Origin of the sequence: Micromonospora sp. NPDC005707 (genome assembly GCF_040631005.1) — a bacterium.
Taxonomy (GTDB): domain Bacteria; phylum Actinomycetota; class Actinomycetes; order Mycobacteriales; family Micromonosporaceae; genus Micromonospora.
Genome location: NZ_JBEXYR010000001.1, coordinates 454,606 through 555,906, shown reverse-complemented (window position 1 = coordinate 555,906; position 101,301 = coordinate 454,606). Strand labels below are relative to the sequence as shown.

Sequence of the window (101,301 nt, the reverse complement as noted above, 5' to 3'; positions counted from 1 at the left end):
GTCGGGACCGTTCGAGCACCGCGTCCGGGGGTGGGGTGCCGGCCAGCGGCGTCTCCGGATCTTGGACAGTTTCCGTTCGAGGCGAACGGCAACTTGCCAAGATCGCGACACGTCGGAAGCCCCCATCCGGGTGAACACGGCGGGGTACCCGCGGTGGGGGCGTCGCGGGCGGGGGTTGGATGCGGGCATGGACGAGGTGGACGCCGCGGCGTTGCGGCGGGCGTACGAGTCGGTGCTCGCGGAGGTGGACACGGGCGGCTTCGGGCCGCCCCCGGACGGGGAGTTGAGCGCCGAGCAGATCGTGGCGCACCTCGCCGCCAACGACGAGCTGATGAGTGAGGCGACCGAGGCGGTGCTGGTCGGCTCGCCGTTCGCCTACTACGACCTGGAGACCATCCACCGGCCGCAGCTCGACGCGCTGGTCTCCGAGTGCGGGGGCCTGGACGGGCTGGCCGCCCTGCTCCGGGCCACCAGCCAGAAGCTCTGCGCCCTCGCCGACCGGCTCGGCCCGGCAGCCGAGACCCCGGTCGACACGGTGCTGCGGGAGGGCTTCGACCTCGACGTGGACGAGTCCCTGCCCTGGGGCCGCGCGCTCGACCTGCACACCCGCGTCCATCTCCCCATGCACCTGGCCCAGCTCCGCGCCCTCCGCCGCCAGCCCCACCTCGCCTGACGACAGGAAGCCGCCGCCGCACCGAGCTGTCACCGCACCGAGCTGCCAGCGCACCGAGCTGCCACCGAGCCTTGCAGGCACCGAGCCGGGCCGGCCAGCGGACCGGGGAGGTGCCGGGTCAGGGGGTCGGGCGGAAGGTGCGGCGGTAGGCCGTCGGAGCGACTCCGACCCGGGAGTGGAAGTGCTGGCGCAGGGCGGCGGTCGTGCCGAACCCGGCGTGCCGGGCGATCTGGTCGACGGTCAGGTCCGTGGTCTCCAGCAGCTCCCGGGCGTGTTCGGTGCGCTGCTGGAGCAGCCACTGCGCCGGGCTGAGCCCGGTCTCCGAGCGGAAGTGCCGGGTGAAGGTGCGGACGCTCATCCGGGCGTGCGCGGCCAGCTCGCGCAGGGCGACCGGTTCGTGCAGCCGCTGCCGGGCCCACTCCCGGGTGGCGGCGGTGCCGGTGTCCGCGGTCCGGGGGACCGGGCGTTCGATGTACTGGGCCTGGCCGCCGTCGCGCCACGGCGGCACGACGCAGCGCCGGGCCGACCGGTTGGCGACCGCGCTGCCGTGGTCGGTGCGGATGACGTGCAGGCAGAGGTCGATGCCGGCGGCCACCCCGGCCGAGGTGAGCACCCCGCCGCCGTCGAGGAAGAGCACGTCGGGGTCGAGGTCCACCTGCGGGTGGAACCGGCGGAACCGGTCCGCGTACGCCCAGTGGGTGGTGGCCGGGCGGCCGTCGAGCAGGCCGGCGGCGGCCAGGACGAACGCGCCCGTGCAGATCGACATGATCCGGGCGCCCCGGTCGTGGGCGGCGCGCAGCGCCGCCGCCACCGAAGGGTCCAGCGTCCCGTCGGTCAGGGGCGGGCCGTCGTGGATGCCGGGGACGATCACCGTGTCGGCGGTTTCCAGCAGCTCCAGGCCGTGGTCGGGGAGCACCTGGAAGCCGGCGGCGCTGCGGACGGGCCGGCCGCCCGGGGTGCAGACCTCGACGCGGTAGAGCGGCGTGAGGTCGCCGGTGCGGGCGGTGCCGAAGACCTGGGCCGGGGTGCCCAGGTCGAGGCCGACCACGCCGTCGAGGGCGAGCACCGCGATCCGGTGCGGCACGACAGTCATGGCCCGATTATTGCGCACGATGGCTTTCCGGCCACTCGCCGGGCCGGCCCGCCCCGCCGAAACTCGGAGGGTGACACGACACCGTCTGCATCCGGCCTGGCTCGTGGCCGGCGTCTCGTTCGTCGCGCTGGTCGGCGCGGCCGGCTTCCGCGCCACCCCGGGGGTGCTGCTGCACCCGCTGCACGCCGAGTTCGGCTGGCCCCTGGCCACCATCTCCGCCGCCGTCTCGGTCAACCTCATGCTCTACGGCCTCACCGCCCCGTTCGCCGCCGCGCTGATGGACCGGTTCGGCATTCGCCGGGTGGTGACCGGCGCGCTGCTGCTGGTCGCGCTGGGCAGCGCGCTGACTGTGGGGATGACCGCGAGCTGGCAGCTGATCCTCTGCTGGGGCGTGCTGGTGGGGCTGGGCACCGGCTCGATGGCGCTGGCTTTCGTGGCGACGGTCACCGGGCGCTGGTTCGTCAAGCGCCGGGGTCTGGTCACCGGCGTGCTCACCGCGGGTGGAGCCGCCGGCCAGCTCGTCTTCCTCCCGCTGGTCGCCGTGCTGGTGCGCGATCACGGCTGGCGGGTGGCGGCGCTCGTCGTGGCCGGGGCCGCGCTGGCGGTCGTACCCCTGGTGGTGTGGCTGCTCCGCGAGCACCCGGCGGATCTGGACGTGCCCGCCTACGGCGCGACCGAGGTCGTGCCCCCGGCGCCGCCGGCCGGCGGGGCGGCGGCCCGGGCGGTCGGCGCGCTGGCCGCCGCCGCGCGGACCCGGCCGTTCTGGCTGCTGGCCGGCGGCTTCGCGATCTGCGGTGCGACCACCAACGGCCTGGTCGGCACCCACTTCGTGCCGGCCGCGCACGACCACGGCATGCCGGAGACCACCGCGGCGGGCCTGCTCGCCCTGGTCGGGCTCTTCGACATCGCCGGCACGGTCGCCTCCGGCTGGCTCACCGACCGGGTGGACAGCCGGCTGCTGCTCGGCGCCTACTACGCGCTGCGCGGCGCCTCGCTGCTGGTGCTGCCGAGCCTCTTCACCGGCTCCGCGCGGCCGAGCATGCTGGTCTTCATCGTCTTCTACGGCCTCGACTGGGTGGCCACCGTGCCGCCCACCGTGGCGCTGTGCCGGGAGTGGTTCGGCGTGTCGGGGGCGGTGGTCTTCGGCTGGGTGTTCGCCGCCCACCAGGTCGGCGCGGCGCTCGCCGCGACCGGCGCCGGGCTGGTCCGCGACCGGCTCGGCGACTACGCCCCGGCCTGGTACGTGGCCGGCGCCCTGTCGATCGGTGCGGCCGGGCTCTCCCTGCTGCTGCGCCGCCGGGGCGACGAGCCGGCGTTCGCCCTCCCCGTGGCGGTCGGCCGCCGGGCCTGGAGCTACCGGGGCTGACCGGTCAGCCGGCCGCCCACTGCTGCTCGGGGGCGCCGTTGCAGGGTGCCTGTTCGAGCTGGCTCCCGGCCTCGGTGCCGGCGTCGTCGACCTGGGCGCACTTGCCGCTGTGCACGGCGACCAGCAGCACCGGGCCGGACCCGGTCGGGTTGAGCTTCCACTGCTGGTTGGCCTGGCCGTTGCAGGACCACTGCACCAGGTCCGTGCCGTCGTCGGTGCCCTGCCCGAACACGTCCAGGCACTTGCCGCTGGCCGCGTTGACCAGGACGTAGGTGTCGGCGGCCACCGGGGTGACCACCCATTGCTGTTCCGGCCCGCCGGTGCAGTCGGCCAGCGCGGCGTGCGCGCCCTCGGGGTCGTCGCCGGTCACCCCGAGGCAGAGGTTCGAGGGGACCCCGCGGATCACCTTGGGGGTGGCCGCGGGGGCCGCCGGGGTGGTGGGCGCGGCGCTCGGCGAGGGCGCCTCCGTGGTGGGCGCCGCCGCCGTCGTGGCCGGCGCCGCGCTCGACTCGCTCGCCGCCGGGGTGGGCACGGCCGCCGCCGGCACCACCGGCTCGTCGCCGCCGCCGCCGAGCACGCCCGTGGCGAAGAACACCCCCAGGAGTACGCCGACCACGGCGACGCCCAGCGCGATCCGCATCAGCGGGTCCTGCGGCAGCCCACGGCGGGCCGGCCGGCGGCCGCCGTAGACGGTGCCGGACGGATCGGTGCGTGGGTCTGCCATGGGGGCATCCTGACCCACGGGGACGGTCGGGAGCCAGTCGCCCCGGCGACGGGGTGACTCAGTCGACGACCCGTACGTCCTTCCAGAACGCCACCCGGTCGCGCACCATCTCCGCGTCGGGCTTCGGGTCCGGGTAGTACCAGACGGCGTCCGGGCTGGTCGCGCCCGCGTGTTCGAGCGTGTAGTAGGAGGCGGTGCCCTTCCACGGGCAGACCGTGTGGGTGTCGGAGTCGCGGATCAGGTCGTCGCGCAGGGCCGAACGGGGAAAGTAGTGGTTGCCCTCGACCAGCACGGTGTCGTCGCTCTCCGCGACGACCAGGTCGTTCCAGACGGCTTTCGGCATGCCCTCCACGCTATGCCGGCGGCCGGGCGGCGGCCACCGTTCAGCGGGCCGGTTCCGGGTCGGTGACGTCGGCCACGGTCGCCTCGAGCGCGGCGAGGGCGGCGTCCGCATCGACGGCGACGGCCACCCCGTGCTCGCCCGCGCCGAGGGTGATCTCCCGGCCGCGCAGCCGCTCGTCGGCGACCACGGGCCAGGCGGTGCTGGCGCCGAACGGGGTGATGGTGCCCCGCTCGTAGCCGGTGACCGCCCGGGCGGCCGCCGCGTCCGGCATGGACATGCGGCTCACCCCGAGCAGTTGGCGCAGCTTCGGCCAGGAGACGACCCGGTCGCCGGGGGTGAGCACGAACAGGTGGTCGTCCTCGCCGCGCCGGACCACGATCGTCTTGACCACGTCGGGAACCTCGACGCCACGCGCCTGCGCCGCCTCGGCGAGGCTGCGCACCGGGCCGTGCCGGATCACCCGGTAGGGCAGGCCGGCGGCGTCCAGGGCGGTGAGCGCGGGGGAGGGCATGCCCGCCACGGTAACCCGCTGATCTCCGGGCGGCCCCGAAAAGGCCACCGTGGACATCCCACGAATTGTCGTACCCAGGCGTAAGGTCATCTCATGCACGCTGTCCGTGATCATGAGCGGGCGGTGGACGCGCTGCGGCGGTCATACGCCGCGGTGCCCGCCGGAGAACCCGTACGGCTGGCCAAGCAGACCTCCAACCTCTTCCGACCCCGATCCGCGCCGCGCACCCCCGGCCTGGACGTCAGTGGGCTCACCGGGGTGCTGTCGGTCGACCCGGACGCCCGGACCGCCGACGTGCAGGGCATGTGCACCTACGAGGACCTGGTCGACGCGACCCTGCCGCACAACCTCATGCCGCTGGTGGTGCCGCAACTGCGCACGATCACCCTCGGCGGTGCGGTGACCGGGCTGGGCATCGAGTCCACCTCGTTCCGCAACGGCCTGCCGCACGAGTCGGTGACCGAGCTGGACATCCTCACCGGGGCCGGTGAGCTGCTCACCGCCCGGCCGGTGGGCGAGCACGCCGACCTGTTCCGGGCCTTCCCCAACTCGCTGGGCAGCCTCGGCTACTCGACCCGGCTGCGCATCGAGCTGCAACCGGTCCGCCGCTACGTGGCCCTGCGCAACATCCGGTTCAGCCGGCTGGAGGAGCTGACCGACGCGATCGCCGAGGTGGTCGCCAAGGGCTCCTGGGAGGGTGAGCCGGTCGACGGGATGGACGGGGTGATGTTCAGCCCGGGCGAGGCCTACCTGGTGCTCGCCACGTTCACCGACGAGGCCGACGGCCCGCCGAGCGACTACACCGGCCAGGACATCTACTACCGTTCGCTGCGCCGGCGCACCCGGGACGTGCTCACCACCTACGACTACCTGTGGCGCTGGGACACCGACTGGTTCTGGTGCTCGGCGGCGTTCGGTGTGCAGAACCCGGTGGTCCGCCGGCTCTGGCCCCAGCGCTACCGGCGCAGCGACTTCTACCACCGGCTGGTGCGCCTGGAGCACCGGCACCAGGTGGCCGCCCGGGTCGACCGCTGGCGGGGCCGGCCGGCCCGGGAGCGGGTGGTGCAGGACGTGGAGATCCCGCTCGCCGGCACCCCCGAGTTCCTGCGCTGGTTCGCCGGGACCGTGGGGATGACCCCGGTGTGGCTCTGCCCGCTGCGGCTGCGGGAGCCGGCCGGCCCGGGATCCTCCCGGGCGTGGCCGCTGTATCCCCTCCAACCGGGCGAAACCTATGTGAACATCGGTTTCTGGGGGAGCGTGCCGATCGCCGAGGGCGCCGCCGACGGCGACGTCAACCGGGAGATCGAACGCGCGGTGTCGGAGGCGGGCGGCCACAAGTCGCTCTACTCCGACGCGTACTACGACCGGGCGGCGTTCGACCGGCTCTACGGCGGGGAGACCTGGCGCGCCGTGAAGGAACGCTACGACCCGGACCACCGGCTGACCGGACTGTACGAAAAGGCGGTAGCGCGAGCATGAGTCTGACCGACCGAACACCCGGGGCGGCGAGTGCCCCGGCCGGCCCGCCGGCGGGGGGCCGGCGTGGCGGACCGACCGTGGCGGACGTGATCCGCGCGGTCACCACGGGCGACCTGCCCGTGCGCATCACCGGATACGACGGCAGCGCGGTCGGCCCGGCCGACGCCGGGATCACCCTGGCCATCCGCTCCGAACGCGGGCTGTCCTACCTGCTCACCGCCCCCGGCGACCTGGGCATGGCCCGGGCCTACGTGAGCGGCGACCTCGGGCTGGAGGGCGTCCACCCGGGCGACCCGTACGAGGCGTTGCGGGTGCTGAAGGACGAGCTGCCGCTGCGGATGCCGCCGGTGGGCGAGGCGCTCACCCTGGTGAAGGGGCTCGGCTGGGAGCGGCTGCTGCCCCCGCCGCCCCCGCCGCAGGAGGCCGCGCCGCGCTGGAAGCGGGTGGTGAACGGGCTGCGTCACTCCCGGACCCGGGACAGCAACGCCATCTCGCACCACTACGACGTCTCGAACGCCTTCTACGAGAAGGTGCTCGGCCCGTCGATGACGTACACCTGCGCGGTCTTCCACAGCCCCACCGACACGCTGGAGGAGGCGCAGCGGGCCAAGTACGACCTGGTCGCCGGCAAGCTGGCGCTGAAGCCGGGGATGCGGCTGCTCGACGTCGGCTGCGGCTGGGGCGGCATGGTCCGGCACGCGGCGCGCGAGTACGGCGTCAAGGCGCTCGGCGTCACCCTGTCGCGGGCGCAGGCCGAGTGGGCGCAGGCCGCGATCGAGCGGGAGGGGCTGGGCGACCTGGCCGAGGTGCGCCACCTGGACTACCGGGACGCCCCGCGCGAGCAGTTCGACGCGATCTCCTCGATCGGGCTGACCGAGCACATCGGGGTGCGCAACTACCCGGCCTACTTCGGGGCGCTGCGCAGCCGTCTCAAGCCCGGCGGCCGGCTGCTCAACCACTGCATCACCCGGGCCGACAACCGGGCCCCGCACCGCTCCGGCGCGTTCATCGACCGGTACGTCTTCCCGGACGGCGAGCTGGCCGGCCCGGGCCGGCTGGTCAGCGAGATCCACGACGCCGGGCTGGAGGTGCACCACGAGGAGAACCTGCGCCAGCACTACGCCCTGACGCTGGCCGGCTGGTGCCGCAACCTCGTCGAGCACTGGGACTTCTGCGTGGGTGAGGTGGGCGCGGGCACGGCCCGGGTCTGGGGGCTCTACATGGCGGGCTCCCGGATGGCCTTCGAGCGCAACGGCATCCAGCTGCACCAGGTGCTCGCCACGCACAACGGCCCGCAGGGGGAGAACGGCTACCCGCTGCGTCCCGACTGGACGCCCTAACCGAGTCTCAGCGTCCGTGCACCCACATGGTCCCTTGACTACCCATTATGAAGTTGTGGCAGTTGGAAATGGAGACCGAGGCCCGGGGTGGTTGGCTGCTATCGCCGCCCCGGCCCGGCTCCGCATCCTGTTCCGGCTTCCGCTTCAGCGACCGTGGGCTGGGGTCGGTTGGCTGGCCCTCCCGAACGCCCAGGTGATCGAGCATCATCTGCTTCAGACTAGGAAATGTTAAGTATCCGCCATCATCCGGGCGAAGGACCGTGAAATGATCACCGGCCAGCATCTCCACCTGTGGGAAGTTGCCCTGAGCGGAGGCGGGTGGCACGATCCTGTCTTCGGCGCCGGCATAGACGTAGACAGGTATCGGACAGTCCCGGGACGTTGTCTGAGTCGCGAACACAACCTGTCTGAGTACCACCCGCTGAGCGTCGTTGACGTCAATGTTGAGTGTCTCGAGATCTCTGATCTGGGGGTGGCGTCGAAGGTTCAGCAGCTGGCGGACTCGGTACATGTAATTGCTTCCGTCGTGGGGGCAGGCCAACATCGCTATCGCCCGGATGTGTGCCAGCTCCTGACCGCGTCCCTCGTTCAACATCCAGGCTAGGAAACGTTGCACCACGAGGCCACCCTGGCTGTGCGTGACGATGACCGCCGGCCGTCGGCCCACTTGTGCCCGTAGGTAGGTCGCGAAGAGTTGCCCGAGGTCGCGAAAGCCTGGCACTCGCCGTGGTGTGACACGTGGCGACAGCTTCGGCGAGGGGTAGTCGAAGTACCGCAGGCGAAGCCCGATCAGCTCAGGATCCGACGTGATCCGCTGCGCGAGGGGCCGCCAGGTGTCCGAAGAGGACCAGAGGCCGTGTACGAAAACCGCATCCGCGTCGAGCATGGCTACCTCTGAGGGGTTGATGGACCCGTGGCCGGCACGGCTAGGAGGCTGACGAGTGCCGGGAGGCCGACGATACAAGGAGCCGGGGCAATTCGAGACTACACAAGGGACTTGGATCTTAGTTTCCCAGGGTGATGCGCCTCTCATCGACTCGCAGTTGTGCTCCTGTTAACCTGCCATACCCGATAAAAATCAGTTGATCTCCCTTGCCCTGTGGTCATCGCATCATTCGGGAGGTTCCTTTGTCGAGTGCTTCGGAGAATGCGAATCGGGATCAGCCTGGCGGTGGCCCAAGGCCGACGGCGTCCACGCGGATAGAGGATTCTTCATTTTTCATCTACGGTGATCATGGCAGGTTGGACTACCGGCCCCAGACGATCAATTTCGGCCCTCTAGACCTGTGGGCCGATCCGCATTTCCGTGAGGAGCGCGTTGCTGCGCGCGTCGGTGAGCAACTCCGGCTCAGGCTAACCGTGCACAACCCCGGTCACGAGGCCCGGCGGGTCAGCCTCGACGTCACTGGCCCGGCCGCTCGCTTCAGCCGCATGCCGTCGTGGGTCACCGTTCCCGCCAGAGGTGAGTGGAGTGACGATGTGGTGTTCCTGGCGGGCGAGACCGAACCGCCGGCTGGCGCGGACACGTGGTTGAAGGTGACGGTCCGGCATGACGGCTGCATAGCGGGCACGGCGACTGCTCGAATCGAAGTTGAGCCGCTCGCGCGGCTGAGCCTCTCCGTCACACGCACGACAAAGCGACTCACTCCGGCGGTGCTGGAGGCGGCGGTTGAGGTGACCAACGTGGGCAACATCGCACTCCGTCGCGTCCAGGTAGGTGCACGTGATGCGGCGTCATCGCCCGGCGGCCGCCGGCTCGGCATCAGCCAACAGGTGCTCGACCTTGCGATCGGGCAGACCGAGATGGCGGTGGTCACTGTCTCGCGACCATTCTTGGGCTGGCGCGCCTCACGGGTTGCGCTACTTGCGCACGGGGATGGTGTCGAGATCGACGGCCCGCTGCTGCGTACGCCGCCGCTGATGCGCGCGCCCGCGGTGGTTGCTGGTTGCCTAGCGCTCCTGGTCGGCGTCGCGGCGGCCCTGTTGCCGGGTCTCGGAGCTGCGAAGGAGGATGCGGGCGGAACCCCGGTGGTGACAATGCCCTCGGGTGGCCTCGTGCTCGCCCCGCCGGTTGACCTCGTCCTGGACCGGCCGGTCGGGGACGACACGGAGCGCCGACCGGTCCTCGTCGACCGGAACGGCGACCGAACCATCCTACCGGCGGGGGGTGCCGTGGAAGTCGCGGTGAAGGTGCCTTCCGGGTGGCTCATCAAACGGCGGGACATGAGTGGTGGTCGCGTCCTCCTCCTCGCGCGCGACGGAGACGAGCAGGAGCCGATGCGACTGGCCGACGGGCCTAGGCTCCTGTTCTGGGTGGACGGGGCCGGTGAGCGGGTGGTCATCGACCAGCGGCAGGGGCAGGACGAGCACGTCGAGTTGCTCAGCCTCAAGACGAACGATCGACAGCGGTGGATCCTGCCCGCCCGCACGTCCATCGTTGACTGGATGGGTAGGGCTCTTTTGGTCCGGGTTGCGGTGGCATCGGGTAGCTCCCACCTCGACTATTGGTATCCAGACCGGCGCTACGAGCCGGAGCCTGGCCGGACGGGTGATTCGGTGCTTGGTGTGGTGGACGAGAATCTCGTCGTCACACGCTCGAACGAAGGCGGACAGCAGTGCTTCGCTCATGTCACCCTCAAGACCGGCTTCGCGCCGGTGCGGCAACCGCGGTGTGATCTGCCGGTGAAGCTTGACTCGAAAAGGCTGGCTAGTGCCTGGTCCGGCCTTTCGCCGGACGGGTCGACCGTCGCACTGCCGGGAGTCGACGGAAAACTCTACCTCGGCACCCGTGACGATCTGCTGGACGACGGACTTCCGGTAGCCGCGGACGGAGTCGCTGGAGAGTTCGTCGACCTGGAATGGCGTACCCAGTCCTCGATCTCTGCGCTGGTTAACGACAGAGCCGAAATCCTGACCTGTGACGTGCCCACTGCAAAGTGCGCCAGCAGCCCAGCCCCTGCGGCTGATGGCCTGTCGGTGACTGACCTGGTCGCGCGGCTTCCCCTGACGTAGCGAACGGCTGTCGACAGTCGCTGGCAAAGGCCGTGCGTTTCGCACGGCCTTTGGTCGTGCAACCGGAAGTCAACCTTTGGGCCCGTCCCGTCGTCCTTGGTGACGACGAAAGGAGAGCCGGTGTGGCGGAAGAAGCGCTTTGACGGGCTGGACACCCTCGTCGCCGAGCGCGGCGGTGCCCTGCTCGCGACGGCGGTGCTGCTGACCGGTAGCCGGGTAGCCGGGGAGGACCTGGTGCAGGCGGCGCTGGAACGGCTGATGCGCAACTGGCACCGGGTGCACGGCGACCGGGAGGGCTACCTGCGCCGCACGCTGTACCACCTGGCGGTGGACCGCTGGCGGCTGCGCCGCCGCCGGCCGGAGGTGCTGGCCGAGGTGGAACCGCCCGGCCAGCCGGACGGCACCGACGCGCTGCACCTGCGGCAGGCGCTCGTCCAGGCGCTGGGCCTGCTGCCGCCCCGGCAGCGGGCGGTGCTGGTGCTCCGCTTCTGGGAGCAGTGCAGCGAGGCGGAGGCCGCCGAGCTGCTCGGCTGCTCGGTCGGCACGGTCAAGTCGACCACCTCCCGGGGACTCGCCCGGCTACGTGAACTCACCGCGGACTGGGCGCTCGAAGGCGCCGGCATGAACGGAGCACGCAGATGACCACCCACCTTGAGGACCAGCTCGTCGCCGGGATGCGGGACCAGGCCGCCGGCCTGACGCTCACCCGTGACGTGCTCGGCGCGGCCACCCGCCGCCACCGGCGGCGCACCGCCCTGCACCGCACCGCGTACGCCGCGGGGGTGGTCGGGGTGGCCGGGGCGCTGACCGCGGCGCTCACCGTCGGCGCCGGCAACCCCGGTGGCCGGACCGGCCCGTCCGGACCGGTCGCGGGCCGTCCGGCGCCCGCCGCGAGCCCGCAGTCACCGCAGCTGCGCCTGGCCGCGGCCGCGGCGGCCAGCGAGAACATCAGTTACCGGGTGAAGGTCACCACCACCTCGCTGGACGCGCCCCCGCCGGAGGGCGAGCTGCCGGAGCCGGTGAGCCGGCGGTGGGTCACCAAGGGTGCCTTCGATCCGGCCACGGCCACCGGCTACCTCGATTCGCCGTACACCGGTCTGCGGCCGGCCGTCGCGGCGGGCCCGGAGCACCTGCGGCTGATCGGCGGCGTCCTGTACTTCGGCGGCCGGGACGGCCGGGATCCGGACAACGGGAAGATCGTGTGGAGCCGGTCCCCGGACCGGCAGGACAGCCTCGACTACGACATGGCGATGGGTGGCCGTCTCGGTGCCTCGGCAAGCCCGGAGGCGCTGCTCCGGGTGCTGAACCGGGCGGGCGCCACGGTCACCGAGCAGTCGCCCGGTCGCTACCACTTCGACGTCTCGGCGCCGGATCCCTCCAATGAGATCCTCGCCGACCGTCTCGTCGGCGAGGTGACGGTCGGGGCGGACGGCCGGATCGCGACGGTGGCCTACGACCGGACCTCCCGGATGCTCCGGACCAAGGACTTCACCTCCCACCTCAGGGTCGTCATCGAGCTGTCCGGCTACGGCCTGCCGGTGTCGGTCAAGGCGCCGGCCCACGCCTACGTCATGGGCAAGTAGCTCGCCACGAAAGGCCGCGCGGACGCCGCGCGGCCTTTCGCCGAACCTATTGACAAAGAAGTTTTGTACGTACAAACTGATTTTGCCATGAGAGACGTCCTGTACCTGGAAGAGCGCGAGCAGGCCGAAGCCCTGCTCAAGCCGCAGCGGATCGAGGTGCTGCGGCAACTCGCCGAGCCCCGCACCTGCACCGAGATCGCCGCACGGCTGGGGCAGACGCCGCAGCGCGTCTACTACCACGTCAAGCAGCTGGTCGCGGCCGGGCTGGCCGAGCAGGTCGCCGAACGGCGGGTGCGCGGCATCAGCGAGGGCATCTACCAGGCCGTCGCCCGGTCCTACTGGCTGTCCCCCCGGCTCGTCGGCCGGATCGGCGGGGCGCGCCGGGCGCAGGACGAGCTGAGCCTGGGCTACCTGCTCGACCTCATGGAGGAGGTCCAGGCGGATGTCGCCGCGCTGGACCGCACCGCCCCCGAGTTGCCGTCGATCGGTGTCTCCGGCGAGATCCGGGTGCCCGCCGAGCGGCGGCAGGAGTTCCTGCACGACCTGCAGTCGACACTGCAGGACCTTTTCACGCGCTACGGCGGCGGCGAGGGGGACGCCTTCAAACTCGCCGTGGCCTGCTACCCGAAGGGCGACAACCATGAGTGACCTGCTGACCGTCCGGGCCCGCCTCGCCGCGCCCGTCGAGACCGTGCGCCGCGCGCTGACCGACCCGGCCGAGCTGCGCGTCTGGCTCGCCGAGCACGCCGAGGTCGACCTGCCCGAGCGCTACGCGTTCTGGGGCCGCCACACGCCCGAGGGCGCCGAGCCGCACCAGCGCCTGCTGCACGCCGACGAGCGGACGCTGCGCTTCGCCTGGACGCTCGACGGGGTCGAGACCACCACCGAGTTCGAGCTGGCGCCGGAGGACGGGGGCACCCTGCTGACCCTGCGGCAGAGCCACTTCAGCTTCGAGGAGGCGATGAGCGGCAGCAGCATCCGCGGCGTCCTGCAGACCTTCTGGGCGCTCGCGATCGCCAACCTCAACGCCCACCTGGAGGGGCGCCCGCTGCTGCCGCGCACCGACTTCACCTCCGCCGACCTGCGCGGTGAGCTGCTCATCGACGCGCCCATGGACAAGGTGTGGACCTCGCTCACCGACTCCGACCAGGCCAGCGCCTGGTTCGGCTTCCCGATCGGCATCGAGCCCTGGGTGGGCGGCCGCTACGCCATGGGCGGCTTCGACGCCGGCTACGCGGCCAAGGTGGTCGACCTGACGCCGGGCAAGGCGCTGTCCGTCGACTGGGGGCCGACCGGTGTCAGCACCTGGGAGCTGGCCGACTCCGGCGGCCGGACGAAGCTGACCTTCGTGCAGTCCGGCTTCGACGAGGGCAACCCGCCGTACGCGGCCTGGACCGGGACCGTGGCCGGGCTGGCCGAGCTGCGCCGCTTCCACGAGATGGCCGACTGGCAGCCGATCTGGCTGGCCGAGGAGATGCCGAGCAACGCCTGAGCCGTGCCGCGCAAGGAAGGGCTCTTCCCGACGCCTCAGGCAGCGGAGGGGCCCTTCCTGATGCCTCAGGGCGACAGCTCGGCGGCCCGGCGGAGCAGCGCCCGCCGCTCCGGGTCGGAGCGGACCGCGTCGGCGGCGGCCCGGAACAGCGCGGCGGCGCGTACCGGGTCGCCGCCGCGGGCGGTCAACTCGGCCTCGGCCGCCGTCGCCGGCGGGTAGCCGTCCAGCGCGCCACCGTCGCGGGCCTCGGCGAGCAGGCCCAGCCCCGCGGCGGGGCCGTACGCGTACCCGTGGGCCACCGCCCGGTTGAGCCGTACCACCGGGGTCGGTTGCCGCCTGACCAGCGCGTCGTAGCAGCCGGCGATGGCCGGCCAGTCGGTCTCGGCGGCGGTCGGCGCGGTGGCGTGCGCGGCGGCGATCCGGGCCTGGAGGGCGTACGGGCCGTCGCCGGCCCCGTCCAGCAGCGCGACGCCCTCGGCGATGGCGGCCCGGTCCCACCGGGCGCGGTCCTGCTGGTCGAGGGTGAGCAGGTCGCCGGACGGGTCGCGGCGGGCCGCCCGGCGGGAGTGGTGCAGCAGGAACAGGGCGAGCAGCCCGGCCGCCTCGGGCTGGTCCGGCATGAGCGTGTGCAGCAGCCGGGCCAGCCGGATCGCCTCGGCGGCGAACGCCGGCTCGCCGTCGGCGTCGTACCCCCGGGTGAAGAGCAGGTAGAGCACGGCCAGCACGCCCGGCAGGCGCTCGACCAGCGCGGGCCCCGTCGGCACCCGGTACGGGACGCCCGCCGCGGCGATCCGGGCCTTGGCCCGGGTGAGCCGGCGGGTCATGGTCGACTCGGTGACCAGGAAGGCGCGGGCGATGTCGGCGGTCGGCACCCCGGCCACCGTGCGCAGGGTGAGCGCCACCCGGGCCTCCAGCGCCAGCGCCGGGTGGCAGCAGGTGAAGATGAGCCGGAGCCGGTCGTCCACCACGTCTCCCTCCGGTCGCGCGGGCTCGGGGTCGGTGAGCAGCGCCAGATCGCGCAGCTTGCGGCGTTCCACGCTGGCGCGGCGCAGCACGTCCACGGCCCGGTTGCGGGCGACGGTCATCAGCCACCCGCCCGGGTTGTCGGGCACGCCGTTGCGGGGCCAGCGTTCCAGCGCCGCGGCGAGGGCCTCCTGGGCGCAGTCCTCGGCGAGGGTCCAGTCGCCGGTGACGCGGATCAGGGCGGCCACGATCCGCGGGTACGCCTCGGCGCCCGCGTCGGCGACCGCCCCGGCCGCGTCGGCCACCCGGATCAGTCCTCCACCAGCGGGCGCAGCTCGATGCGCCCGGCGTACGCCATGGGGTGGGCGCGGGCCACCTCGACGGCCTCGTCCAGGTCGGCGCACTCCAGCAGGTCGAAGCCCACGATCACCTCCTTGGTCTCGGCGAACGGGCCGTCGCTCAGCAGCAGCTCGCCGTCGCGGACCCGGACGGTGGTGGCGGCCGACGGGGGCGCGAACCGGCTGCCGGTCAGCCGCTGGCCGTTGGCGTCCCGCTCGGCCACCCACTTCTCGATGTCGGGTGCCGCGTCCGGGTTCCGGTCGGGCTGGGTGTCGGTGCAGACGAGCATCATGTACTTCATCGCTTCACTCCTGTCGGTCGTGCCTCTGTCCACCCTGACGAACACCGGGCGCGCATCCGGACAGCGGCGGGGAAAATTTCTGGTGGTGATTTCCGGGGCCCGGCGGGGTAATGCCGGGCGATGTTCTTCATCTTCGGGCTCCGGACCAAGGTCGACCGGTCCGGCGTGGTCACCCAGGTCTGCCGCAACTGTGGCAACCGGGCCGCCCAGGTCATCACCCGGCGGGCCACGAAGTTCACCCTCTTCTTCATCCCGCTGATCCCGGTGCGCACCCGCTACACGCAGCAGTGCACGTTCTGCGGCGCGCAGTACGACGTCTCCCGGGCCGAGGCCGAGCGCCTCCCGGTCGGCTGACCGTGGCGCGTTTCCTCTGCTGGCTGATCGGCCGCCAGCCGGTCACCCCGCCGGCCGCGCCGGTGCACACCGTCTCCCGGCCGCCCTGCACCCCGGGTCGCCGGCGCCGCCGCCGCAGCCGGCCCACGGCGGGCGCCCAGTCACCCCGCTCACCCTGGAACCGGTCGGCCGGCCGCTGAGCGGCGGCGGGCCGCGGGGGCGCGCAGCGCCTATCCTGGGCGATCATGACGGACACCGCGCAGCGCCTGGCCGAGATCCGGGGTGACGTGCCGCCCCGGCGGCACAACGCCCGCACCATCGCCGCGCTGACCGGCAACCCGGGCTGCACCCGCCGCGCGGTGCTGGACGGCGCCGGGGTCGACAAGCCGAAGCTGGCCGAGCGGGTCGGCTTCCCGGCCCGGTTCGGCCAGTCCCGCTTCGCCATCACCCGGGGCAACGCGTTCGAGGCGCAGGTGAAGGCCGATGGGGGTGCGGAGCTGCTGCGCCTGGTCGCGGAGCGGCTGGGCGTGCCCGTGCCGGACGGTGCCACCTGGACCGACCTGGGCGGCGACGAGGACCGGCCGGAACGGTCCCGCGCCGCGCTCACGGCGTCCGGGGACGGGCCGGCGCTCTTCGACCATCCGCTGCTCGGCCTGGACGTCGCCGGCCGCCGGGTGAACCTGGAGCCGGACCTGGTGGCCGCCCGGCTCGCCGGCCGCTTCCACGTCGTGGAGATCAAGTCGTTCCCGATCATCGACGGCCAGGCCGACCCGGCCAAGGTCGCCGCCGCCGCCATCCAGTCCGCCGTCTACGTGCTGGCGCTGCGCGACCTGCTCGCCGCCGAGGGGTGGGACCCGGACCTCGTCTCGCACGAGGTGGTGCTGGTCTGCCCGCGCGACTTCGCCAACCGGCCGGTGGCGAGCCTGCTCGACGTGCGCAAGCAGTTGCTGGTGCTGCGCCGCCAGCTCGACCGGATGGCGCGGATCGACGACCTGCTCGCCGCCGTGCCGGCCGGGTTCACGGCCGACGTGACCGCCGACCCGGCCACGCTGGCCGGCGCGCTCGCCGGCGTCCCCGCCAACTACGCGCCGGACTGCCTGGCCGCCTGCGAGCTGGCCTATTTCTGCCGGCAGGAGGCGCGCGGCCACACCGGCGCACTGGGCCGGCCGGTCCGGGAGGCGCTGGGCGGCGTCGCCGAGGTGGCCGACGTGCTGGCGCTCGCCGCCGGGGAACGTGCCCCCGAACCGGAGCAGGCGGAGGCCGCCGCCCTGCTGCGGGCCGCCGCGCGCCTGCGCGCCGACGCCCTGGCCGGGAACCCCGCATGAGTACGCCCCGACCCCTCGGCCGGACACCCCGGATCGCTACGCCCCGGCAACCCGCCCGGGCACCCCGGATCGCTACGCCCCGACGCCCCGGCCGGAGCGCCCGGTGAGCACGCTGCGCGCCCTCGCGCAGGCGCAGGCGGTCGCCGCCGGGGTGGCCCAGCCGGTGGCCACCGTCCGGCACCTGCACCTGTCCGACCGCCCGCTCGTGCTCGTGCCGCTCGCCCTGGCCGGCGAGGCGAACGCCCCGCTCGCCGCCCTGGTCGGCGCCGCGCCCGACGAGGCCCGGCTGCTGGTGGTGCCGCAGCCCCGCAACCGCGACCAGCGCTTCGCGTTCGCGGCCGAGCTGGCCGGGATCGTGCTGCCCTACCTGGACGAGTTCCGGGACCGCACCGAGGCGGTGCCGGTCGACCGGGGCCGGGACGTCCGGCACCGCTACGTCGACGCCCCGCAGGTGCTGGTGCCGAACCCGGCCGGGATCACGTTCCTGCGGCTGTTCGGCCGCTCCACCCGGTTCCGCCGGCCCGACGGCGAGTACCCGGTGCACCCGTCGGTGCCGCTGCTCGGCCGGTGGCTTACCTTCTTCGCCGAGCGCGCCGAGCACCCCGGCTCGGCGGCGCTCGTGGCGCTGACCGACGCGCTGACCCTGCACTGGGCGACCGGGCAGAGCGCCGTGGAGGACCTGCACCTGCCGGCGCTGCTGGGCTGGCTCGACCCGCCGCCCGGGCTGACCGGCGCCGAGGCGGCCGCCCGCGCCGAGGACCCGACGCGTTGCCCGCCGGCCGGTCCGGCCACCGACCCGGACTTCGACAACCACCGGCTCGCGCCGGCCATCGAGGCGTACACCCGCGCCGAGGACGACCCGGTGGCCCGCGCGACCGCGTACGCGGAGCTGGGGCGGCTGCTGCGTGACCAGCTGACGCCCACCTGGGAGCTGATGTGGCGCGGTGTCGGGTTGCTCCGCGCGCTGCCCGCCGGGGCGCGGGTGGCCGGCCGCTGGGACGGCGACCGGGACGCCTTCACGGCGCACGCCGAGCACGTCGACGCCGGTGGTGGCCCGCAGCCGCGCCGGGACGGCGCGGTGGCCGCGGCGACGCGCCTGCACCGGCTGGAGCGGGCGCTCGCCTCCTACGCCGTGCAGCGCGCCTACGACGATCCGCTGGTCATGGCCGAGCACCGGCTGGCCGGGGAGGCGTTCGTCGGTGACGTGACCCTGGCCGACCCGAAGCGGGTCGACGACACCGGCAAGCGCCCGGTGCTGCGTCCGCGGATCCAGGTGGTCACCACCGAGCCGGTGCTCGTCCCGGTCGGCGCGACGCTCTACTCCCCGGCCCGGCCGGGCCAGAAGGCGAAGGTGGTCTTCGTGACCCCGGCCGCGGACGGCAAGACCGAGGTGGTGCTGGAGCTCTCCGGCGGGATGGGCCGGGGGCTGACCGCCGCGCCGGGCAGCGTGCCGGAGGTGGGGGAGCGGCTCTGCCTCACCACCCTGTCGGACGGCTTCCTGCCGGCCGGCGCCTTCCCGGCCCCGGAGGAGACGCCGTGGACCCACGGCGGCCCTCCCACCACGGCGCCCGCCCCCGCGGACCCGGTCCCGGCCGCCGACGCGGCCGAGGACTGGTCCTGACGCGAGCCCGGGCGGCCCGCCCGCGACATCAGGCGAGGGCGGCCAGGGTCTCGCGCGCCTCGGCCGCCGTCGGCCGCCGCGGGTCCGCCGCCAGCAGGGCCTCCAGCGCCTTCCGGTACGCGACGTCGCGCGCCGCCCCGGCCGGCGTCTCGACGTCGGGGGCGACCCCGCAGCCCTCCCAGTTGGTGCCGCTCGCCGCGTTGACCGGCCGGGCCACCGGCACGGTCAGCTCCAGGTGCGGGTGCAGGCGGTGCCCGACCCGCGGGTGCGCCCCGCCCCGGGTCCGCTCGCCGACCACGGTGGCCCGGCCGAGCTGCTGGAGGTCGTACGCCAGCTCCTCGCCGCCGGAGAACGTCTCCGGGCCGGTGAGCACGAGCACCGGCTTGTCGGGCGCGTAGCGGGGCACGGGCAGCCAGGCGGCGGACCAGTACTGGTGGGTGGTCCCGGCCCGCTCGTGCATGGTGTGCAGGTGGGTCGGCTCGGCGAAGAACCAGCCGCAGACCAGGGCCACCATGTCGGGGCTGCCGCCCCGGTTGCCGCGCAGGTCGAGCAGGAGCGCGTCGGTGCCGGCGAGCAGCCGCAGCGCGGCGGTCACGAGGTCGCCGGCGAGGTGCGGCGGGAAGAGGTAGGGCGCGATCTCCAGCAGCCCGACGTTGCCGGGCAGCCGCTCCACCCGGGCCACGCCACCCATGGTCAGCGCGGCGAGCTGGACGAACTGCGCTTCGGCCGGGTCGTCGGCGACATCGGCCAGCGGCGTCTCGTGGTGCTTGAGCCGCAGGTGCAGGTCCCCGTTGGCGGCCTGGAGGTCGGTGGTGACCAGCGCGCCGAGGGCCGCCGCGTCGGCCGCCCCCGCGTACGCCCCCTCCCGGAGCCGGTCGCCGAGGTGCGCGGCGATCCGGCCGGCCACCTCCGGAAAGACGTACTGCTCGGCCACAAGTTTGGCGGCCCGCTCGACAATGTCGGTGATCTCGTCCTGGCGCATGTCCCGAGTAGAGCAGGCCGGTTGACAAAGCGTCAAGAGAATTAGACGCTTTAGCGGTGAACCACGAGACCGAACTGGAGGTCCGCACCGCGGCCCACTTCAAGGCGCTGGCCCACCCGTTCCGGCACCGGCTGCTCTTCGCACTCGGATCCGGGCCGGCCACCATCAGCCAGCTCGCCACCGGCCTCGGCGCGGCCAAGGGCACGGTCGCCCACCACCTCAAGGTGCTCACCGACGCCGGCATGGTCCGGGTCGCGCACACCCGCCAGGTCCGCGGCGGCACCGAGCAGTACCACGAACGGGCCTTCCGCCGACTGGTCGGCGAGACCGGCGACGCCGGCGCCACCGGCGCGCTGTTCGGCGCGGTCGCCGAGGAACTGGCCCACGACCCCGACCCGTTGCTGCACCTGCGCCACCTGCGGCTCACCCCGGCGCAGGCCGAGCGGCTCCGGTCCACCCTGGACGTGCTCGTCGGCGAGGCCGAGGAGGCCGGACCGGACCAGCCCCGCTACGGCGTCCTGGTCTCCCTCTACCGTCGCGCCGACCCCGTGCACCCTGGCCCGCCGGGGCGGTGACCGACGCCGATCGGCTCTGGCGGCGGCACCGGGGGCTGACTAGGCTTGCGCCGTTCGCCGTCCGCAACCGGTCGTCATCGACGAGGGTGCACGCCCCGAGAGAGAGCCGGAGCGAATCGTTGTACCGCAGCAGCACGTGAGCCTCGCCGCCGTGGCGCCGGCCCGTCGCCCGCTCTCCGGCCGTGTCGGGCTCGTCGCGGCCTCCCTCGTCGTACTCGGGGAAGCGGTGTGGCTGGTCGCCGGCCTGCCGGGCGGGGCCCTGGTCAGCGACCTCGGCGCGGTGACGCTGGCGAGCTGGGCGGCGGTGGCCTGCGTCGGCGTCGCCCGGCGGCACCCGGCCCCGCTGCGCCGGTTCTGGACGCTGCTCGCGGCCACCATGGTCCTCGCGGCGCTCGGCCGGACCGTGTGGACGGTCGAACGGCTGGGCGGGCACGACCTGCCGCACACCCCGCTCGTCGGCGGGCTGTTCACCGCCGGCATCGTCACCGGCACCGCCGCGCTGCTCTGCTCCGTGGCGGCCCCGCGCAACCTGGTCGGGCAGGCCCGCACCCTGCTCGACGGGGTGATCGTCGGGCTGGCCCTCATCCCGATCGGCTGGGTGGTCGTGTTCCGCGACCTCGCCGCCGCCGACCTGGCCGATCCGCTGCGCACCTTCGGGCTGCTCTACCCGATGCTCGACCTGATGCAGCTCACCATCCTGGTGGCGGTCGCCGGGCCACCCCGCCCGATGTGGCGGGCGCTCACCGTGATCGGGGTCGGCCTGGCCACCCGGGCCGTCGCCGACGCCGTCTACGTCTCCCTCGTCGCGCACGGCAGCTACGCCCCCGGCCACCCGATCGACGTCTGCTGGCCGCTGAGCTACCTGCTCATGGGCCTCGCCACCCGGTACCCGCACCCGCCCTCCTGCCCCGAGGAGGAGGACACCGGCGACTCGCCGCTGCCGCCCTGGTGGCGGGTCGCCCTGCCCTACCTGCCCGTGGGCGGCGCGATCGTCGCCGTGGTGCTCTCCCGCCGGCCCACCGGCCAGACCCCGCACCTGATCTTCCTCGGCATGATGACGCTGCTCGGGGTGCTCGCGCTGCGCCAGGGGCTGGCCGCCAACGAGAACCTGCGGCTGGTGGCCCGGCTGCGCCGGCTCGCGTACTCCGACCAGCTCACCGGCCTGCCCAACCGGCTCACCTTCACCCGGCGGCTGCGCCGCGCCCTGCGCGACGGCGGCCCGGTCGCCGTGCTGCTCCTCGACCTGGACGGGTTCAAGCAGGTCAACGACCGCTTCGGGCACGCCGCCGGTGACCGGCTGCTGAGCACCATCGCCGAGCGGATGGGGGACGCGACCGGCTCCGACGGGATGATCGCGCGGCTCGGCGGCGACGAGTTCGCCGTGCTGGTCGCCGGGGACCGGCCGGTGCCGCCCGAGCGGCTCGCCGTCCGGCTCCTCGCCGCCCTCGAACCCCTGCCCGGCGAGGAGGACCTGGGCGTGCACCCCTCGGCCAGCATCGGCATCGCCGAGTACGGCCCGCAGCACACCTCCCACACCGACCTGCTCCGCGACGCCGACATCGCCATGTACGCGGCGAAGGCGGCCGGCAAGTCCGCGTACCGGACCTGTACCCCGCAGCTGCGGGAGTCGGCGGTGACCCGGGCCGAGCTGATCGCCGACCTGCGCCGCGCGGTCGACGAGGGGCAGCTGTTGATGGAGTTCCAGCCCATCGTCGACCTGTCCACCTGCGCGGTACGCAGCGCCGAGGCGCTGGTCCGCTGGCGGCACCCCCGGCTCGGGGTGCTCACCCCGGCGCGGTTCCTGCCGCTGGCCGAGGAGACCGGGCTGATCATCGCGATCGACCGGTGGGTCATCCACGAGGCGTGCCGGGCGGCGGCCACCTGGCGCGAGCACTCTCCCGAGGTCACCGTGGCGGTCAACATCGCCGCCGCCCACCTGCGCCGGCCCGACCTGATCGCCACGGTCACCGAGGCGGTGGGCGTGGCCGGCCTGCCACCCCGCGCCCTCACCCTGGAACTCACCGAGTCGGCGCTCATCGAGGGGAGCGAGGCGGTGCTCGACCGGCTGACCCAGCTCCGCGACCTCGGGATCGGCATCGCCATCGACGACTTCGGCACCGGCTACTCGTCGCTGAGCTACCTGCACCGGATCCCGGCCACCGAGCTGAAGATCGACCGGTCCTTCGTGGCCCGCCTCGACGCCGACGACGCGCGGGCGTACGCCACGGTGGAGATGGTCAACCGGCTGGCCGGCGCGTTCGACCTGGCCGTCGTGGCCGAGGGCGTGGAGACCGGCGGCCAGCACGCCGCGGTGACCGCGATCGGCTGCCTGCACGGCCAGGGCTGGCGCTACGGCCGCCCGGTCGCCCTGCCCGAGCTGCTCCACGCGCTCACCCCGGTCGACGCGGCCCGCTGACCGGCCCGGCCGGCGGCGGGTCGAAGGTCCCGGGCAGGACAGGGGATTCGGCCCTGCTGACGGTGCCCGGTCCACCGCCACGATGGTGTCAGCAACCGACGGACACCATCCATACAGGAGTTCAGACATGAAGCGACGGACACTCGACCTGTTGTTCAGCATCGGTGGGCTGGGCCTCGCGGTCCTGCTGCTCGTCGTCGGCGTCGTCCTGACGACCAACGCGAACTTCGCCAACCGCTACGTGCACGACCAGCTCGCCGCCCAGCACATCAGCTTCACCCCCGCCGACAAGCTGAGCGACGAGGAGAAGAAGTCGGACTGCCTGCGCGAGTACGCCGGCAAGCAGCTCACCACCGGCAAGCAGGCCGAGTGCTACGCAAATGAGTACATCGGCCTGCACCTGAAGTCGATCGGCGGCGGCAAGACGTACGCCGACCTGGGCGCGCCGCAGACCGCGCTGCGCGAGCAGGTGGCCCAGGCCGAGCAGGCCAACGCCGCCAACCTGGCCGACCTGCAGAAGCAGCTCGCCGACGTCACCGCCCAGCGGGAGACCGTGTTCAAGGGCGAGACCCTGCGCGGCCTGCTGCTCACCTCGTACGGGTTCAGCGAGTTCGGCCGCAAGGCCGGGCAGGGCGCCCTGGCCATGTACCTCGGCGCGGCGCTGCTCCTGCTGCTCTCGGTCGCCGGCTTGGTGCACGCCTTCCGGACCCCGTCCAGCGAGACGTTCGCCGCCCCCGAGAAGGAGCGGGTCACCACCTGACCCGGTCCCCGATCGCCCCCGGCCTCCCGTCCCCCTCGGGGGAGGCCGGGGGCGATCGCCGTTTCGCGCCGGGCGGGCCGTGCGGGCCGCAGAATCGGGCTTGACCCTCACGCAACGGGAGGCGGGAGCCTTGGTCGCGGAAGGGAGGAACCATGGCGTACACGGTGGGTCAGGTGGCGCGGGCGGCCCGGGTGACGGTCCGGACGCTGCACCACTACGACGAGATCGGGCTGCTCTCGCCGGGCGGCCGCACCGCGGCGGGCTACCGCCGCTACGACGACGCGGACCTGGAACGGCTGCAGCTGATCCGGGCCTACCGGGAGCTGGGGTTCCCGTTGGAGGAGATCGCCGAGATCCTCGACGACCCGGGCGGCGACCCGCTGCCGCACCTGCGCCGGCAGCACGAGCTGCTGAGCGGGCGGATCGGGAAGTTGCGGGACATGGTCGCGGCGATCGAACTCGCGATGGAGGCGAGAAAATTGGACATCCAGCTCACCCCGGAGGAGCGGTTCGAGGTGTTCGGGGACTTCGACCCGGACGAGCACGCCGAGGAGGCCGAGCGGCGCTGGGGCGGCACCGACGCGTACCGGCAGTCGACCGAGCGGACGGCCCGCTACGCCAAGGACGACTGGCTGCGCAACAAGGCCGAGAACGAGGAGTGGGGGCGGCGGATCACCGAGCTGATGGCGTCGGGCGCGCCGGCCGACTCGCCGGAGGCCATGGCGCTGGCCGAGGAGCACCGGCAGCTCATCAGCCGGTGGTTCTACGACTGCTCGTACGAGATCCACACCGGCCTCGCGGACATGTACGTGGCCGACCCGCGGTTCACCGCGTACTTCGAGAGGATCCGGCCGGGGCTGGCCGCGTACCTGAACGAGGCGATCCACGCCAACGCGATCAGCCGGGCCTGATCCGCCCCGGGTGCCAGGATGGGCCGGACGGTTCAGCCTCGGGAGGTCATGTGTTCATCGTCGCCGGCACCCTCTACGTCGACCCGGCCCAGCGGGACGCCTACCTGGCCTCCTGCACGGACGTCGTCCGGGCGGCCCGCTCGGCGCCGGGTTGCGTGGACTTCGCGGTGAGCGCGGACCTGGTCGAGCCGGGCCGGATCAACGTCTACGAGCGGTGGGAGTCCGACGAGCAACTGCTCGACTTCCGCGGCTCCGGGCCGGACGGGGAGCAGGCCGCGATGATCCTCGGCGCCGAGGTGCACCGGTTCCGCATCTCCGGCGTCGAGGCACCGTGACGCGGGCGCCCGACCGGCCGGGTCGGGCGCCCGCGCGGCACGCGGCCGCTACAGCACCAGATCGAGCAGGAGGACGCCGGCGAAGCCGACCACCGAGATGATCGTCTCCATCACCGACCAGGTCTTGATGGTCTGCCCGACGGTCAACCCGAAGTACTCCTTCACCAGCCAGAAGCCGGCGTCGTTGACGTGCGAGAAGAACAGCGACCCGCAGCCGATCGCCAGCGCCAGCAGTGCCACCTCGGGGCCCTGCAGGGTGGCCGCGAGCGGCGAGACGATGCCGGCGGCCGTGATGGTGGCGACGGTGGCCGAGCCGGTGGCCACCCGGATGCCGACCGCGACCAGCCAGCCCAGCAGCAGCGGCGACAGGTTCGCGCCCTCGGCGGCGTTCGCGACCAGGTTGCCGACGCCCGCGTCGACCAGGACCTGCTTGAAACCGCCGCCGGCGGCGACGATCAGCAGGATGCCGGCGATCGGCGGCAGCGAGCCGCCCAGGAAACCGGAGACCTGGCTGCGGCTGAATCCCGTCCGGTAGCCCAGGAAGATCATCGCGAAGATGACGCCGGCCAGCAGCGCGACGATCGGGGTGCCCACGATGTCGAGCGCCTTCCGGCCGCCGGTGTCCTCGGCCAGGGTCAGCTCGCCGATCGCGCGCAGCAGCATCAGCACGACGGGCAGCAGCACGGTGACCACGGCGGCCCAGAGCGCCGGTTCGCGGCGGGAGCGCCGGCCCACCGGCTCGTCGATCGGCGCGCCGGGGCGGCCGGTGCCCGGGTTGACCAGGTCGTCCTCGGTGACCAGGTCGCCGTCGGCGTCGAGGCGGCCCTCGCCGGGGCGGGTCGGCCGCCGTTCCCCGCCGGCGGCGAGCGGCTGCCGGGTGGGCAGCAGCGCCTCCGGGGCGGTGGCCGGCACGTAGCGGGCGATGAAGTTGCCGAAGACCGGCCCGGCGATGATCACCGTGGGGATCGCCACCAGCAGGCCCAGGGCCAGGGTCTGGCCGAGGTTGGCGCCGAGCGCGTCGATCGCGACCAGCGGGCCGGGGTGCGGCGGCACGAGGCCGTGCAGCACCGACAGGCCGGCCAGCGCCGGGATGCCGATCTTGATAAGCGGCACGTCGACCCGGCGGGAGACCAGCAGCACGATCGGCACCAGCAGCACGACGCCGACCTCGAAGAAGAGCGGCAGCCCGATCAGCGCGGCCACCCCGGCCATGGCCCACGGCAGCGCGCCGCCGGAGACCCGACCGACCACCCGTTCCACGATGCTGTCCGCGCCGCCGGACTCGGCGAGGAGGCCGCCGATCATCGCGCCGAGGGCGATGAGCAGGCCGACGCCGCCGACGGTGGAGCCCACCCCGCCGCTGAACGAGGTGACGATCTTGTCGGCGCTGACCCCGGCGACCACCCCGAGCACGGCCGCGCCGAGGATCAGCGCCAGGAACGGGTGCACCTTGCCCCAGGCGATGAGCACCACCACGGCGGCGATGCCGAGCAGGGCGGCGATGACGAGCTGGGTGTCACCGGCGTTCGTGAGGGGTTCCGCCGGTGCGGCGAGCAGTGTGACCACGGCAATCACGACCTTCGGTAGTCGTCCGTGCCTCCGGGACGGGCGATCACTGGGGAGGAGCGGTGGGTGGTGGCTCCGGCGGCAGGCTCGGGGCCAACCGCCGCAGCGACGCGAACGTCGGCACGAGCGCGTCGTAAAGCTCGGAGAAGAGCGGCAGCAGGGCCGCGTACGTGGCGGCGGAGGCGGGGTCCGGGCGGACCGTCTCCTCGATCCGGACCAGGTCGGCGGCCACCTCGATCGACTCGATCAGGCCGAGCGCCTGCATGCCGAGCAGGGCCGCGCCGAAGCTCGAACCCTCGTGCCCGGCCGGGAAGCGCACCGGCATGCCGAGCGCGTCGGCGAGGATCTGCCGCCACAGTGGGCTGCGGGCGAAGCCGCCGCTGGCGCGGACCTCGCGTACCTCGTTGCCGGCTGCCCGGACCGAGGCGAGGACCAGGGCGAGCTGCTGGCAGACCCCCTCCAGCGCGGCCCGCACCAGGTGCGCCCGGCCGTGCCCGTGGGTCAGCCCGACGTACGCGCCGCGGGGCAGCGCGCTCCAGTGCGGCGCGCGCTCGCTGAGCAGGTACGGCAGCATGATCAGCCCGCCGGAGCCGACCGGCGCCCGGGCGGCCAGGTCGAGCAGCTCCTCCTCGGCGCGCTCACCCAGCTCGGGGGCGAGCGCCTCGTTGGCCCACTGAAGGACGATCCCGCCGTTGTTGATCGCCCCGCCGACCACCCAGCGGTGCTCGGTCAGGGCGTAGCAGAAGACGCCGCCGAGCGGGTCGACGCCGGGCCGTTCCACCATCACCCGCATGGCGCCGCTGGTGCCGATCGAGCAGGCCACCTCGCCGGGATGCACCGCGCCGATCCCCAGGTTCGCCAGCGGCCCGTCGCCGGCGCCCACCACGAGCGGGGTGTTCGCGGGCAGTCCGGTGGCCCTCGCCGCCGCGGCGGTCAGGCCGGGCAGCACGTGGGTGGTGGGGACGAGCTGGGGAAGCTGCTCCTCGGTGATCCCGGCGATGCGCAGCGCCTCGGCGTCCCAGGCCAGCCGGTGGATGTCCATGAGCCCGGTGGCGGAGGCGACCGAGTGGTCGGTGACCAGCGCCTCGGCCAGCCGCAGCAGCACGTAGTCCTTGATGCTCACCCAGTGCGCGACCCGCTCGTGCAGCTTCGGTTGCTGCTCGGCGAACCAGACCAGCTTGGGCAGCGGCGCCATCGGGTGCACCGGCGTGCCGGTGCGGCGGTGGATGGCCAGCCCGGAGGGTACGGCGCGCAACCGCTCGGCCTGCGCGCTGGCCCGCGAGTCGGCCCAGGTCACCGAAGGGGTGAGCGGGGTGCCGTCGGCGTCCAGCCCGATGAGGCTGTGCATGGCGGTGCTGAACGACAGCCCGGCGACCGGCACGCGCAGCTCCTCGACCACCGCCCGGATCGACCCGACCACCGCGTCGAAGATCCGTGCCGGGTCCTGCTCGGCGTACCCCGGTTGCGGCTCTTCCAGGGGATAGGCGATCGAGTGGGTGGCGAGCTGCCGGCCACCGGTGTCGTACGCGACCGCCTTGGTGCTGGTGGTGCCGATGTCCACCCCCACCACGACGGCCGGGTCGCCCACCGGTGCACCTCCCTCGCGTGCCGGGGGTCGCGGCGCGTCCCGCCCTGCGGCTGACGTTACCGACGCACCGACCCCCTCGCACGGCGAAGCGGCGCCGCCCGGGGCGCGGCCACGGGACGCGGAACATTCCGCCTTCCGTGTCGCGCAATCACCCTTTCGGTCAATTTGGCGACTTGTGCGTGTCTTGGCACCCCCGCGCCGCAGTTGACATGAATGACACCCCGATTGGTGGGCTCGCGCGGCGGAGGAGTCGGCGTGGCGATGACTGATTCGACGGGTTCCACATGGCGTTACCGGTGGGCGCACCGGCAGAACGACCGGCGGCAGCGGGTTTTCCGCGCGGCCGACGAGGCGTGGCGGCGCCGTGACGACGAGCTGCGGCGGCTGCGTGCCCTCGCCGGGTCCTTCCACGGCTCCACCGAGGCCGGCGACGGCCTGCCCATGGAGCTGGGCCCCGGCGAGGTGGTCTTCTGGACGCTGCCGGCCGCGCAGCTCGTCGAGGTGCGGCACACCGCCGTGCTGCCGGCCCCCGAGCTGACCGTCGACCCGGAACCGCCGATGCTGCGCCCGCGCCGCCCCGAAGGCGTCAAGGTCGCCGACGCCGGCCTCGCCGTGCTCACCAACCGGCGCCTCGTCCTGCTCGGCGGGCGGGGCCGGCGCGACTGGACGTACGGGCGGATGACCGGGCTGTCCCACGACCCGGGGGCGCCGGTCACGCTGATCCAGGTGCTCGACCGGCGGCGTACCTCCGGTCTGCTGCTGCCCACCGGCGCGGTGGCCGACTTCCGGTTCAAGCTCACCCTGGCCTTCGCCGACGCCATCGAGCAGCGCGCCGCGGTCGTCGCCCAGCTCGACGAGCTGATCGCGGAACACGAGGCGGTGCGGCCCACCCGGCCGGCCGTGCTCACGCCGGCCCAGGCCCGGGTCTCCGCGCTGCTCCCCGGTGGCCGGCGGACCGTCGCGGTCGGCGTGGCCCTCGCCCTGATCGTGCCGGCGATGCTCTTCGAGTCCGACCCGCCGGTGCGCCCCGGGTCGGACATGGCCGCCGCGGCCACCCCGGAGGCCACCGCCAGCCCGGCGCCCCCGCCGGTGGCCCCCGCCGTCCAGGTCAAGCCCAGCCCCGGGCCGCAGCGCACCCGGCCCGCGCCGGCCGCGCCGCCGGCCCGGAGCGCCACGCCGCGGCCGGCCGCCGAACGCCGCTGCGGTGCCCCGGCCAACCCCTACGGGTACGACTTCTGCGGCGGCTCCCGCATCCGCAAGCCGGCCCGGGCGGTCTGCGACTGGTTCGACTGCGTGCCCGGCTTCTGGTCCGGCCGCGGCTGGCTGGTGCAGTGCCGCGACGGCACCGTCAGCCTGACCGGCGGGCGGCGCGACGCGTGCGCCGGCAACCAGGGCTTCCGCCGGACCTTCTGGACCTGACCGTCCAGGCCGGACCTATCCGAGGCGCGGCGCGGGGGCCGACGGACGCAGCGGGAGCAGGCCGGCGAGGACCAGGGCCGCGCCGACCGGCAGCAGGTCCAGGTTCACGGCGATCGCCACGAACCCGACCAGCACCAGCACCGGCGCCCACACCGGCAGCAGCCGCGCCGCGGCGGCCCGGTACAGCAGCACCAGCAGGCCCACCTCGAACAGCGCCGGCCCGCCGAGCAGAACCAGGTCCGGCGTCTGCACCGCGTCGGCGAAGCGCGGGAACAGGTCGCCGAGGATCACCCAGATGAACGCGGCCGAGCCGACCAGGGCGGCCAGCGCCGCCACGTCGTCCACCGCCCGGAGGCGGGTCGAGCGGGTACGCAGCACGCCGTGCAGACCGACGGCCAGCACGGCGAAGCCGAGGATGCCGAGCAGGAACAGGGTGTGCCCGGTGTTCCACGCCCACGCGCCCTTGTCGCTGTGACCGTCCAGGCGGTCGATCAGGCGCAGCAGGCCGTAGCCGAGGAGCAGCAGCGACGCGGTCACGGCCACCGGCCGCAACCAGAGGTAGGCGGGACGCGTCCGGGAATCGGTGAGGGTCATGGCTCTCAGCCTCGTCTCAGGTTCGGCCGGGAACATCCGGGCCGACCCCCCACCGGGCCCCCGGATTAACCGCTCGCGCCCCGCAGGGGTGCGCGGCTAGCGTCCGGCCCGTGTCCCGCACCGTGACCCTGGTCCTGGTCGACGCCGACGGCCGGCCGCTCGGCGCCCTGCCCCCGTACGACGTGCCGGAGCCCTGGTGGCAGCAGGTCGGCTCGATCGTCGACGAGGCCCGACGCCGGTACGGCGTCGGCGTGGCTGTGCTGCGGCTGCTCACCGGTGACCGCCCCGCGCCGCCCGGCGGCCACGTCACCTACCTGGGCCAGGTCACTGAGCCGCCCGCCGTACCCCTGGCCCCGGCACCGGTGGACCTCGCGCCGCACCCGCTGCGCGCCCCGTACGCCGAGCCCGGCGGCCCGGCCCGCAGCATCGCCTGGGCCACCGGGGAGCTGTGCCGGCTCGGCCGGCCGGTGACCGCCGTGGCGCAGCAACGCACCTGGAACCTGTCGGCGATCTGGCGGCTCGACGGCCCGGCCGGCAGCGCCTGGCTCAAGCAGGTGCCCCCGTTCTTCCGGCACGAGGCGGCCGTGCTGCGCTGGCTCGGCACCGCCGCCCCCACGACCGGCCCCACCCTGCTCGCCGCCGACGACACCGGCCGGATGCTGCTCGACCACGTGCCCGGCGAGGACCGCTACGACGCCGGCGAGGCCGAGCGGGCCGCCGTCGCCGCCGCGCACCACGCCGTCCAGCTCCGCGCCGCCGGCGAGGCCGCCGCGCTGGTGGCGGCCGGCGTACCCGATCTGCGCGGGCCGGCGCTGGCCGGCTGGATCCGCGACCGGCTGGCCCCGCACGACCAGACCGTGGCCGCCGACCTGCTCGCGGGCCTCGACGACCGGCTCGACCAGGTCCGCGACTGCGGCCTGCCCGACACCCTCGTCCACGGCGACCTGCACCCCGGCAACGTGCGCGGCGACGGCACCCGGCGGACCGTCATCGACTGGGGCGACTCATTCGTCGGCCATCCCGCCTTCGACATCCTGCGCCTCACCGAGACGCTCGACCCGCCCGTCGCCGGCCGGCTGCGCGACGCGTGGGCGGCGCGCTGGCGGGCCGACGTGCCGGGCAGCGACCCGCAGCGCGCCGTCGAGCTGCTCCGCCCGGTCGCCGAGCTGCGGCTGGCCGCCGTGTACGCGATGTTCCTCGCCGGCATCGAGCCGAGCGAGCACCCCTACCACCGCGACGACGTGCCGGCCTGCCTGGCCCGGGCCGCCGCGGCCGCCTGACGCACCGGATCCACAGCTCCTAGGCCTCCCGCGCCCACGGCCGCAGCTTCTCCGGGTTGCGGACCGCCCAGATCCGGGTGACGCGCCCGTCGGCGACGTCGAACGAGGCCACGGTCACGACGACGCCGGCACGCTGGGCCACCAGGCCCGGCACACCGTTGACCGACCGCTCCAGGAGTTCGAGCCCCGGGGCCAGGTCGGCGATCGCGACCATGTACTGGGCGATGCGCGCGCCGCCCTCGACCGGGTGCAGGACGGTGCCGACCAGGCCGCCGCCGTCGGCCGTCATGACGGCAGCCGGGTTGAGCAGGCCGACGAGGGCGGCGATGTCCTTTGTCTCCCATGCCTTCTTGACGTGCCGCACCACGTCGGCCTGGTCGGTCGCCGCCGCGGGAGCGCGCGCGACGCTCACCCGCCGCCGGGCGGAGGCCGCCAGTTGCTTACAGGCACCCGGTGTCCGGCCGAGGACCTCGGCGATCTCGGCGAACGGATACCGGAAGACCTCGTGCAGGACGAACGCCACCCGCTCGGCGGGCGTCATCGTCTCCAGGACGACGAGGAAGGCCATGTCCACCGACTCGTCCAGAACGATCTGGTCGGCGGGATCCGCACGGCCGGTGGGGCCGGACCCACCCGCCTGGCCCCACTCGGTGCGGTCGGGCAGCGGCTCGGGCAGCCACGCGCCGACATAGCGTTCACGGCGGGCCCGCGCCGACCCGAGCAGATCCAGACAGATGCGGCTGGTCACCGTCGTCAGCCAGGCGCCGGGGGACCGGATCTCCTCCTGCCGGCTTCGCGGCAGCCCGTACCAGCGCGCGTAGGCATCCTGCACGGCGTCCTCGGCCTCGGTCACCGAACCGAGCAACCGGTACGCCACATTGATCAGTTGGCCTCGCTCGCCGGCCACCTCAACTTCGCTGGTCGCGACAGTCCCCACGCTTCCGGCCGCTCCCTCGCCTTACCTTTCGCCGCCCCACGTCGTCGGGCTGGTGAGACCTTATCGACCTACTGCCCGAGGGCGGAAAAGGGGACTGTGACATGGCCACCCAGGTGACGGCGAACCCAGCACGCGGCTCCTCGTTCGTGCAGCTCGCGATCGCCCTGCAGACCCTGACCATCTTCATTCAGGCGATCTCCGCCGGACTGCTGCTGACCTCGTCCTACGGGGAGACGCTGCACAGTGTCGGCGCCCGTGTCATGTACGGGGCGTCGATGCTGTACGTGCTCGCGGCCGTGCTGGCGTGGAAGCCGGGCGGCGGCTCGCCCCGGCCGATCTGGCACGCGTCCGGATTCCTCGTACTCGCCTCGGTCCAGGTCGTGCTGGGCATCGCGCACGTCCCGTCGGTCCACCTCCCCCTGGGTGTCCTGATGTTCGGTCTGAGCGTGTTGGCGCTGGCCCGGCGCTGAGGTCGCCTGACCTTCGGCGTGCCCCGGACGGCTGGCGCGGGTGTCGCATCATGGCTCCGTGATCATGCGGAAGCGACGCCACAAGAAGAAGGACCGGGACTGGTGCAACTGCGACCTCCCGGACTGTGACGGCCCCGGCTGCTGCGACCTGGGCCTCTTCTCGCTGCTGCTGACCCTCGGCTCGGTCGCCGCCGGTGTGGTGCGCCGGCCCGCCATGGACCGCGCCGGCCGCGCCGCCATCCTCGGCTACCGGCGTTGGCTGTCGCACCGCTGGCCGGCGCAGTGCCGCTACGCCCCCACCTGCAGCGCCTACGGCCTGGCCGCCGTGGAGAGGTACGGCCTCGCGGTGGGCGGGCGGCTGGCCGCCGACCGGGTACGCCGCTGCCGACCCGACGTCCCGCGCGGCACCCACGACCCGCTGCGCTGAGACCTCAGCCCAGCCGCGCGGGACCGCCGAACACGACCGGGATGCCGGGGGAGTGCAGGACGCTCACCGGCGGCCCGGCCGGCGGCGGCAACCCGGCGGCGGTGACCAGCTCGTCGTCCAGGTGCAGCAGCTCGGCCCGGTGCAACGGCCACCGGGGATGCCAGTTCGGCAGGTGCAGGGTGTGCCCGTACGCCCGGGTGTGCAGGCCCCAGCGGGCGGTGAGGAAGTGCTCCAGCGGCGTCGGGTCGGCGATCGGCGCACCGACCCGGACCTCCATCCGGCTCGACGCGCCGGCCGGGCCGGGCCAGCGGCGCCGGCAGCGGTAGGTGAGGCGGTCCCCGTCCCGCTCCAGCCGCATGGCCGACCACTTGTACGGCAGCCGCAGGCTCAGCTGCGCCACCAGCACCGGCACGAGCCGGGACGCGTCGAGCGAGCGGAACACCACCGCCCGCCGCCCGGTGCCGTCGACCGAGTAGAGCCGGACGTTGGTCTCCCAGAACGTCCCGAAGTACGGCACGCCCGGTCCCCGGCCGAAACCCAGCCCGACCATCCGGAAGCCGATCAGCCCGACATAGCTGAGCCCGTCGAGGGTGTCGGGCCGGGTGCCGGCCGGCAGCAGCGGCGCGACCACCTCCGGCGCGACCGCCCAGTGCAGGAAGGTGAGATCCCGCCAGCGCTGCCCCAGCCACGCACGCGGGAACGACCGCACGGGCGCGCAGTCGACCGGCTCGATGTCCACCCACCCATCGTGCCCGTCCCCCGGTCAGGAAAGGAACGTCAGCAGGTGCCGCAGCGTCTCGTCGGGCGCCTCCTCGGGCAGGAAGTGCCCGGCCGCCACCGGCCCGCCCTCGACCTGATCGGCCCAGGCCCCCCACACCTCAAGGGGCCGGTACCAGGTCGCCACCGGTCCGGCGTGACCCCACAGCGCCAGCACCGGGCAGCCGATCCGCCGCCGGCCACGGTCGGCCCGGTCGTGCTCGTAGTCCAGGGTCGCCGCCGCCCGGTACTGCTCGCAGATCGCGTGGATGGCCTCCGGCCGGCCGAGCTTCGCCACGTACTCCGCCCGCACCGCCGCGGGGAAGGCGCCCGGCACCTCCGACAGGTCGTCGAGCATGTGATCGACGATGACCTCCGGCGCCCGCCCGACCAGCCGCTCCGGCACCGGCTCGGGCGCGGCCAGGAACGACCACAGCCAGAAACCCAGGCTGAACGCCATGTCGGCGCGGTCGTACGCGTCGGCGGTGGGCACGATGTCGAGCACCGCGAGGCGGGTCACCGCATCCGGATGGTCCAACGCCATCCGGTACGCGCACCGCCCGCCACGATCGTGCCCCACCACGGCGAACCGCTCGTAGCCCAGCAGCCGCATGACCTCCACCTGCTCGGCGGCCACCCGGCGCATGCTGTACGGGGCGTGATCCGGCGCGCTCGGCGGCGCCCCGCTGTCACCGAAGCCCCGCAGGTCGGTGGCGACCACCGTGAACCGCTCCGCGAGCCGCGGCGCCACCCGGTGCCACATGAGGTGCGTCTCGGGCATGCCGTGCAGCAACAGCACCGGCGGCCCGTCACCACCCCGGCGCCCGTGAATGGTCGTGCCGGAGGTGGCGACGTCCAGCACCTCGAAGCCGTCGAACACCGGATCCCGCCTCCCGCCCGGGCCCCCGTGGCCCCGCCCGGTTCAACGACCCGGACCGGGTGGCGGCGAGGCGGTCCGGCCGCGACGCCTCACTCGGGCCGGTGGCAGACCGCCTCGACGTTGTTGCCGTCCGGGTCGCGGACGAACGCCCCGAAGTAGGTCGGGTGGTATTCCGGCCACACCCGGGGCGCGTGCAGCACCTCGGCGCCGGCGGCCACCGCGGCGTCGTGGAACGCCCGCACCGCGGCCCGGTCCGGGGCGGTGAAGGCGATGTGGGCCTCCAGCGGCGCGCCGGCGTCAGCGGGCGCGGGCACCAGCCAGAAGTCGGGGCTGTCGACGCCGTAGCCGATCGGGCCGGGCTCCATGATCCGCCGGCCGCCCAGCGGGGCGAGCACCGCGTCGTAGAAGGCGGCGCTGGCCGGCAGGTCGCGCACCATGACGGAGAAGTGGTCGAGCACAAGGCCTCCCAGTGATCGTCAGTGACCGCGCCAGGCTACGAACCGCCTACGACGTTTCCCGGCCGCCGGGCGCGGGCCGTGGCGTTCCGCCGTCGTGCGCGCTCTCACAGGTGCTGGCGAACGTCGGTCTGGCCTGCTGTGATGTGCCCGTGGGAGAGTCCGACGCGCGGCGCACCGTCGAGGCGGTGTGGCGCATGGAGGCAGCCCGGGTGGTCGCCGGCATCGCGGCCCTGGTCCGTGACGTCGGCCTGGCCGAGGAGCTCGCCCAGGACGCCCTCGTGGCCGCCCTCGAACAGTGGCCGCGCGACGGCGTCCCGGCCAACCCGGGGGCGTGGCTGACCACCGTCGGCAAGCGCCGGGCCGTCGACACGCTGCGCCGCAGGCAGACCCAGCAGCGTACGCTCGCCGAACTCGGCCGCGACCTCGACGAGCAGGTCACCCCGGACTTCGACGCCGGCCTGGACGAGCACATCGAGGACGACCTGCTGCGGCTGATCTTCGTGGCCTGCCACCCGATCCTCTCGCCGATCGCCCGCGCCGCGCTCACCCTGCGGCTGGTCGGCGGCCTCACCACCGGCGAGATCGCCCGCGCGTTCCTCACCACCGAACCCACCGTCGGCCAGCGCATCACCCGCGCCAAGCAGACCCTCGCCACCGCCCGGATCCCCTTCGAGGTGCCCGGCCCGGCCGAGCGCGCCGAACGCCTCGACTCGGTCCTCGAAGTCGTCTACCTCATCTTCAACGAGGGCTACTCGGCCACCGCCGGCGACGACTGGATGCGCCCGACGCTCAGCCAGGAGGCGCTGCGCCTGGTCCGGCTGCTCCAGGGGCTCATGCCCGACGAACCCGAGGTGCACGGCCTCGCCGCGCTGCTGGAGATCCAGGCGTCCCGCACCCGCGCCCGCACCGGCCCCGACGGCACGCCGATCCTCCTCAACGACCAGGACCGCGGCCGCTGGGACCAGTGGCTCATCCGGCGCGGCCTCGCCGCCCTCGACAGGGCCCGCACCGAGCGCCCCGGCCCGTACGCCCTCCAGGCCGAGATCGCCGCCTGCCACGCGCGGGCGCGTACCCCCGAAGAGACCGACTGGGCGCGGATCGCGGCCCTCTACGCGGAGCTGGCCCGGCTCGTGCCCTCGCCCGTGGTGGAGCTGAACCGGGCCGTCGCCGTCGCCCAGGCCGACGGGCCCGCCGCCGGGCTGGAACTGGCCCGGGAACTGGAGTCCGAGCCGGCGCTGGCCGGCTACCACCTGCTGCCGAGCGTGATCGGTGACCTGCTGTTCAAGCTCGGCAGGCTGCCGGAGGCCAGGGCGGAGTTCGAGCGGGCGGCGTCGCTGACCGGCAACGCCCGGGAGCGCGCGCTCCTGCTCGACCGCGCCGCCGCGTGCGGCTCGTAAAAAATCTTGAGAAGTCATGTCGGATCCCGGCCACCTCGATCGACGCGTCAGTGAGAACCGATGACGAGGAGATCGAGATGACCAGCATGACGCTCACCCGGGCCGGGACCACACGGGGTGTCCCGACCGCCACCCTGCTGGCCGCGGGCGCCGCGGCCGGGCCGCTGTTCCTCGGCCTGGGCCTCGCCCAGGCGTTCACCCGGGACGGCTTCGACCTGAGCCGGCAACCGCTCAGCCTGCTCTCCCTCGGCGAGCACGGCTGGATCCAGATCGCCAACTTCGTCGTCTCCGGGCTGCTGGCCCTCGCCGGTGCCGCCGGCTTCCGCCAGGCCCTGCGCGGCGGGCCCGCCGGGACGTGGGGGCCGGCGCTGGTCGCGGTGCTCGGCGTCGGGCTCGTCGTCGCCGGGGTGCTCCGCGCCGACCCGAGCATGGGCTGGCCGGCCGGCGCGCCGGAGGGCAACCCCGACACGATGAGCTGGCACTCCTACGGCCACGGGGTCGGGGCGATGCTCTCCTTCGGCGCGCTCACCGTCGCCTGCCTGGTCTTCGCCCGCCGCTTCGGCCGGGCGGGGGCGCTGTCGTCGATCCTCGTCGCCGCGGCGACCGTCGTCGTCATGGCCTGGCCGGACCAGGACAGCATGAGCGTCCGGATGGTGCTCGGCTCGGCCCTGGTCTTCGGTTGGCTCACCGCGGTTTCCCTGCACACGATCACCGAGAGGAAGCACTGAGATGCGCTACATGCTGATGCACAAGCTGGACGAGGCCGTTCCCGGCAACTTCGAGCCGTCGCCGGAGTTCATGAAGCGGATGGGCGCCTACTTCGAGGAGGTGACCAAGGCCGGCATCCTGGTGGCCGCCGAGGGGCTCTGCAAGAGCAGCGAGGAGTCGGCGCGGATCACCGCCACCAAGGGCAAAAAGACCGTCACCGACGGGCCGTTCACCGAGACCAAGGAGCTCATCGCCGGCTTCGGGCTGATTGAGGTCCGGTCGAAGGAGGAGGCCGTCGAGTGGGGCAAGCGGTTCGTCGACGTCTTTGTGGAGAGCGGCATCGACGTCGAGGTGGACGTGCGGCGGGTGAGTGAGGGCCCGCACGAGGGCTGAGCAGGGGCGGCCGGTGCCGGTGCGAACCGGTGCCGGCCGCTGCTCGGGCAGGAATTGTGGTTCTGGCCGCCAGCAGCCCGGAACACCGCTACTGTCGTCCCCAATGTCCGCTTTATGCCGGTTCGTCCCGGCGGCGCTACCAGGGGGAGCAATGCTAGCGGGACAGTACTCGAGCCAGTACCACATGCCCTTCGACCTCGACGTCCCGGAAGCGGATCGTCGCCGGACAGAGGAGGTCGCCGAGGACTACGACCGGCGCCGGCGCAGTGCGGCCGAGATCCGTGACGTGCGGCTGGCGGACACCGTCGAGCGCGGCAATCAACGCATCCGCGACCTTCTCGGCGAGGAGAACTGGTTGTCGCTGCGGAAGCGGATGCACGGCGAACGCGTGAGATTCCGCGACCTCCTCCAGCCGCCCGCCGGCTTGGACGCCGACTACGAGGCCCTCGACGCACAGCGCAGGGCGAACGTCCAGGCGTACTTCGACAGCCTGGGCGTCGACGAAACGGAGCTGAAGCGCATCGTCGCCGAGACGAAGGCGGCGGTGCAGGAGCTGCTGCCCCGCACCGAGGCGACCGGCGGATACGCCTCGTGGCTGCACGAGGCCCAGGCGCCTACACCCCCGGATCAGGGCGGGAGTCGGGACGACCCGCACGCCTGGACCCCGTTCCGTCCGCCCTACCCCGGCACCCAGCAGGGCTTCGACCCGCACAACCTCGGCGGCTTCCGGATCGGACGGGCGCACGCCCTCGACAGGTTCACCGGACTGACCGGTCACGACCTCACGCTGGACAACAACGACGCGGACGACTTCGACAACGGCTGGGCGGTCGTCGACACCCAGATCGGGTTCAACTTCCGGGCGCCGGCAACGGGCGCCGTGGAGATCTTCATCGAGGCACGGTGCGGCCGCGCGCTGCACGAGCTTCGCGTGGTGGACGAGTTCGGCGTCTCGGACTCGTCCACCACACAGGAGAACTTCCTGATGATGCATGTCCTGCATCCCAACGTCACCGCGCCGTCGTTCGCCCTGATGTCCCGCTTCAACTGGAACACCGACCGCACCGGCGTCATCGTCCGAGAGTTCCTCGCGCAGGGCGGTGCCTTCACGGCGCGACTGTTCAGCAACGGCCCGATCCAGCGGGGCCAGACCGTGCACATCCGTGCTGGCACCCGCAGCAGCGACGGCTCGATCACCAACGACATGGAGATCAACAGCAAGTCGACAATGCGGTGGTCCCTCGGCACGGTGTGGGCCCGGATCGCACCCTGACCACCTTCCCATCGTTTCAGCCCCGGCGCCCGGCGGTCACACCGCCGGGCGCCGGGCCGTCCCACTGACATGAGAGCACTGGTACGTGGCACGGCCGCCCTGCTCGGCGCGGCGTCACTGGTCGTCGGGGTCTGGGCGCTGACCTGGGCCGACTCGTTCAGCTCGGCGGTGAACTTCCCGCCGCACGAGCACTTCGTGCACGACGTCGGGGCGTTCCAGCTCGGCATCGGGGCGACCCTGCTGCTGGCGCTCATCTGGGCCGACGCCCTGGCGGTCGCCGTGGCCGGCTACGTCGTCGGCGCGGCGGCGCACACCCTGTCGCACGTGGTCGACGCCGACCTGGGCGGCAGCGCGGCCCAGACCTGGCTGGTCGGGCTGTCGGCCCTGCTGGCCCTGGCCGCGCTGGTGGCCCGGCTGCGGCAGCTCGGCTGGGTGGTCGGGTACGTGGACCCCGCCCCGGCGCCCGGCTGGGCGCCGCTGGTGCGGCAGAAGACGGTGGTGCTCACGACGTTCAAGCGGGACGGGACGCCCGTGCCGACGGCCGTAAGCATCGCGGTGGCGGGGGAGCGGGCGTACGTGCGCAGCTTCGAGAAGGCCTGGAAGACCCGGCGGATCCGCAACAACCCGCGCGTGACCGTGGCGCCGTCGACGGCGCTCGGCAAGCCGACCGGGGCGGCGGTCGAGGCGGTGGCGCGGCGGTTGGACGGGGCGGAGTACCGGGCGGCCAGCCGGGCGCTGGTCCGCAAGCATCCGCTGCTGCACGGGGTGCTCGTGCCGCTGACGCACCGGCTGGGCAGGGCCCGGACCGGCCGCACCGTCCACTTCGCGCTGACCCCGTCGGCGGCGGCCGGACAGCCCGCCGCTGCTGGTGCCGACAGCGGGACCGCACGCTGACATACGCCGAAGATATATACGCAAGGTATACCCTCGGGTTATAGTCTCCGCATGAGCGTTCCCATGACCCTCCTTGGCCTGCTCGAACGCGAGCCCAGCCACGGCTACGACCTCAAGCGCGACTACGACGCCTTCTTCAGCCGAGGCAAGCCACTGCCGTTCGGGCAGGTCTACGCGACCCTGAGCCGGCTCGCCCGCGACGGCAAGATCGTGATCGGCGAGGTCGAGCCGGGCGAGGGCCCCGAGCGCAAGCGCTACGTCATCACCGAACGCGGGGCCACGGAGGTCGAGTCGTGGCTGACCGAGCCCGTCGCGGCCGAGCCCAACCTGCAGACGGTCCTGTTCACCAAGGTGGTGCTGGCGCTGATGCTCGGCCGCCCCGCGGAGGACTACCTCGACCGCCAGCGCGCGGCCCACCTGGTGCGGATGAAGGAGCTCACCGACATCAAGCGCTCCGGCACCCTGGTCGACGCCATGCTCGCCGATCACGGCCTGTTCCACCTGGAGGCCGACCTGCACTGGATCGACACCACGGTCGCCCGGCTCGACGCCCTCGCGAAGGCGGTGCGGAAGTGAAGGCCGTCGAGGCGCGCGACATCTCGCTGTCCTTCGGCGAGACCCCGGCGCTGCGCGGCGCCAGCGTCCTGGTGGAGCCGGGCGAGATTGTCGCCATCATGGGCCCGAGCGGCTCCGGGAAGACCACCCTGCTGCACTGCCTGGCCGGGATCCTGGTGCCCGACAAGGGCGAGATCCACTATGACGGCCGCCGGATCGACACCCTTAGCGAGACCCGGCGCAGCGTCCTGCGCCGCGACGAGTTCGGGTTCGTGTTCCAGTTCGGGCAGCTCGTGCCAGAGCTGACCGCGGAGGAGAACGTCGCGCTGCCGCTGCTGCTGCGCGGCGTCAAGCGGGCCGCCGCGCTCACGGAGGCACGGCCCTGGTTCGAGCGGCTCGGCCTGGGCGGGCTGGAGCGGCGCCGGTCCGGTGAGCTCTCCGGCGGGCAGGCGCAGCGCGTCGCGCTGGCCCGCGGCCTGGTCGCCCGGCCCGGGGCGCTGTTCGCCGACGAGCCGACCGGGGCCCTCGACTCGCTGACCGGCGAGCAGGTCATGGACCTGCTGGTCTCCTCGGCCCGCGAGCAGGGCACCACCGTCGTGCTGGTCACCCACGAGGCTCGGGTCGCCGCGTATGCCGACCGGCAGGTCATCGTGCGCGACGGCAAGGTGAACGCGCTGGTGTCCGCATGATCCGGTTCGCGGTCCGACTGTCCCTGGCCGGCGGGCGCGAGGCCGCCATCCGGCTCGCCGTCATCGCCACCGCCGTGGCGCTCGGCGTCGGCATGCTGCTCGCCACGCTCGCCGGCATGAACGCGGTCAACGCGCAGAACCAGCGGTACGCCTGGCTGAACACCGCCGTCGCGCCGGCCGCCGCCGACCCGTCGGTTGACCCGCTGTGGTGGCTGATCCGGGAGGACTACTTCCACGGTGATTCGATCGGCCGGGTCGAGGTCGCGGCGACCGGCCCGGACTCGCCCGTCCCGCCGGGCATACCGCGCCTGCCGGGTCCCGGCGAGTACTACGTCTCGCCCGCCCTCGGCGAATTGCTGGCCACCACCCCGGCCGCGCAGCTCGGCGACCGGTTCCCCGGCCACCAGGTCGGCACCATCGGACCGGTGGCGCTGCCGTCCCCCGACTCGCTGCTGATCGTGATCGGCCGGACCCCGAGCGACATGGAGCACCTCGGGGCGCGCAAGGCCACGCAGATCATGACCACCTCGCCGAGCGTCTGTTCCAGGGGCTGCTACGTCGGCATCAACCACGACGGCATGGCCCTCGTGCTTTCCATCGTCGCGGTCGCGCTGCTCTTCCCGGTGCTCATCTTCATCGGCACCGCCACCCGGCTGGCCGCGACCCGCCGGGAGCAGCGCTTCGCCGCGATGCGGCTGATCGGCGCCACGCCCCGGCAGATCTCCGTCATCTCCGCCGTCGAATCGGTGCTCGCGGCCGCGGTGGGCACGGCCGTCGGGTTCGGCCTGTTCCTCGCGCTCCGCCCGGGGCTCGCCGCCATACCCTTCACCGGCGAGCGCTTCTTCACCGCCGACCTGTCACTGACCCTCGTCGACGTCCTGGCGGTCGCGCTCGGCATCCCGCTCGGCGCCGTCGTGGCCGCCTGGCTGGCGCTGCGCCGGGTGCAGATCTCCCCACTGGGCGTCGCGCGCCGGGTCACCCCGAAACCGCCACGGGCCTGGCGGCTGATCCCGCTGGTCGCCGGGCTCGTCGAGCTGACGTACTTCATCGGCCGGCGTCCCCCCACCACCAACGGCCAGCTCACCGCGTACCTCTCGGGGTTTCTCCTGATCCTGACCGGGCTGCTGCTGGCCGGGCCGTGGCTGACCATGCTCGGCGCCCGCCTGCTGGCCGGACGGGCCAGCCGGCCGGCCACCCTCATCGCCGGGCGGCGTCTCGCGGACAATCCCCGGGCGGCCTTCCGGTCGGTCAGCGGGCTGATCGTGGCGCTCTTCGTGACCAGCGTGGCCACCGGCATCATCACCACCTACGTGGCCAACCGGGGCGAGCCGCGCACCGACTCGGTGGCCGCCACCTCCCTGTCGACGTGGTTCATGCCCGAGGAGGGCCCCGCACCGACCGCGGACCAGATCCCGGCCGGGCTCGCGACGATCCCCGGGGTACGCAGCGTGACCCTGGTCCGCGCGAACCCCGTCGACACACCGCCACCGCTCGAGGTGAACGGGACGGAGAATCCCACCTACCGATGGTGGTGGCCGGGCGTCATCACGTGCGCCGAGCTGGACCGCCTCGCGGAGTTCGGCTCCTGCCCCGCCGGCGCGCAGGTCGCGGCCGTGGCCGACGACCTCATCGGCGAGCGCGCGTGGGACCTGACCAACGACCACTACGTCTGGGCCGACGCCCACATGGACCCGGCGCAGGTCGACCGGCAACCGATCCGTTCGGTGGTCGTCAACACCGCCAACCGCGCCGCGTTCGAACAGGCCCGGACCATGCTGATCAACGCGTTCCCGGCGCTGCGCTTCCCGGCCAGCACCGCCGAGTGGGAGGCGGACTCCGCCCGGCTGATGGTGCAGTTCCAGCAGCTGGCCAACGTGGTCATGCTGGCCAGCCTGCCGATCGCCGGGTGCAGCCTCGCGGTGAGCGTGGCCGGCGGGCTGACCGACCGGAAGCGGCCGTTCAGCATGCTGCGGCTCACCGGCGTGCAGCTGCGGACACTGCGGCGGGTGGTGGCGCTGGAGACGGTGGTGCCGCTGCTGGCCGTCGCGGCGGTGGCGACCGGGATGGGGTTCCTGGCGGCGCACCTGTTCCTGCGGGCGCAGCTCGGCTACACGCTGCTGGCGCCGGACGGGTCGTTCTACCTGATGGTCGCCGGTGGGCTGGCGGTGTCGCTGGGGATCGTCGCCTCGACGCTGCCGCTGCTGCGACGGATCACCGGCCCGGAGACCGCGCGGAACGACTGAGTTCGGTCGGGGAGGGCCGGGCGAGGCAGCCCGGCCCTCCCCGCAGTACGTGGCTCGAGTCGCCGCGACGGTACTTGTGCCCGAGCAGCGAAAAGAGAGATCATCACGCATGCTCGACCCCTCGCCCGAGGACGACCGGACGTCACCGACGGTTTCCACGCCGCATTTCGTGGGTCGTGATCGGGAGATGACGGCGCTTCGGGGCGCCTTGGCCCGGCCACCGGCGATCGTGCTGGTGGAGGGCGAGGCGGGGATCGGGAAGAGCCGACTGCTGCGGGAGTGGCTGGCCGCGCCGGACCAGCACACCGCCCTGGTCTCGGTGTGCCCACCGCTTCGCGAGTCGCTGACGTTGGGGCCGATCGTCGACGCGTTCGGTGGGATCGACCGCCCGGTGTCCCGATTGCGGCTCACCGAGCTTGCGGGTGCGTTACGGCCACTGTTCCCTGAATGGTCCGCGGACCTGCCGCCCGCACTGCCGCCCCTGGACGATGCGAAGGCGGCACGGCATCGCCTGTTCCGCGCCCTGGACGAGCTGCTGCGGGCTCTGCGTGTCGACGTTCTCGTGCTCGAGGACGCGCACTGGGCCGACGAGGTGACCTTGGAGTTCCTGCTGTTCGTCACCTCCCGACAGCAGTCGGACGGGCCGAGCCTCGTGATCTCCTATCGGCCGGAGGAGGTGGACGCCGGGTCGCTGTTGCTGCGGCTGACGTCCCGGTTGCCCGCCGGCGTGACCCAGCTGAGGATCGCCCTGGCGCCGATGCGACCCGACGACACGGCAGCGCTGGTGTCCTCGATGCTGGACGGCAACCCGATATCGCAGGAGTTCACGACGTTCATGCACGAGCGGACCGGTGGCGTTCCGCTGGCGCTGGAGGAGTCGGTTCGCCTCATGTGCGACCGTGCCGACCTCGTCTTTCGCGACGGGCAATGGGTCCGGCTGAAGCTGCGCGAGCTGCAGGTGCCGCCGACGGTGCGCGACTCCACCCGGGAGCGCGTAAGCAGGCTGTCACCGACGGCGCAGCAGGTGCTGCGAGCCGCGGCGACGTTGGCTGAGCGGTCGTCGGTGACCACGATCGCGATGACCGCCGCGCTGTCACCGGATGCGTGTCGGGGCGCGGTCGCGGAGGCGGCCAATGCCGGCATCCTCGACGGAAACGACCGCGGCCAGTGGCGGTTCCGGCATGTGCTGGCCGCCACGGCTGTCTACGAGGCGATCCCGTTGACCGACCGCAGGCACTTCCACCTGCTGGCCGGCCGGGCCTTGGAGGACGTCCATCCGCCGCCTGTCGCACGCCTTGCCCGCCACTTCCGCGAGGCGGGTGAGACGCAGTCCTGGGCGCGGTACGCCGAGCAGGGCGCCGAGCTGGCCATGGCCTCGGGTGACCACACCAAGGCCGTCGACCTGCTGGTCGATCTGTTGTCGTGGGCTGTGTTGCCGCCGGCGGACCGGGCACGAGTCGCGCGCATCGCCGGAGTTGCCGCACTGGGCCGTCGTGAACCGGTCGACGAGGTGCACCACCGCGTGATCCGTACCTTGCGCTCGGTCCTGGAGACCCCCGGACTCTCCGCCCGCCAGCAGGCCGAGATCCGCAACCCCCTGGGTCGGCTCCTGATCACCGGAGGCGAGGCGCAGGCCGCACTCAGCGAGCTGGAGCAGGCGGTGGCCAACCTCGACCACGACCCGGTCGAAGCGGCTCGGGCGATGACCTACCTCGGATGGGCCTATGCGGGACCGTGGCCGGCGTCGACCCATCGGCGCTGGCTGGATCGCGCCGCCGAGCTCGCCGCCGAATTCGATTCCCCCGCGGAGCGGCTGAACCTGGCCGGCAACCGAGCCGCGGCGCTGCTCATGCTCGGCGAAGAGGAGGCCTGGGACGTCGTCGCCGACCTGCCCGTCGACGGCGCCAGCTCGGCGGAGCGCCTCGACGTGGCCCGCATCCACGCGAATGTCGGCACCGGCGCGCTGATCTGGGGTCGGTACGCCGACGCGGAGGAACACCTCGCCGTGGCCATGGGCCTTGCCGAGGCCGAGCAGGCGTCCCGGTTGCAGCACAACGTCCGCCTCGAACAGGCCAACCTGGCGTGGCTGACCGGCCGGTGGGAGGGTCTCGCGGAGCGAAGCGCGGCACTCGCCGATGCCGACCGGGACCGGCCGGCGCACTACCTCGGCAGCATTCGCCTCGCGGCCCGGTTGGCAGCCGCGGCCGGACGGCGGCGTGCCGTGGAGGAGCAGTTCCGGCTCGTCCTCGAGGAGTCTGCCCGTCTCGGCGCGGCCGACGACACGATGGAGGCCGCCGCCGCGCTGGCCAGACTGTGGCTGACGGACGGAAACAGCGGCCGGGCGCTGCAGATCACGAACGAGCCGATCGACACGGTCCGGAGAAAGGACATCTGGGTCTGGGCGACGGACCTCGTCCCCGCCCGGATCGAGGCGCACCTCGCCGCGGGCGACCTGAAGGCCGCGACACGCCTGGGCGACCAGTTCGCCAGAGGACTGCGTGGCCGTACGGCGCCCGCGCCTCGCGCCGCGCTCGCCGTATGCCGTGCCCTGCTGCTGACGGCAGCCGGAGACCACGCCCGCGCGGCGACCGCCCACGGTCGGGCGGCACGCGCCTGGAGCACGTTGCCGCGTCCCTACGACGCCATGCTCGCCCGCGAGCGTCAAGCCGAGGCGCTCATCGCGCAAGGCCAGATCGAGCAGGGCCGACAGCTGCTGGCCGCGCAGTACGAGCAACTGTTCAGGCTCGGCGCCCGCGGCGATGCGGACCGTGTCGCACAGCGGCTTCGCGAACACGGCGCCGAGGTCCCGCGACTGTGGCGCGGCGGCCGACGAGGGTACGGCGACCAGCTCTCACCTCGGGAGCTCGACGTGGTCCAACTGGTTGTCGCCGGCAAGACGAACCGGGAGATCAGCCGGATCCTGGCCAAGTCGCCGGCCACGGTGGATCAACAGCTACGTGCGGCGATGCGCAAGCTGAAGGTGACCTCCCGGACCGCGCTCGCGGTCAAGGCGGTGGAGGCCGGAGTGTTCGCAGAAGAGGAAACCCTCGGCGACGCTTCGTGAAAATTGACGTATCCGCTGGATAGCGAGCGGTCACTCGTCCGCCGAGCATGACTGCATGATCCATAGCCGCAGGCCAATGCATGGCTGAGCGACCTGTCGCGCGTGACGACTCCGCCAGCGAGCACCCGCCACCTCTCGAACTGTCGCGCGAGCCGCGCGTCCGCGCCGCCGACGCCCGCGACGCCGACGGTGCCGACGAGCACGAGAGCCACGACCCCTACCAACCCCTGTAGGTCGGAGGACCCCCCATGAGACTCAAAGCCCTCGCGGCTTCGCTGGCCATAGCGGTCGGCCTGAGCATGATCCAGCCACCACCGGCGTCCGCCGCTGAGCCCGATCCCGGCGCGGCCGCCAACAAGATCGCGTCGAACCTGAAGGACCGCTTCCGCACGCAGCCGGCCTCCGACTTCTGGATCACGTTCGACACCAGGGCCGATCTCGCCCCCGCCAAGAAGATCGCGAACTGGACCGCCCGCGGACAGTTCGTCTACGACGCGCTGACAGCGGCAGCGAAGAACTCCGCGGCGTCCGTCGCCGCCGAGCTCGACGCGGCGGGCGCGAAGTACACGTCCTACCCGCTCGTCAACGCCGTGCTCGTCAAGGGCGGCACCCAGAAGCTCGCACTCGACGTCGCCTCGGTCGGGCAGGTCGCCGAGATCCACGCGGCGCCGCAGGTCGCGCTGGTCGAGCCCGTGGACGAGAAAACGCCGGCCGACAAGGCCGCCCGCCCCGCCGCGCCGAAGGCCGCCGCCGAGGCAGGCGCCACCACGTGGGGCCTGGACGCCATCCACGCCCCCCAGGCGTGGGCCATGGGCGCCACCGGTGCGGGCATCACCGTGTCCAACCTCGACTCGGGCGTCCAGTTCGACCACCCGGCTTTGATGCACCAGTACCGCGGCACGAAGCCGGACGGCACCGTCGACCACAACTACAACTGGATGGCCGCCCGGGGCACGTGCACGGGAGCGCCGTGCGACGACAACGGACACGGCACGCACACGATGGGCACCATGGTCGGCGATGACGGCACCGAGCACGTCGGCGTCGCCCCGGACGCGCAGTGGATCGCGACGAACGGCTGCTGCGACAGCAGCGGGGTCGAGTCGCTGCTCAAGTCCGGCTGGTGGCTGCTCGCCCCGACCGACGTCCAGGGAAACAACCCTGACCCGTCCAAGCGCCCCCACGTCATCAACAACTCGTGGGGCCAGACCGTCGAGCACAACTTCGACGACTTCTTCCAGGCCATCGACGAGGCCTGGAGCGCCGCGGGCATCTTCAGCGTCTGGTCATCGGGCAACACCAGCCCGTACGCGGCCTGCGACACCGTCTCCTCGCCCGGCTCCGCCGAGAGCGCCTACTCCGTCGGCGCGTACGACTCGGACGGCACGCTCGCGTCGTTCTCCCGCAAGGGCGAGGGTGAGGGTGGCCGGATCAAGCCGGAGATCTCCGCTCCGGGCGTCGCCGTCCGGTCGTCCTACCCGAACAACAGCTACACCGAGATGTCCGGCACGTCGATGGCGGCTCCCCACGTCGCCGGCGCCGTCGCCGACCTGTGGAGCTACGACCCGACCCTCATCGGTCAGGTCGAGGAGACCCGCCGTCTGCTCGCCGACTCGGCCGTCGACGTCGACGACACCGAGTGCGGCGGCACCGCCGACGTCAACAACAAGTACGGCGAAGGCCGGCTCGACCTCGTCCGCCTGCTCGAGCTCGCGCCCCGTCAGGGCGGCACCCTGACCGGTGTCGTCACCGCCGACGGCGCCCCGGTCCCCGCCGCCGAGGTGACGATCAGCGGACCGTTCAGCCGGTCGATCGGCACCGACAAGGACGGCCGGTTCACCACGAACCTCCCGGTCGGTGACTACCAGCTCAGCACCAAGGTCTTCGGCTACCTGACCGCGACCGCCAACGTCACGATCTCCCTCGGCCAGGACACCTCCGTCAAGCTGCCGCTCACGGCCGCCACGCGCCACGACATCAGCGGCAGGGTCGTCGACGACAAGAAGCAGCCGGTCCCGAACGCCGACGTCTCCGTCAGGGACACGCCGCTGAAGCCGGTACGCACGGATGCCAACGGCGCGTTCACGATCAGTGCGGTCCCCGAGGGCGCGTACACGCTGACCGTCAAGCCCAACGCCTGCTTCTCGCCCACGACCGTCCCGCTGACCGTCGGCGCGCAGAACGAGTCGCGCGAGATCCCGGTCGGGCGCGTCGTCGACAAGGGCGGCTACAGCTGCGCCGTGTCCGAAGGCGAGTACCTGCGCGGCACCGACCCGGTCGAGTTCACCGGCGGCGTGTGGGCGACGGTGAAGCTGCCGTTCCCGATCGCGCTCTACAACGGCAGCCACGACACCCTCGGTATCAGCCTGCGCGGCGTGATCACCCCGGACGAGGGCACCGGACCCGGCAGCGGCGGTGCGGGCGTCTTCCCGTTCTACGTCCAGACCCCCGTCGAGTTCGCCCCCGGCGGTGGCGTCTTCACCGCGGCCACCAAGGTCGACGGCGAGGACGCCTTCGTCGTCGAGTTCCGCAACGCCAAGCTCTGGGCCTGGCCGACCCGGTCCGAGTACACGGAGCCGGTCAGCTATTCGGCCACGCTCACCCGCTCGGGCAAGGTGATCTTCGGGTACGGCGACGGCATCGGGACCGACGACCCGGTGACCGCCGGCGCCCACGGCATCACGGGCATCCAGGGCTGGGCCGGCGTCGACGGCATCCGGTTCTCCGACAGCGCCCCCGTGCTGCACGACGGGATGATCGTCACCTACGACCTTCCCGACTGGGGCTACCTCGACGCGACCGTCGTCGACAAGAACGACGGGCTGCCGGTGGCCGGGGCCAAGGTCTCCTTCTCGAACAAGTTCGGGCTCGTCGAGGCGGTCACGACCAACGGAACGGGCATCGTGCATCGCCAGCTCCCGGTCGGCGACTACACCATGACGGTCGACGCGCCGAACTACACGACCGCGGCATACCCCTTCTCCCTCGACAAGCTCTACGCGAACGCCAAGATCGACGCGCGTCTGATCACGGGCGTCGCCGGCCTGAAGGCCGACGGCCTCGACGCGCTGCTGGGCACCGACCAGAACGGCGTGGGCTCGCTGACGCTGACCAACACCGGTTCCGCCCCGCTCACGTACGACCTGGGCGAGGCCGCGCGCCACCCCGAGCTCGACGCCACGGGCGCCACCGCGCGCACCGCGACGGGTGCCGCCAGCACGATCGACCTCACCGCGTGGAAGGCCGGTGCGAGCGGCATGAAGCCGTCGAACGTCGACGGCAAGGCGGCGACGGCGAAGGCCGCGGAAGCACAGGCGGCCGGCAAGGTCGGCGTGACCTCCGGCGGAGACGTCATCACCCGGATCGCCATCCCGGGCACCATCCAGGAGAAGGAACCCTCCGGCGTCGGGTACGACGGCGACGTCTGGGTCCACGACTACAACAAGCGGACCAACACCGCCTACACGGTGACGGGCAAGCCGACCGGCAAGGTCTTCGACGCGTCGTGGAACCCCGCGTACCGGGCGTTCGACATGGCGCTCGACACCAAGACCGGTGACATGTGCCAGATGGAGGACAGCCCGGCCAGCTACATCCACTGCTTCGACCGGACGACCGGGAAGGAGACCCGGCAGATCAAGGGTGACTGGTCCACGCTGCAGTTGACCGGACTCGCCTACAACCCGACGGAGGACGTGTTCTACGTCGGCGGCCGGGCGAACGGCATGATCGGCACCGTCGCCGGGACGTCGCACGACAACGCGGGCGCGCTGCTGTCCTTCTGCGCCCCGCCGCTGCCCGAGGTGATGGGCCTGGCCTACAACCAGGCGTCGGACACCATCTGGTACACCGACCTCACCTCGAACCGGCCCACCCGCCTGCTGCAGGTCGACCCCGACGACTGCTCGCTCGTCAACGCGTGGTGGTTCCCCGGCCAGAAGGCGGGCCAGGGCGGCGGCCTCGAGACCGACTCGACCGGCGCGCTGTGGGCGGCCGACCAGGTCGCCGATGACGTCGTGCTGGTCGACGTCGAGGACGACCTGCTCACCGACCTGCCGTGGCTGTCGCTCTCCTCGACCGGCGGCACCCTCGCCCCCGGTCAGTCGACGACCGTCAAGGTCTCGATCTCCTCGAAGGACGCCAAGCCCGGCGTCCTCGGCGCGAACATCGTGGTGAGGTCCGACTCCGGACGCCAGTCCAAGACGTACGTCCCGGTGACGCTCACGACCACGAAGTACCAGGTCGGCGTCAACGCCGGCGGCGCAAAGTTCACCGACGGCTCCGGCTACACCTGGTCCGGCGACCAGGCCTCCCCCAACGGGGCGTGGGGCTACGAGGGGAAGACGAAGGTCGCCTCCACGAACTCCGGGATCGAACGTACGACGGACGACGCCCTGTTCCAGTCGCAGCGCACCACGCCGGACAAGCAGTTGTTCTACCGCTTCCCCGACGCGCCCAAGGGCACCTACGCGATCGACCTCGGGTTCGCCGAGATCGAGAAGGTGGCCAAGGGCAAGCGGGTGTTCGACGTCCTCGTGGACGGAACGCTGACGGACTACGCGTACGACGCGGCCGCGGTTGTGGGGCCCAACGCCGCCGACTGGCGCACCGCCGTCGTGAAGCACGAGGGCGGTCCGCTGACCGTGGAACTGCGGGGCTCGAAGGGCCTGAAGGCCCCGACCATCGCCGCGCTGCGTGTGACGCTCGACCCGCGCGCAGACACGGCGGAGCCGGAGCCCCAGCCCGAGCAGCCGGAGCCGGGCCCCGTGCCGGTGGCCCCCGCCGGTCGCTCCTACTCGATGAAGGTGACCGACGGGCTGTACCGCCAGGGCGCGCAGGAGTCCGGGTGGCACGGCGATGACGTCTGCGGCGTGCTGTGGTTCGACTCCAGCTTCCTGTTCCCGTTCTACGACACGGACTGGGACGGCGTGTGCGTGACGACGAACGGCCAGCTGATCTTCGACCAGGCCAGCGCCGTGGGGGGCAACACCGAGCTGCCGTCGCCGTACGCGTTCGACGCGATCTATCCGCTCTGGGACGACCTGGTCGTCGACGACGAGGCGGGCATCTACTTCGGCAGGACCGAGGTGGACGGCCTGGCCGCTGAGGTGATCGAGTGGCGCAACGCCACCTTCTACAGCGACCAGACGGCTCGCGTGAGCTTCTCGGTCACCCTGATCGCCGACGGACGGATCCAGATCGGGTACGGCGACGGCGTCGGCGGCGACAACCCCCTCACCCGGGGGTCGTCGGCCACGGTCGGTGTCGAGAGCCTGACGCACAACCCCGCGGGCCAGTACTCCTTCAACCAGCCCATCCTGAAGGCCGGCCTGGGGCTGGAGTACACCCTCCCGGCCGCGGGCACGATCGAGGGCACCGTCACCGACAAGAACGACGGCAAGCCGATCGAGGGCGCGATCATCACGCTCAAGGGGCCGAACGGTGAGCGGGTCATCACGGCCGACGCGAAGGGCCGCTGGAAGGCCCAGGCGCTGGTCGGCGAGAACACCGTGCAGGTCGAGGCGCCGAACTACGTCACCGCCAGCCACCCCGTGACCATCGCCAGGAAGGATCAGGCCGAGGTGGTCGACACGGCGTTGACCACGGGCATCGCCACCGTCACCGGAGGTGACCTCGACTGGCTCCTCGACAAGGGCCAGAAGGCGACCGCCGACGTGACCGTGACCAACAGCGGCTCCGCGCCGCTCGAGGTGCGGCTCAGCGAGCAGAAGCGCACCAGCGACGGCGGGCACGAGGCGGCCGACCTTCCGTGGCTGACCCTCACGGGCGCGGCCGCGACCGGCACGGTCACGCTGGCGGCCGGGGCTTCCACCACGGTCACGGCGACGGCCGACAACGCCGGCGTCGAGCCCGGCGTGCTCGTCGGGGACGTGCTCGTCGCGTCGAACGCCGGCAAGAGCGAGGTCCAGCTCAAGCCGGTCCGCCTGGCGACCTCGGCCTACTGGAAGGGCGTCGACGTGGGCGGATCCGGGTACGCCGGTGCCGACGGCTTCGTCTGGTCGCCCGACCAGGAGCTCGGCTCGCGGCCGTGGGGCTACGTCGGCGGCAAGGCCCGCACCACCAAGGCCGACATCGCCGGCACCGACGACGACGCGCTGTTCCGCACCCAGCGGACCGGCGAGACGTTCAGCTACGTGTTCAAGAACGCCCCCGCCGGGACGTACCGGATCGGCCTCGACTTCGCGGAGATCGAGAAGGTCAAGGTCGGCAAGCGTGCCTTCGATGTTCTGGCCGACGGCAAGGTCGTGCTCTACGACCACGACGTGCAGGCGAAGGTGGGTGCGCTGACCGCGGACATGAACACGGTCACCGTCGAGCATGCCGGTGGCGATCTGAAGATCGAGCTTCGCCGCGAGATCGGCGAGGGCGACCCGATCCTCAACGCCCTGAAGATCCAGGAGGACCCGCGCCTGTGAGCTAGCCGGTGGTCGGAGCCTCCTCGGGAAGGATCGCCGGGGAGGCTCCGACTACCCGAGCGGGACCTGGACCGCCACGTCGTGCTTCGGGTAGTAGCTCTCCACCGTGTCGGCGCCGTACTTGGCCTTGAACAGCTCCACCACGTGATTGACCCGGTCGGCCTCGATGATCGGGGTGGCACTCGAACTCAGTGCCGTCCCGTTCGCCGACACCTCGATCATCGGGGTCTGCCGGACGTTCTTGTACCACTGGCTGTCCGAGCCGGTCACCGGGACGAGGAACACGCTGTCCTCGTCCAGCACGAACCATACCGGGTGGGTGATCTGCCGGCCGGTCCGCCGGCCGGTCACGGTGATCTCGACCTCGCGGACCCCGTCGAGGGCGTCCCAGACCGCGTTCGCCACGATTTCCCCCTTGTGCCTCTCCGGCCAGGCTAGGCGCTTCCGCGCCCGGCCGTGGTGGATTCCGCGACCCCGTCACCGCCCCGTCTGCGGTCCACTGAGGAGACCTTTCCGCTGTTAAGGTTGTCGGGCGGAGCATGGGGGACCGGTCCGACCTCGCTCGGGGGATGGCACAGATGGATCAGCAGGCCAGGGAACAGTTGAAGCTTCTGCGCAGGCTGGAAAAAGTCATCTCGGAAACCGAGTTCTCCTGGTCGCTGTGCCTGGTCGGTGAGGACCAGTCCCGGAAGCTCAACGAACTGGCCGCCGAGTTGCAGCGCCCGTTCTCGTCCACCGGTGACGAAAAGCGGATCGTGTCCGGCTATTCCTATTGGGGCATCGAGCCGGCGGTCAACTGGCAGCGGGCCTGCACGGACCCGAACTATCCGGTCATGCGGGACGGGATCGAGACCTTCAGCCGGCGCTGGCGGAGCCTGCACTCCCGGCACAACGGGCGGCCCTACCACTACATCAGCCTCGGCCCCGGCACGGGGGAGAAGGACGCCGTGGTGCTCGCCGATCTCCAGCGGGCGAACCCGGAGATGTACTACGTGCCCGTCGACATGAGCGCGGAGATGCTGCGCCTGGGCCTGAAGCCGATAAAGGCCCTGCCCTTCTTCCGGCAGTTCCGCAATCAGCTGCTGCCGGTGCAACTCGACTTCTCGGTCGAGGAAAATGTGACCGAGCTGAACGAGCTGCGTGACCGGCTCATCGGGGACGAGCCGGTGCTGTTCTCCCTGCTCGGCAACACGATGGCCAACTTCGACGAGGACGTCGAGCTGGTCGAGCGGCTGAGCAAGCGACTCCTCCGCCCGCAGGACCGGCTCATGGTGGAGGTCGCCACCGCGTCCCACCTCGACGAGCGCATGGCGCAGCAGGCCGCCCGGGAATACGAGACGAGCTGGGTGTTCCGCGACTTCGTCATCAGCGCCCTCCGCCAGAACACCGACCTCTCGGTGAACATGAACTACGTCCGCTTCGAGGGCGTGGTCGAGGAGGGGCGGTCCCTGGTCATCAAGGTGATCTACTGCAACCGCTCGGCCGAGGACCTGAAGATCGTGCTGCCGAACCGCAGCGAGGTCCACTTCCCGAGTGGCGACACCATCCGCCTCCTCATCACCCGGAAATATCAGCTCAAGGCGCTCGCAGCCGCGCTGGGCAAGGCCGGCCTGTTCGTCGAGAGCGAGGCGTTCACGCAGTTCCAGGCGTACGAGCGGGCCCGCCGGTTCGGCATGGACCTCATGCTCCTGTCGAGCAGCGACGCCGGCAACGGCCACGACACCGCCGCTCGGGACGTCTTCCGCCGCCCCGGCGCATGACGAGCGGACGTCCCCGCGCGGCGCGTCTGCCGTCGTGGCTGACCGCACCCCGCACCTGGATCATGGCGGTCACCGCCGGCAGCCTGACGGTGGCCTTCGTGGTCAGCGCGGTCTGGTGGAGCCGGTCGGCCGGCACGTCGCGCTTCGAGCCGGCCGTGCAGATCCTGGGCCTGCTCGGCGGCATCACCGGCATCGTCGCCGAACGGTGGGCAGCGGGCCGGGAGCGGCGCGCGGAGGCCCTCCAGGCCATCGGCGAGGAACTGCACGACAACCGGAAGACCCTCGCCTCCCCGCCCTTCGCCATCGGAACCGCGCAGCCGGCACGCCGGCAGGTCTACCCCCGGATGAGCCTGTCGGCGGTGAACGCCGCCCTCTCCTCGGCGGTGCTGTCCCCACGCCGCGACGAGGCACTGGCCGGCCTGCTCCACGACTGGCGCAACGAAGCGGAGATCTTCAACCACCAGCTCTCCCTCGCCGAGATCCTGGCCTTCACCAACGGATCCGACGACGTGCTCCGTGACCTCTATCAGGGGCTGCACAGCGCGGACGGTCCACTGGAGCGGATGCAGGAACACCTCGCCGGCCTGCTGGCCAGCCCCCCGCTTGCCGCGGCCACGCTCCGGGCGCGCGACCCCGGGGATGCCGCCGGCCCTCGATAGCCACCGCCGCCGATCCGTGCGGCGTCCGAAAAGGATTGCGGGGCGGCGGTAGCATGCACCGGGGGTAGCCAAGGCTGCCGCCAACGTGACGATCGGGCGGGCACCAATGTGCCGGGCCCGGACATCAGGAGAGCCGGACACGCGGGGGAGACCATGTTCGAGCGGCTGGGCAGATTCGTCGTGGGCAAGGCGTGGTGGGTGATCGCGGGCTGGGTGATCGCGGCCGCCGCCATCATCCTCACCACGCCGTCGCTGAGCGACATCACCTCCGCCGACCAGGAGAGCTTCCTGCCCCGCTCGTATGAGTCCGTGCAGGCCACGGAGCTCGGGCAGAAGGCGTTCCCGCAGCAGGCCGCCGCCACGGCGACGATCGTCGTCAAGCGCGCCGACGGGCAGAAACTCACACCCGCCGACGAGGCGAAGGTGGGCCAGGTCGCCCAGTCGCTCAAGGCCCGGAACATCCCGAAGACGTCCGGCTACCTGACCGGCCCGCCGGCCGTGGCGCCGGACAAGTCGGTGCAGGTGGTCAACGTCGGGCTCGAGGCCACCGCCCCCGACGACCCGGCGCTGCTCAAGGCCGTACGCGACCTGCGGGCCGCCCTCGGCCCGGAGTTGGCCGGCAGCGGGCTGACCGCCGGCGTGGCCGGCGACGTGGCGAGCTTCGTCGACAACGAGGACACCTTCAACAGCGCCTTCGCCGTGGTCGGCGTCGCGACGATCATCCTGATCATCGGACTGATCTTGATCATCTTCCGCAGCCCCATCGCGGCGCTGCTGCCCGTCGTGGTCGTCAGCCTGGTCCTGACCATCACCACCGGGCTCGTCGCCGCGGCCGGCAAGGCGTTCGACCTCAACGTGAGCCAGGACCTGCAGACGATCCTGCTGATCGTGCTGTTCGGCATCGGCACCGACTACATCCTGTTCCTGCTCTTCCGCTACCGCGAACGGCTGCGCGCCGGCGACGACAAGCGCACCGCGATGATCGTCTCCGTCCAGCGCGTCGGCGAGGTCATCACCTCGGCCGCCGGAGCCGTCATCGTCGCGTTCCTCGTGCTGCTGCTGGCCTCGCTCGGCTTCTTCGGCTCGCTCGGCCCGGCGCTCGCCATCGCCGTCGCCGTCATGCTGATCACCTCACTGACCCTCATCCCGGCCGTCGTCTCACTGCTCGGCCGGTACGTCTTCTGGCCGTCCAAGGCGTGGCAACGTACCCCCAAGGCCACCCTGTCCCGGCGCCTCGGCACCGCCGTCGGCCGCAAGCCCGCGCTCGTCGCGGCGGCCTCCGGCGCCCTGCTGGTCGCGCTCGCCGCGGGGGTGCTCGGCTACAAGGCCGACTACGACTTCAGCTCCGGCTTCCCGCAGGACACCGAGTCGGCGAAGGCCGCCGCCGACCTGCAGCGTGGCTTTGCCGCCGGCGCCCTGGCCCCGACGGAGGTCTACCTGACCACCGGCAACGGAACGCCGCTGACCGAGCAGCAGGTCACCGACTTCGCGGCGGCCGCGGCGAAGGCACCGGGAGTGGGGCAGGTGCAGCCGCCGGAGCGCAGCAGCGACCCGAGCGTGGCGCGGGTCAACCTGCTGTTGAACGAGAACCCGGTGTCCAACGAGGCGATCACGCTCGTCCGCGACGACCTGCGGTCCGCCCTGCACGAGGCAGCCCCGTCCGGCACCAAGGCGCTGGTCGGCGGGACGACCGCGATCTTCGCGGACATCAACTCGGCCAACAACCGCGACCTGTCGGTGATCCTGCCGGTGGCGGCGGCGCTGATCGCGCTCATCCTCGCGCTGCTGCTGCGCAGCCTCGTCGCGCCGATCTACCTGGTGATCGCGGTGCTGCTCAACTTCGCGGCGACGCTGGGGGCGACGGTCTATCTCTTCCAGGGGCTCCAGGGCAAGCCCGGCGTGACCTTCCAGCTGCCGATCATCCTGTATCTGTTCGTGGTGGCGATCGGGACGGACTACAACATCCTGATGATCGCGCGGCTGCGGGAGGAGGCCCGGGAGGGCAACGAGCCGCACGAGGCCGCCGCTATCGGGGTGGAGCATGCGGGGCCGACCGTTGCCGCGGCCGGGCTGATCCTGGCCGGGACCTTCGGGGTGCTGATGCTGGCGCCGATCTCGTTCCTGCAGCAGATGGGGTTCGCGGTGGCGATCGGGATCGTGCTGTCGGCGTTCGTCATGTCGATGTTCTTCGTGCCGGCGTTGACGGCGCTCATCGGGCACAAGGCGTGGTGGCCGGGGCATGGGGACGAGCGGCGCGTTGACGGGCCGCAAGCGCCGCCGGAGCCGGCGAGCGTGGCGAGCGCGTAGCGGTCGGCTCGGGCGTCGCGAGACCGGCCGTACGGGTTCCGATTGAGCCGACGCCGGTACGCCAGTGCGGTGCAACCGGACCCGGCGTGCGGGCGTCTCACGGAGGTGGAGACAGCGGGGATGCGTCGGCGCCGGGTACTGCCGTGGATCACGGTCGCGGCTCTGCTCGGCGGTTGTGGGTCCGCCGGGAACAGCCCCGCCGTCGACCCGCTCGACGGGCTGCGCCAGCAGGCAGGCGGCGCCCTGACCCGGTACGACCAGGCGGTTCGCGCTGCGGGAGGTGCCCCCTTCGTTCCGGTGGGGGAGCTGACCCGCCAACTCGGCGACTGGGAGCCGGCGAGCGGGTCCTACAAGGAGACCCTGTCGGCCGGCCGCGTCGAGGCTGCCACGACGCTGCCCGAGTCGCCGAAGTCGGCTGGCACCATCGTCTGGGCCAACGGCACCCGTCATGATGTGCCGTTGATCTCGGCGGGCGGGGCGTTGGCGCAGCTGCGCGCTTCGGGAACGGGCGACTGTTCCGGCTGCGCGCCGCTCAAGCTCACCGGGGCTCGACTGACCACGATGACGGTCCCAACCACCCGCGGCCCGGCGACCGCCCCGGCGTGGGAATACACCCTCGATGGAACGACCGTGCGGCTGGCGCGAGTGGCGGTGGATCCCTCGGCCATCGTCCGGGTGACCCCACCGCCCTGGGACGCCGATCACCCACACGAGGGGCTGGCGATCGAGTCAGCGACCACCAGCACCGCGAGCAACGAAATGACCGTCACCTTCACCGGCGCGCCCGGCTTCAGCAGCAAGGCGTGCGGGGCCGACTACAGCGCTATCGCGGTCGAGTCGGACCTGGCGGTCGTCGTGATCGTCATCGAGTACCGGCACGCCAAGGACGAGGTATGCCTGGCCATCGGAGCGCCGCGCAACGCCACCCTCAAGCTCTCACGACCATTGGGGGAGCGGGCGGTCCTGGAGGTGACGCAGGGCCTGCCGGTGGAGCTGACCATCACTGGCTGACCGTCAAGTTGTCCCGGCTCGGTGCCGGACTTCCCCGCCCAGCGTTCATGTGGTGGCCGCCGGCGTGAGCAGCTACCGCTCCCGGATGTACGAAATCTGGGTGGGTACCGGGCCGCCATAGATCTTGACTGGTGGTAAGACGGCGACGACGCTGTGTGTAGCTGCGGCAGCCGGGGGTGACCTACCCCGACGCCTCGACTGCGCGGCCTTCTGGATCACTGCGCCGGAAGGACTCTCATGAGGAGTACAGGAAGATCCCACGGACCGCGCCGATTCCTCGCCCTGATCGCCCTACCGCTGGCACTCGCCGTCAGCACACCCGGCCTCGCCAGCCCGAGCACGGACAACGCCGTGGCCCCCGACCGGTCGTCGACCGGCGAACAGAACGGCGTCGGCCTGATGCGCATCGTCGTCGCCGACAAGTCGGGCATCGACCGCCTCAACCAACTCGGCGTCGACCTCGCCGAGTACACCAAGCCCGTCGACAACGGCATCGAGGTGCACGCCATCCTCAGCCCCGAGGAGAGCCAGGCGCTGCGCGACAAGGGCTTCGACGTGCAGGACGCCATCTCCGACCAGGGCGACTACGCGCAGAACATGGCCGAGCGCGCCGCCGCCATCCGCGCCGCGACGGCTACGACCGCCGCCACCGACACCCTCACCGTGCTGCGGGCCGAATGGTTCACCAGCCTCGACAACCAGCTCTTCCTCAACATCGAGGTGAAGTCGAGCGCCGGCACCGACTCGACGACGGTGCTCACGGCGAGCTGGGACGGCGGACCCGGCACGGAGATCGGCTCCGGCGGCACCGCCACCATGTCCCGGTTCACCGACGCCGGCCAGTACATGTACCACCGGTTCAGCAACCCGGTCCCCATCACCGCCGCACCGGTGAAGGCCACCATCACCAGCAACAAGGGCGGGTCGGCCACGGTCGACGTCGCGAAGTGGCTGGGCAGCCCGCGCAAGAATCCCGGCAAGCACCCGTACGTGTCGGACTTCGTCGACCACTACATGGACCCGACCGAGGTCACCGCGCGGTTCACCGGCCTGGCCGCGGAGTTCCCGAGGCTGACCGAGCTGATCGACCTGCCCTACAAGACGAACGGCTACCGGCGCCAGGCACAGGCCCAGTTCGGCACCGCCGCGGCCAGCACCGTCTACGTCACCTCGACCGCGTACGGCTCAGAGGGCGGCAACGACATCACCGTGTCGCTGGTCAACCCGGGCACGACGAACGCCCCGCTGACGGTCAGCGTCTCTGGCAAGGCCGTCACGGTGCGCCTGGCCACCGACGGCTCCGGGGCGATCACCAGCACGGCGGCGCAGGTCGTCGCCGCGGTCAACGGCAACGCCGACGCGGCCAAGCTGCTCACCGCCAGCACGTACCGGGGCAACGCCGGCACGGGCGTCGTGGCCGCGGCTCCGGTGACCATGCTGACCGACAACCTGAAGGCGCCAGCGAGCGTGTCCCGCGAGCCGTTCCAGATGAAGGTGCTGCGCATCGGCAAGCACCGCGACGGCTCGAAGGTCGGCGTCTTCCTCTACTGCCAGGAGCACGCCCGGGAATGGGTGACCCCGCTGGTCTGCGTGGAGTCCGCCGAGCGGCTGCTGCGCAACTACGCCAAGGACCCGAACACCCGCAAGATCGTCGACGACCTGGACATCTTCATCCTGCCGGTCGTCAACCCCGACGGCGCGCACTACAGCATGTACGACTACAACATGCAGCGGCGGAACATGACCAACTACTGCCCGACGTCCAACGCGGACCCGGGCCGCCGCAACGCCTGGGGCGTCGACATCAACCGGAACTTCTCGGTCGGCTCCGTCTTCGACGGCTACGTCGGCGCGTCGGCGACCAGCTGCACCAGCGACACCTTCGCCGGGCCGAACGAGCTGTCCGAGCCGGAGGCGCGCAACGAGGTCTGGCTGGTCGACCACTTCCCGAACATCAAGCTCTCGATGAACACACACTCCTACGGCGGGTACTTCATGTGGCCGCCGGGGGCATACAAGGCCGAGGGGCGCGAGGTGCTGCCGCGGGTGGACCAGGGCACCGAGGCGTACTTCTGGACCTCCTCGGACTACATCCTGTCCCGGGTCCAGGAATACCGGGGCACGGCCATCTGGCCGGGCCGCACCGGACCGGTGACCGACGTGCTGTACTCGGCGGCCGGCAACAGCGCCGACGAACACTGGTACAACCGGGGCATCATCGGCTGGGACTTCGAGGTCGGCGCGGACATCTACAACCCGGCGACCGGGCGGTTTAGCGCGGTCGGCTTCCAGCCGCCGTTCGCCGAGGGGCATGAGGAGGCGATGGAGTTCGCCAACGGCAACATCGCGATTCTTGAGGTGGCCCGGGCGTACGCGACGGACAAGATCCAGCCGAAGACGTCGCTGAAGGTCGTTAAGCAGGAGGTGGGAGCGACGGGGTTCACGTTCAGCACCAGTGAGCCGGCGAACGTGTACTACACGCTGGATGGCAGCCGGCCGACGTACAGCTCGCCCAAGCTGGCGCTGGCGGGTATGCGTGAAGGGGTCCAGAACATCACCGTGAACAGCGACACGACGGTGAACTGGTTCTCGATCGACATCGCCGGCAACGTGGAGAGCAACTACAAGCCGGACGGACAGGGCAGCAACTACAACAAGCAGCGAGTGGCCGTTCAGTAGGCGATTTACCGCTCGAACGCTGGTGGCCGTCGACTGCGGGTCGGCGGCCACCAGCCTGTGGAATGCCGGGTCAGTTCTAATCGGCTGACGTCGCGCCTACCGGAGTTTGGGCGCAGGCCGCTGCGGCACGGCCGCGCAGTCATCGCTCCACTGGTAGCAACCGAGCGTGTGCCCGTTGAGCGGCGCGGAGCCCGGAGAGCTGGCTGTGAAACGCGCTATGACGGTTCTGGTCGAGGTTGAGCGGCAACACGCACGAACGGATCAACTCCTCCTCAAGCTTCCATGGCTGGTCCGTCACCGTCCATACGACCCGGGCGTGCTCGGCCATCCAGGCGGTGAGGCGCTTCTCGCCCTCTCGGCCAAATGTCATCCGGATGCCGCTACCGACCCGTCGCAGGCCAATCCCAAGCTCTTCCGAGAGGAGCGAGCCGAGCGTCAGGCGTAATGTCGAACCGGCCGCGTTGCCTCGGTAGTGATAGCGGATCCGGCTGCGGATCGTCTCTCGGCTCCGAGGGCGCCCGTTGCCCGGTGGCGCCTTCGGCGAGATCCCGACGTAGAGCAGCACCGCTCCATCCTGCGTGTGGCACCCGGAGGTCGGTACCAGGGGCGGCGGCGACGTGAAGTACCAGCCGTAGACACCTGGAGCCGCGGGTATCGGGCAGTCGCGCCCGCGGACCTCCTCAGCCCGGAACAGTCGGGAGGGACGAAGCAGAGCCTCCTCTGGAATCACAAGCGCTCCCTCGTCGGCATCACGCGGCGATCGCCCGAGCGGCGGCATACATGTCGGCGGGGAGCACATGCTGCAGCCGCCAGAGGATCCGCATCGGCCGGTCGCCGCTGTGCTCCTGGTACGTCATCGGCCCGGCGTACAGATAAGGCGGCGCGCCCAGGTCGCGGTCGGCGAGCTTGGTCTCCCGAAGAAACAGGTGAACCGTCGACCCGCGCTCGGCGTGGTGGATGTAGCGCTGCCCGGTCGCCGAGGCCGACGACGTGGTGCTCTGCGACTCCCACTGGAACAGGCGGTCGGTGATAGCCCGGTCGGCGTACATCGTTGTAGGGGAGTAGTGCTCCTCGGACTTGACCAGGGTGACGAAGAAGAGGTCGGCCTGCTCGTCCGGCAGCCATTTCACCCCCTCGCGCAGCGACCCCGGGTTCGCCATGCCGAAGGCTGCGCACGCCTCGTTCCGGCTGTAGCGGGCGTGCACCCGCAGCGGCACCCGGTCCGACAGCGGATCCACCGTCACCCGGTGGATCCGGTCTCGCAGCACCTCCGCAACCTGGCGCAGCTCCGCGCAGCGCGCCGGCTCCGCCCAGAGCCGCTTCAGCCGGGCGTCGCGCTCGGTCAGCGGCACCGACGGCCCCCACAGGCTGAAATGCAGCATGTCGAGTAGCCGCCCGCCGCCGGACTGCTCGCCGCTTGCGACCCGAGCGAGGAGGCTGAGCCGGTCGGCGTCGTCGATGTGCAGTATCCGCCCGATGGCGCGGCCGAGCTCGCGGTCGTCCTGCCCGCCGGTCGAGGTATCGATCCCCGCAAGGCGCCGCAGCCCCGCCCACCCGCCGACACTCGCCGACCGGTAGACGTCTTCGATGTCCAGGCCGGTCTCGTGCAGGAACTCGGCCAGGCTCACATCACCGAGCTGCCGCAGCTCTGCCACAAGGCCGTTCTTCGAGGTCGGCAGCGCTGACTTTAGGTTGGCGAGCACGAGCTCCTTCGCCACCCGGTCCAGCTCAACGTGGCAGCCACTCGGCAGCGACGGGAAGTCATCACGGACGGCGGCCTCGACGGCCCGCCGGCTGACTCCGGTCAGTGCCCGCCAGCGCAGGTCGAACCGGAAGTTCGAGTTCTGCCCGCCGATGAAGTCGAGCACGGTCAGGCAGGGCTTGTCGTCGTCGAGGCGCAGGCCGCGGCCGAGCTGCTGCAGGAAGATTGTGGCGCTCTCGGTGGGGCGCAGCATGAGGATCGTGTCGACCATCGGCAGGTCGACGCCCTCGTTGAACAGGTCGACGGTGAACAGGACCCGCAGCTCACGGTTGCGAAACGCGGTCAGCAGCGCCTGCCGCCCGGCGGGGCCAACCCGCGAGGTCACCGCCGCCGACGGTACGCCGTGCTCGGTGAACCAGTCGGCCATGAACTCGGCGTGCCCGATGCTCACGCAAAACCCAAGCGCCCGCATCCGCCCGACGTCGGCGGTGTCGCGAACTGCCCGCAGGATCATCCGCGCTCGGGCGTGGTTGCCGGTGTAGACGCCGTCCAGCTCGGCCGGGTCGTACCCCTGCCCGCGCTTCCAGCGCAGCTGCGACAGGTCGACGTCGTCGTGCAGGCCGAAGTACTGGAACGGCGCCAGCAACTGCCGTTCGAGGGCCTCCCACAGGTGCAGCTCCACCGAGGCGCGGCCGTCGAACCACCGGCGCACGTCGCCGCCGTCGCTGCGGTCGGGGGTCGCGGTCAGCCCCAGCAGTACGCGCGGCTGCAGCCGCTCCAGCAGCCGCGCGTACGTTGGCGCCTCGGCGTGGTGAAACTCGTCGACGATCACCATGTCGTACGCCTCGGGGTCGATCTCCTGCCGATGCAGCGACTGGATCGAGGCGAAGACATACTTCCAGTCCTGAGGCCTATCGCCGCCGACGAGGGTCTCCCCGAAGCTGCCGTCTCCCATCACCTGGCGGAACACCGAGCGGCTCTGCCGCAGGATCTGCTCCTGATGGGCTACGAACAGCAGCGAGTCGACGTGGCCGGCCTTGCGGAGCCGGCGGTAGTCCAGCGCGGCCACCACGGTCTTGCCGGTGCCGGTCGCCATCACCACCAGGTTCCGCCAGCGGCCGTGCACCAGCCGCTCGGCGTCCAGGTCGTCGAGGATCTCCTGCTGGTACGGAAACGGCCGGACGTCCAGGTTCGCGATCTCCGTCGGTGCCTCGTCGGGGCGCTCGCCGCGCAGGGCGATGCGTAGCCGGTCGGCGTCCTTCACGGGGTCGTACGCCTCGAAGGCCGAGTCATTCCAGTAGTCGGTGAACGTCGCCTCAAAGGTGTCGATGACGTGCGGCTGTTCCAGGTTGGAGATGCGGACGTTCCACTCCACGCCGTCCACCAGAGCGGACTTGGAGAGGTTCGACGAGCCGACGTACGCGGTGGTGGTGCCGCTGGTGCGGCGGAACAGCCACGCCTTGGCGTGCAGCCGGGTGGTCCTGGTCTCGTACGACACCTTGATGTCGGCGCCTAACTCGGCCAGCCGGTCCAGGGCCCGCTGGTCGGTCGCGCCCATGTACGTCGTGGTGATGACCCGCAGCCGACCGCCGCGGGCGATCAGGTCGCGGATCGCCGGCTCGATGATGCGCAGGCCGTGCCACTTGATGAACGCGCAGAGCAGGTCCACCTCGTCGGCGGAGGCCATCTCGTGGGTGACCTCATGACCGATGCGGGGTTGGTGGCGGCCGTTCACCAGCAGTGCGCCGCTGGAAAGCGGGGTGGTGGGGCGTTGCGGGAACGCCGGCGCGGCGGGTGGGGTCGGCGGGACCGTGATGGCGTGCAGCAGGCGCTGGGCGTCGGCGACCTGGTCGTCTGCGCCGACAGCGCGCGGCTCGGCCTGCCCGATGCTCTCGGCGATGCGGTTGGCCAGCTCGACCTGGCGGGCGAGCTTGTCATCACCACCGCCGACAGCGAGCAGCGCACGCCGGGCCAGCGTCGCGATGTGCCGGGCCAGTACGTCGTGCGCATCGGCCGGGTCGAGCTTGTCGTGCTGGACTAGGGCGGGGTCTACGTGCTGGAGGCGTTCGGCGAGCTGTTGGGTGATCAGGTGTTCGTAGATACCCCGGTCAAGATCAGTCACGCTGCGAAGGCTAACCACCACACGGGCCAACGCGCTGCCCCAAGCCGAGCGGTAGAGGCTACGACCTGAGGACCCCATCAAGGCCCCGAGCAGCCCGAATGGCACTGTCATCGACTCGATAGTTGTCCAGTAGCAATATCAACATCCGGGGCTATTGACATGGCAATGAGGCCAGCTCGGTCGGGCCGAATGGATGACTGCTCAGGGGTCCCGATGCCGGGACTCCTGGCGGTAGGGTCCGGGAACCGTCAGTGGGAAGTGGGGGTGACGGTGCTTACCGAGTTGGCGCTGTCGCCTGGGGGCGGGGCGGAGCGCGTGGGGGCGTCGGTCGTTGGTGACCTGCGCTTCGGTGAACATTGGGACGTGGTGGTCGGCTTGCCTCCCGGCGCCGGCAAGCCGACCCTCGTCGTGCACGGCCATCGCGCTGGCCGCCGCCGGCGAGCCGCTGATCGGCATCGCGGAACGACGACGCCGCTTTCAGGACGAGCGTGACGCTTCTCAAGCCTCGCTAGATCTCGCTACGTCTTCGCCTAGGAGATCCGAGGACCCGATGGGCTGGCGGCCCACGAAGACCGATGTTGCCGCGAGGATCGATGAAGGAGGGAAAGAGTTGTCGCGGGCGAGCGAGGCACTAGCCGATCAGGAACGGGCGTGGAGGCGGCGGCTCCGAGCGGTGTCGCTGGCCTGTGAGTTGGACGTACCAGAAGAAGCAGTCCGTACCGCGCTGCAGAACCTTGGCAAGCTTTACAGGGATCTCACCCATCCCGAGCGGCGAATTCTGTTGTTCGACCGCCTGCCGGCATGCGTGGTGGTCGGGTTGTCGGGCATCGGCGCGGTCGAATATAAACAGGGAACCTTCTGGCGCGCCGTCAGCCATGAGATGGGCGTCCGTCTCGAGACCGATGACCAGCGACTGCTTGGGGAAGCGTTCCGCCGAGGGCTTGACCGGTTCGACATGGCCCGTTTCACGGACTTTTCGCGGGTCAACGTCGACGAGATCCTCATGCATTCAGGTGTGCCCCTGTCCTGCCTCGCCGATTTTCTCCACGCACTACTGCGTCAGCAGGCGCGGGACCCAGACGTCCTCACGCCCGCGGAGTTCATGGAGTGGGCGACCGGTCCAGGCTGGGAGTCCCGGTTGTATGACCTGGGAAAGCCGCTACAGAACCTGCTCCGGCACGGCGGCGCTTACGTCGAAGACCTGGTCGACCGGTGCCTGGAACTGGTGGATCGGCTTCGGGAGCCGGTCTTCGTAGCCGATGGCCTGCAGTTGCCGGAAAGTTTGGTCAGAGAGGCAGTTCGTCTCGCCGAGTCGGATCTGCTCAACCTGTCGGCGGTTCGGGAGACTGGCGCGGGACTGGGAACCCGCCCCCGCCTTTTCCTGGACCCGTACGGAAGCGGCCTCACACTCTGGTTACCTCCGATACCTGACACGGCGAGCGGCGAGGTGACATGGGACCTCGTCTTCGGTGGTGAACCGCAACGGGTGCGAAGTCGCTCCTTCCACCCAGGAACAATGGACACCGCTCCGGCTGTCAGCGTGCCTCTACCACAGCCGATCCGGCAGGTTGATATCAATCTGCGCGGATACGACCTGAGCCTCGTGCTGCCGGTCGTGGACCCGGACGACCCGCTGATGGTGTTCACGGATGAAGGACGGCGAGTTCCGGCGTCGGCTGCGTTGCCCCCCACGTCGGTCTGGCTCATGTACCCGGCGGCCAAAGATGGGTCTGAACCGGTCGAGTTCGTTGGCACTCCGCTACACGGGGAGGAGCCGCCCGCTCCGTACGGCTGGGAGCAGTGGCAGCTGCGCCAGGTCAACCTGGCCGAGGTGACGCGCCTTCGGCTCGACGACAAACCCTGGCGCAACGTCGAAGGGGGTCGGCGCCCGAAGCTGGAGGTTTCGCCTCCGCTTCCGTGCGTGCGTAGCTCGCTTGACGCCCCCATCTGGGCCGAGGCGCCGCTCTTGCTCCTGCCCGGCGAAGACGGCATGACAACTGGCTGGACGATCCGTGTTCGCCGCCCCGGCTCTGCTCAAGTCCTCTCGGTCAGAGACATCCAGGTGGGTGAGGACACGCGAATCGACCCGTGGGCAGATGTGAAACGTCCCCTCATCGGGGCGTATGAAATCACCGTACGAGGACCGCTGGGCCGTGGCGTCTCGCACAAGTTCGCGTTCGCGGAAGGCCTGACTACGTCGTGGACGCCGGCGTGGCGAGAGCTGCGTTATACCGGCCTGCGCCCTTGCACTGTCACGCCCAACGCTGTTGACCCCGAACTCCACGTCACCCCTACCGCTGTTCGACTGGCGTCCGATGAGCCATACGCGACCTTTCTCGTCAGTGCGCACGGCGAGGACGGCGCCATCAAGGTCACCCCGCCTCACTTGGCTGTTCAGGCCGCGGGTGGGGGCACCAGGGCTGCCTGGTCGGTACATCCACTCCGCCTGGAGACCGAAACCATCGGCGAGACGCGACTGATGGTCCGCTTACCGGGGGAGATGCGAGCCGAGCTCGTTGTTGTCGATGGCGTTGACCCGGTCCAGCGGATCGGGTCCAGCGCTAAGGCTCCTCCCGGGATAGCCCGGTTCGAACTGGCACGCATCGCCGAAACAGTCCAGCGCCTTGGCACCGTGGAACTCAAAGTCGAGCTGGAGGGCCTCCAGTTCCCCGTGGCGAGGTGCGTACCTCGTAGCCTCGCCAGCGGCGTGAGCGTCGACAACGAGGGTGGCTGCCTTGTGGTGGAGGGCGGCGTCGTTGCCGAGGGGTTGACGGCTGGCATCTATCTGCCGTCCGCCCCCTGGCGCGAGGCCCACGTTGTTGCGATAGGCGACGACTTCCGTACGCCTCCCTTGCCGGACGGCCTCAGATGGGCGGGGAATCTGGTCGTTCATCTGCGAATCGAGGACCCGTGGATCCCGCAGGAGTGGCCTCGGTGGCCCGAGGCGTCCAACACGTTCATCATTCGCGGCCGAGAGTGGCGGGACATCGGCGGCGACAGCGACGAGGCTGCGCTGTCGCGATATCTTGCGGGCGCTGGGCCGCTGCCTAACTCGTCGGGCGTTATCAAGCTGGCGTTCGACCTCTACCAACGCGCGGACGACGTCAAGGGAATCGGAATCCATGGAGACCTCCGCGCCGTTGCCGCGACGCTTCTCGCCGCAGATCCTCGTGCGGCCTTAGCCTCCATACTTCAAGAGCGCCTGTCACCGTCGGTGACGGTGGCTCCGGTCGTGAGCTCCGGTCTCGTCATGCTCGCGCCCCAGCGCTACCTCTCTGACGACGATGAGATTGTGTTGTGGGGCCTCAGCCCGGTCGCGGCTGCCGTCGCCTCCGCACATCAGCTCGGGACGATGACGGTCCGCTCAGCGCTGTACGAGCGAATCGCAGGGGTGTGTGGCGCCCAGATGGTCGATGCCTTGCTCATGGCCGACCAGGATCCGTACGCCGGCGTCGGCGCGTTCGGTGCCGAGGCCGAGCACCTTGCTGCGATGGAAGCCGAGCAGTTGGATGCGCTCTGGTCGGCTGCTCCGGTCGTGCCGGGTGGAATTCTCGACGGTGACGAGCGCTGGAGTGCGGCGCGCGAGCTGTTCGACGCTCGACTTCGGCCCGGCCTGGTCAGCCTCGCAGGTAAGACGGAACGACAGCTGCGGCTGCTCGTGCGCTCTCTCGAGCGCGTCGGCGGACCCGAACTCGGGGCGGCCGTACGCGCTCGTGAACAGGGCCCGGGATGGCGTTCGCTGCCCGCGCTGTCGATCGCGTTGTGTCTCGCGTCGAGGCTTGCCGCGCGAGGGCACGAACCGCTGGTGACCGACATGCCGCGGCTAATCAAGGGCCACGGTGTACTCGCCCGACGCGCGCCTCGGCTGACCACCGTCGACGTCGTACTGGCCGAACTCCTCGTGACGGGATTGGACCTATGAGCAAGCTCGACCCCATCGCGACGACCAAGGCGATGGTGGACGCGTACCAGCGGTACCTGCACACCCTGATCGAACCTCGCGACCCAAAACTCGCCCGCGCGCTGGACGCGGCGATCGCCGCAGCGATCCAGGACGGCGTGACGAAAGGGCCAATCCTGGAGGTGACCCCGCCATACGCCCAGGGACGGTCGCTCCGTGAGCTGATCGGGGAAGGGGTGCTCCACCCGGAGTTCGCCAGTTTGGCCGGGGGGCTTCCGCTGGACCGGCCGCTCTACGTCCACCAGGAGCAGGCCCTTCGGAAGACGACCCAAGGCCGTAGCCTCGTCGTGGCAACAGGCACCGGCTCGGGGAAGACCGAGAGCTTCCTGATCCCGATCCTCAATCAGCTCATCGCTGAACGGGCAGCGGGCACCCTCGGGCCCGGAGTTCGCGCGCTGCTGCTCTACCCGATGAACGCCCTGGCGAATGACCAGATGAAACGCCTCCGGGTGCTGCTCCGCGACATGCCCGACATCACCTTCGGCCGTTACACCGGGGACACGAAGCACACCATCCGGGCTGCCACCAGTGTCTTCGAGCAGCAGAACCCAGGAGAGCCACGGGTCCCGAACGAGTTGCTCAGCCGCGAAGAGATGCGGGCAAAGCCGCCCCACATCCTGCTGACCAACTACGCGATGCTGGAGTACCTGCTGCTGCGCCCGCTGGACATGGACCTGTTCGAGGGGGACTTCGCCGGTAAGTGGCGGTTCATCGTTGTGGACGAGGCGCACGTATACGACGGTGCCCGGGGCGCCGAGCTCGCCATGCTGCTGCGCCGCCTTCGAGACCGCGTGGCACGAGATGGCGTGATGCAATGCATCGCAACCAGCGCCACGGTCGGAGGCGACCCGGCTGCAGCCGCTCACTTCGCCTCGTCGCTGTTCAACGTCCCGTTTGAGTACGACGCGACGGACGCCTCTCGGCAGGACGTCGTCGGCGCCACCAGAATCGACCACCCTCGGGGCCAAGACTGGGGGCCGATGCCAAGCGCTGCGTATGCACGCCTACTTGATGCCGATGATCCAGCGGCCGGGATTCTCGCCCATGCAGCCAAGGCTGGCTTCACTACCAGCGATCCTGGCCAAGCCCTGGCGCACGAGCAGCGGGTCATGCGCCTACGCAGCCTGTTGGCTCGAGGGCCGGTGCCGCTGCCTGACGTCGCCCGGGCACTGCTGCCCGCAGACGAGGAGGCCATTTCCGTGACGGCCGCCCTCGTCGCGCTAGCGAACTCAACACGCGACAAGACGGAGACGCCCGTGTTGTCCGCCCGATACCACCTCTTTGCCCGAGCGACAGAAGGAGCTTTTAGCTGCCTGGGGGGCAACGGCCCGCACGTCAGCTTGAACCGACGTGAACGCTGCGACTGCGGCGACGCCAGCTTTGAGTTTGGATGCTGCCGCCGCTGCGGCACGGTCTACCTCTCGGGGGCGCTGGAGCGAGTAGGCGCGAATAGGATCTTCAGGTCCCGTCGCACTTTCGATGAGCGCCGGGTGTGGCTGGCCCTGGCTGACGTGCTGAGTGCGGGAGCTGACGAGGACGACCTCACCCTGAACCCGCTCAAGGCGGTCGCCGGGGACGAAGGTGGGCTTTGCCCACGATGCGGCACCTTCAAGGTGGGACCGGCGGGCACCTGTCCGGCCGAGGGCTGCACCGGAGCCGAGATGCGGTCCGTGCGATTCATCAAGGACGGACAGGAAGAGCTGACGTCCTGCCTCACCTGCGGCGGCCGGGCCTCATCGCTGGTTCGGCTGTTCCAGACCGGCAACGAGGCTGCGGTCTCCGTCCTGGCGACCGCCCTTTACCAACTGTTGCCACCAGCACCCGAGATGGAACAGGCGAACCGGCCGGGTGGCGGTCGGAAGCTACTGCTGTTCAGCGACAGCCGACAAGCGGCGGCGTACTTCGCGCCTTACCTCGACCAGTCCTACGGCCGCCTCCAACGACGGCGGCTGCTGTACCGCGGCATCCTCAAAAGCCTCGCCGTTGACGGCGATGTGCGGCTCACTGACGTGGTCACGCATGCCGCTGCTGAGGCCAACCAGTTCGGCGTCTTTGAGACGTACGACTCCAAGCAGGCTCGGGAACGGAAGGTTGCGCTCTGGGCCCAACAGGAAATCATCGGCCTTGATGAGCGGCTGAGCCTTGAAGGGTCGGGTCTTGTCCGCTGGAGGATGTGGCGAGATCCTGCCTGGCAAGCCCCGTCACCTTTGCGGGCGCTTGGTTTGTCAGAGGACGAAGTCTGGGACTTGCTGAACGAATTGGTGCGCTCGGTCCGCACGCAGGGCGTCGTGGCGCCCCTTGAAGGCGTAGATCCACGTGACGAGGCTTTCGACCCGCGGCGGGGACCCATCTACATCCGTGAGACGGGGGCGGAAGCCAAGCGGAAGGTGATCAGCTGGAGTCCGACCAGCGGCGTGAATAGGCGACTGAACTACCTGACCCGGCTGCTCGCCCGGCTTGGGTCACCCACCGACCCGGCCGCATTGCTCCAGGGCACCTGGAGGTTCGCCACTCAAGGTCCTCCCAAGGTGTGGTTCCGCACGACCAACGACGCCAAGCTTGGTGTGGTGCACCAACTAGAGCCGCGTTTGCTGATGTGTGAGTCGGCGGAGGGCGCAACCCTGTGGCAGTGCACGGTGTGCCGGAAACTCGTACCCGTCGGGGTGCGTGGGGTGTGTCCGACGATGAACTGCAACGGGGAGTTGCTGCCTTGGACGTTGCCGGCTGTCGAGGTGGACGGCGATCACTACCGGGCCATCTACCGGTCGATGAAGCCAATCCCGCTCGCAGTACGTGAGCACACCGCTCAGTGGAGGGGCGAGCAGGCGGCGGAGATCCAGCAGCAGTTTGTCCGTGGCGAGATCAACGCGCTGTCGTGTTCTACGACATTCGAGCTCGGCGTGGACGTCGGTGAGCTTCAGGCCGTCCTGCTTCGAAACGTCCCGCCAGCTACCGCCAACTACGTACAGCGTGCGGGGCGCGCTGGGCGACGAACCGACTCGGCCGCACTGGTGGCCACCTACGCACAGCGAAGGTCCCACGACCTGTCGAGGTTCGCAGAGCCTAGCCAGATGATCGCCGGGCAGGTGCGGGCGCCCTACATCCCCTCGGGAAACGTGCGCATCGACCGCCGGCACGCACACTCAGTGGCGCTGGCAGCGTTCTTCCGGGACCAGTTCCGGATGTTCGGGACCGTCTGGCGCCAGGTCGGGGAGTTCTTCCTACCCTCTGACGGGCAGCCTGCGCCGGTCGGCGCGGTCGCCGATTACCTACGGCCAGTCCCCGACGCGGTGACCGAAGCACTCGCCAACGTCCTGCCGCTGACAGTGCAGCGGGAAATCGGCCTGGACTCCGGGGCGTGGGTTGACCACCTTGTGGACCTGCTCGAGACCGTCCGCGTCGAGGTCGAACATGACTTCGCGATTTATGCCGACAAGCGCGACGAGGCGGTCGAAGCCCGAAATTATCGTCAGGCGGATCTTTTCACGCGGCTGATGAACACGATCACGTCCCGTGAGCTCCTCGGCTTCCTCGGTAACCGGAACGTGCTACCGAAGTACGGCTTCCCCGTCGACACCGTCGAGCTCAAGCTCGGCTTCGCCGATCCAGAGGAGGCCAAGAAACTCGAGTTGTCGAGAGACCTCAGCAGCGCGATCTACGAGTACGCGCCGGGTTCGGAGATCGTCGCCGGCGGCCGGCTCTGGCGCTCGGGAGGCATCTACCGCCTCCCGGAGCGGGAGCCCGAGCGCCGGTACTACGCGGTCTGTGGGACCTGCAACTACTACCGGGAAGACCTCGACCGACTCGACTCGGTGTGTCCCTCATGTGGGGCGCAGCTGACCGGTGCGCCCCGCCGCTACATGGTGCCGCTCTTCGGCTTTGTGGCAAGTCGCGAGGCGTCACGCGCACCTGGTGGAAAGCCCCCGGTGCGTTCCTGGCACGGTGGCACCTATGTCGTCTCTCCGGGTGCGGAGGTCGAGGAGAGCATCCACGACTTGCCAGGAGGGAAGATTACTGCTCGAAGCGGCACCCGAGGTGAACTGATAGCCGTCAGCGACGGCCGGGGTGGGAACGGGTTCCTCATCTGCAGCTGGTGCGGCTTTGGCCTGCCGAACGGGAACAGGGCCCCGAGCAAGCACGAGAAGCCCGTCAATGGCAAGCCTTGCACGGGGCCATTTGAGAGTCTGTCGCTTGCCCACAAGTACCAGACCGACGTACTGGAGCTGAGCGTTGAGGGAGCCGCTGTTGTCGGACTAGACACCGACGCCTGGCGGTCGGTCCTGTACGCGATCGTCCAGGGCAGCAGCGAGGAGCTGGAGATCGCCCGGGATGACATCGACGGGACGGTCTTTGTGACTGACACCGGCGGCACCGCCCTGATGCTCTTCGACACCGTGCCCGGTGGCGCTGGGCACGCCCGCAAGATCGCGCAGAACCTCACGGCAGCTCTGGCGCGGGCGGTGAAGACCGTCAGTGACTGCGAGTGCGGACCCGAAACGAGTTGCTACCGGTGTCTTCGCGTGTTCCGCAACGAGAAGCACCACGAGCGGTTACGTCGCGGCGCCGCGGCCGATGTTCTCGCCCGGCTCATCGGCAGAGCCTCCACCGCCACAGCTGGCCTGCTGCGGCTGAGCCTGGCTGAGCTGCCCCAGGCCGGCGCCATCGAGACGCGGTTTCTGCTCGATGAGGCCCCGGGAGAGGTGTTCGAGCCCTTGGCCAACAACCATCTCGACCTCTACGACGGCCGACTGGTTATCGCGTCCATCTCGGGGGTGCCGGAGGTTGGCAGGCTGTGGCTCCGCTACGACGACACTGGGATCGCTGAGGCCGGTGTCCACCCACTCGATCGAGAGCCACGGCAGGCAAAGGCCGAGGCCGTAGAGGTGATGGCCGTGGCCGTATGAGGGCCTGCCCGGGCGATATCAACATCAGGGCCTGCTGAATGCAGGCGGGTCACCGCGGATCGCCCGAAAGGCTGAACACATGGGGGTCCCGCTCGCGGGACTCGGGGCGGTACTGTCCGGGGACGGCCGGTGGGGAGGTGGGGGCGATGCTTGCCGGGCTGGAAGTGTCACTCGCGGTGGAAGCGGAGCGGGTGGTCACGGCCGTGCTAAGGCGACGCAGCAGCTGTGGTCGGAGCAGCACCGGCTCGAGTACGCCGCGCTCGGCACCGACGACTAGCCCGGCACGGTGCGGACATCACCGTCGACACCGCCAACCGGCTCCAAGGCCGCGAGCACGACGTGACGATCGTGCACCCGCTCTCTGGGCGCCCGGATGCGACCACGTTCCAGCTGGAGTCGGGGCCGCTCTGCGTTCTGACGTCTTGGCACCGGCACGCCTGCATTATGGTGGCCCGGGTCGGCATCGCCGAGTTGCCCGACGCCCATACGTCGACCGAGCGAATGCACCTCAACGTCCCAGTCAAGTCCCCGGATGGCTGGGAAGCGAATCAGTCTGTCATTACTCGTTTGTCTGTTGCAGCCCCGATAGAGCAAATCCAGTTAAAGCGGCATCGATCCTCGCCCCGTAGGTCTAGTCCCGGCAACCACGATCTAGTCGGAAGTGACATGGACGCTAACACCTATTCTCTCAAGCAGGTGCTCAACCAAGAGCGAAGGTACGTCATCCCGACTTATCAGCGAGACTATGAATGGACACGGGACGGACAGTGGGAGTTGCTGTTTGACGACCTGGAAGCCGTCGCGGACCGCTTGTTCGACGCTCGTGCACATGCAATGGCTCTCGGGAAGTCTCCCGCCAAGGCTGATCAGCGGGTAATTCCCCACTTTCTGGGCGCGATCGTTTGCGACCAGCTTCCCGCGCCGGCAGGTGGGATCGATGTGCGAGCCGTTATCGATGGGCAGCAGCGACTCACTACGCTGCAGGTGTTGCTCCGCGGTGTGTTAGACGTACTGATTGAGCGTGGCTCACCTCGCGTGCGTCAGGTTCGGCGGCTGTTACGCAACCCCTCGGATGTGGTCAACGAGGACTACGAGGAGCACAAGTTATGGCCACGTAGGCGAGATCGGCCGTTCTGGCCACTGGCAATGGGGGATGAGCTTCCCTCGACTAGCCACCATCCATACCTACAAGCACGACGCTACTTTGCTGATCGAGCGCGCGCCGCCATCACTGGCGTTGAGGGTGAGGATCGCGCAGATAGCATGGTGGATGCTCTGACCGATCTCTTCAAGCTTGTCGTAATTGACCTTGAAGATAACGACGACGCCCAAGTTATCTTCGAAGTGCTGAACGGGCGTCAGACTCCTCTTTCGGCGGCGGACCTGGTAAAGAATTTGCTCTTCTTGCGTGGTGAATTGGCGAGTGAGCAGGAGCTCGACAAGGTTTATGAGGCTTATTGGGCACCGTTTGATGATGAGTGGTGGACGAAGTCGGTAGGACGCGGCCATGCGACCCGAGGTCGCCGAGACACACTTCTCTCCAACTGGCTTACCGCAGTCTCGGGTAACGAGATCAATGTCGGCCACCTTTACGGTGAAGTCCGCCGCCACCTTAACGTGGGAGATCAAAAGACGGTACAAGTGCTGAGTGAGTTGCGCGAATACGGTGAGGCCTACCGTGCGCTGTACGGGGCAGAGGACCCGGGGTCTGCTGCTTTGGCTGTCTCGTATAGGCGGCTCGATCGGCTCGGCATCAGCACCGCAGTCCCGCTGTTGCTCTGGCTCCGAACTGTTCCTCGGTCCCGCCTCTCCATGCTCGAGCACGAGGCCGCAGTACTTGCTGTGGAATCCTGGGTGGTCAGGCGGATCATTATCGGCGCTAACACCAGAGGCTACGGCAAGGTCTTTGTCGAGGTTCTAAACGCTGCAAAGCGCGTTGTGGACGATCCTGGCCAGTCTATTGCTCTAACGGTGGTTGAAGCTCTTAGCCGCGAGGCGGGTACTCTCCGGTGGCCTAGTGACGGAGAGCTTGCGGAGGCGTTCGTCAATCGCAAGATGTACGACACCCTGACGCAGGAGCGGATTCGGCTCTTGCTGGGCGCGATTGATGCTCGCTTGCATCAAAGCAATCCTAAGAGCGAGTTCGCCCAATTCGATTATGACGTCCTGCAAATTGAACACGTCATGCCGCGTTCGTGGCGGGAGTACTGGCCGCTACCGAAGGGGGATGAGTCAGCCCAGATGCTGCGTGCTCAACAGCGCGACCAGGCGTTGCACCGTATCGGAAACTTAACGCTCGTGACCTCTGCCTTCAACAAATCAGTCTCGAATAAATCATGGTCCATGAAGCAGCCAGAATTGATTCAGCATTCGATGCTTTATATCAATAAGGCCTTCGGTAGTATCAATGTTTGGGATGAGGATGCAATCGAACTGAGGGCACACCACCTGGCTGGAGTTGCGGCAGAGGTATGGCCGACACCGGCCGAGCTTGGTCATTTGATCAGCGGAATGTGACGTGACGGTCGCCTGCTCGTCGCAATGAAGGTTCAATCCGTTCCCCGACGAGTAGGGGATTGACTTCGACCCGCGGTGCGTGGCGGCAGGGATGCCTATAATTGTCGGCACCCCTGCCGTCAGCCAGTGATATCTGTCTTCGTTGCGCCGCCGTGCTCCGTGACCCGGGGGCGGCAGCGTACCTTGATCGCTCCCTTGGTGAATGCCTCGTCGGTCGCCTGAATCGACCAGATGTACGCCTCACCTGGACGCAGGTGGGCCATCTTGTCGGCTGTGAGGGTCGTCAGCGCGGCGTTCGCCTTTTGGATGTGCTTCAGCCAGGCTGGTGAGTTGAACTTGTGCAGGATGATTTGGCTCGAAAGCTCGATCAGTGACACGGGCACGGAGGGCGGATCCGGACTCGCGACCATGATGCTCGTGCCCTTGTGCCGCATCTCTCGTACGACCTCGACGAGACCGGCCACGAGGTCAGGGCTCTCGATGTACTTGTGGGCTTCGTCGAACACCACAAGCTTGTTGAAGGCTTTTCCGTCGTGCTTCGCGTCTGCGAACAGCTGGAGCAGGACCACGAAGAGCCCGAGCGCCTCGTCCTTTTCGATGAACTCGTCGCGTAGGTCGACGATGATGAGTCCACCGGGATGGATGAGTTCGCTGAGGCGGACGCTGTCATCGAGAGCAGTCGTGAGTTCATCGCCCCACGCTAGGCGTGGGCCGGCCGGGCGACAAAGCCACTTTGGCCGGCACCGGACCTCGGCAGGCGCGACCGCGCCGGCCCTGTCACTGGCTCCCTCCGCCCACGCGATGTAAAAGTTTCTAGACACGGTGTCAAAGACGCCTTACTCTAGGCGTGTCAAGGATTCTTTACACTGGGAGCCGGTCATGACGCATGAGGAGAAACGCGCCTGGACCATGCTGGTGGTCAGCGTCGTGGGGTACGCGGTCTACGCGGCGGTCGTCCTGAGCCGGGTCGACGGTGGGCCGCTCTCCGCGACCCCCTACGCCGCCGTTCTCCTGTGGACGGTCGGCGGCGCCATCGTCGCGAACATCGTGGCCGAGATCGCGATGGGCGTGGTGAACCCGCGGGCGTCCCGCGTCAAGGACGTTCGCGACCGGGAGATCGGGCGGCTCGGCGACCATGTTGGCCAGGCGTTCGTGGTCATCGGCGCGGTGTCGGCGATGCTCATGGCGTTGGCCGAGTGGGACTGGTTCTGGATCGCCAACGTCATCTACCTGTGCTTCGTCCTGTCGGCGGTGGTCGGCTCCCTGACGAAGGTGATCGTCTACCGCACGGGTGTCCCGCAGTGGTGAAGCCGACCCAGGTCACGAACAACATCCGCGCACTGCGCTTCGCGCATGACGAGATGACCCAGGCCGAACTCGCCGAGCGGATCGGCGTGACCCGGCAGACCGTCATCGCCATCGAGCAGGGTCGCTACTCGCCCTCGCTGGAGATGGCGTTCCGGATCGCCCGCGTGTTCGGCGTACGGCTCGACGACGTGTTCCAGTATCCCGAGGAGGCGGCACCATGAAGGCCATCGTCCAGGACACCTACGGCCCGGCTGATGTGCTCCAGCTCCGCGACATCGACCGTCCGGCCATCGGCGACGAGGATGTCCTCGTCCAGGTCCGCGCGGCCGGGGTCGACCCCGGAGTCTGGATCTTCATGGCCGGCCGCCCCTACCTGGCGCGGCTGGCGAGCGGGTTGCGCCGGCCCCGGGTGCCGGTGCGCGGCCGGGACCTGGCCGGGGTGGTGGCCGCGGTCGGCGCCCGGGTGACCCGGTTCCGGCCGGGCGACGAGGTGTACGGCACCTGCCTGCGCGGCTCGTACGCCGAGTTCGCGAGCGCACCGCAGCGGCGACTGGCCCGCAAGCCGGCCAACCTGTCGTTCACGCAGGCCGCCGCGCTGCCGGTCTCCGGGATGACGGCGTTGCGCGCCGTACGCGACAGCGGCGAGGTGCGCCCGGGGCACCGGGTGCTGGTGATCGGCGCATCGGGCGGTGTCGGGTCCCTGGCCGTGCAGATCGCCAAGGCGTACGGGGCGACGGTGACCGCAGTCTGCGCCCCGGCCAAGGCCGATTTCGTCCGCTCCCTCGGCGCTGAGGACGTCCTCGACTACACGAGCGAGGAGGTCGACCGCGACGGTCCGGTGTACGACGTAGTCATCGACACCGGCGGTGACCGGCCGTTGTCACTGCTGCGGCGTGCGCTCACCCCGCACGGGACGCTGGCGCTGGTCGGTGGCGCGTACGCCAAGGGCCCGATGCTCAGCGGTTACGACCGGCAGATGATCCGCGCGCCGCTGCTGTCCCTGTTCGTCGGCCAACGGCTTCGCAGCGTGAGCGCCATGGAGCGGGCCGAGGACCTGGACGAGCTACGAGATCTCATCGAGTCCGGCGCGCTCACCCCGGCGGTCGACCGCACCTACCCCCTTGTGGAGGCATCGGACGCGATCCGGCACCTCCGGGACGGGCACCCGGCGGGGAAGGTCGTCCTCACCATCTGACCTGCTGGTGAACGGGCTCAAGGCGCGGCGTGTTCAGCATGACCATCAACTTGGTGGAGCCCGGCGTCGGCTGCCGGAAGCGCGAGCCGGGCGGTGAGGTGCAGCGCCAACAGCAAGCCCGGTACTAGGATCTCTCGCTGGCCGACACGGGGAGGTGTCATGCGGCGTCGTCAACTGCTGGCGTCCGGGATGTTCGCGGCGATCGGGCTCAGCGCCGGGGAGCTACTCACAGCAGCACCGGCCGCCGCCGACACAACCCCGCTGAAGAGCGTCGGCACCCAGCTACCGGTGGACGACCTGCGGGCGATCGAGCTCGACGAGGCGCGCGGCCGTCTCTATATCGCCCAGGGGGTCGGCGGCGGGCTGCCGCTGGTGGTGACCGACCTCGACGGCCGGCTGCTGAACCGGGTCACCGCCGTCGCCGACATCTCCGACCTCGTCCTCAGCGACGACGGGCGGGTCCTGTACGCGGCCCAGGACTTCAACCGCATCGTCGCGCTGGACGCCGCCACGCTCACCATCATCGCCAGCTACCCCGCACCGCCCGGCGCCCACCTGTACACCGTCGAACCGACCGGCGAGAAGGTCGTCGGCGGGTTCATAGACGCCGGCATCGGCTCCGGCGGTCTGCTGATCTGGTCCGCGCCCGGCACCCCGCCGGTGGTCTACACCGGGGGCCCCAACTACTACCCGATCATCGACGCCAGCCCCGGTGCGCCCGGCCTCCTCGTCGCCGGCGATACCAAGATCTCGCCTGTCACCACGTACGTCGTCGACGTCTCCGGGGACAGCCCGAGGATCGTCGCCCGGCGGGACAACACCGGCAGCAACCTCATCGACTACGCCGTGAGCCCGGACGGCACCGAGGTGGTGGAGACGGTCGGCTACCCGTACGAGCATCACTCGTACCGGCTGCCGGATCTCGCCGACGCCACCGTCTATCCCAGCGGTGTCTACCCGCAGGACGCCGCCTGGTCGGGGGACGGCTCGACCGTCGCCATCGGCCGCGCTTCGACCGCCTCCGGTGAGGCCGATGTCTACCTCTACGGCAAGGGCAGCACGGTCCCGACGTACGCCGTCGACTTCCGCAACGGCGACAGCCTCTGGGAGGGGACGCTGCTGGTCAACCGGGACGGCACCCGGGCCTGGGCGGTCAGCTCGACCGACCCCTACCAGGAAACGCAGCTGCTGCACTCCTTCGGGCCAGCGCACCCAGCGAAGCCGCCGATCACCGACCTGGCTGTGACCGCCCAGGTTGGGACGGGCAAGGAGAAGGGCACCGCGCAGCTCACCGTGACCTGGAGCTCGCCGATCGGCGACGACAACTACTGGTGGATCACCGCGTCGACCAACGGCGGGGCCGAGCGGGAGTTCTGGCGCGGCAGGATGGATACCAGCGGCCGGTACGCCCTCACCTACTCGCTGCCACGCGGCACCACCACCTTCACGGTCCGGTACCGCGACTACTGGCAGTTCTACCCGGACGGCTACGCACCCGCGGTGCTGCAGCGGTGAGCGGACCGATCCGGCGTCGCGGTCCGCTTGTCCGCCGCGGCGCACTGGCGCTGCTGCTGCTCGCCACCGGCCTGGCGAGCTGCGCCCGGCCGGGTGCCGCCGGAGCCGATGGCGCCGTCTGGGACATCCCGGCGCCCACCGCCACAGCGACGGGGAGTGCGGCCGCGGCGACGGCGAGTGCGGCCGTGACGCCAACCCCGAGCAACCGGTCCGCGAGCGCTGCCCCCAAGCCGAAACCGCGCCCATCGGCGTCAGCGCAGGGCGGTGCGGCCGCTCCGCCGCCGGCCCCGGCTGCCCGGGCAACTCCGGCCCCGGAATTCCCCCGCGGCTACACCTTGCTGTCGCAGACCTGCACCCTCCAGGTCGGCCAGCAGGTGTACGTCTCGCGCAGCGGCAAGACGAAGGGTAACTTTCGCTTCTGCACGCAACGGCTGCGCAAGAACGACACGGGTGGCTACTACCTCAATCCGTACGTCTTCGTCGAGCCCTTCTACCTCGACGGCGGCCGCTGGCTCCCCGACTCGCGTGAGCCGGTGAGCCTGACCATCACCTGCCGGGTCATCCACGCCGGCGAACAGGACTACTCGCTCACCGCCACCTCGCCGAGCGGGAACGGGCCCGGGCACACCGCGTCCTGCGGCCGGCAGGTGCCGCACGCGGTCAGCCCGACGACGGGCAGCGACGCCTACACGATCCGGTTCAGCGGATACACCTCGGGCGGTTACTACGGCGTGCTCGCCTTCGACACCGAGGTGCACTTCCCGGGCGCCGGCAAACCGACCCCGGAGCAGCAGGTGACCGTACCGGGCTGACGCGGGACGTACCACGACCGCGACCTGATCGACAGGTGACTTGAGCAAGTTTCACTACTAGCGTCGGTCGGACCTGGACAGTCGCTACTCGGGGAGGACGTCCAATGTTCCGTCCACACCACCACCAGAGCGCCCGATGAGGGCACGCCCATTCGCGGCGGCAGCGACCGCCATCGGACTGGTCGCCGCCGGCCTCACCGTCACCGGCGGCACCGCCGCCGCCCACGGCAACGGCTACTCCGCCCTGATCCAGCGCGCCTCGTTCGGCGTACCGCACATCACCGCACAGAACTTCGCGAGCCTCGGCTACGGCGTCGGCTACGCCCAGGCCGAGGACAACATCTGCCTGATCGCCGAGCAGATGGTCACCGTCCGCGCCGAACGGTCCCGCTGGTTCGGCGCAACCACCAGCAACGTCACCAGCGACCTGTTCCACCAGAAGGCCATCGACGCCCGCGCCGCCGAGCGCTGGCTGACCGGCCCGCGCGACGGCATCCACGCACCCTCGAACGAGGTACGCGACCAGATCCGCGGCTTCGTCGCCGGCTACAACGCCTACCTCCGCGGCGCCAAGAACAAGATCACTGACCCGGCCTGCAAGGGGAAGGACTGGGTACGCCCGATCACGGAGCTGGACGTGTGGCGGGCGAACTGGACGCGGATGATCCGGGCCAGTTCCGGCGCGCTCGCCGACGGCATCGTGGCCGCCGCACCGCCCGCCGGGACCAGCGCGCCGCCCACCACAGACAAGAGCAGCGCCCCGCAGGCCGAAGCCGTTGTCGCCGCCCGCGACGGCGCGCCGGCCGGGGTGGGCAGCAACGCGTACGGCCTGGGGCGCGACGCCACCGCCGGCGGCTCCGGCATGCTGCTCGCGAACCCGCACTTCCCGTGGGACGGCGGCGAGCGCTTCTACCGGATGCACCTGAAGGTGCCCGGCCGCTACGACGTGGAGGGCGCGGCCCTGGTCGGCGATCCGATCGTCGAGATCGGCCACAACGGCCGGATCGCCTGGTCGCACACCGTCTCGACCGCCCGCCGATTCGTCTGGCACCGGCTGGCTCTGGTGCCCGGCGACCCGAGCAGCTACCTCTACGACGGCCAGCCCCGGAAGATGACCTCCCGCACGGTCACCGTGCAGACCCCGGGCGGCCCGGTTGCCCGTACCTTCTATGACACCCACTTCGGCCCGGTCGTCGTGGTGCCGGGCACCTTCGACTGGACGGCGCAGGCCGCGTACGCGATCACCGACGTCAACGCCGCCAACAACCGCGCGCTCGACGGCTGGCTCGCCATGGGCCGGGCGAAGTCGGTGGGTGAGCTGCGGGCGGTGCTGGACCGGCGGCAGTTCCTGCCCTGGGTCAACGTCATCGCCGCCGACCGCGACGGCAACGCCCTCTACGCCGATCACTCCGTCGTGCCCCGGGTCACCGGCTCCCTCGCGGCCGCCTGTATCCCGGCCCCCTTCCAAGCCTTGTACGCCAGCAGCGGCCAGGCCGTCCTCGACGGCTCCCGCTCCGCCTGTGAGCTGGGCCGGGACCCGGACGCCGCGGTGCCCGGCATCCTCGGCCCGGGCAACCTGCCCGCGCTGGTCCGCGGCGACTACGTGACCAACTCCAACGACAGCTACTGGCTGGCCAACCCGGCCCGCCCGCTGGAGGGCTACCCGCGCATCATCGGCGACGAGCGCACCCCGCGCAGCCTGCGGACCCGGCTCGGCCTGCACCAGGTGCAGCAGCGGATCGCCGGCACCGACGGGCTCCCCGGCAAGGGCTTCACCACCGGCAAGCTGTGGGACGTGACGTTCCGCGACCGGGCGTACGGGGGTGAGCTGGTTCGCGACGACCTGGTCCGGGTCTGCGAGGCGCAGCCGACCGCCACCGCCTCCGACGGCACCACCGTCGACCTGGCCGCGGCCTGCGCCGCCCTGCGCGGCTGGGACCTGCGGGTCAACCTCGACAGCCGGGGCGCGCACCTGTTCACCGAGTTCGCCCTGGCCGGCGGCCTGCGCTTCGCCGACGCGTTCGACCCGGCCGCCCCGCTGACCACGCCGAGCCGGCTCGCCGTCGACGACCCGAGGGTACGCACCGCCCTCGCCAATGCCGTCCGCAAGCTGAACGGCATCCCGCTCGACGCCCGCCTCGGCGACGTCCAGACCGAGCCGCGCGGCGCCGAGCGCATCCCGATCCACGGCGGGCGCGCGGAAGCCGGCGTCTTCAACATGATCATCGGGGTGCTGCAGCCCGGCGTCGGCTACTCGAAGGTGCAGCACGGCTCGTCGTTCGTGATGGCCGTCGAGCTGGGCCGAAACGGGCCGTCGGGCCGGCAGATCCTGACCTACTCGCAGTCGGCCAACCCGAACTCACCCTGGTACGCCGACCAGACCCGGCTGTACTCGGGCAAGGGCTGGGACACCATCAAGTTCACCGAGAAGCAGCTGCGCGCCGACCCCAACCTGGTCACCTACCGGGTGGGAGAGCGGCGTCACTGACCGCCCCGGCGGAGACTCCGAGCCCCGGCGGCCGGCCAACCGGCCGGCCGCCAGGCCGATTCCGAACCCGCTGTGCAGGGCGAGGGGGAGCTTGCCGCTCAGCGGCTGGCCTTCGCCATCAGCGGGACACCCTCGCGGTAGCTGTGCGTGGCACCCGGCTTCCGCGAAATGAGGTTCGTGTCGTCCAGCACCCGTGAATAGGATCGGCTCATGGACCGGACCTTCGACATCATCGCCCCGCCGCGCTCCTGAGCGGGGCGTCTCCGCTCATCGTGTCCAGCCTGCCTCGGTGGGACACGCGGTTCACCCAGCGCTGAGTCCGGCACGCCCCGCTTCCGCGACCCTCAATTCCCTCGTCGCAGGAGCGATTCCTTGATGCTTGTCACCCAACACCCGGTGGCCGCCGCCCGGCGCTCCACCACCGGCCTGTGGTCGCTTGTCCTCGCCGGCGTGCTGTGGGGCACCGGTGGCCCCACCGGCAGCCTCCTCGCCCACGAAACCCGGCTGGCACCGCTGGCCGTGGCCGCCTACCGGCTCGCCGCCGGCGGCATGCTCGTCCTCGTCTGGCTCTGCCTGACCCGGCAACCACTGCCACGCGGCCGGCGCGCCTGGGGCCGGATCGTCGTGAACGGGCTGCTCGCCGCGGTCTTCCAGGCCTGCTTCTTCGCCGCGATGGCACGGACCAACGTCAGCCTCGCCACCCTGATCACTATCGGCGCGTCACCAGCCCTCGTCCTGTCCGCTGAAGGGATCGCCGGACGACGGCGCGTCAGCGCGGCGATGCTCGCCACCGTGGCGCTGGCCGTCAGCGGTCTGGTCCTGCTCGTAGGCGCGCCAGCCGGCGGCATCGCGACCACGAACGCGCTCATCGGAGCCGGATTCGCGCTGCTGTCGGCAGCCGGCTTCGCCACCATGACATTCATCGGAACCCGGCCCGTCGCCGGCCTCAACGATCTCACCGCCACCGGCGTGAGCTTCGCGATCGGCGGCGCCGTGCTCGCCCCTGAGGCCATCATGACGTCCGGGATGGACTTCGTCCCGACCCCGACGTCCGTGGGGTTGCTGTTACTGCTGGGCACAGCACCCACCGCAGTGGCCTACGCCCTGTACTTCCGGGGCCTGCGCACCACCGCGGCCGGTACGGCAGCGCTGATCGCGCTGCTGGAACCACTCGTCGCCACGCTCCTGGCGGCGCTGCTCCTCGGCGACCGTCTCAGCTCGACCGGGCTGGTCGGCGCCGGGCTGATCACCGCCGCCATCGTGCTTGACACCCGCGGCACGCACCATTGACAACCGGGCCCCCGGGCAGGACCACCAGGTCCTGCCCGGCCCCCTTCCTCGCGACTCTCACCCGCTGGACCGCGGCGTTCCGTCGTGCTCATCCACGACGACAGGGCCGCGCCGGCGTAGGGTCGGCAGCGTGGTAGGGGCGGAACGCCGGTACCGCTACGTCGGCCCGGCGGACGTGCAGGCGTCGGTCGCCGACGCCCCCGAGGGCTGGCCCATCCGATCACCGGGCGATCTCGACAACTACCTGGCGGCCGCGGATCGGCGCGACCGGGACGAGCCGTTCACCTACGTCGTCGACACCGGCGGCACGTTACGGCTCGCGCCGAGACGCAGCGAGCACGTCGCCTGCGCCGGCGGTGGGGAGGTCCTCGGAGCGGGGGAGATCGGCTTCGCCGGTGAGCGGGGCGGCTGGGTCGTCACCGAGGTGAGCAACCACTCCACCGGGTACTGCCCCGATCCCGCCTCATGGCCCGCGGTGGCGGGCGCCCTCGACCGCGCGGGCATCGACCGCCCGGACGGCTTCACCGTGGCCGTCGTCTTCCGGCGCTGCCTCGAATGCGGCGAGCGCAACCTGATCCGGGACGACGACTACGTCTGCGCACTCTGCGGTGCCGAGCTGCCGGAGGATGTGGAACCCCGGCTGGCGGCGCAGCCGTCGACCGACCAGCGTCCCCACTGACGACCGGGCCTTACGGTGCCTCCCGCAACGGCCAGACCTCGACGACTCCCTGCGCGACCGCGCATGGCGTCCTCGACGCGATCTCGGTGGCTTCCTCCAGCGTCTCCGCCTCGATGATCGCGAACCCGGCCACCGGCAGGGCCGAGGACAGGAACGAACCGCTCTGCACGGTCATGCCGGCGCCGTTGAGGTTCCGTACCTGTACGGGGGAGTCGGCAATACCCATCACGGTCCCGGCCTCGCGCATTCGCATGTCATGGGCGTGCGCCTCGTCGAGCACCGCAGCGTCGGTACTGTCGTAGCCTTCCTGGTCCCCGTATCCGATCGTCACGAATCTCGCCACCACAGGCTCCCTTCGGTTTGGCACGGAAATCGTCACACCTTCAGTGCCCATCGTGGCCGCGGCGAACCAGGACAACGTGGTCGACGAGGACACGGCCCCACCACCATGGCCTGCCGCCCTCCGCAGCGAAGGTCATGGGGCGGCGGGTGAACGATCGCGCGGCGTACGGTGTGGGCCGACTCGAAGGAGATTCGGATGGCCGTCCGACCGCGGCGCAAGCCCAACAAGGTGCGCTTCTTCGCCATGTTCGCCGGGCTGATCGTCGTCGGCGTCGGCCTGGTCTACGGGCTGCACTTCGTGGCGAACCCGTGGGCTCTGGCGCTGCCCGGCAGGCCGGCGCTGACCGGCTACTGGCAGGGCGTGGTGCCGTACGGTCCCGGCGACGACCGGCGGGCCGTGCTGCGTCTGACCGACGACGAGCCCAGCGCGACCGACCGCTGCGGCGACTGCCCGGATCTCCGGGGCGGCATCAAGGTCTGCCAGGCGGGGCGGGCCGAGACTTACGAGATCTGGGGGGACCCGCTCAACTACCGCGGCACCCGCTTCTCGCTGCACACCCGCTCGCACGACGAGGGACCGGGAGTGCGCCTGAAGGAACTCGACGGCGACTGGGACGGCGACCTGCTCCGGATCCGGACGTCGTTCACCACGCTCGCCGCCGATGGCACGGTCGCCGCCGGACCCGGTTCACCGACGGCTTCGTTCGACATGACCCGGGCCGACGAGGCCGACTTCGACGACCCTTCGTGCCGGTGACGGCGAGTTCACAGCGCCTCGTGCTCCGGTGAGCTGTGTCGGTCCGTAACCGGACGCAGCGCATGGCGGGGCGCCGGCAGGCGCTTGGAGCCGCGCCGCCGGGAGGAAGCTCCCGGGCCGGTGCGAGGGTTTGCTAACCCCGTCGGCGGGAAGCTTGCGGATTTGCGACTTCAGGGAGAGGAATTCCCATGACACAGACCAGCCTTCCCGGCGGCACGTTCCGCCTGGGGGATCTGACGGTCACCCGGATGGGGTACGGCGCGATGCAGTTGGCCGGCCCGCACGTCTTCGGCCCACCGGACGACCGCGACGCCGCCATCGCCGTGCTGCGCGAGGCCGTCGACCTGGGGATCAACCACATCGACACGTCCGACTACTACGGCCCGTACGTCACCAACGAGATCATCCGGGAGGCCCTGCACCCGTACCCCGATGACCTGCACATCGTCACCAAGGTCGGGGCGCTGCGCGACGCCGAGGGCAACTGGCCGCAGGCCCTCGCCCCGGAGCAGCTGCGCCAGGCCGTCCACGACAACCTGCGCCGCCTCGGCCTCGACGTGATCGACGTGGTCAACCTGCGCGTCGGCGGGTTCGACCGGCCCACCCCCGGCTCGATCGAGGAACCGTTCACGGTCCTCGCCGAGCTGCAACAGCAGGGGCTGATCAGGCATCTGGGGGTCAGCACCGTCAACGCCGAGCAGGTGGCCGAGGCGCAGTCCATCGCGCCGGTCGTGTGCGTGCAGAACCTCTACAACATCGCCAACCGCAACGACGACGACCTCATCGACTCCCTCGCCGCGCAGGGCATCGCCTACGTGCCCTACTTCCCGCTCGGCGGCTTCTCCCCGCTGCAGTCCGAGGAGCTGAACGGGGTCGCCACCCGCCTCGGCGTCACCCCGATGGCCGTGGCGCTGGCCTGGCTGCTGCAGCGCTCCCCGAACCTCCTGCTCATCCCGGGCACCTCGTCCGTCGCGCACCTGCGCGAGAACGTCTCCGCCGCTGCGCTGACCCTTCCCGACGACGCGCTGGCCGAGCTGAACAACATCGCCTGACGGGTCCGGCACCCGGATCCGGGCAGCTAGTCCAGCCTGCGGCGGCCCAGCCACCCGGGTTCGCGGCCGGCGAGCACCCAGCCGGCGACCACGGCGAGCACCGGCAGCCCGAGAATCGTCGCCGCCAGGTGCGCGACCGGCACGTCAGTGAGCGCGTCGAGGTCTCGGTGCAGCACGCTGGCCAACCCGGCATACGCGCCCACGACGCCGAGGAGCGCCCCGAGCAGCGCGAGCGCGCCGGCCGTCGTGGCCGTCAGCGTGCGCCGTACCCGCCTGGGAGCGCCGGTCGCGGTCAGGGTGCGCAGGTCGCCGGCCGCCTCGCCGCGGATCAGGCCGACGGTCATGGCCAGGATGCCGAGGGCGAGCAGCGCGCCGGCGGCGACCGCCCCGGTCCGCAGTGACCCGAGCGAGGCCCGCTCGTGGCGGGACTCGATGGTGAAGCCGGCGCTCACGGCCAGGTTCTGTGCCGTGTCCAACTCCTGCTTGGTGAGCGGGTGGTCGGCCTCGACGAGCCAGCCGACCCGCGCCGGCTGCCAGCCGTGGCCGGCCATCATGCCCGCGGTGACCATCGAGTTCGGCATCGAGGAGTACCGGGGGCCCGACAGCGCCTGGGTCTTCGGGTACACGCGCCGTTCGGGGATGTTCACCAGTTCGAGTGCGCCGGTGCGGACGGTGAGCACCTCGGTGTCGGCCGCGACCGCCGCACTGTCCAGCCGGTGGAGCCGGAGCAGTTCCGGGGTGGCGACGTAGAGGGGGTACGTCGTCATCTGCTGGCGGTCGGCAACCGCCGTGCCGATCTCGACGGCGGGATGGCCGGGCTGGCCGCCAGGCTCGCCCGGGTCCGTGTAGGAGGCGACCACCGCCATGTCGAGCGGGGTCACCGTGGGCGTGCCGAGGTTGCCGGCCATCGCGTCGACCTGGGCCTGCAGGCCGGCCAGCTGCTCCGGGGTGCGTACCGGGATCACCGGGCTGGGCCGGCCGATGCGGACCAAAAGCTGGCCCTCGGCCAGGTTGCCCAGGCCGGCGGCCTGCTTGGCCTGGTATTCGGCGGCGGCGGAGCCGGCGACGACCGCCACCGAGATCCCCAGGGCCAGACTGATCGCGGCGAGCGCCGCACCGGCCCGGGCCTGGTAGCGGACCAGGTCGGTCAACGCCAGCCGGACGGCCACCGGCATCCCGCCGCGCGCCGCCGCCAGCAACCGGATCGCCGTCGGCCCGACGAAGAGCACACCGACGGCCGTGGCGATGGTGCCGGCGGAGATCAGCGCCGGTCTGGTGCCGCCGGACAGCAGCAGGCAGGTGATACCGGCGGCGAGCAGGACCACGGCGACCACCGCGGTGCGCCGGGCCGGTCGGGGCCGCGGCGGCCGCGCCGACAAGGCGCTCATGATCGGGGTACGCGCGATGGCCCGCGCCGGCCACCACGCGGCGGCGGTGGCGGTCGCCACGGCCAGCACCATCCCCGCGCCGATCGTCGCCCAGGGCAGGTCGAACCGGTCGATGCGGTGCCCGGCGGCGGTCTCCACCCGCTCGGCGACGAGCAGCCAGGCGGCGACCCCGACGGCGGTGCCGAGCACCGCCGCGACCGCGCCGACGACGGTGCCGTTGGCCAGCATCACCAGCCGCAGGTGACGCCGGGTGGCGCCCATCGCGGCGAGCATGCCGAGCTGCCGCAGCCGGCGCTGCGCCACCACGATGAACCCGGCCGCGGCGACGAGCGACACCAGCAGCAGACCGACGGTGGCCAGCGCCAGGGTGGTGGCGGCGATCACGGTACGGCTCGTGCCGGGCCGCGACTCGCGCACGAGGGGACCGTCGAGTGTCGCGCGGAACGCCTCCAGGTCGGCCCGGTCCCCGGTGACGAGGACGGTGACGGTCTTCGGCGGGTCGGCGTGCGCCGCGTCCACCAGGGCGAACTCGTCGGTCAGGTCCCGGGGGTTCTCCACCGTCCCGACGACCAGGCGGTCGTGGCCGTCGAGGCTGACCCGCCGGCCGAGCCCGGTCCGCAGGGTGCGCGCCACCGCGTCGGTGAGCGCGACCTCGCCGGCGCCGGCCGGGTACCGGCCCTGCCGCACCGCCAGCATCGGTGCGCCGTACGCACCCGCGGGGTCCTGAGCCCGGACGTCGATCGGATCGAACAGGCCCGGCACCTCCACGTAGCGGTGACCGATCGCCTCGATCGTGCCGAACCACTGCCGTGCGGCGGCGAGCCGGGAGTCCAGGGCCGCCGGGTCGCCGCCGTCGAGCTGCAGGAGGTGGTCGGCGCGGCCGAATCTCCCGTCGCTCGACGAGGCCATGTTGTAGGTCGCCGAGACGGCGAACGTGGCCCCGATCACGGCGACCGTGAGCAGCGCGAGGGTGAGTACCTGTTGGCGCCACTCGCGGCGGAACAGCCGTACCGCCCACCGGATCACGGCCCGGCGGGCCGGCAGTCCGCCGCCCGGTGCGCGGCGGGGCGCCGGCCGGTCGGTGGCCGGTGGGGTGGCGGTGGTCGCCGTCACGGGGCCACGTCCCCGGCGAGCAGGGTGTCCGGGCCGACCGCCGGCGCGGTCTGGTCGACCACCCGGCCGTCCCGGAGGAACACCACCCGGTCGGCCCAGGACGCGAGCTGCGCGTCGTGGGTCACCATCACCCCGGCGATCCCGCGCTTGCAGGCCGCCCGCAGCATCCGCATGACCGCCTCGCCGTTGGCCGAGTCCAGCGCGCCGGTGGGCTCGTCGGCGAGCAGCAGGCGCCGGTCGCCGACCACCGCGCGGGCGATCGCGACCCGCTGGCGTTCGCCGCCGGACAGGTCGTCGGGGAAGTGGGCGGCCCGCTCGGCCAGCCCCAGCTCCTCGAGTACGCGCAGGCCGGCGGCGCGGGCGGCCCGCGCGCCGACACCGTCGAGTTCCAGCGGCAGCGCCACGTTCTCGACGGCGGAGAGCCCGGCGAGCAGATTCAGGTCCTGGAAGACGAAGCCGATGGACCGGCGGCGCAGCCTCGCCCGCCCGTCGGCGGACATGGTCGACACGTCGTCACCACAGACCAGCACCGCACCGTCGGTCGGCTCCTCGAGGCTGCCGGCGATCGTCAGCAGGGTGCTCTTGCCGGAGCCGCTCGGCCCCATGATCGCCACCAGCTCACCGGCGTCGACGGTGAGGTCCACCTGCCGCAACGCGGGTACGGCGCCGTGGCCCGTGCCGTACACCTTGGACACCTGGCGCATGCTCAGCACGGCGCTCATCGTCGGGCCTGCTCGCGGGCCGGCGCGGACTCCGCCGGTCCGCCGGTGGCGGCGGGCTTGCCTCGGTCGTTCGGCGTCGCGCCGGTGGTGGGGGTGGCCGGTAGGCGGCGCAAGCGGGCGTCGGCGGCGTCGAGCCAGCGGACGACCGACTCGAGCCGGAACAGCTCCGCGTCGACGACGAGGCCGAGCGCGATGTCCTCGGGGTCCGCGTCGGCCTTGAGGTGGGTGTACCGCTGCATCTCCTCGACCAGGCGCCGGCGGTGGACCTGGAGGATCTCCCGTACGTCGACGCCGGGCATGCGTACCGCCACCTGCACCTTGATGACGAGTTCATCGCGTGGTGGGGCCGTGGCGTCGGGTGGGGTCCGCAACCACGTGTCCAGTTCCCGCTCGCCGCCGTCGGTGATCCGGAACCGTCGCTGCGCGCCGTCGCGCTCGTCCGACTCGACGAGCCCTTCGCGTTCGAGGCGTTGCAGCGTCGTGTAGACCTGGCCGACGTTGAGCGGCCAGACCTCACCCGTGCGGGCCTCGAACTCCTGCCGGAGTTGCAGGCCGTACTTCGATCCCTCGGTCAGCAGCGCCAGCAACGCGTGTCGAATGCTCATGGTCCACCACCCAGCGTGAGTATACCGGGTATGATACTCAGTATTATCGTGCCGTCCAGCCAGTTCGGGCAGGAGCTGTCAGGTCACGACGAGCTGGCGGTCCACATGCGCCAATGGCCCTTGGCGGCGGGCGTTCAGCGGCTCGCTCTCGCGATCAGCGGGATGCCCTCGCGGTAGGTCGGCACCGCCGGAGCCCAGCCCAGTTCGCGCTTCGCCTTGGCGTTGGAGACGCGCATCGAGGTGGTCATCATCGCGTGCGCGTACGGGATGGGCCGCAGCATCCAGCTCGGGACCCGCCACGGCCGGCGCGCCCCGAACGCGGCAGCGAGGGTGTCCAGGTAGTCGCCCCAGCGCACCGGCTCGTCGTCGACGATGTTGTACGCCTGCCCGGCCCGCCCCTTCTCCAGCGCGGCCACGGTCGCCGCGGCGGCGTCCTCCAGGTAGATGAAGTTGGCGAAGCCGCCCCCGGAGGGCACCGGCAGCCGGCGCTTGCGCACCAGGTTGACGATCATGCTGGTCATGCGGTCCTGGCCGTAGAAGAACCCGTAGCGCAGCGCGACGCCCTCCATCTCGTCGGCCGCGAACACCTGCTCCTCGGTGGCGCGGATCGCCGCCACCGCCTCGCCGAGCTTGCCGCCGACCGGCTCGGCGAACGGGTCGTCCTCGCTGATCACCCGCGGGCCGTGGTCGCGGTAGCCGTAGCCGAGCACGATCGACTGGGTGACGAAGCGGTGGGCGCCGACCGTCCGGGCCGCCGCGAGCAGGTTGGCCGTTCCGTTGGTACGCAGGGCGTTCGTGCCCTGGAGCGCCTCGCCCATCTTCGTGGTGCCCAGCGCCGTCAACTCGTGGACGACCGCGTCTGCCCGCACGTCCCGTACGGCGGCGAGCAGGTTCTCTCGATTCATCACGTCGGCGACCACGGCCTCGGCGCCGGCGTTGCGCAGCCGCTCGGCGTTGCCAGGGCTGCGGCTGATCCCGACGACCTCGTGGCCGGCGGCGATGAGCTGGCGGGTGAGGGGCCGACCGACGGCGCCTGAGGCGCCCGCAAGCAGAACTCTCATGGCTCGGGTTCCCTTCTGCAGGTGTCACCCGGGTGGACGAGCGGCCGGCCGGGCATGTGACCTGTCGGTGTGTCCTCCCCACCGCCCGCGCCGGCCCACCTCCTGCCGAGCCGCGGCGGAAGGGCCGCCTGCGGGATCAGGCCGGCGAAGGGAGGCACCTGTCGGGCAGGGTCACCTGCCCTGGCCAGTGCCAGAACGTGTCCATCGTGAACCACTCGTCCAGCGCGGGGTCGTAGAGGTTTTGGATGCCGAAATGCAGCACCTGCCACCACCGGCTCGGATCTCTCTGGTCGACGTAGATGTCACCGAGTGCGAGCGGGATCCGGGGGAACTCACCCGGCTGCGTGAAGCCGGCAACGACACCGGCCCGCCAGTGGTCGACGTGCCGACCGTTGTTCCCCTGCAGGATCTCCGGTCCGACGAATCGCGCGGTCTTCAGCAGGTCGTTGAACAGTTGCCGGTTGAAGAAGCCGGCCTGATGGCAGGGCTGCGGCGGGTCCGGCGGGATGCCCGGCCACTTGTACGTGAGCGTGTAGAGCGTGTTGTCGTAGATCAGGTTGGTGAACCAGATCGGATACTCCGGCCCGCCGGCGATCATCTGGCTGTCGCCGTCGCGTCCCTGCCAGGTGAAGGGCACATCGATGCCGAGGTCGCGAACGATGTACCGGCCGGTCCCCTGAAAGTCGGCCGGGAGTAGCGGGGGGCGTGGCCCTTCCGGTGGGGCGGGTGTGAAGCCGCCCGCCAGGGTCGTGCCGGCAGGCGATGGGGCCATGGCCACGGCCGGCGCGGTCGCGGCGATGGCGATCAAGCCGCCGACGGCCGCCAAGGCCAGTGTCCGAAGTGCACGACCCAGTGCCATGGCCCCTCCGCAGCTCGGCAAGGAACGCACCCGACAGGGCGCTTCGGCGATCGTATGGGCGGCCAATCTGAGCAACGGTCAAATCGGAAAACTAGTCACCTTCCGGGTGGGCGAGGGCTTGGGTCGAGCCGGTGGGCAGGTGGCGGAGCAACCGGCGGCACAGGCCGCTTGACCGCAACCAGGCCGAGCCTGCCGGGACTCCTGAACCACGCCAGCGCACGGCGATCGACTGGTCGGCGAGGCCGAGGTTGATGATCGCTTCGTACTCGACGCAGCGCGACGTGATACCGCCACCTGCCGGGTCCGGGGCGGCCCGAGCAGGCGCCCCGTCAATAGCGTTTGAGCATCCGGTCCACGGCTTCGACCACAGCGAGGAGGACGCCGTGAGTCAGTTGCCCAGCCCCGCCCTGCCCGGCGAGCTGAAGCCCGCCACCATTTACCCGGACAGGTGGCGTGCGGCGCTTCCAGCGGACGCCTGGCCGGACGGGTTCCCCGAGACCGGCGAGGTGTGGCGGCGGGACGTCTTCGCCGTCGCCGAGGCCTGGCGCGCCGGCGAGGCCAGCCCACGGCAGTTGCTCAGCGCGGCGCTGATGTGGGGTTACGGCCCGATCGGCTACGGCCCGTGGCGCACCGCCCGGTCGCTGGAGGGCGATCCGGACGGCAAGCGGCTGGCGTACGCGCTCGAAGGCCTGCGCATGGCCGCGCCGGACGAGGACGGCCTGCGCACCGCCTACCAACGCCTGCGTGATCCGAAGGAGTCGCGGCTGCCCCGGCTCGGCCCCGCGGTCTTCACCAAGCTGCTCTACTTCGCGGGCTACCGCCGCGGTGCGGGAGGCCGGCAACCACTCATCCTTGACAGCGTCGTCTCGCGCCGGCTGCCCGCCGAGGCCGGGGTCAAGCGCCCGTCCGGGTGGGTGCCGGACGAGTGGCTCGCCTACCTGGCCTGGGCGGCGGACCAGGCGCAGCGCCGGGGCATCGAGCCCGACGAGGTGGAGATGGCGCTGTTCCACGACCGGTGAGCTTGACGGCCGGCCGCTGGGTGGGACAACGCTGCCGCCCGGCTTGTCAGCCGGCCGCCGGGTGGGGGAGCGCCGCCGCTGACGGACCCGGCTCGTATGGTGGCGGGCGGCAGTCGGCTCAGGGAGGGTGCTTCATGCTCGCGGAACTGGCAGCTCCTCCGGCCGTCGAGGCCGAGCGGGTCATCACCGCCGTGCTGGCCGACCTGCGTTCCGGCGACCACCGGGGCGTGGTGGTCGACTCCCCGCCCGGCGCCGGCAAGTCCACCCTCGTGGTCCGCGCCGCCGTCGAGCTGGCTGCCGCCGGCGAGCCGCTGATCGTCGTGGCGCAGACCAACGAGCAGGTCGACGACCTGATCGACCGGCTCGCCCGCAAGGCCCCCGAGCTGCCCATCGGCCGGCTCTCCGCCACCGACTATCAGCCCACCGACCGGGTGAAGGGCCACGAGACGGTCCGGGTCGCCGCGAAGGTCGCCGATCTCGGCGGTGCGGCCGTCATCATCGGTACGGCCGCCAAGTGGGCCACGGTCGCCGAGGGCGTCTGGCCGTGGGCGATCGTCGACGAGGCGTACCAGATGCGGTCGGACGCCCTGCTGCGCGTGGCCGGCAGGTTCGAGCGGGCGCTGTTCGTGGGCGACCCGGGGCAGCTCGACCCGTTCTCGACCGTCGAGACCGCGCGGTGGACCGGGTTGACGTGGGACCCGATGCAGTCGGCGGTGGCGACCCTGCTGCGGCACAACCCGGAGCTGCCGGTGCACCGGCTGCCAGTGTCCTGGCGGCTGCCCGCCACGGCCGCGCCGGTGGTGGCCGCCGCGTTCTACCCGTTCACCGGGTTCCGCGCCGGCACCGGGCCGGCCGACCGCGCGCTGACCTTCACCGAGCCGGGGCCGGGCGACCCCTTCGACGCGACGGTCGAGGTGGCGGCCACGGCCGGTTGGGCGCTGCACGAGCTGCCCGCCCGGCACACGCCGCGTACCGATTCCGAGGCCGCGGCGGCCTGCGCCGCCCTCGCCCTGCGATTCCTGCACCGCAAGCCGGTCGGGTTCTCCGAGCAGGCGCCCGACGGCGCGCCGGTGACGGCGGACCGGATCGCCGTGGGGGCCGCGCACCGCGACCAGGTGGCGGCCATCCGGGCGCACCTGGGCGCGGCCGGCGCGGGCATCACCGTCGACACGGCCAACCGGCTGCAGGGCCGGGAGTACGACGTGACGATCGTGCTCCACCCGCTCTCGGGCCGGCGGGACGCGACCGCGTTCCACCTGGAGTCGGGGCGGCTCTGCGTACTGGCGTCCCGGCACCGGCACGCCTGCGTGGTGGTGGCGCGGGCGGGCATCACCGACCTGCTCGACGCGCACCCGTCGACCGAGCGCGTGCACCTGGACGTGCCGGTGAAGTTCCCGGACGGCTGGGAGGCCAACCACACGATGCTCGCCCACCTCGCCGCGCACCGCTCCCGCTGATCACGTGCGCCGGAGGACTACTCATGGTCCGTCGAATCGCGGTCTTCGATGGCTGATCGGAGTGCAGACACGAACGGGTGGCCGAGTTGACGCTCGCGGAGCGTGTCCGTAGCCTTTACCCATAGGGGAGATGGTGGCTGGCGATGATGAGCTGAAACGTAGTCATCGTTCGATCCGTCTCAATACCCGGCCCCAGCCTCCGTGCTGGGGCTTTCACTTTTCCCGGGCAAAGTGCGCGATCAGAGCGTGCCCGGCTCGTGTCCCCGCACGTAGTGCCAGGCGCCGATTCCGCGGGGGTCGAACAGCGCCGCCGTCCGGCGCGGGTTCGCGAAGACATCGGCATAGTCGAGATCAAGCCAGTAGGCAGGGCGCATTCCGTCGTCCAGAGCGGCGCGGAACTCCTCCGGCAGCGGCCGCCCGTCGGCGCGGATCACGGCCGCCATCACGCCGGTCCGGCCCGCGCCCAGGGCCGGCACGCCGTCGACCGGGCCGTTGCGCCCGTCGGAGCACCACAGCGTCCCGCGGACGCGCAGCGCCGGCCCCTCGCCGACGTTCTCCACCGGGACGAGGAACCGGTCCTTGGCGACCGCGAGGAACGCGTACGCCGGGGCGGGCGCGGAGGTCAGCGCGAAGCGCTCCTCGGCGGGTGGGTGCTGGGCCAGCATGCCGCCCGAGTCCGGGAACGCCACCGACTGGTGGACCGGCAGCAGGAGCGGGTACCGGCTCAGCACCAGGGACCGGCGCGTTTCGGTGAGCTGCCGGTCGGTCCGGGACAGCGCCTGCCGGGAGAGGTAGATCGCGGCCAGCACGCCGATGGTGGACGCGACGGCGGCGAACGAGCCGGCGACCGCGGCGGCCCGCTGGGTCGGCCAGTTGAAGGCCACCACGACGGCGGTTCCGGCGGCGCAGATCGCCAGCGTGCCGACCAGCGCCAGGCCGTATCCGCGGGCGAGCGCCAGCCCATGTCCGGCGGCTCCGCGCAGCCAGGTCCAGGTCCGGCGCAGCACGGGCGTTCCTAGGCGAAGGACGAGCCGGCGTCGCCCCACCGCGTCCGGGCGATGGTGACCTTCTCGCTCCGCCAGGTGATGGCCCGGGACTGGGCCAGGACGCGCAGGATGCGGTGCCGGTCACGCTGGTCGTAACCGAAGACCGGCTCGGCCCGCGTCCGGTCCTTGACCGCCATGAACTCGAGGATCTCGCTCTCCGGTATCGGGCTCGGAGCCCGGCCGACGAAGGCACGGTAGAGCTCGTGGTAGGCGTCCTCGATGGGGCGGGCGAACGGCGAGTTCGTGGCCAGCGCGTGGCGGGCGCCGGCGACCGCGACCGCATCCACGACGCCGGCCGCGCTCGCGTACTTGAGGACGCGGTTGACCAGGCCCGCGTTGAACTTCTCCGGGCCCTGCCCGACGCCGCTCGCGCTGAGCAGGCCGGGCAGGCGGCGGAACGGGATGGTCCGGCTCTGGGTGCGGAAGCACTCCATGGTCAGGCCGGCGTGCACCCGCCACAGCGGTTCGAGGTATCCCAGGGCGAGGTCGTCCACGGTCACGGCGTACGTGTCGTCCGCGCCCTTGCGGACGAGCTGCACGGCGGTCAGCGCGTCGAGCGCGCGCAGCAGCCGGGAGCCGTTGTCCGCCTGGAGGGGGCCGGCGCGCAGTTCCGTGACCGTCAGTCCCTTGGGTCGGGCGGCGAGCCGGCGGACCACGTAGTCGATGGCCAGCACGTCGGCGAACCGGCCGGAGCCGACGTCGACGTAGGTGCGGGTGGCGTTGCGGGGCAGGAACTGCTCCTTGGCCCGCACCGCCGCGTCGGTGCGGACGACCTTGTGCCCGAGGGACTCGATGAGCGCCCAGTAGCGGCTCTCGTCCTCGTTTTCCAGGATGCCCCAGCGGGCCAGGGTCGCGGTGCGGTCGGCCTGTTCCTTGCCGCCGAGGATGATGCCGCGACGCTGCAGTTCGAGCAGGCCGAGCAGGGCCCGGCAGGTCGCCGGCGGAGGCTTCTGCAGGGTGTAGATGTCGTCGATGCAGATGGAGTCCAGGCCGGGCAGCGTGAGAATGCCACGGAACTGGGGGGAGAGGCGGTCCTCGTCGCCGTACACCACGGTGACCCGGCAGCCGTCGCTCAGCAGGCGGCGGATCAGCGGGATGAAGTCCTGGTCGCCGGTCACCAGCACGAACTGGCCGCAGTCCTGGTGGAGGTAGTCCATCGCCAGCACGGTCAGATGGATGTCGGCCTGTTCCTTGGCGCTGCCCACCACGTCGTCCTTGATGAGGTGGTCGGCCATCGCCACCGAGATGGTGCCGTCGAACTTCGTGGCCGCCATGTGCTTGTGGTGCAGGTGGCCGCCGCACCGGGCCGTCGCGTCTTTCCAGAGGGCGTCGACGATGCCTCGCTCCACGACGTGGCCGCGGCCGATGATCGCGCCGGCCAGGTTGTCCCAGTCGACCAGCAGGACACCTTTGTTTCCGACGGCCATCTGCGGCTCCTCCGTGAGCTCATCGAGGCGCGATTGATTTCCGAATTCTGCCCCCGTGTCCCCACACTGCTTCTTCATCCGTTCGGCCACGATGTTCATCACTTGTGCGACGTCGCCGGGGGCGTTCGGTTCGCTGTACGTGACGTCAAGATGACCGATCGTCCACAGAAGACCGCAAGTCCGGTGGAGCGCGACAGCCGGCGCACGAGCGGACAATGTGGATTCCTGGGTCGTCACCACAGTCGTCGCACGGCCCGCGTCGGGGAGGGGGACTGTGGCGCGGTTCTATCCCAAGCACCTGCGACCGAACGCGACCCGCGGGGAACGGGCGGTCTTCGACAAGCTCCGGTCGCTCAACGACTCGTGGTTCGTGCTGCACAGCCTCACGTTCTTCGACGCGGGCCGGCCGAAGTGGCGGATGGGCGAGGCGGACTTCGTCCTGCTCCACCCCGGGCGCGGCCTGCTGATCATGGAGGTCAAGGACGGTTCCTACCGGGTCGAGGGCCGGCAGTGGTTCGCCCAGCGCCGCGGCGGCGACGTGCCGCTGAACGCCGACCCGTTCGACCAGGCCGTCCGGAACAAGTACGCCCTGGCCGGGTGGCTACGCGACGCCGCCGGCATCCGGCACGTCCCGGCCGGGCACTGTGTGGTGTTCGCCGACGGCCGGCCCTCGGGCAACCTCGGCCCGCACGCGCCGGACACGATCGTGCTGACGGCGGCGGCGCTGGAGCACGCGCCGGTGCTCGTGGAACGCGTCATGGCCCACTGGGACCAGCACGGCTGGGCCAGCCAGTCGGACTTCGAGAAGGCCCTGGCGGCGATCGCGCCGACCGCCGTTGTGGCCCGCACCCTCCGCTACGACGTCGACCTGGCGTCCGACGACCTGGCCCGCCTGACCCAGCGCCAGATCCGCCTGACCGGTCGCCAGTTGGAGGTGCTGGAGGGCACCTCGAAGAAGCGGGCCTCACTGGTGCTCGGCGCGGCCGGCACGGGCAAGACGGTCCTCGCCCAGGAGCGGGCGCGCGAGCTGGCGGCCCGGGGGCTGCGGGTCGCGGTGATCGGACAGCAGCGCAACCTGCGCCTGGAGATCCGGCGCAGGCTGCGGGTGGAGGGCGTCAGCTCCGGCGACCCGGAGGACGTGCTGTGCGACCTCTACGGCGCCGACCGCCTGCGCGAGTACGAGGGTGAGCAGCTGTGGGTCACCGTGCTGGCCCTCGCCGAGGCGTACGGCAAGCCGCTGGACTGCCTCATCGTCGACGAGGCGCAGAGTCACGACGAGGACCTGCTGGACGCCCTGCGGGAACTCGTCCGCCCCGACGGTTCGGTGGTGCTGTTCGCCGACCCGTACCAGCGCGACTCCTCCGGGACCTGGCGCCCCCGTCCGGACGGGTCGTTCAACGAGTTCTGGCTGACCGAGAACTGCCGCAACGTCCTGCCGATCGCGAAGCTCGTCGCCCGGATCTCGGGAGCGCACACGCCCGTCACCGGTCCGTCCGGGCGGCCACCGCGCCTCAGCGGCGGTTCCGCGGATCTCGCGTCGACGTGCGCGGACGCCGTGCTGGAGATCCTGAAGGACCTGCCGCCCTCCCAGCTCGTGCTGCTCACGTCGACGACGGCGAACCAGGCAGCGATCCGCCGGACCCTGGCGGACCGGGGCGTGCGGACGATGAGCGGGCTGCGCGGCGACGAGCTGGCGGTCTGCACGGTGCGGCAGTTCCACGGCTGCGAAGCGCCGGCCGTGGTCTACGCCGACGACGGCGAGGAGGACTGGACGACCAGCTACATCGCGGTCAGCCGGGCCTGCGCCTACCTGCACGTCGTCGGCCGGCCGGACCGGTGGGAACCCTTTCGATTCCTGATGGAGGATGGTTCATGACGCTGTACGACGAGGCTGTCACTTTCCTGGAGTCGGAAGGCTGGTCGGTCCCCGGGGAATCGCGGGGCGAGGTCGTCCGGGCGAGGCGGGCGGCGTACGCGGACAACAGCGAGCACATGACGGTGTGGTGCCCGGCCGCACCGGACGCCGAGGAACTGCACCGCCGCGAGGCGACCCTCCTGCAACGCTTCGCGGAGGAGGCGCGTACCCCGGGGGCGAAGTTCCTGCTGGTGGAGTCCACCCAGGGGCTGTCGACGGACTTCCGGAGAGTCGCCAAGCACGAGTACAACGTCGACATCCGGGTCCCGATCCAGTTCTTCGACGCCCGGTTCAAGTGGGACGACACGTTGGTGTCGACGCTGGCGGGAACGGCCGCGCAGCAGCTCCGCCGCGACGGTGAGTTGGCCGAGCGGCGGCGTACCCCGCAGCCGTTCGAGGCGGTGGGCACGAAAGTGGTGGGCAGCGACCTGCTCACCGAGCTGGCTCGCCGGTTCGACAGCCCGGCCGGCTGGGACCGCCCGATCGTGCTGGTGACCGCGCCGGCGGGATACGGCAAGAGCGTCCTGTTCGAGTCGCTGTTCGCGACGCTGTACACCAACTTCCAGAAGGCGAAGAAGCAGCTACGGAGGGCCTACCGGCCGCTGCCGCTCCTGCCGGACTACGCCGCGCTGGCCAGTGCGCCCGCGCTGGGCCCCATGGTCGACGCGCTGCTGCAGACCGAGGTCGCGCGGCCGGTGAAGCAGCCGACGTTCCAGTGGATGCTCACGCGGGGGTTCGCGAGCTGGCTGCTGGACGGGCTGGACGAGGTCATCGCCCAGGACCCGGGCTTCTTCGAGTACATCCACGAGATCGTCGCCCGCCCGGACAACCCGACGACACCGCGCATCCTGCTCTGCGTCCGGGACTCGCTGCTGAGTTCCAACCAGGCACTGCGGGACTTCCTCACGGTGGCCCACGAGTACGTCGAGGAGTTCCGCCTGCTGCCGTGGCAGCCCGAGTCGATCACCACCTTCGCGCGCATCCGCCTTCAGGAGAAGGACCGCGAGCTCCTCTCGATCCTCGACGCGAAGCCGCAGCTCATGAACCTCTGCGGCACCCCGTACTACGCCGAGCTGCTCGCCGAGCGCGTCGACGAGGGCAAGACCGACGGGATACCGGACGAC

81 protein-coding genes and 1 pseudogene (1 of these 82 only partly in view) are annotated in these 101,301 nt (G+C 71.3%); 55 read left to right on the top strand and 27 right to left on the bottom strand.

Translation table 11 applies throughout. The features are described from left to right. Positions 1-196: 196 nt before the first annotated feature. Positions 197-673 (top strand): hypothetical protein, encoded by a 477-nt coding sequence (locus tag ABZ452_RS02530; RefSeq protein WP_357938182.1) that lies wholly within the window; start codon positions 197-199, stop codon positions 671-673. A gap of 118 nt (positions 674-791) precedes the next feature. Here the strand turns inward: ABZ452_RS02530 and ABZ452_RS02525 are convergent, their stop codons facing one another. Then, on the bottom strand, positions 792-1,766 hold the full coding sequence (locus tag ABZ452_RS02525) for a helix-turn-helix domain-containing protein (RefSeq protein ID WP_357938139.1): 975 nt from the start codon (positions 1,764-1,766) through the stop codon (positions 792-794). Between the two features lie 70 nt (positions 1,767-1,836). On the opposite strand from ABZ452_RS02525, the gene ABZ452_RS02520 reads away from it, so the two are divergent. Next, positions 1,837-3,132, top strand: coding sequence for an MFS transporter (locus ABZ452_RS02520; RefSeq protein WP_357938137.1), 1,296 nt, complete (start codon positions 1,837-1,839; stop codon positions 3,130-3,132). Between the two features lie 4 nt (positions 3,133-3,136). Here the strand turns inward: ABZ452_RS02520 and ABZ452_RS02515 are convergent, their stop codons facing one another. The 3 genes from ABZ452_RS02515 to ABZ452_RS02505 are packed head-to-tail and all read right to left on the bottom strand — an operon-like array spanning position 3,137 to position 4,710. After that, the gene (locus tag ABZ452_RS02515; protein ID WP_357938135.1) at positions 3,137-3,856 is read right to left on the bottom strand and encodes an RICIN domain-containing protein; all 720 of its coding nucleotides are present in this window, start codon (positions 3,854-3,856) and stop codon (positions 3,137-3,139) included. A 58-nt stretch (positions 3,857-3,914) separates the two neighbouring features. Then, the gene (locus tag ABZ452_RS02510; protein ID WP_313722905.1) at positions 3,915-4,199 is read right to left on the bottom strand and encodes a DUF427 domain-containing protein; all 285 of its coding nucleotides are present in this window, start codon (positions 4,197-4,199) and stop codon (positions 3,915-3,917) included. Between the two features lie 40 nt (positions 4,200-4,239). Then, on the bottom strand, positions 4,240-4,710 hold the full coding sequence (locus ABZ452_RS02505; RefSeq protein WP_357938132.1) for a YbaK/EbsC family protein: 471 nt from the start codon (positions 4,708-4,710) through the stop codon (positions 4,240-4,242). 93 nt (positions 4,711-4,803) lie between these two features. Between ABZ452_RS02505 and ABZ452_RS02500 the strand changes: the two genes are divergently transcribed. Then, entirely contained in the window at positions 4,804-6,189 is a 1,386-nt protein-coding gene (locus tag ABZ452_RS02500) for an FAD-binding oxidoreductase (RefSeq protein ID WP_357938130.1), read from the top strand. Then, entirely contained in the window at positions 6,186-7,529 is a 1,344-nt protein-coding gene (locus ABZ452_RS02495; RefSeq protein WP_357938128.1) for a class I SAM-dependent methyltransferase, read from the top strand. The genes ABZ452_RS02500 and ABZ452_RS02495 overlap by 4 nt, the downstream gene beginning before the upstream one ends. A gap of 7 nt (positions 7,530-7,536) precedes the next feature. Here ABZ452_RS02495 and ABZ452_RS02490 read toward each other — a convergent pair whose 3' ends face one another. After that, positions 7,537-8,415, bottom strand: a complete 879-nt coding sequence (locus ABZ452_RS02490; protein ID WP_357938126.1) for an alpha/beta hydrolase — start codon at positions 8,413-8,415, stop codon at positions 7,537-7,539. 356 nt (positions 8,416-8,771) lie between these two features. On the opposite strand from ABZ452_RS02490, the gene ABZ452_RS02485 reads away from it, so the two are divergent. The 5 genes from ABZ452_RS02485 (at position 8,772) to ABZ452_RS02465 (ending at position 13,616) form a co-directional block, all read left to right on the top strand. Then, entirely contained in the window at positions 8,772-10,541 is a 1,770-nt protein-coding gene (locus ABZ452_RS02485) for a hypothetical protein (RefSeq protein WP_357938124.1), read from the top strand. Between the two features lie 120 nt (positions 10,542-10,661). Then, on the top strand, positions 10,662-11,183 hold the full coding sequence (locus ABZ452_RS02480; RefSeq protein ID WP_357938122.1) for a SigE family RNA polymerase sigma factor: 522 nt from the start codon (positions 10,662-10,664) through the stop codon (positions 11,181-11,183). After that, positions 11,180-12,124 carry a hypothetical protein gene (locus ABZ452_RS02475; RefSeq protein WP_357938120.1) on the top strand — a complete coding sequence of 315 codons (945 nt, stop codon included), beginning with the start codon at positions 11,180-11,182 and terminating at the stop codon, positions 12,122-12,124. Before ABZ452_RS02480 ends, ABZ452_RS02475 begins: the two co-directional genes overlap by 4 nt. Positions 12,125-12,211: 87 nt before the next feature. Then, positions 12,212-12,772 carry a helix-turn-helix domain-containing protein gene (locus ABZ452_RS02470; protein ID WP_357938118.1) on the top strand — a complete coding sequence of 187 codons (561 nt, stop codon included), beginning with the start codon at positions 12,212-12,214 and terminating at the stop codon, positions 12,770-12,772. After that, complete coding sequence (locus ABZ452_RS02465; protein WP_357938116.1) at positions 12,765-13,616, top strand: SRPBCC domain-containing protein; 852 nt, start codon at positions 12,765-12,767, stop codon at positions 13,614-13,616. Before ABZ452_RS02470 ends, ABZ452_RS02465 begins: the two co-directional genes overlap by 8 nt. A gap of 65 nt (positions 13,617-13,681) precedes the next feature. On the opposite strand, the gene ABZ452_RS02460 is transcribed toward ABZ452_RS02465, so the two are convergent. Next, a complete protein-coding gene (locus tag ABZ452_RS02460) occupies positions 13,682-14,884 on the bottom strand; it encodes a sigma-70 family RNA polymerase sigma factor (protein WP_357938114.1) in 1,203 nt (400 codons plus the stop codon). Positions 14,885-14,889: 5 nt separating this feature from the next. Beyond that, a complete protein-coding gene (locus ABZ452_RS02455) occupies positions 14,890-15,210 on the bottom strand; it encodes a YciI family protein (protein ID WP_239543214.1) in 321 nt (106 codons plus the stop codon). A 129-nt stretch (positions 15,211-15,339) separates the two neighbouring features. Between ABZ452_RS02455 and ABZ452_RS02450 the strand changes: the two genes are divergently transcribed. The 3 genes from ABZ452_RS02450 to ABZ452_RS02440 all read left to right on the top strand — a co-directional run bounded on the left by ABZ452_RS02450 (position 15,340) and on the right by ABZ452_RS02440 (position 18,498). Beyond that, the gene (locus tag ABZ452_RS02450) at positions 15,340-15,573 is read left to right on the top strand and encodes a zinc-ribbon domain-containing protein (protein WP_151465241.1); all 234 of its coding nucleotides are present in this window, start codon (positions 15,340-15,342) and stop codon (positions 15,571-15,573) included. Between the two features lie 224 nt (positions 15,574-15,797). Then, positions 15,798-16,877, top strand: a complete 1,080-nt coding sequence (locus ABZ452_RS02445; RefSeq protein WP_357938112.1) for a hypothetical protein — start codon at positions 15,798-15,800, stop codon at positions 16,875-16,877. A 103-nt stretch (positions 16,878-16,980) separates the two neighbouring features. Next, complete coding sequence (locus ABZ452_RS02440) at positions 16,981-18,498, top strand: hypothetical protein (RefSeq protein ID WP_357938110.1); 1,518 nt, start codon at positions 16,981-16,983, stop codon at positions 18,496-18,498. 28 nt (positions 18,499-18,526) lie between these two features. Here ABZ452_RS02440 and ABZ452_RS02435 read toward each other — a convergent pair whose 3' ends face one another. Beyond that, the gene (locus tag ABZ452_RS02435; RefSeq protein ID WP_357938108.1) at positions 18,527-19,480 is read right to left on the bottom strand and encodes a S41 family peptidase; all 954 of its coding nucleotides are present in this window, start codon (positions 19,478-19,480) and stop codon (positions 18,527-18,529) included. Between the two features lie 56 nt (positions 19,481-19,536). Here ABZ452_RS02435 and ABZ452_RS02430 point away from each other — a divergent pair, with 56 nt between their 5' ends. The 5 genes from ABZ452_RS02430 (at position 19,537) to ABZ452_RS02410 (ending at position 24,477) form a co-directional block, all read left to right on the top strand. After that, positions 19,537-20,055, top strand: a complete 519-nt coding sequence (locus tag ABZ452_RS02430; protein ID WP_357938106.1) for a helix-turn-helix domain-containing protein — start codon at positions 19,537-19,539, stop codon at positions 20,053-20,055. Between the two features lie 136 nt (positions 20,056-20,191). Beyond that, positions 20,192-22,471 carry an EAL domain-containing protein gene (locus tag ABZ452_RS02425; protein WP_357938104.1) on the top strand — a complete coding sequence of 760 codons (2,280 nt, stop codon included), beginning with the start codon at positions 20,192-20,194 and terminating at the stop codon, positions 22,469-22,471. A 127-nt stretch (positions 22,472-22,598) separates the two neighbouring features. Next, positions 22,599-23,231 (top strand): hypothetical protein, encoded by a 633-nt coding sequence (locus ABZ452_RS02420; RefSeq protein WP_357938102.1) that lies wholly within the window; start codon positions 22,599-22,601, stop codon positions 23,229-23,231. A gap of 152 nt (positions 23,232-23,383) precedes the next feature. Next, positions 23,384-24,142 (top strand): MerR family transcriptional regulator, encoded by a 759-nt coding sequence (locus ABZ452_RS02415; protein ID WP_357938100.1) that lies wholly within the window; start codon positions 23,384-23,386, stop codon positions 24,140-24,142. A 50-nt stretch (positions 24,143-24,192) separates the two neighbouring features. Continuing rightward, positions 24,193-24,477 (top strand): antibiotic biosynthesis monooxygenase family protein, encoded by a 285-nt coding sequence (locus ABZ452_RS02410; RefSeq protein WP_357938098.1) that lies wholly within the window; start codon positions 24,193-24,195, stop codon positions 24,475-24,477. Positions 24,478-24,525: 48 nt separating this feature from the next. Here ABZ452_RS02410 and ABZ452_RS02405 read toward each other — a convergent pair whose 3' ends face one another. Together ABZ452_RS02405 and ABZ452_RS02400 are read right to left on the bottom strand one after the other, a co-directional pair. Next, positions 24,526-26,043, bottom strand: a complete 1,518-nt coding sequence (locus tag ABZ452_RS02405; protein ID WP_357938096.1) for an SLC13 family permease — start codon at positions 26,041-26,043, stop codon at positions 24,526-24,528. A 46-nt stretch (positions 26,044-26,089) separates the two neighbouring features. Next, positions 26,090-27,631, bottom strand: a complete 1,542-nt coding sequence (locus tag ABZ452_RS02400; RefSeq protein WP_357938094.1) for a gluconokinase — start codon at positions 27,629-27,631, stop codon at positions 26,090-26,092. 255 nt (positions 27,632-27,886) lie between these two features. Between ABZ452_RS02400 and ABZ452_RS02395 the strand changes: the two genes are divergently transcribed. Continuing rightward, complete coding sequence (locus tag ABZ452_RS02395) at positions 27,887-29,050, top strand: hypothetical protein (RefSeq protein ID WP_357938092.1); 1,164 nt, start codon at positions 27,887-27,889, stop codon at positions 29,048-29,050. Positions 29,051-29,065: 15 nt separating this feature from the next. Here the strand turns inward: ABZ452_RS02395 and ABZ452_RS02390 are convergent, their stop codons facing one another. Further along, positions 29,066-29,644 carry a hypothetical protein gene (locus tag ABZ452_RS02390; RefSeq protein WP_357938090.1) on the bottom strand — a complete coding sequence of 193 codons (579 nt, stop codon included), beginning with the start codon at positions 29,642-29,644 and terminating at the stop codon, positions 29,066-29,068. Positions 29,645-29,754: 110 nt separating this feature from the next. On the opposite strand from ABZ452_RS02390, the gene ABZ452_RS02385 reads away from it, so the two are divergent. Further along, positions 29,755-30,924 (top strand): aminoglycoside phosphotransferase family protein, encoded by a 1,170-nt coding sequence (locus tag ABZ452_RS02385; RefSeq protein WP_357938088.1) that lies wholly within the window; start codon positions 29,755-29,757, stop codon positions 30,922-30,924. Between the two features lie 19 nt (positions 30,925-30,943). Here ABZ452_RS02385 and sigJ read toward each other — a convergent pair whose 3' ends face one another. After that, a complete protein-coding gene (sigJ, locus tag ABZ452_RS02380) occupies positions 30,944-31,861 on the bottom strand; it encodes an RNA polymerase sigma factor SigJ (protein WP_357938086.1) in 918 nt (305 codons plus the stop codon). Positions 31,862-31,962: 101 nt separating this feature from the next. Here sigJ and ABZ452_RS02375 point away from each other — a divergent pair, with 101 nt between their 5' ends. Beyond that, positions 31,963-32,331, top strand: coding sequence for a hypothetical protein (locus ABZ452_RS02375; protein ID WP_357938084.1), 369 nt, complete (start codon positions 31,963-31,965; stop codon positions 32,329-32,331). Positions 32,332-32,395: 64 nt separating this feature from the next. Further along, entirely contained in the window at positions 32,396-32,758 is a 363-nt protein-coding gene (gene yidD, locus ABZ452_RS02370; RefSeq protein ID WP_357938179.1) for a membrane protein insertion efficiency factor YidD, read from the top strand. A 4-nt stretch (positions 32,759-32,762) separates the two neighbouring features. Here the strand turns inward: yidD and ABZ452_RS02365 are convergent, their stop codons facing one another. The 3 genes from ABZ452_RS02365 to ABZ452_RS02355 form a co-directional block, all read right to left on the bottom strand. Next, positions 32,763-33,497, bottom strand: a complete 735-nt coding sequence (locus ABZ452_RS02365; RefSeq protein ID WP_357938082.1) for a DUF2071 domain-containing protein — start codon at positions 33,495-33,497, stop codon at positions 32,763-32,765. Positions 33,498-33,521: 24 nt separating this feature from the next. Continuing rightward, positions 33,522-34,394: an alpha/beta hydrolase gene (locus ABZ452_RS02360; RefSeq protein WP_357938080.1), complete on the bottom strand. Its 873-nt coding sequence runs from the start codon at positions 34,392-34,394 to the stop codon at positions 33,522-33,524. Between the two features lie 89 nt (positions 34,395-34,483). Then, a complete protein-coding gene (locus ABZ452_RS02355) occupies positions 34,484-34,852 on the bottom strand; it encodes a VOC family protein (protein ID WP_357938078.1) in 369 nt (122 codons plus the stop codon). A 149-nt stretch (positions 34,853-35,001) separates the two neighbouring features. Between ABZ452_RS02355 and ABZ452_RS02350 the strand changes: the two genes are divergently transcribed. The 11 genes from ABZ452_RS02350 to ABZ452_RS02300 all read left to right on the top strand — a co-directional run bounded on the left by ABZ452_RS02350 (position 35,002) and on the right by ABZ452_RS02300 (position 52,505). Beyond that, complete coding sequence (locus ABZ452_RS02350) at positions 35,002-36,249, top strand: RNA polymerase sigma factor (protein WP_357938076.1); 1,248 nt, start codon at positions 35,002-35,004, stop codon at positions 36,247-36,249. 77 nt (positions 36,250-36,326) lie between these two features. Beyond that, positions 36,327-36,977: a DUF998 domain-containing protein gene (locus ABZ452_RS02345; RefSeq protein ID WP_357938074.1), complete on the top strand. Its 651-nt coding sequence runs from the start codon at positions 36,327-36,329 to the stop codon at positions 36,975-36,977. A 1-nt stretch (position 36,978) separates the two neighbouring features. After that, complete coding sequence (locus ABZ452_RS02340) at positions 36,979-37,350, top strand: YciI family protein (RefSeq protein WP_357938071.1); 372 nt, start codon at positions 36,979-36,981, stop codon at positions 37,348-37,350. Positions 37,351-37,534: 184 nt separating this feature from the next. Continuing rightward, positions 37,535-38,623, top strand: coding sequence for a hypothetical protein (locus tag ABZ452_RS02335; RefSeq protein WP_357938068.1), 1,089 nt, complete (start codon positions 37,535-37,537; stop codon positions 38,621-38,623). Positions 38,624-38,692: 69 nt separating this feature from the next. After that, a complete protein-coding gene (locus ABZ452_RS02330) occupies positions 38,693-39,517 on the top strand; it encodes a PPOX class F420-dependent oxidoreductase (RefSeq protein WP_357938065.1) in 825 nt (274 codons plus the stop codon). A 51-nt stretch (positions 39,518-39,568) separates the two neighbouring features. Continuing rightward, positions 39,569-40,093, top strand: a complete 525-nt coding sequence (locus ABZ452_RS02325; RefSeq protein ID WP_091313259.1) for a PadR family transcriptional regulator — start codon at positions 39,569-39,571, stop codon at positions 40,091-40,093. Beyond that, positions 40,090-40,761, top strand: a complete 672-nt coding sequence (locus tag ABZ452_RS02320) for an ABC transporter ATP-binding protein (protein WP_357938062.1) — start codon at positions 40,090-40,092, stop codon at positions 40,759-40,761. Before ABZ452_RS02325 ends, ABZ452_RS02320 begins: the two co-directional genes overlap by 4 nt. Beyond that, entirely contained in the window at positions 40,758-43,004 is a 2,247-nt protein-coding gene (locus tag ABZ452_RS02315; RefSeq protein ID WP_357938059.1) for an ABC transporter permease, read from the top strand. The genes ABZ452_RS02320 and ABZ452_RS02315 overlap by 4 nt, the downstream gene beginning before the upstream one ends. A 109-nt stretch (positions 43,005-43,113) precedes the next feature. Next, complete coding sequence (locus ABZ452_RS02310) at positions 43,114-46,068, top strand: AAA family ATPase (protein WP_357938056.1); 2,955 nt, start codon at positions 43,114-43,116, stop codon at positions 46,066-46,068. Between the two features lie 80 nt (positions 46,069-46,148). After that, on the top strand, positions 46,149-46,301 hold the full coding sequence (locus tag ABZ452_RS02305) for a hypothetical protein (protein ID WP_357938053.1): 153 nt from the start codon (positions 46,149-46,151) through the stop codon (positions 46,299-46,301). Between the two features lie 15 nt (positions 46,302-46,316). Then, positions 46,317-52,505, top strand: coding sequence for a S8 family serine peptidase (locus tag ABZ452_RS02300; RefSeq protein ID WP_357938050.1), 6,189 nt, complete (start codon positions 46,317-46,319; stop codon positions 52,503-52,505). A gap of 51 nt (positions 52,506-52,556) precedes the next feature. On the opposite strand, the gene ABZ452_RS02295 is transcribed toward ABZ452_RS02300, so the two are convergent. Further along, positions 52,557-52,910: a nitroreductase family deazaflavin-dependent oxidoreductase gene (locus tag ABZ452_RS02295; protein WP_262281706.1), complete on the bottom strand. Its 354-nt coding sequence runs from the start codon at positions 52,908-52,910 to the stop codon at positions 52,557-52,559. Between the two features lie 164 nt (positions 52,911-53,074). On the opposite strand from ABZ452_RS02295, the gene ABZ452_RS02290 reads away from it, so the two are divergent. The 5 genes from ABZ452_RS02290 to ABZ452_RS02270 all read left to right on the top strand — a co-directional run bounded on the left by ABZ452_RS02290 (position 53,075) and on the right by ABZ452_RS02270 (position 60,921). Further along, on the top strand, positions 53,075-54,265 hold the full coding sequence (locus ABZ452_RS02290) for an L-histidine N(alpha)-methyltransferase (RefSeq protein ID WP_357938047.1): 1,191 nt from the start codon (positions 53,075-53,077) through the stop codon (positions 54,263-54,265). Beyond that, a complete protein-coding gene (locus tag ABZ452_RS02285) occupies positions 54,262-54,924 on the top strand; it encodes a hypothetical protein (RefSeq protein ID WP_357938043.1) in 663 nt (220 codons plus the stop codon). Before ABZ452_RS02290 ends, ABZ452_RS02285 begins: the two co-directional genes overlap by 4 nt. A 153-nt stretch (positions 54,925-55,077) precedes the next feature. Then, positions 55,078-57,231 (top strand): MMPL family transporter, encoded by a 2,154-nt coding sequence (locus ABZ452_RS02280; RefSeq protein ID WP_357938040.1) that lies wholly within the window; start codon positions 55,078-55,080, stop codon positions 57,229-57,231. A gap of 297 nt (positions 57,232-57,528) precedes the next feature. Further along, positions 57,529-58,242, top strand: coding sequence for a hypothetical protein (locus ABZ452_RS02275; protein ID WP_357938038.1), 714 nt, complete (start codon positions 57,529-57,531; stop codon positions 58,240-58,242). Between the two features lie 237 nt (positions 58,243-58,479). Further along, on the top strand, positions 58,480-60,921 hold the full coding sequence (locus tag ABZ452_RS02270) for a M14 family zinc carboxypeptidase (RefSeq protein WP_357938035.1): 2,442 nt from the start codon (positions 58,480-58,482) through the stop codon (positions 60,919-60,921). A 139-nt stretch (positions 60,922-61,060) separates the two neighbouring features. On the opposite strand, the gene ABZ452_RS02265 is transcribed toward ABZ452_RS02270, so the two are convergent. Both ABZ452_RS02265 and ABZ452_RS02260 read right to left on the bottom strand, forming a co-directional pair. Further along, complete coding sequence (locus ABZ452_RS02265; protein WP_357938032.1) at positions 61,061-61,699, bottom strand: GIY-YIG nuclease family protein; 639 nt, start codon at positions 61,697-61,699, stop codon at positions 61,061-61,063. After that, the gene (locus ABZ452_RS02260; protein WP_357938029.1) at positions 61,671-64,745 is read right to left on the bottom strand and encodes a DUF3427 domain-containing protein; all 3,075 of its coding nucleotides are present in this window, start codon (positions 64,743-64,745) and stop codon (positions 61,671-61,673) included. The genes ABZ452_RS02265 and ABZ452_RS02260 overlap by 29 nt, the downstream gene beginning before the upstream one ends. A gap of 349 nt (positions 64,746-65,094) precedes the next feature. Between ABZ452_RS02260 and ABZ452_RS02255 the strand changes: the two genes are divergently transcribed. From ABZ452_RS02255 to ABZ452_RS02240, 4 genes and pseudogenes are all read left to right on the top strand, one after another. Then, a complete protein-coding gene (locus ABZ452_RS02255; protein ID WP_357938026.1) occupies positions 65,095-68,667 on the top strand; it encodes a hypothetical protein in 3,573 nt (1,190 codons plus the stop codon). After that, the gene (locus ABZ452_RS02250) at positions 68,664-73,610 is read left to right on the top strand and encodes a DEAD/DEAH box helicase (protein ID WP_357938023.1); all 4,947 of its coding nucleotides are present in this window, start codon (positions 68,664-68,666) and stop codon (positions 73,608-73,610) included. Before ABZ452_RS02255 ends, ABZ452_RS02250 begins: the two co-directional genes overlap by 4 nt. A gap of 285 nt (positions 73,611-73,895) precedes the next feature. Further along, a pseudogene (locus tag ABZ452_RS02245) lies at positions 73,896-74,180 on the top strand (helicase); the annotation flags it as partial. A 96-nt stretch (positions 74,181-74,276) separates the two neighbouring features. Beyond that, the gene (locus ABZ452_RS02240; RefSeq protein ID WP_357938177.1) at positions 74,277-76,127 is read left to right on the top strand and encodes a DUF262 domain-containing HNH endonuclease family protein; all 1,851 of its coding nucleotides are present in this window, start codon (positions 74,277-74,279) and stop codon (positions 76,125-76,127) included. Between the two features lie 119 nt (positions 76,128-76,246). Here the strand turns inward: ABZ452_RS02240 and ABZ452_RS02235 are convergent, their stop codons facing one another. Beyond that, a complete protein-coding gene (locus ABZ452_RS02235) occupies positions 76,247-76,948 on the bottom strand; it encodes a hypothetical protein (RefSeq protein WP_357938019.1) in 702 nt (233 codons plus the stop codon). Between the two features lie 58 nt (positions 76,949-77,006). On the opposite strand from ABZ452_RS02235, the gene ABZ452_RS02230 reads away from it, so the two are divergent. The 8 genes from ABZ452_RS02230 to ABZ452_RS02195 all read left to right on the top strand — a co-directional run bounded on the left by ABZ452_RS02230 (position 77,007) and on the right by ABZ452_RS02195 (position 85,414). Next, complete coding sequence (locus ABZ452_RS02230; protein ID WP_357938016.1) at positions 77,007-77,435, top strand: hypothetical protein; 429 nt, start codon at positions 77,007-77,009, stop codon at positions 77,433-77,435. Between the two features lie 23 nt (positions 77,436-77,458). Next, positions 77,459-77,656, top strand: coding sequence for a helix-turn-helix transcriptional regulator (locus ABZ452_RS02225; protein WP_255352245.1), 198 nt, complete (start codon positions 77,459-77,461; stop codon positions 77,654-77,656). After that, positions 77,653-78,630: an NAD(P)-dependent alcohol dehydrogenase gene (locus ABZ452_RS02220; RefSeq protein ID WP_357938013.1), complete on the top strand. Its 978-nt coding sequence runs from the start codon at positions 77,653-77,655 to the stop codon at positions 78,628-78,630. Before ABZ452_RS02225 ends, ABZ452_RS02220 begins: the two co-directional genes overlap by 4 nt. Positions 78,631-78,789: 159 nt before the next feature. Further along, a complete protein-coding gene (locus tag ABZ452_RS02215; RefSeq protein ID WP_357938010.1) occupies positions 78,790-80,145 on the top strand; it encodes a hypothetical protein in 1,356 nt (451 codons plus the stop codon). A 335-nt stretch (positions 80,146-80,480) separates the two neighbouring features. Then, positions 80,481-80,957: a hypothetical protein gene (locus tag ABZ452_RS02210; RefSeq protein ID WP_357938007.1), complete on the top strand. Its 477-nt coding sequence runs from the start codon at positions 80,481-80,483 to the stop codon at positions 80,955-80,957. 136 nt (positions 80,958-81,093) lie between these two features. Then, on the top strand, positions 81,094-83,445 hold the full coding sequence (locus ABZ452_RS02205; RefSeq protein ID WP_357938004.1) for an acylase: 2,352 nt from the start codon (positions 81,094-81,096) through the stop codon (positions 83,443-83,445). A 396-nt stretch (positions 83,446-83,841) separates the two neighbouring features. Further along, positions 83,842-84,735 carry a DMT family transporter gene (locus ABZ452_RS02200; protein WP_357938001.1) on the top strand — a complete coding sequence of 298 codons (894 nt, stop codon included), beginning with the start codon at positions 83,842-83,844 and terminating at the stop codon, positions 84,733-84,735. A gap of 130 nt (positions 84,736-84,865) precedes the next feature. After that, positions 84,866-85,414, top strand: coding sequence for a TFIIB-type zinc ribbon-containing protein (locus ABZ452_RS02195; protein WP_357937998.1), 549 nt, complete (start codon positions 84,866-84,868; stop codon positions 85,412-85,414). A 10-nt stretch (positions 85,415-85,424) separates the two neighbouring features. Here ABZ452_RS02195 and ABZ452_RS02190 read toward each other — a convergent pair whose 3' ends face one another. Next, on the bottom strand, positions 85,425-85,757 hold the full coding sequence (locus tag ABZ452_RS02190; protein ID WP_357937995.1) for a YciI family protein: 333 nt from the start codon (positions 85,755-85,757) through the stop codon (positions 85,425-85,427). Between the two features lie 195 nt (positions 85,758-85,952). Here ABZ452_RS02190 and ABZ452_RS02185 point away from each other — a divergent pair, with 195 nt between their 5' ends. Both ABZ452_RS02185 and ABZ452_RS02180 read left to right on the top strand, forming a co-directional pair. Continuing rightward, positions 85,953-86,513: a hypothetical protein gene (locus ABZ452_RS02185; protein WP_357937992.1), complete on the top strand. Its 561-nt coding sequence runs from the start codon at positions 85,953-85,955 to the stop codon at positions 86,511-86,513. Between the two features lie 188 nt (positions 86,514-86,701). Next, positions 86,702-87,565, top strand: coding sequence for an aldo/keto reductase family oxidoreductase (locus ABZ452_RS02180; RefSeq protein WP_357937989.1), 864 nt, complete (start codon positions 86,702-86,704; stop codon positions 87,563-87,565). A gap of 26 nt (positions 87,566-87,591) precedes the next feature. On the opposite strand, the gene ABZ452_RS02175 is transcribed toward ABZ452_RS02180, so the two are convergent. The 5 genes from ABZ452_RS02175 to ABZ452_RS02155 form a co-directional block, all read right to left on the bottom strand. After that, positions 87,592-90,066 (bottom strand): FtsX-like permease family protein, encoded by a 2,475-nt coding sequence (locus tag ABZ452_RS02175; protein ID WP_357937986.1) that lies wholly within the window; start codon positions 90,064-90,066, stop codon positions 87,592-87,594. Next, a complete protein-coding gene (locus tag ABZ452_RS02170) occupies positions 90,063-90,788 on the bottom strand; it encodes an ABC transporter ATP-binding protein (protein WP_357937983.1) in 726 nt (241 codons plus the stop codon). The genes ABZ452_RS02175 and ABZ452_RS02170 overlap by 4 nt, the downstream gene beginning before the upstream one ends. Continuing rightward, positions 90,785-91,393, bottom strand: a complete 609-nt coding sequence (locus ABZ452_RS02165) for a PadR family transcriptional regulator (RefSeq protein ID WP_357937980.1) — start codon at positions 91,391-91,393, stop codon at positions 90,785-90,787. The genes ABZ452_RS02170 and ABZ452_RS02165 overlap by 4 nt, the downstream gene beginning before the upstream one ends. Positions 91,394-91,527: 134 nt before the next feature. Beyond that, positions 91,528-92,454 carry an NAD(P)-dependent oxidoreductase gene (locus ABZ452_RS02160; RefSeq protein WP_357937977.1) on the bottom strand — a complete coding sequence of 309 codons (927 nt, stop codon included), beginning with the start codon at positions 92,452-92,454 and terminating at the stop codon, positions 91,528-91,530. A gap of 136 nt (positions 92,455-92,590) precedes the next feature. After that, positions 92,591-93,313, bottom strand: coding sequence for a hypothetical protein (locus tag ABZ452_RS02155; protein WP_357937974.1), 723 nt, complete (start codon positions 93,311-93,313; stop codon positions 92,591-92,593). Positions 93,314-93,696: 383 nt separating this feature from the next. Between ABZ452_RS02155 and ABZ452_RS02150 the strand changes: the two genes are divergently transcribed. Beyond that, positions 93,697-94,332 (top strand): hypothetical protein, encoded by a 636-nt coding sequence (locus ABZ452_RS02150; RefSeq protein WP_357937971.1) that lies wholly within the window; start codon positions 93,697-93,699, stop codon positions 94,330-94,332. Positions 94,333-94,466: 134 nt separating this feature from the next. After that, complete coding sequence (locus tag ABZ452_RS02145) at positions 94,467-95,789, top strand: AAA family ATPase (RefSeq protein ID WP_357937968.1); 1,323 nt, start codon at positions 94,467-94,469, stop codon at positions 95,787-95,789. 239 nt (positions 95,790-96,028) lie between these two features. Here ABZ452_RS02145 and ABZ452_RS02140 read toward each other — a convergent pair whose 3' ends face one another. Both ABZ452_RS02140 and ABZ452_RS02135 read right to left on the bottom strand, forming a co-directional pair. Beyond that, a complete protein-coding gene (locus ABZ452_RS02140; RefSeq protein ID WP_357937965.1) occupies positions 96,029-96,796 on the bottom strand; it encodes a hypothetical protein in 768 nt (255 codons plus the stop codon). An 8-nt stretch (positions 96,797-96,804) separates the two neighbouring features. Then, on the bottom strand, positions 96,805-98,262 hold the full coding sequence (locus ABZ452_RS02135) for an NYN domain-containing protein (RefSeq protein WP_357937962.1): 1,458 nt from the start codon (positions 98,260-98,262) through the stop codon (positions 96,805-96,807). A 274-nt stretch (positions 98,263-98,536) separates the two neighbouring features. Between ABZ452_RS02135 and ABZ452_RS02130 the strand changes: the two genes are divergently transcribed. Further along, positions 98,537-100,138, top strand: a complete 1,602-nt coding sequence (locus tag ABZ452_RS02130; RefSeq protein ID WP_357937959.1) for an NERD domain-containing protein — start codon at positions 98,537-98,539, stop codon at positions 100,136-100,138. Further along, positions 100,135-101,301, top strand: partial view of a pentapeptide repeat-containing protein gene (locus ABZ452_RS02125; protein ID WP_357937956.1) — the beginning only. The gene runs 1,224 nt beyond the window's last position; 1,167 of the gene's 2,391 nt are visible here — the first part of the coding sequence; it begins with the start codon at positions 100,135-100,137; its stop codon lies beyond the right edge, outside the window. Before ABZ452_RS02130 ends, ABZ452_RS02125 begins: the two co-directional genes overlap by 4 nt.

Coding starts and splice junctions, on each gene's coding strand:
- ABZ452_RS02240 (WP_357938177.1), top strand. CDS start 74,277: ATGGACGCTAACACCTATTCTCTCAAGCAGGTGCTCAACCAAGAGCGA.
- ABZ452_RS02505 (WP_357938132.1), bottom strand. CDS start 4,710: ATGCCCTCCCCCGCGCTCACCGCCCTGGACGCCGCCGGCCTGCCCTAC.
- ABZ452_RS02390 (WP_357938090.1), bottom strand. CDS start 29,644: ATGACCCTCACCGATTCCCGGACGCGTCCCGCCTACCTCTGGTTGCGG.
- ABZ452_RS02180 (WP_357937989.1), top strand. CDS start 86,702: ATGACACAGACCAGCCTTCCCGGCGGCACGTTCCGCCTGGGGGATCTG.
- ABZ452_RS02185 (WP_357937992.1), top strand. CDS start 85,953: ATGGCCGTCCGACCGCGGCGCAAGCCCAACAAGGTGCGCTTCTTCGCC.
- ABZ452_RS02330 (WP_357938065.1), top strand. CDS start 38,693: ATGAGAGCACTGGTACGTGGCACGGCCGCCCTGCTCGGCGCGGCGTCA.
- ABZ452_RS02215 (WP_357938010.1), top strand. CDS start 78,790: ATGCGGCGTCGTCAACTGCTGGCGTCCGGGATGTTCGCGGCGATCGGG.
- ABZ452_RS02305 (WP_357938053.1), top strand. CDS start 46,149: ATGGCTGAGCGACCTGTCGCGCGTGACGACTCCGCCAGCGAGCACCCG.
- ABZ452_RS02315 (WP_357938059.1), top strand. CDS start 40,758: ATGATCCGGTTCGCGGTCCGACTGTCCCTGGCCGGCGGGCGCGAGGCC.
- ABZ452_RS02525 (WP_357938139.1), bottom strand. CDS start 1,766: ATGACTGTCGTGCCGCACCGGATCGCGGTGCTCGCCCTCGACGGCGTG.
- ABZ452_RS02280 (WP_357938040.1), top strand. CDS start 55,078: ATGTTCGAGCGGCTGGGCAGATTCGTCGTGGGCAAGGCGTGGTGGGTG.
- ABZ452_RS02415 (WP_357938100.1), top strand. CDS start 23,384: ATGGCGTACACGGTGGGTCAGGTGGCGCGGGCGGCCCGGGTGACGGTC.
- ABZ452_RS02515 (WP_357938135.1), bottom strand. CDS start 3,856: ATGGCAGACCCACGCACCGATCCGTCCGGCACCGTCTACGGCGGCCGC.
- ABZ452_RS02510 (WP_313722905.1), bottom strand. CDS start 4,199: ATGCCGAAAGCCGTCTGGAACGACCTGGTCGTCGCGGAGAGCGACGAC.
- ABZ452_RS02325 (WP_091313259.1), top strand. CDS start 39,569: ATGAGCGTTCCCATGACCCTCCTTGGCCTGCTCGAACGCGAGCCCAGC.
- ABZ452_RS02420 (WP_357938102.1), top strand. CDS start 22,599: ATGAAGCGACGGACACTCGACCTGTTGTTCAGCATCGGTGGGCTGGGC.
- ABZ452_RS02445 (WP_357938112.1), top strand. CDS start 15,798: ATGACGGACACCGCGCAGCGCCTGGCCGAGATCCGGGGTGACGTGCCG.
- ABZ452_RS02435 (WP_357938108.1), bottom strand. CDS start 19,480: ATGCGCCAGGACGAGATCACCGACATTGTCGAGCGGGCCGCCAAACTT.
- ABZ452_RS02135 (WP_357937962.1), bottom strand. CDS start 98,262: ATGGCCGTCGGAAACAAAGGTGTCCTGCTGGTCGACTGGGACAACCTG.
- ABZ452_RS02300 (WP_357938050.1), top strand. CDS start 46,317: ATGAGACTCAAAGCCCTCGCGGCTTCGCTGGCCATAGCGGTCGGCCTG.
- ABZ452_RS02335 (WP_357938068.1), top strand. CDS start 37,535: ATGCCCTTCGACCTCGACGTCCCGGAAGCGGATCGTCGCCGGACAGAG.
- ABZ452_RS02250 (WP_357938023.1), top strand. CDS start 68,664: ATGAGCAAGCTCGACCCCATCGCGACGACCAAGGCGATGGTGGACGCG.
- ABZ452_RS02170 (WP_357937983.1), bottom strand. CDS start 90,788: ATGAGCGCCGTGCTGAGCATGCGCCAGGTGTCCAAGGTGTACGGCACG.
- ABZ452_RS02465 (WP_357938116.1), top strand. CDS start 12,765: ATGAGTGACCTGCTGACCGTCCGGGCCCGCCTCGCCGCGCCCGTCGAG.
- ABZ452_RS02145 (WP_357937968.1), top strand. CDS start 94,467: ATGCTCGCGGAACTGGCAGCTCCTCCGGCCGTCGAGGCCGAGCGGGTC.
- ABZ452_RS02345 (WP_357938074.1), top strand. CDS start 36,327: ATGACCAGCATGACGCTCACCCGGGCCGGGACCACACGGGGTGTCCCG.
- ABZ452_RS02500 (WP_357938130.1), top strand. CDS start 4,804: ATGCACGCTGTCCGTGATCATGAGCGGGCGGTGGACGCGCTGCGGCGG.
- ABZ452_RS02475 (WP_357938120.1), top strand. CDS start 11,180: ATGACCACCCACCTTGAGGACCAGCTCGTCGCCGGGATGCGGGACCAG.
- ABZ452_RS02165 (WP_357937980.1), bottom strand. CDS start 91,393: ATGAGCATTCGACACGCGTTGCTGGCGCTGCTGACCGAGGGATCGAAG.
- ABZ452_RS02470 (WP_357938118.1), top strand. CDS start 12,212: ATGAGAGACGTCCTGTACCTGGAAGAGCGCGAGCAGGCCGAAGCCCTG.
- ABZ452_RS02375 (WP_357938084.1), top strand. CDS start 31,963: ATGGCCACCCAGGTGACGGCGAACCCAGCACGCGGCTCCTCGTTCGTG.
- ABZ452_RS02230 (WP_357938016.1), top strand. CDS start 77,007: ATGACGCATGAGGAGAAACGCGCCTGGACCATGCTGGTGGTCAGCGTC.
- ABZ452_RS02290 (WP_357938047.1), top strand. CDS start 53,075: ATGGCACAGATGGATCAGCAGGCCAGGGAACAGTTGAAGCTTCTGCGC.
- ABZ452_RS02155 (WP_357937974.1), bottom strand. CDS start 93,313: ATGGCACTGGGTCGTGCACTTCGGACACTGGCCTTGGCGGCCGTCGGC.
- ABZ452_RS02285 (WP_357938043.1), top strand. CDS start 54,262: ATGACGAGCGGACGTCCCCGCGCGGCGCGTCTGCCGTCGTGGCTGACC.
- ABZ452_RS02450 (WP_151465241.1), top strand. CDS start 15,340: ATGTTCTTCATCTTCGGGCTCCGGACCAAGGTCGACCGGTCCGGCGTG.
- ABZ452_RS02265 (WP_357938032.1), bottom strand. CDS start 61,699: ATGCCGCCGCTCGGGCGATCGCCGCGTGATGCCGACGAGGGAGCGCTT.
- ABZ452_RS02270 (WP_357938035.1), top strand. CDS start 58,480: ATGAGGAGTACAGGAAGATCCCACGGACCGCGCCGATTCCTCGCCCTG.
- ABZ452_RS02205 (WP_357938004.1), top strand. CDS start 81,094: ATGAGGGCACGCCCATTCGCGGCGGCAGCGACCGCCATCGGACTGGTC.
- ABZ452_RS02160 (WP_357937977.1), bottom strand. CDS start 92,454: ATGAGAGTTCTGCTTGCGGGCGCCTCAGGCGCCGTCGGTCGGCCCCTC.
- ABZ452_RS02490 (WP_357938126.1), bottom strand. CDS start 8,415: ATGCTCGACGCGGATGCGGTTTTCGTACACGGCCTCTGGTCCTCTTCG.
- yidD (WP_357938179.1), top strand. CDS start 32,396: ATGCGGAAGCGACGCCACAAGAAGAAGGACCGGGACTGGTGCAACTGC.
- ABZ452_RS02310 (WP_357938056.1), top strand. CDS start 43,114: ATGCTCGACCCCTCGCCCGAGGACGACCGGACGTCACCGACGGTTTCC.
- ABZ452_RS02495 (WP_357938128.1), top strand. CDS start 6,186: ATGAGTCTGACCGACCGAACACCCGGGGCGGCGAGTGCCCCGGCCGGC.
- ABZ452_RS02220 (WP_357938013.1), top strand. CDS start 77,653: ATGAAGGCCATCGTCCAGGACACCTACGGCCCGGCTGATGTGCTCCAG.
- ABZ452_RS02340 (WP_357938071.1), top strand. CDS start 36,979: ATGCGCTACATGCTGATGCACAAGCTGGACGAGGCCGTTCCCGGCAAC.
- ABZ452_RS02455 (WP_239543214.1), bottom strand. CDS start 15,210: ATGATGCTCGTCTGCACCGACACCCAGCCCGACCGGAACCCGGACGCG.